The organism is Acidobacteriota bacterium (assembly GCA_040754075.1).
Taxonomy (GTDB): domain Bacteria; phylum Acidobacteriota; class Blastocatellia; order UBA7656; family UBA7656; genus JBFMDH01.
Genome location: JBFMDH010000029.1, coordinates 1 through 100087, shown reverse-complemented (window position 1 = coordinate 100087; position 100087 = coordinate 1). Strand labels below are relative to the sequence as shown.

Annotated in this window: 68 protein-coding genes, 1 tRNA gene and 1 pseudogene; 35 read left to right on the top strand and 35 right to left on the bottom strand. The window is 50.5% G+C overall.

Annotated features, from left to right (window positions below):
- The first annotated feature begins 324 nt into the window (after positions 1-324).
- The gene (locus AB1757_24575; GenBank protein MEW6130233.1) at positions 325-1233 is read left to right on the top strand and encodes a hypothetical protein; all 909 of its coding nucleotides are present in this window, start codon (positions 325-327) and stop codon (positions 1231-1233) included.
- A gap of 244 nt (positions 1234-1477) precedes the next feature.
- Entirely contained in the window at positions 1478-1903 is a 426-nt protein-coding gene (locus AB1757_24570) for a hypothetical protein (GenBank protein ID MEW6130232.1), read from the top strand.
- Positions 1904-2122: 219 nt separating this feature from the next.
- On the opposite strand, the gene AB1757_24565 is transcribed toward AB1757_24570, so the two are convergent.
- The 11 genes from AB1757_24565 to AB1757_24515 all read right to left on the bottom strand — a co-directional run bounded on the left by AB1757_24565 (position 2123) and on the right by AB1757_24515 (position 12912).
- Entirely contained in the window at positions 2123-2284 is a 162-nt protein-coding gene (locus tag AB1757_24565) for a hypothetical protein (GenBank protein ID MEW6130231.1), read from the bottom strand.
- Between the two features lie 174 nt (positions 2285-2458).
- Positions 2459-3760, bottom strand: a complete 1302-nt coding sequence (locus AB1757_24560; protein MEW6130230.1) for an adenylosuccinate synthase — start codon at positions 3758-3760, stop codon at positions 2459-2461.
- 365 nt (positions 3761-4125) lie between these two features.
- Positions 4126-4458, bottom strand: coding sequence for a thioredoxin (gene trxA / locus AB1757_24555; protein ID MEW6130229.1), 333 nt, complete (start codon positions 4456-4458; stop codon positions 4126-4128).
- 113 nt (positions 4459-4571) lie between these two features.
- A complete protein-coding gene (gene glgA / locus AB1757_24550) occupies positions 4572-6002 on the bottom strand; it encodes a glycogen synthase GlgA (protein MEW6130228.1) in 1431 nt (476 codons plus the stop codon).
- Between the two features lie 245 nt (positions 6003-6247).
- On the bottom strand, positions 6248-7411 hold the full coding sequence (locus tag AB1757_24545; protein MEW6130227.1) for an ABC transporter permease: 1164 nt from the start codon (positions 7409-7411) through the stop codon (positions 6248-6250).
- Positions 7408-8514 carry an ABC transporter permease gene (locus tag AB1757_24540; GenBank protein MEW6130226.1) on the bottom strand — a complete coding sequence of 369 codons (1107 nt, stop codon included), beginning with the start codon at positions 8512-8514 and terminating at the stop codon, positions 7408-7410. Before AB1757_24540 ends, AB1757_24545 begins: the two co-directional genes overlap by 4 nt.
- 21 nt (positions 8515-8535) lie before the next feature.
- Positions 8536-10479 (bottom strand): ATP-binding cassette domain-containing protein, encoded by a 1944-nt coding sequence (locus AB1757_24535; GenBank protein ID MEW6130225.1) that lies wholly within the window; start codon positions 10477-10479, stop codon positions 8536-8538.
- A 183-nt stretch (positions 10480-10662) separates the two neighbouring features.
- A complete protein-coding gene (locus tag AB1757_24530) occupies positions 10663-11856 on the bottom strand; it encodes an HlyD family efflux transporter periplasmic adaptor subunit (GenBank protein ID MEW6130224.1) in 1194 nt (397 codons plus the stop codon).
- Positions 11857-11922: 66 nt separating this feature from the next.
- Complete coding sequence (locus tag AB1757_24525; GenBank protein ID MEW6130223.1) at positions 11923-12342, bottom strand: zinc ribbon domain-containing protein; 420 nt, start codon at positions 12340-12342, stop codon at positions 11923-11925.
- A 23-nt stretch (positions 12343-12365) separates the two neighbouring features.
- Entirely contained in the window at positions 12366-12584 is a 219-nt protein-coding gene (locus tag AB1757_24520; GenBank protein MEW6130222.1) for a hypothetical protein, read from the bottom strand.
- A 40-nt stretch (positions 12585-12624) separates the two neighbouring features.
- The gene (locus tag AB1757_24515; protein MEW6130221.1) at positions 12625-12912 is read right to left on the bottom strand and encodes an STAS domain-containing protein; all 288 of its coding nucleotides are present in this window, start codon (positions 12910-12912) and stop codon (positions 12625-12627) included.
- Positions 12913-13270: 358 nt separating this feature from the next.
- Between AB1757_24515 and AB1757_24510 the strand changes: the two genes are divergently transcribed.
- The 5 genes from AB1757_24510 to AB1757_24490 all read left to right on the top strand — a co-directional run bounded on the left by AB1757_24510 (position 13271) and on the right by AB1757_24490 (position 16153).
- Positions 13271-13513: a hypothetical protein gene (locus AB1757_24510; GenBank protein MEW6130220.1), complete on the top strand. Its 243-nt coding sequence runs from the start codon at positions 13271-13273 to the stop codon at positions 13511-13513.
- Between the two features lie 67 nt (positions 13514-13580).
- On the top strand, positions 13581-14120 hold the full coding sequence (locus tag AB1757_24505; GenBank protein MEW6130219.1) for a DUF4136 domain-containing protein: 540 nt from the start codon (positions 13581-13583) through the stop codon (positions 14118-14120).
- 67 nt (positions 14121-14187) lie between these two features.
- On the top strand, positions 14188-14892 hold the full coding sequence (locus AB1757_24500; GenBank protein MEW6130218.1) for a hypothetical protein: 705 nt from the start codon (positions 14188-14190) through the stop codon (positions 14890-14892).
- A gap of 3 nt (positions 14893-14895) precedes the next feature.
- Positions 14896-15543 (top strand): DUF4136 domain-containing protein, encoded by a 648-nt coding sequence (locus AB1757_24495; protein ID MEW6130217.1) that lies wholly within the window; start codon positions 14896-14898, stop codon positions 15541-15543.
- Positions 15544-15586: 43 nt separating this feature from the next.
- Complete coding sequence (locus AB1757_24490) at positions 15587-16153, top strand: DUF4136 domain-containing protein (GenBank protein MEW6130216.1); 567 nt, start codon at positions 15587-15589, stop codon at positions 16151-16153.
- Positions 16154-16405: 252 nt separating this feature from the next.
- Here AB1757_24490 and AB1757_24485 read toward each other — a convergent pair whose 3' ends face one another.
- From AB1757_24485 to AB1757_24475, 3 genes are all read right to left on the bottom strand, one after another.
- On the bottom strand, positions 16406-19012 hold the full coding sequence (locus tag AB1757_24485; GenBank protein ID MEW6130215.1) for a sigma 54-interacting transcriptional regulator: 2607 nt from the start codon (positions 19010-19012) through the stop codon (positions 16406-16408).
- A 64-nt stretch (positions 19013-19076) separates the two neighbouring features.
- A complete protein-coding gene (locus AB1757_24480; GenBank protein ID MEW6130214.1) occupies positions 19077-19850 on the bottom strand; it encodes an isoprenyl transferase in 774 nt (257 codons plus the stop codon).
- 11 nt (positions 19851-19861) lie between these two features.
- Positions 19862-20056, bottom strand: coding sequence for a hypothetical protein (locus AB1757_24475; protein MEW6130213.1), 195 nt, complete (start codon positions 20054-20056; stop codon positions 19862-19864).
- A 189-nt stretch (positions 20057-20245) separates the two neighbouring features.
- Between AB1757_24475 and AB1757_24470 the strand changes: the two genes are divergently transcribed.
- Positions 20246-23074: a winged helix-turn-helix domain-containing protein gene (locus tag AB1757_24470; GenBank protein ID MEW6130212.1), complete on the top strand. Its 2829-nt coding sequence runs from the start codon at positions 20246-20248 to the stop codon at positions 23072-23074.
- 113 nt (positions 23075-23187) lie between these two features.
- Positions 23188-26193 carry a diguanylate cyclase gene (locus AB1757_24465; protein ID MEW6130211.1) on the top strand — a complete coding sequence of 1002 codons (3006 nt, stop codon included), beginning with the start codon at positions 23188-23190 and terminating at the stop codon, positions 26191-26193.
- Between the two features lie 179 nt (positions 26194-26372).
- Here AB1757_24465 and selD read toward each other — a convergent pair.
- The 5 genes and pseudogenes from selD to AB1757_24440 all read right to left on the bottom strand — a co-directional run bounded on the left by selD (position 26373) and on the right by AB1757_24440 (position 35494).
- Positions 26373-27353 (bottom strand): annotated as a pseudogene (selD, locus tag AB1757_24460) (selenide, water dikinase SelD).
- Positions 27354-27750: 397 nt separating this feature from the next.
- A complete protein-coding gene (locus tag AB1757_24455) occupies positions 27751-28326 on the bottom strand; it encodes an inosine/xanthosine triphosphatase (protein ID MEW6130210.1) in 576 nt (191 codons plus the stop codon).
- On the bottom strand, positions 28326-29648 hold the full coding sequence (locus tag AB1757_24450; protein MEW6130209.1) for an ABC transporter substrate-binding protein: 1323 nt from the start codon (positions 29646-29648) through the stop codon (positions 28326-28328). The genes AB1757_24455 and AB1757_24450 overlap by 1 nt, the downstream gene beginning before the upstream one ends.
- A 303-nt stretch (positions 29649-29951) precedes the next feature.
- Positions 29952-32861 carry a protein kinase gene (locus tag AB1757_24445; GenBank protein MEW6130208.1) on the bottom strand — a complete coding sequence of 970 codons (2910 nt, stop codon included), beginning with the start codon at positions 32859-32861 and terminating at the stop codon, positions 29952-29954.
- A 257-nt stretch (positions 32862-33118) separates the two neighbouring features.
- Positions 33119-35494: a tetratricopeptide repeat protein gene (locus tag AB1757_24440; protein MEW6130207.1), complete on the bottom strand. Its 2376-nt coding sequence runs from the start codon at positions 35492-35494 to the stop codon at positions 33119-33121.
- Positions 35495-35643: 149 nt separating this feature from the next.
- Between AB1757_24440 and AB1757_24435 the strand changes: the two genes are divergently transcribed.
- Genes AB1757_24435 through AB1757_24425 form a run of 3 tightly spaced genes read left to right on the top strand, consistent with a single transcriptional unit; the run spans position 35644 to position 40603 of the window.
- Positions 35644-35898: a hypothetical protein gene (locus AB1757_24435; GenBank protein ID MEW6130206.1), complete on the top strand. Its 255-nt coding sequence runs from the start codon at positions 35644-35646 to the stop codon at positions 35896-35898.
- 9 nt (positions 35899-35907) lie between these two features.
- A complete protein-coding gene (locus AB1757_24430) occupies positions 35908-39522 on the top strand; it encodes a hypothetical protein (protein ID MEW6130205.1) in 3615 nt (1204 codons plus the stop codon).
- A gap of 40 nt (positions 39523-39562) precedes the next feature.
- The gene (locus tag AB1757_24425; protein MEW6130204.1) at positions 39563-40603 is read left to right on the top strand and encodes a hypothetical protein; all 1041 of its coding nucleotides are present in this window, start codon (positions 39563-39565) and stop codon (positions 40601-40603) included.
- A 107-nt stretch (positions 40604-40710) separates the two neighbouring features.
- On the opposite strand, the gene AB1757_24420 is transcribed toward AB1757_24425, so the two are convergent.
- Positions 40711-41100, bottom strand: a complete 390-nt coding sequence (locus tag AB1757_24420; GenBank protein ID MEW6130203.1) for a nuclear transport factor 2 family protein — start codon at positions 41098-41100, stop codon at positions 40711-40713.
- 171 nt (positions 41101-41271) lie between these two features.
- Positions 41272-44535 (bottom strand): LpqB family beta-propeller domain-containing protein, encoded by a 3264-nt coding sequence (locus tag AB1757_24415; GenBank protein ID MEW6130202.1) that lies wholly within the window; start codon positions 44533-44535, stop codon positions 41272-41274.
- Positions 44536-44705: 170 nt separating this feature from the next.
- On the opposite strand from AB1757_24415, the gene AB1757_24410 reads away from it, so the two are divergent.
- From AB1757_24410 to AB1757_24385, 6 genes are all read left to right on the top strand, one after another.
- A tRNA-Gln gene (locus tag AB1757_24410) sits at positions 44706-44776 on the top strand.
- A 407-nt stretch (positions 44777-45183) separates the two neighbouring features.
- A complete protein-coding gene (locus AB1757_24405) occupies positions 45184-48198 on the top strand; it encodes a two-component regulator propeller domain-containing protein (protein ID MEW6130201.1) in 3015 nt (1004 codons plus the stop codon).
- A gap of 9 nt (positions 48199-48207) precedes the next feature.
- Positions 48208-48864 (top strand): response regulator transcription factor, encoded by a 657-nt coding sequence (locus AB1757_24400; GenBank protein ID MEW6130200.1) that lies wholly within the window; start codon positions 48208-48210, stop codon positions 48862-48864.
- Positions 48865-49008: 144 nt separating this feature from the next.
- Complete coding sequence (locus AB1757_24395; GenBank protein MEW6130199.1) at positions 49009-49371, top strand: response regulator transcription factor; 363 nt, start codon at positions 49009-49011, stop codon at positions 49369-49371.
- A gap of 23 nt (positions 49372-49394) precedes the next feature.
- A complete protein-coding gene (locus AB1757_24390) occupies positions 49395-51455 on the top strand; it encodes a hypothetical protein (protein MEW6130198.1) in 2061 nt (686 codons plus the stop codon).
- Between the two features lie 65 nt (positions 51456-51520).
- Positions 51521-52348, top strand: a complete 828-nt coding sequence (locus tag AB1757_24385; protein MEW6130197.1) for a DsbA family protein — start codon at positions 51521-51523, stop codon at positions 52346-52348.
- A gap of 319 nt (positions 52349-52667) precedes the next feature.
- Here AB1757_24385 and AB1757_24380 read toward each other — a convergent pair whose 3' ends face one another.
- The 5 genes from AB1757_24380 to AB1757_24360 all read right to left on the bottom strand — a co-directional run bounded on the left by AB1757_24380 (position 52668) and on the right by AB1757_24360 (position 54008).
- Entirely contained in the window at positions 52668-52946 is a 279-nt protein-coding gene (locus AB1757_24380; GenBank protein MEW6130196.1) for a tyrosine-type recombinase/integrase, read from the bottom strand.
- Between the two features lie 197 nt (positions 52947-53143).
- On the bottom strand, positions 53144-53287 hold the full coding sequence (locus AB1757_24375) for an autotransporter-associated beta strand repeat-containing protein (GenBank protein MEW6130195.1): 144 nt from the start codon (positions 53285-53287) through the stop codon (positions 53144-53146).
- A 20-nt stretch (positions 53288-53307) separates the two neighbouring features.
- Positions 53308-53463, bottom strand: coding sequence for a hypothetical protein (locus AB1757_24370; protein MEW6130194.1), 156 nt, complete (start codon positions 53461-53463; stop codon positions 53308-53310).
- 92 nt (positions 53464-53555) lie between these two features.
- The gene (locus AB1757_24365; GenBank protein ID MEW6130193.1) at positions 53556-53759 is read right to left on the bottom strand and encodes a hypothetical protein; all 204 of its coding nucleotides are present in this window, start codon (positions 53757-53759) and stop codon (positions 53556-53558) included.
- Between the two features lie 69 nt (positions 53760-53828).
- Positions 53829-54008 (bottom strand): H-X9-DG-CTERM domain-containing protein, encoded by a 180-nt coding sequence (locus AB1757_24360; GenBank protein ID MEW6130192.1) that lies wholly within the window; start codon positions 54006-54008, stop codon positions 53829-53831.
- Between the two features lie 323 nt (positions 54009-54331).
- Between AB1757_24360 and AB1757_24355 the strand changes: the two genes are divergently transcribed.
- A complete protein-coding gene (locus AB1757_24355) occupies positions 54332-54508 on the top strand; it encodes a hypothetical protein (protein ID MEW6130191.1) in 177 nt (58 codons plus the stop codon).
- A 183-nt stretch (positions 54509-54691) separates the two neighbouring features.
- On the opposite strand, the gene AB1757_24350 is transcribed toward AB1757_24355, so the two are convergent.
- From AB1757_24350 to AB1757_24335, 4 genes are all read right to left on the bottom strand, one after another.
- Positions 54692-55783: a C1 family peptidase gene (locus AB1757_24350; GenBank protein ID MEW6130190.1), complete on the bottom strand. Its 1092-nt coding sequence runs from the start codon at positions 55781-55783 to the stop codon at positions 54692-54694.
- A 190-nt stretch (positions 55784-55973) separates the two neighbouring features.
- On the bottom strand, positions 55974-56399 hold the full coding sequence (locus AB1757_24345; protein ID MEW6130189.1) for a protease inhibitor I42 family protein: 426 nt from the start codon (positions 56397-56399) through the stop codon (positions 55974-55976).
- A 179-nt stretch (positions 56400-56578) separates the two neighbouring features.
- A complete protein-coding gene (locus tag AB1757_24340) occupies positions 56579-57760 on the bottom strand; it encodes a CARDB domain-containing protein (GenBank protein ID MEW6130188.1) in 1182 nt (393 codons plus the stop codon).
- Between the two features lie 85 nt (positions 57761-57845).
- On the bottom strand, positions 57846-58082 hold the full coding sequence (locus tag AB1757_24335; GenBank protein MEW6130187.1) for a hypothetical protein: 237 nt from the start codon (positions 58080-58082) through the stop codon (positions 57846-57848).
- Positions 58083-59036: 954 nt separating this feature from the next.
- On the opposite strand from AB1757_24335, the gene AB1757_24330 reads away from it, so the two are divergent.
- The 7 genes from AB1757_24330 to AB1757_24300 all read left to right on the top strand — a co-directional run bounded on the left by AB1757_24330 (position 59037) and on the right by AB1757_24300 (position 81096).
- Positions 59037-60272 (top strand): hypothetical protein, encoded by a 1236-nt coding sequence (locus tag AB1757_24330; protein MEW6130186.1) that lies wholly within the window; start codon positions 59037-59039, stop codon positions 60270-60272.
- Positions 60273-60373: 101 nt separating this feature from the next.
- Complete coding sequence (locus AB1757_24325; GenBank protein MEW6130185.1) at positions 60374-61708, top strand: hypothetical protein; 1335 nt, start codon at positions 60374-60376, stop codon at positions 61706-61708.
- A 13-nt stretch (positions 61709-61721) separates the two neighbouring features.
- Complete coding sequence (locus AB1757_24320; GenBank protein MEW6130184.1) at positions 61722-65504, top strand: hypothetical protein; 3783 nt, start codon at positions 61722-61724, stop codon at positions 65502-65504.
- A gap of 15 nt (positions 65505-65519) precedes the next feature.
- The gene (locus AB1757_24315) at positions 65520-66953 is read left to right on the top strand and encodes a hypothetical protein (protein MEW6130183.1); all 1434 of its coding nucleotides are present in this window, start codon (positions 65520-65522) and stop codon (positions 66951-66953) included.
- Between the two features lie 33 nt (positions 66954-66986).
- Positions 66987-79370 (top strand): LysM peptidoglycan-binding domain-containing protein, encoded by a 12384-nt coding sequence (locus AB1757_24310; GenBank protein MEW6130182.1) that lies wholly within the window; start codon positions 66987-66989, stop codon positions 79368-79370.
- Between the two features lie 407 nt (positions 79371-79777).
- Positions 79778-80266 (top strand): hypothetical protein, encoded by a 489-nt coding sequence (locus tag AB1757_24305; protein ID MEW6130181.1) that lies wholly within the window; start codon positions 79778-79780, stop codon positions 80264-80266.
- Between the two features lie 353 nt (positions 80267-80619).
- Positions 80620-81096, top strand: a complete 477-nt coding sequence (locus AB1757_24300; GenBank protein MEW6130180.1) for a response regulator — start codon at positions 80620-80622, stop codon at positions 81094-81096.
- Between the two features lie 194 nt (positions 81097-81290).
- Here AB1757_24300 and AB1757_24295 read toward each other — a convergent pair whose 3' ends face one another.
- Positions 81291-84596, bottom strand: a complete 3306-nt coding sequence (locus tag AB1757_24295; protein ID MEW6130179.1) for a TonB-dependent receptor — start codon at positions 84594-84596, stop codon at positions 81291-81293.
- Positions 84597-84989: 393 nt separating this feature from the next.
- Between AB1757_24295 and AB1757_24290 the strand changes: the two genes are divergently transcribed.
- The 6 genes from AB1757_24290 (at position 84990) to AB1757_24265 (ending at position 91676) form a co-directional block, all read left to right on the top strand.
- Complete coding sequence (locus tag AB1757_24290) at positions 84990-85367, top strand: hypothetical protein (protein MEW6130178.1); 378 nt, start codon at positions 84990-84992, stop codon at positions 85365-85367.
- Positions 85368-85731: 364 nt separating this feature from the next.
- On the top strand, positions 85732-88530 hold the full coding sequence (locus AB1757_24285; protein ID MEW6130177.1) for an outer membrane beta-barrel protein: 2799 nt from the start codon (positions 85732-85734) through the stop codon (positions 88528-88530).
- A 104-nt stretch (positions 88531-88634) separates the two neighbouring features.
- Complete coding sequence (locus AB1757_24280; protein ID MEW6130176.1) at positions 88635-89912, top strand: hypothetical protein; 1278 nt, start codon at positions 88635-88637, stop codon at positions 89910-89912.
- Positions 89894-90595, top strand: a complete 702-nt coding sequence (locus AB1757_24275) for a hypothetical protein (GenBank protein ID MEW6130175.1) — start codon at positions 89894-89896, stop codon at positions 90593-90595. The genes AB1757_24280 and AB1757_24275 overlap by 19 nt, the downstream gene beginning before the upstream one ends.
- A gap of 162 nt (positions 90596-90757) precedes the next feature.
- Complete coding sequence (locus tag AB1757_24270) at positions 90758-91192, top strand: helix-turn-helix domain-containing protein (GenBank protein ID MEW6130174.1); 435 nt, start codon at positions 90758-90760, stop codon at positions 91190-91192.
- A 172-nt stretch (positions 91193-91364) separates the two neighbouring features.
- Positions 91365-91676, top strand: a complete 312-nt coding sequence (locus AB1757_24265) for a hypothetical protein (protein MEW6130173.1) — start codon at positions 91365-91367, stop codon at positions 91674-91676.
- 58 nt (positions 91677-91734) lie between these two features.
- Here the strand turns inward: AB1757_24265 and AB1757_24260 are convergent, their stop codons facing one another.
- The 4 genes from AB1757_24260 to AB1757_24245 all read right to left on the bottom strand — a co-directional run bounded on the left by AB1757_24260 (position 91735) and on the right by AB1757_24245 (position 95868).
- Positions 91735-92826 carry an ABC transporter permease gene (locus AB1757_24260; GenBank protein ID MEW6130172.1) on the bottom strand — a complete coding sequence of 364 codons (1092 nt, stop codon included), beginning with the start codon at positions 92824-92826 and terminating at the stop codon, positions 91735-91737.
- Entirely contained in the window at positions 92826-93437 is a 612-nt protein-coding gene (locus AB1757_24255) for a hypothetical protein (protein MEW6130171.1), read from the bottom strand. The genes AB1757_24260 and AB1757_24255 overlap by 1 nt, the downstream gene beginning before the upstream one ends.
- Before the next feature lie 77 nt (positions 93438-93514).
- The gene (locus tag AB1757_24250) at positions 93515-94822 is read right to left on the bottom strand and encodes a glycosyltransferase (protein MEW6130170.1); all 1308 of its coding nucleotides are present in this window, start codon (positions 94820-94822) and stop codon (positions 93515-93517) included.
- Positions 94738-95868, bottom strand: a complete 1131-nt coding sequence (locus AB1757_24245; GenBank protein MEW6130169.1) for a hypothetical protein — start codon at positions 95866-95868, stop codon at positions 94738-94740. The genes AB1757_24250 and AB1757_24245 overlap by 85 nt, the downstream gene beginning before the upstream one ends.
- A gap of 394 nt (positions 95869-96262) precedes the next feature.
- Here AB1757_24245 and AB1757_24240 point away from each other — a divergent pair, with 394 nt between their 5' ends.
- The 3 genes from AB1757_24240 to AB1757_24230 all read left to right on the top strand — a co-directional run bounded on the left by AB1757_24240 (position 96263) and on the right by AB1757_24230 (position 99992).
- Positions 96263-97876, top strand: a complete 1614-nt coding sequence (locus AB1757_24240; GenBank protein MEW6130168.1) for a choice-of-anchor I family protein — start codon at positions 96263-96265, stop codon at positions 97874-97876.
- A 43-nt stretch (positions 97877-97919) separates the two neighbouring features.
- A complete protein-coding gene (locus tag AB1757_24235; GenBank protein MEW6130167.1) occupies positions 97920-98189 on the top strand; it encodes a hypothetical protein in 270 nt (89 codons plus the stop codon).
- A gap of 582 nt (positions 98190-98771) precedes the next feature.
- Complete coding sequence (locus AB1757_24230; protein ID MEW6130166.1) at positions 98772-99992, top strand: SIR2 family protein; 1221 nt, start codon at positions 98772-98774, stop codon at positions 99990-99992.
- Positions 99993-100087: the final 95 nt, after the last annotated feature.

Sequence of the window (100087 nt, the reverse complement as noted above, 5' to 3'; positions counted from 1 at the left end):
GGTGACAGCGCACAATCAATTGGTGTTGTTGATCCCGTTTCAGAGATTACTTTATCTTTAGTACCTGTGCGCCCGCTGATGTCGCCCTCCAAAGAGGGTGAAGAAGAAAAGAAAATCCCCTCAAGGAATGTTGACAAGCAGCCAGCAGGACGGATGGGTTTGTGCCACACTCAATGATTGGAACGTACTTTCAACATTTATAGCGTGACTTTTACTCGTGGTTTCTTCAGAGCGCGAACCGTAATGTTCACATGACCTCGCTATGCCGCCCGCGCCCGCTGATGGTGAGTGTTAGGTTGCTACAAGCTAGGCGTTTACAAGCGAATGGGAAAAAGAAAAAAACTAACTAATCCAGAGATGACTCATCTGCTGTTGCTGAATGCAGGCGTATGTTGCGTCTGCAAAGCACGCGGAGTCGGGGTCAACTTTCACCATATTGATCACGACCCCTCCAATAACGATCCAGCCAATATTGCGGTACTTTGCGTTGAAGACCATGACGCACATCACAGACCTAAGAAGTACACGCAGTTAAAACATACTGAGCTTGGTGCAGACAAAATTCGCGCCCATAAAGAAGAATGGGAGGCATTCGTTGCGGACGCCAAGAAAGAGCATCCTCAATCAATCGCAGTAATAAATGCTTATGGAACTCTCGATGCGATACATGCTGTCAGGATGATCTTTCAAAAGGTAGATGGCAAAATAGTACTTGAAAGGCATTATCATCTGCTCGATGGCCCTATCGAGATGTGGATTGACTCAATCTTGGAAGAAATGAACGAGTTAGCTCCTAACCTGAAATTGACTGTGATTAATGAGCCTCTGTCCATTGATTACTGTCCCTGTTGTGGAAATTCTGTATCGAACACTCTTGACTGGAATATCGCCACCAAACTAACCGCATCTGACTGGAATACACAATCCTCTGGTGCTGTGTATATAAACCCAAAGCAATCGTCTCTTGCCATAACCATTGGCTACAAGGAATCTGATATCATTACTGCGCATTTGCATCGATGCGGCAAGTATCTGCATTTCCAAACGCCAAAATTCGAGGAAAGAGTCCTGATTCGATGCGCTCCAAGCGTACGAACTCAAGCAACCAGAATAGTACGAAAATTTATTAAGGAGTGGTCTCCAGCTAGAGTTTTTGTTGGAACTGGCGATCCTGATTCGCCATATTTGATTGACGAGTTTTTGCTACCGAAGGTTTGGGAGCGCGCAACCTAACAACCGCATCCAGCGGAGGCCGCGAAGCGCAGTTCTTATGGCTTCCCGCAATGCCGTTCGCTGCCCCGCTGATGCGGAGCGTTAGCTATCATGACGCGAGGCGTCACTCTCGCGGATGAAAATTAGCCTGCTAATGGAATCAGTGGTTTAGCTACTAATTTTCATACCAGTGGCTTCTTGTAGCTTCAACAGCTTTGTTTCTTATTTCAAAGCAGGCGGCTTGCAGCGAACGTGAGGTAAATCAATGATGATATTCTTCCGAGCAGTCTCGACTTTTCTCATTATGTTCTTCGCTACGACCATCGTATATCCTTGTACATGCGAAATTCTGAAACCGAAGAAGAAGCTGAAGAAAGCTACCGCCGTATTTATCGGAGAAGTCATTGAGATTGGTCATAATGACAAAGACAGCTCAGTGAGTGTCGCAGTCAAATTCAAAGTTGAAGAATATTGGAAAGGAATAAGAGAGCCGTACATTTCAATCGTAACTGAGCCTGCTGTATGCTGTACCTGCGGACTAAAAGTAGAAGCAGGCAAAAGGTATTTGATCTATGCTTTCGCTCTTGAAAACGGACAGCTTGAGACGAGTCTTTGCGCATCAGCGGCAGTTGACAGTGAGCGATCCGTAGATGAATTGAAAGTGCTTGGCAAAGGTAAACATTTGAAGTGAAGGTTGCCTACACATAAGAACGACGCTTAGTTATTGACTGATTTCCTCTCATGAAGCAGTTACGCCTCTTGCTGTTGAGTTCTTCTATAGCCAAACGGTTCAACCGCAAGCTTGAGAAAATAAGCGCGAATTGGCGGGCAAAGTGTTGACCGCCTGAAAAATTATCCTTGCCGCTTCCTGGGTTGATTGATACTTGCAGCAGTCCTGACACACGAGTCTTCATGAATAAAAACGGAAGATGATGGCAAAAGAGGGAATGAGAGAAAAACTTTTTCCGGGCAGATAACGATTCGCCGGTGTGCCGGTAATTGAAACCGACAGCGCGTCTGCCAAAGCTTCGCGCCTGCGCCGCAGGTTGAGGGCGCTGCCGCGAAAGTTCAAACAATGATTAACCGGTGAATCCGAGACTCACCGCACAGCAAAGCGGCACCGCCGCCAAAAATTTGATAATCAATCACTGCGCGCCGCTAAAAAAGCGGTGAACCGAGACAATGAATAAATCGAATTGCCCCGGTTCACCGCTTTATCAATTATGCAAAATCAAAAAATCTCAGCCTACTTTATCCACCGGCTGATTGCCGAACCGTCGCGGATGATGGTTTCGCTGCGTTCGGGTCCCGTCGAAATCAAAGCCATCTCGGTTTCACATAAGGCTTCGAGTCGGGCGATGTAATCTTTCGCAAGTTGCGGCAACTCGTCGTAGCTGGTCGTGCCGCTGGTGTTGGTGTTCCAGCCTTTAACGGTTTCATAGACCGGCTCGCATTGCTCCAGAACGTGGGCGCTGTAAGGCATTTCCTTAATCAATTCGCCGCGATAACGATAAGCCGTACAGATTTTGATTTCAGCGAAATCATCGAGCACATCCATTTTCGTCAGCGCAATCGCGTCCAATCCATTGACCGTCGCTGAATAACGACCGACCACCGCATCAAACCAGCCTGTGCGCCGCGGACGCCCGGTTGACGCGCCATATTCGTTGCCTTTCTTGCGCAGGTATTCGCCGTCGCTATCGAATAACTCTGTCGGGAAAGGTCCGCCGCCGACCCGCGTGGTGTAGGCTTTGGAAATCCCTAACACGCCGGTAATCAGTTTCGGCGCAAGCCCTGTGCCGATGGTTGCGCCGCCCGCTGTGGCGCTCGACGACGTGACGAACGGATAAGTGCCGAAATCGACGTCGAGCATCGTCCCTTGCGCGCCTTCGAGCAATACCGATTTGCCTTCGCGCACCGCCGCGTTCAACATCACACAGGTATCTTTGACGAAGGGCACCAGGCGCAACGCTTCATTCAAATATTCATCAATCATCTGTTCGGCGTTAATCAATTCGCCGCCGCAATACTGGATTTCGCGGTTGGCTTTTTCAACATTCTCTTTGAGTTTCTCGTGCAGTAAATCGGGGTAGAGCAAATCGCCTGCGCGAATGCCGGTGCGCGAAGCTTTGCTTTCGTAAGTTGGCCCGATGCCGCGCAAGGTCGTGCCGACGCCGCTTTTGCCGAGTTTGAGTTCGCGCGCGTGGTCAAGCGCCGCGTGATACGGCAATATCAAATGGGCGCGGTCAGAGATAAACAAACGCCCTTCGCATTTGATGTTCATCTCTTCGAGTTCACTGACTTCCAGATTGAACGCCTGCGGATTGACGACTACGCCATTGCCGATCACACAGAGCGAATTTTCCTGAAGAATGCCCGAAGGGATTAAATGCAAAACGAATTTGCGTTCGCCGATATAGACCGTGTGCCCGGCGTTGTGACCGCCTTGATAACGCGCCACCACCTCGAAATGCGGAGCCAGTAAATCAACCACTTTGCCTTTGCCTTCGTCGCCCCATTGCGCGCCGATTACTACGATATTTTTCATGATGAATGCCTTTTTGATAATCGGGAATTCAATGTTTGAAATTAAAAACCATAGCATCCTCTGCGCCTGCCTCTAGGTCCTCTGCGGTTATTCAAAAGATAAACGGAAACCGCAGAGGGCGCAGAGGATTTCGCGATGAGGTCGCAGAACCTGTAATCAAATTCCCATATTGTAAAACTTCTAATCCTGATTAGCCCGCGCGAACCCACGAACCGGAATTTCAGAAGCAGTTTTTTAGTGAAAGAGTGCGGTTAAAGACCGCTTCCAAACTTGTGAATGTTTCTGTCGGTGCGGGATGCAAACAGAAGTGCAGGCGCACCACGCTGTCTACGTGTGCGCCTGCGATTGAAGACTTGCGAAAATCTTTACGCCCCGATGGCTTGATCAATCATTCGCGCGATGTTGTCTTTGCTGGTCATGCCGATGACGCGGTCGGCTTCATCGCCACCTTTGAACAAAATCAATGTCGGAATGCCGCGAATGCCGTAACGCGCGGGAACATTCGGACTGAAATCGACATTGAGTTTTACGACTTTGGCTTTGCCGCTGTAATCTTCGGCGACCGCATCAACTGCCGGAGCCAGGGCGCGGCACGGGCCACACCATTCTGCCCAAAAATCAACCAACACCGGTTGAGCAGATTTTAAAACTTCCTGTTCAAAAGTCTCATCGGTTACTTCACTGACGAATTTGTTCATTTAAACCTCCAAAAATATTTATTTAATGAATCCAGAATATGAATCAAAAAACCAGTCCGGTTTATTTCCCGGTTTTAAATATCAGCACATAAAATTACCAGACTTGAGCCAATTTAACTATGCGTCAGGCGCTCGTACAACGCGACGTATTGCCGCGCCGAAACATTCCACGAATAGTCTGCATACATGCCGTTGAGCATCAACTGCCGCCACAACTCTTTATCCATATAGACCATCAACGCTTCATAAATTTTTTCCACCAGTTTGTCGGCATCGTAGTCATAAAATTTAAAGCCATTGCCCTGCCTGGTAGCGCGATTGAAATTTTCAATCGTATCATCGAGTCCGCCAACCGCGCGGACAATCGGCGCAGTCCCGTATTTGAGCGAATACATTTGATTGAGTCCGCAAGGCTCAAACCGCGACGGCATCAAAAACATGTCTGCACCGGCTTCGATTTTGTGCGCCAGTTCATTCGACAGTCCGAAATAGACGCCGACCTGATGCGGGCGGGTATCGCGCAAACGTTGAAAAGCATCTTCAAAATATTTTGCGCCCGAACCGAGCAATACAAAATTCGCGCCTCTGTCCAACACTCGCCAGATGGCATCAATGATTAAATCGAAACCTTTCTGGTCGGAAAGCCGCGACACGCAACCAATCAACGGGCGCTCTAAATCTTCCGGCAACCCGAAAGTGCGCAGCAAATCGCGTTTGCATTCGCGTTTGCCGGTCAAATCGTGCGGCGAAAAGTGAGCAGCGATGTAAGGGTCGTTTTCGGGACTCCATTCTTCGTAATCCACGCCGTTTAAAATGCCGAAAAGCCGGTGCCGACGGGCGCGCAACACGCCATCAAATTGATAAGCGTATTCGGGGGTTTGAATCTCTTGCGCGTATTTGGGACTGACGGCGTTGATGGCATCGGAAAATACCAGACCGGCTTTGAGCATACTTGATACGCCATGAAATTCGATGCCGCCTTCCGAGCGATTGACCCATTCCGGCAAGCCGTATTTGCCGGTCGAATACGGGCTGAACAACCCATGAAACGCCATGTTGTGAATCGTAAACACAGTTTTGACATGAGCAATCACCGGGTCTTTGGCGTACACCGCTTTTACATAAATCGGAATCAGCCCGGTCATCCAATCATTCAGATGAAAGATGTCGAATTGTTCATTGAAGGCTTTGGCGAGTTCAACGGTGGCGCGGCTGAAATAGGCGAAGCGGTCAGGGTCGTCATGCTCGCCGTAGAGTTTGCCGCGAAAATAGAAATGTGGCGCGTCGATGAAATAGACCGGCACTTCGCTGGAACGATCAAGATAGATATCCGATGTGTAAAGCTGACCGTCAAACGGAACCTGAATGTTGCCGGGAAGGCGTTCGCCGCTGTGCAGGATTTTTTCGAGATTGTAACGCGGCATCACGATGCGAACCCGGTGTCCGAGTCGCGCCAGGGCTTTCGGTAATGCGCCCGCAACGTCCGCGAGTCCGCCGGTTTTCGCGTAGGGGACAACCTCTGATGCCACAAACAGGATGTTCAATCGTTGTCCCCCATAACTCAGAAAGTAGCTGACTCTCAAGACCGAAAATAGTAGAGAGCGCGTAGAGCATTGTCAAGAAAATGGACTGATGCTGAAAAGTAGTGAATAAAACCACAGAGACACCGAGACACAGAGAAGAAAAAGAAAGGGAAATAGGAAGTCGGGGAGGATTTGAAAAACTTATCGGTTCACCTTTTTACCTTTTTCTCGGTGTCTCGGTGTCTCTGTGGTGAATTTCTTTCAACTCAGCCGAGTTGTTTGCGAAACCGCCAGGCGCTTATGCCAACTAACAGAACGGCAAAAGCGAGCAGCGCCAGCAGGTGCGGGTATAAAACTTCCATACCTGCGGCTTTGAGCATGATGCCGCGCGCGATGGTGGCAAAATGGCGAATCGGATTTAAATAAGTCAAAGGTTGTAACCAATCGGGCATTCCTTCAATCGGCGTAGTCGCGCCTGAAAGCAAAGCCAGCGGCGGATTGATAAAAAAAATGAGCAACTGCGCCTGTTGTTGCGACCGTGTGAAGGTCGCAATGAATGTGCCGATGCCGATGCCTGCAAAGATGCAAAGCCCACCGGCAGAACAGAGCAATAAAAGATTGCCGCGCACCGGCACATCGAACACCGCGTACCCGACGCCCAGCGCCAGACCAATATCAATCAACAGCAATAAAAAAAGCGGCGCGATTTTGGCAATAATAATTTCCGAAGCCTCGGCAGGCGTCATCAATAATTGTTCAACCGTGCCAATCTCTTTTTCTTTAACCAGCGATGCCGAAGCAATCAGCGAACCGTTCAACACCAGCAGGATGCCAAGCGTTCCGGTGATGATAAACCAGGCGCTTTCGAGTCCCGGATTGTAAAGCAATGCCACCCACGATGAAATTTTTCCTTCTGGTTTTGGCATCGGCGGTGAGTTGATTGCTATTGCGCGCCCGTTGATGGCGTCTCGCTGATTGAGCGCAGCAATAATTCGCGAAGCGTAACCTGCGGCAATCCCTGCGGTGTTTGAATCCGACGCATCAAACAACAACTGCACATCGGCGGTCTCGCGGCGTTGGCGTTTTCGCGCAAAATCATTTGGAATAATCAATCCGGCATCGAGCTTACCTTCGCGAAGCGCTGCGCCGAGCGCCTCGCCCGATTCATAAAAGCTGCGCACTTGAAAGGATTGACTTTCAACGAAGGCGGAAATCAATTCGCGGCTCGTCGCGCTGCGGCTTTCATCAACCACACCGAGTCGTAGATTGGTGACTTCGGGGTTCAAGGCAAAACCGAAAATCAAAATCTGAATCGTCGGCGGAACGATTAACGAGGCAATCAAACGGCGGTCGCGTTTGATTTGCCGCAGTTCTTTTAAGAACAATGCCCAGAGTCTGGTGGCGAAAATTTTGTGCAATAAGTTTTTCATAAATCCACCTGCATGTGGCGCATCTTTCGCCACGCCAGAACGAAGTAAAATAATCCCAACAGTGCAAGCATCAGCGGCGCATGCCACACCGCCGCCCAACCGCCGCCGCGCAAAAAAGCGTCGCGGGCAATCTCAATGAAATAACGCGCCGGAACCACCCCGGCTATCCAGCGAATCCCTGCGGGGATGTTTGAAATCGGAAACATAAAGCCCGATAACAGGAACGACAGCAGAAAACTGACCATCGCCACGGCTTGAATTGCGGTTGCCTGATTGGGAACCACTGCGCCAACCATCACCCCGAACCCGACATTGCAAAACAGGTAAAGCAAAGTTCCAACCACAAACGGCGTCGGGTCACCGGCAAAGCGCAAACCGAAAACCATCATGCTGGCGAGTACCGCGAGCGCCCATTCGGTCAAAGCGATGACGAAAAAAGCCAGCGTTTTTCCGAGTAAAAATTCAGGCGCGGAGATGCTTGAAACATAAACCTGCAGGATGGTTTTCTGTTCGCCTTCGCGCGAGGTCGCAAGCGCCGCAAGCAATGGCGGAAAGAGCGCCAGCACGACTGCAAGCGCGCCGGAGCCGATATATTTATCCGATTCGCGTCCGGGGTTATGCCACATGCGCATCTCGGCTTTGATTGGCGATGTCGATTCACGGAAATCTTTTTGCGAGGCAAAAGCCTGTGTGACTGCCGCAGCATTGCCGCGCACGATGTTTGCCGTGTTGGCATCGGTCGCATCAATGAGCCATTGCACCTGAGCATCCCCGCCGCGCAGATAATCACGCTCGAAATTTTGCGGGATGATGATTGCTGCTCTGGCTTTTTCGCCATCGAGCATGGTTTCCGGTCGCGCATCAATAGGCAAAGGGTGAACACGAAAGGTAAGCGAGGTGTTACACGCATCAATATAACGACGCGAAAGCGGAGTCTGATCCAGGTCTTGAATAACCACCGGGAGATTAGTGACCGAAAACGAAATCGCTTTGCCAAACAGCACCAGCAAAATGAGCGGCAGAATGATCGCGAGCGTCAACGTCAATTTATCCCTGAAGGTTTGTGTCAATTCTTTGCGCGCCTGGGCGATGATGCGTTTCATACTCTCGACCTCCGCTTTCTTTTAATCCTCAACCGCAAATTTGCCCTGTTTACGGGCTTTTTCGACGACAGTGATAAAAACGTCTTCGAGCGAATAACGCTCCTCGGTAGCCTTAAAAACGCCAATGCCATTGGCATTTAGTTTTTGCGAAAGGCTGCTGATTTCTGTGACCGCGCCTTCATCAACAATGACGTGCAACCGATCCCCGAAGAGCGAAACCCGCCAACGCTCCATTGCACGCTTCAATAAATCGGCGGCGCGTTGCGGTTGCTCGGTTTTTAATTCGAGCAAATGCCCTGTCTGTTCGGCTTTGATTCCCGTCGGTGTGCCTTCAGCGACGAGTTCGCCCGCGACCATAAACCCTAGCCGATTGCACTGCTCGGCTTCTTCGAGATAATGCGTGGTGACGAGCACCGCGACACCACGGTCAGCAAGCGTGTTGATCATCTTCCAGAATGCGCGGCGGGCGAGCGGGTCAACCCCTGATGTCGGCTCATCCAAAAACAACACGCTCGGTTCGTGCATCACTGCCGCGCCGAAAGCAACACGCTGTTTCCAACCGCCGGGCAAATCGCCGGTCATCATATTGCCTTGCCCTTCGAGTCCCGAAAATTCCAATACCCAGCGTTTTTTCTCTTCACGCTCCGCAAGCGGTATTTGATAAACGCCCGCGAAAAAATCGAGATTATCGTTAATTGTCAAATCGTCGTAGAGCGAAAATTTCTGTGACATATAGCCGATGCGCCGCCGTAAAAAACTCGAACGTAGACTGCCGCGTTCGCCGGCGAGTTCAATGTCGCCGCTCGATGCGCCAATCAGTCCGCAGAGCATTTTGATAGTGGTGGTTTTGCCTGCGCCGTTTGCCCCTAAGAGTCCGTAAATCTCGCCGTATTTGATTGCAATGTTGATATCTTTCACGGCATGAAACGCGCCGAAACGCTTTTGTAGATCAATGGCTTTAATGGCGATGGCATCCGGGTCGCGCTCGCGAAATATTCGCCGAACCGGAAATGCCGGAGTTCTGACAATGCCGCCGAGTTCGCGCAACACCGCGACAAAGGTATTTTCAAGGGTCGGCGAAACCGCGCGAATCTCGCGCACTTCAAGACCCGCCTGCTTCAACGCTGCACGCGCACAGGTTTCGCCGATTTTCAAATCGCTCACCATCACATCAAGCCGGTCGCCGAAGCGTTGTACATCGGCAATCTCGGAAACCTTACTGAGTAATTCTTCGGCGCGACTCAAATCCTCAGCGCGAACTTCCAGACGTTCGAGTCCGAGATTTTCGCGAAGTTCGGCGGGTGTTCCGGTTTGATGAATGGTGCCGTCCTGCATCAGCGCCACTCGCGTACAGCGTTCGGCTTCGTCGAGATAAGGTGTGGCGACCACGATGGTCATGCCTTCGGTTGCAAGCGCCGCCAGCGCATCCCAGAATTCGCGGCGCGAAACCGGGTCGACGCCGGTGGTCGGTTCATCAAGTAATAAAATTTTCGGTTCGCTGATGAGCGCGCAGGTAAGCGCGAGTTTCTGTTTCATACCGCCACTGAGTCTTCCTGCCAAACGGGCGGTGAACCTGTCCATATCGAACAATTTCAAATAGCGATTGCCGCGCGTTTCAATTTGCTGGCGCGATAATTTTCGGAGTTCACCCATATAACGCAGGTTTTCAGCGACGCTTAAATCCTGATAGAGACTGAAAGCCTGCGTGAGATAACCGATGATATTGCGGGCGTCGCGTGTCGTTTGACCGAATACCAACGCTTCACCTGCGGTTGCCGCCATTACCCCACCGAGAACTTGAAACACTGAGGTTTTGCCCGCGCCATCGGGCCCGATGAGTCCGAAGATTTCGCCTTCACGAATATCCAAATCAATGCCGCGCACGGCTGCGATTGCGCCGTAATTTTTTCGCAAACCGCGAATGCGAATCGCGTGGTTTCGTGGCGGTGCTTCTTGCTCATTCATTTCAACTGACAGCAGCGAAGCCGGAAATGCGCTCAGGGTATTTAATGTCGCGTTCGTTGGTGTGTTCATAGGTGTATTACCTTGAAAAATGAAATAAAGGGAGTTGGTCAACATCCTCTGTCCGGCACGGTCAAAGACCGCTTGTTCAACACCGGACAGCCTGTTTAATTGGCATTTCAATATTCACCTTCGGGTTTCAGCTACCCAGGTGTTGCCTTCGACCAGCACACTGCCATCGGCAGGCATACCGGGTTTGGCATAGCCTTGCGGATTCACCAACTGAAGTTTTACGCCGACCACCTGTTTGACGCGGTCGTGACGAAAGTAGGTATTTTCGGGCGTAAACGAAGCCTGTGGGTCGATGCGTGAGACCACCGCTTCAAGCGGTTCGTCGGGATTGGAATCAAGATAAACGCGAGCCGTTTGCCCGATGCGCACACGTCCGATTTCGCCTTCGGGAATAAAGCCGCGCAAATAAACCTTGTCGAGATTGACAAGCGTGATAATGGCTGTGCCTGGGGCAACAACTTCGCCGGGTTCTGCGGCGCGGGTTGCTACCGTTCCATCAAAGGGCGCGATGACTTTCAAATCGGCGCGATTGGCTTCGGCTTCGCGAAACTCTGCGCGGGCGCGTTCAGCATCGGCTTTTGCAGAAAGAATATCGGATTCGGCTTGTTGAATCTGCTGTTCGATTGCCGCCGCCTGCGAAGCGTGAATCGCCGGATTTTCGAGATTGGCTTTTGCAGCGGTGAGCGCCCCGCGCGCCGCTTCCACCTGTTTTTTCGCAGCTAAAACGACAGCCTCCTGCGCTTGTGCCGCGGTCGTTGATTGCATGCCCTCGCGTTCCGAAACATTGCCTTGACGCGCCAGTGCGGTGAATTTCTCTTTGTCATAACGCGCCTGCGCGTATGCCGCCTGGGCTTCGGCAAGCGCGGCTTCGGCGGCGGCGAGTTGCGCCTCGGCTTGCGCCACGCGACCCTCTGCATCGGTGCGCGATTGATTTTTGCTCAGGCGGCTTTGTTCGAGTTGCGCTTGCAAAACGGCAATCTGTTGCCGCGAATGTTGAAGCCGCGCTTCGGCTTGCGCGACCATTGATTGCGCTTGCGACAACCGCGCGTTCATCTGTTCATCATCGAGCACAGCAATCACCTGCCCGGCTTTTACGGTGTCGCCTTCGCGCACGCTGATTTCGCGTATGCGACCGGAAGTTTTGGCGGCAATCGCTGCATCATCGCTTTCAATGCGCCCGCTGAGCGAAATAATCTGATGCGGCGGTTGCGGCGCGCGCAAAAAGAACCACCAGATGAGAAACCCTGTGGTCAACAATAAGCCAAGCGTGACAGGCGCGGCTTTTTTGAATTTATTGTTTGTCGTCATAACTTTGTTCTCCTTCTCCGAAATCAATCAAAGGGTTAAATCGAATTTTGGTTTTCAAGAAAATGCTCACTCGCGTTGCAGGCTGGCTTTTGCCGCAAGATAGGCATCAAGCGGCGAAAGCAACATAATCATCAGCCAGATGGGAAGCAGAATGAGCGCCAGCACCAGCGTTTTGCTCCATTGGCTTTGCAGTTGTCCGGTCTGTCGCGAGGTCAGACCTTCAGTTGCCGATTTAATCAATGGCGTCGAAACCGCGTGATAAAAGTTTTCATCCATAGTCGTCGTTGCGTAAGAAACGGAGCGGTCTTGATCATTCGCCATAGCGAGCGCCACGGTTGGCTGCGACGAAAATTCGTCCGTCCAGTCTGGGTTATCTTGTTGCGCCCCGCACTGACGACAGAATTGATTATCGGCAAGTACGCCTGCGCCACAGACAGTACAAAGTTTGACGAAAACTTGTTTACATTGAACGGCTTTGCCAGACATCTGGGTTTCCTCAATGATGCTGCTCAATGGTTGTTGAAAAATTCAACGACCGGCAGTTTTTGTGTAGAAGTTGCTTCTTGAAACCGAGGGTTAGCGGTTCCCTGCGCCACGACTGTTTGGATAACCAGAAAAATCAACGCCAGGATGGTGAACAGAAATTGCAACACTATATCGACGTTGTCTGATTGCGCGGTTCGTCCAGTCGCCATCATCTTATGATTGGTTTTATGGTTCGGTTGCATCTTTGTGGTTCCTCCAAAAATTTTTGCTGCACAGTAACAATTAAACCGGCTGCTTTTCGTGAGCGGCGATCTCTTCGGCGATAAACTGAGTTAATACATTGGTCGCCAGAATTTCGACGCCGGCGTTATGAATCAAAGCCAGTGCCCCCCGACCATCGCTATCAACAAAGGTGACTTCCGATAAATCCAGACAGATTTGTTGAACCGTCTGTGCCTGGCAAACGGCTTGATAACAAGCCCGCAACTCTTCAACATATTTGCCCATCAAGCGGCCTTCGAGTTTCAACATCACGGTCTCTTCATTGTGGTAACAACTAATCTTCAACATTTTTTTCTTTCCTTTACGGGTCAGAGTTAAGGCAAGCCGCTTACCACAACGCCTTGATTTTTGCGTTTTCAGTTAAGCGATTGAATCAGTGAGGGTTGTGATTGAACGGTGGAAAAGTAACAAGCGTCATTGCGCTGAAGTGACGAAAAACTAAAGCCGACATTTCGGCGTTTGCCGACATTTCGGCAATAAAAAATGCGAAATCCGGCATGGTCATTTTTCTTCGACTCCCCGATTTTTCAGGCTAACTCCGTTTGCTTCATTGGCTTAAATCCAGAGCCGGAAAAATCCATTGCTTTGGCAACAAGTTTGCCCTTATGCCAACCGTCGCCAACAAGCGCTCAGGTAGCAAAGCCGGATGAGCGATTTGCTTGCGATGCGATTGCAGCGCCGCCTGCAAACAACTTTGTCGTTAAAAAAAGGAGAAGGCACACAACGTATGTTTGAACTGATTTTGCTTGTCATGCTGCTGTTTACAGGCTTCTGCGCAATGATTCTGGTGTGGAGTTTTTTCAACATCTTCGGCAGAAGAAACGCCAAAAGAAAAAGAAAACTGATGCAGACACAGATGCGCCACAGTAGCCAGAACAGCCGCGCATAAGTTTCGAGAAACGATTTCGATAACTCGGAGGAACAGGAAAATGAATCAACTTAAAGGAGAAACCATAATGAAAGTTAAAGGAGAAACCAACATGAAAATTTCGCAAGGATTCGTGAGCTTATGCTTTCTGCTGCTGCTTGCAGGAAGTTCGTTTGCTCAAAAAGTGAATGTGGATTATGACAGAGGCGCAGACTTCTCGAAGTATAAGACCTACAGTTGGGCAATGGGAACGCCAGCCGCCAACCCGATGGTTCACCAACGTATCGTCGCCGGTGTCGAAGCGCAACTTGCCGCTAAAGGATTGCGCAAGGTCGATAGCAACCCTGACCTGATCGTCGCTTATCACGCGGCAACCGATACGCAGGTTTCCGTGAGTAGCTGGGGCGGCGGACCCTTCGGCGGTTGGCGCATGGGATCAGGCACCGCCACTGTAAACAAAGTTCCGGTGGGACAACTGATGATCGATATCGGTGATGTAAGCGCCAAACGATTCGTCTGGCGCGGAACCGCCAGCGCCACAGTCAGCAGTAAACAGGAAAAGAACGAGAAATATCTGAATACGGCGCTCGCCAAGATGTTCCAGAATTTCCCGCAACCGCCTAAATAAATCTACCCGGGTTGAGCGGAAGCGACCCGCTTCTGCTCAACTCACTCAATGCAGAAGGAGAATGTTTATGAAACTCAGTGATTACAAAACAAAATTTAAAATTAACTTGGTGTCGATAATTACCTTGATTTTATTGGGAAATCTCGTCGCTCAGGCGCAAGACCCGGCGCAACTCAAAGAGATTTTCGCCCGCTCGCAGCAACAGAACGCACAGGCGCTAAGGCAATACGCCTGGAAGTCGCGCAACGAAGTCAAAAAGAATGGCGAGAGTAAAAGCACAAAGGTTTTCGAGATGCGTTACGACGCCAACGGTAATCTCCAGAAACGACAAATCAGCGCCACAGAACCGTCACTGCCGAAAGGACCACTCATCGGACGCATCGCGCAAAAGAAGAAAGATGATTTTATTGAGATGGTCAATAAACTGGGCGAGCAGGTCAAAGCTTACAGTCAATTACCGCCTGAAAAAATGCAGGCGTTTCTGGCGAGCGCAACCATCACGCCCAAATTAAATGAAGGCATGGTGCAGATTCAGGGCGAACATTTACTGCAACGCGGCGACGTGATGCGCATTTTCATTGATGTCAAAAGCCGCAAACAACGGCGCGTCGAGATTGCCACGTTCTTTGAAAACCAGCCGGTGAAAGCGGTGATTGAATTCAGCGAATTGCCAGCCGGGCTGACCTATACGGCGCGCACGGTGGTTGATTACCCGAAGGAATCGCTGCAACTCATCACGGAAAACTTTGGTTATCAGCGCGAGGGGAGGTGAAGGATGAAACTGAGTTCATCACGATTCATCGCTTTCAATTTTGCAAATGCGCGAATGCACACATCGCGCGAAGCCTGGCTCAAAAACTTAACTGATAGATTGCCGGAGAGCCGCTTTCACCTGAAAAAAATCGTCTTTCTAGCGGCAACGGTTCTGTTTGTCTTTCCCTTTGTGGTGCAGGCGCAAAGCGTGAAGGTCGTCTATGATGAGACGCGCGACTTCACGAAATTCAAAACCTACGCCTGGGGCAAAGGGAGTCCGGCAAACAATCCGCAAATTCATAAACTGGTTGTGAATGAGATAGACCGGCAATTGCAAAGCCGGGGATTGAAAAAGGTGGAAGCCAATGCCGACCTCAAGGTTATCTATTACGCCTCGCTTGACGGTTACATCAATGAAGGCGCGGTCGAATACATGAAAAATTCCGACTGGCAGAAATGGGGCGAACACGAACCGGTTTATGGACCAAAGATGGTCGCCCTGCTGATTGCCCGCATGGTGCTTGACCTGGTTGATGTTTCGACCAACACGCTTGTCTGGAGGGGACGCGCCAAAGACGCTTATACGCCGAATCAAGCCAGAGGTAAGAAACGCGTGAATAAAGCATTGGCGAAACTGTTCGCTAAACTACCACCGCTTTCCGCCACCTGAAAGTTGAAAGCGGTGGATGAACACCACTGATTTGAGAGGTTCTATGAATATGCTTTACAGAGGGTTTAAAAATACGCTGCGCATGGTGTTATCGGTGATGGGATTGTTGTTCGCGGCGCAGGTTGCTTTCAGCCAATCCATCAACAGCGCGTATGACAAAGAGGTCAATTTATCGAGGCTCAAAACCTATGACTATAAAGTTGAAGAGCGGGATAAAACCGACGCGCTGGCGAGTGATACGCTGATGGCGCAACAAATCAAAGACGCTTTGGAAGAGGCGCTCGAAGCCAACTATTATCATCAATCGTTTGGCGGTACGCCCGATTTCCTGGTTGCCTATCACGTCAGCGCCAAAGATGTAACCGCAAGCCGCCGTGTGCCGCTCAGAGGTTTGCCGGGACCGCGCGGCAATCTGCAAATCGAAAGCCTGGTTCAGGGAACGTTGACGGTTGATTTTATCGACCCTGAGACTCGCAAACTCATCTGGCGCGGGGTGGCAACGGGAATCGTCGGCAGCGCGTCGGTTGATTTCAAAGTTGCCGAAGAGAAAATCAAAGCGGCAACGAAGTTACTCTTAGAGCAGTTTCGTAAAGATGTGAGCGGTCTTTAGAGCGCCTTGCAATTGAATTGACTGAGGGGATGTTGAAGGAGCGGTCTTTGACCGCGACGCTTACGCGGCGGTTATGAGTAAAAACAATCGCGAACCGCTCTGATGGCTATAGGTGCGATGAGCGAGGGCATGAACTGGTTATAGCCACTTTGCGGTTCTGCCGTTTTGATGTGCGGAGTCGCGGATTTACCGGGAAATTTCGCAATAGGTTTTCGAGTTTTTCAACCTCAGTCAATTTGTTTGCAAGCTCTGTTAAGACTGACGAAAGATGCCGAGTTTTTGCATACGGGATTGCAAGGTGGTGCGCTTCATGCCGAGACGCGCGGCTGCGCCTTGCGGGCCGCCGATGACCCAACGGGTTTCTTCAAGGGCGCGTAAGATGTGTTCGCGTTCTGCGGTTTCAAGCGTCGCAATCGTTGCGGGGCTTGGTTGCGGCGCGGGTTTCAATTCCGCAAGCGAAACCGTAAGCGCCGCGCCTGGTGTGAGGATGACGGCGCGTTCGATGAAGTGTTCGAGTTCGCGAACATTGCCGGGCCAGTGATAAGCCGTGAGCGCGGCAATCGCCTCGCCTGGAATGGTTTCGATATTTTTTTTCATGCGCCGCGCGAATTTCTGTGTGAAAAAGCGCGCCAGCAATTTAATGTCTTCCGGGCGTTCGCGAAGCGGCGGAATGTGAATCGGAAAAACATTCAGGCGATAAAACAGATCGCCGCGATATTTTTTCTCTTCGACCATCTGCGCCAGGTCGCAATTGGTCGCGGCAATCAGTCGCGTATCAACGCGGATGGTGCGGGCGCTACCGAGTCGTTCAAACTCCTGCTCCTGCAACACGCGCAAAAGTTTCGGTTGTAATTCAAGCGGAATGTCGCCGACTTCATCCAAAAAAAGCGTGCCGCGATGCGCCAGTTCAAAACGCCCGATGCGTTGCGCAATCGCGCCGGTAAACGCGCCTTTTTCATGTCCGAAAAGTTCGCTTTCGAGTAGTCCCGTAGGGATTGCCGCGCAGTTGAGTTTCACCATGGTGCGTTCGCTGCGGTTGCTCAAGTTATGAATGGCGCGGGCGATGAGTTCTTTGCCGGTTCCGGTTTCGCCTTGAATGAGAATAGTTGAATCGGTAGGCGCGACCGTTTCAATCTGTTTCAAAATGCGTTTGAGCGCGGCGCTCTGTCCGATGATTTCTTCAAAGTTAAAGACCGTTTGAATCTCTTCTTCGAGATAGAGTTTTTCGCTGGCGAGTTTGTTTTTAAGCGAGTCGATTTCGTGATAAGCCAGGGCATTTTCGACAGCGATGGCAATCTGTCGGGCAAGCTGCATCAGCAAGTCTCCATCGTCTGCGGAAAACGCCGCTTCGATTTTACTGGCAATCGACATGGCTCCGATGACGCGGTCGTGGCGCATGAGCGGCACCGAACAACCTGACTTGAAGCCCTGTTCGATGAAGCGTCGAACGATTTCCGAATCGTAAGTTTCCCCATCTCCTTGCCCCAGGATGACGGCTTGTTTGGTGAGAACCGCGCGTCCGGCGGGTGTCCCGTCAAGCGGCACCAGCATGCCTTCTTCGAGAAATTTGACGTTGGCGGTATCGTCCAGCGCATAAGCGCGCAATTCGCCAAGGGCTTCGTTGTAAAGCCCCATCACTGCAACATCGTGTTGAAACACCTGACGCAAACAAGCGGAAACCGCGCGAAAGAGCGCAGGCAAATCGAGCGCCGAGGCAATCGCGTTATTCAAATCAAGCAGCAATTGTAAACGCTCAGACTGGCGTTTAGCCTGTTGTTCGGCAACCCGCGCTCGTTCAAAATTGAGGGCGTTATCGACAGCGATGGATACCTGATTGGCAACCTGAAGCAGAAATTCTTTGTCTTCGTCGGAAAATGCCTGTTCATGTTTACTGGTGACACCCAGCACGCCGAGTTGTTGCCCTTTGGCGGTAAGCGGAATGCAGATGCCCGATTGCGTGCCTTCGTCAAAGACCCGCTTCGATAAATCGGAATAGAATTTTTCGGCGTCCGGTTTATCGACATAGACCGGTTGACCGGAGGTGAACGCCAGACCGCTTGGACTGCCTTCAAAGGGAATGGGAAAGCCTTGTTCTGCCAGCGGATGCTGCGGCGGAAAATTGCTCATAAAAGCGCGCAGTTGATTGATTTCCTGGTCATACAACAAGACGCCGACGGTGTCGTTGCCGATGACTTCACGAATGCTTGGCGAGATGACGCGCAAGAGTTCCTTGAGGTCAAGTTGCGAAACCATAGCGTTGGTAATCTTGAGCATCAGCCGCAAACGCTCGGACTGACGTTTTGTCTGTTGTCCGGCAATCTGGGCGTTTTCAAAATTGAGCGTGTTATCCACAGCAACCGCTACCTGTCTGGCGACCTGTTGCAGAAATGACAAATGAGTTTGGCTGTATGCCGAAAGCTCTTTGCTGCCAAATCCCATTGCGCCCAAACGACGATTGACCGAAGTCAACGGGGTCACGTAGAGGGCTTTCATTCCCTGCAAACGCAACAAGGCGATGATCTCAGGAAAGCGGGTTTCGGATTCCACATCGATGAATAAAGGTTGCTGCGTCCGCCATACATAACCCGATGGGCTGGTTTCGACGGATGAATCGGGTGGCGGCGGGGAAAGAATCGGTGTTGGAGTTTCCAGGGAATGCAGGCGCATCACATTGCGCTCGGCATCGTGCAGCAGCACCCCGATGAAATCATAAGGCGTGATGTGATGAAGTTTTTGCGAGAGGGCGTGGAAAAGCGACGGCAAATCTTTGTGCGAAACAATCGCCTCGGCAACCTCCAGGAGCGCCTGGTACTGCTGAATAAAAAAAGGGTCTCTTGCTGGTTCCTGCTCTCCATGCATAGGATGAGCAATATCACTTCGGGTGGCGCACTGTAAAGCAGAGTTGTCAGTTTGAAGTTTTCACTCAGGCAATCGCCACGCCGCCAAAACGCCGGTCGCGTTTTTGATATTCAACCAGGGCTTGATAAAAATCGACTTCGCGAAAATCGGGCCACAGTTTGTCTGTGACATAAATTTCCGAATAAGCGATTTGCCAGAGCAGAAAATTGCTGAGACGCATTTCGCCGCTCGTGCGAATCAATAAATCGGGGTCGGGAATTTGGCGTGTATAAAGTTTGTTGGCGATGAGTTCGTCATTGATGTCTGCGAGGCTCAGATGTCCGGCGGCGACCTCTTTGGCAATGGCGCGGCAGGCATCGAGAATTTCGCTGCGCCCGCTGTAATTCAAGGCGACATTGAGTTGCAAGCCGGTGTTTTGAAAGGTCGCAAGTTCGGCTTTGCGGATTTGTTCAAGCACAGAAATGTGCAAACCTTCGACGCGACCGAGCATTTGAAAGCGAATATTATTTTTGCGCAGTTCCGGCAGTTCTTTGCGCAGGAATTCGACGAGCAAATCCATGAGAGCGCGGACTTCGAGTTTCGGGCGTTTCCAGTTTTCGGTTGAAAAGGCGTAAAGCGTCAGGTGTTTGAGTCCGAGCCGGGCGGCGGTTTCAACGGCGCATCTGACCGAATCTGCCCCGGCGCGATGCCCGGCAACGCGCGGCAGATTTCTTCCCGTCGCCCAACGCCCGTTGCCGTCCATAATGATGGCAACATGCGCGGGTAATTTGTTCAGGTCAATCTGCTGGAAAAAATAGTCTTCATCGTTGGTGGTTTTATTAAAAATCCTCAGCGCCATAGTGCTTTTCTTTACTCCTCAATTGTAATGATTTTTTTATCATAGAAAATGGTCTCTGCCACGTCGAAATCACTTTCCTTAGCGCGTTCATCTACGAGTGTAGCGAGCGATGGCTCGGATGAATAATTCCCCCGTCGCGCATCATTAGCGGCATTTCTTGTGACCGTAAAAAATTCACTGTTGTCGGTGGCAGTGGATAATAGCATTGGCGTATTTGGCTTACGGTCTGACACGAAAGCGGGTGTGGCTGTGATAAAGTAACATTTCCCGTTCATAAAAAATTTTCGGGGCGGGGGCATCGTTTCGGCATCCAAGCGTTTCCACTGTTCAATTTAGCGAAATCGTTTTAAATAAAAATGAGCCGAATCTGAGAAACTTGTGAGAAAATCAACCCGATGAGTCAAGCCAAAGCGCAAACCGGCGGATTTTATTTCGATGATTTCTTTGTTGATGCGGCAAACCGTCAACTGCGTCATCGAGGTGAAGCTCTGCCGCTCAATTCAAAATATTTCGATGTCCTGCTGTTGCTGATTAGCGAAGGCGGAAGACTCGTCGAAAAGCAGCGCATTTTTGAAACCGTCTGGGGCAGTGTATTTGTCACCGATGCGGCGCTCACCCAGTGCATTAAAGATATTCGTAAACAACTCGGCGATGATGCCTCGAATCCGCGTTACATCAAAACGGTTCCTAAACACGGCTACATTTTTATCGGTAATGCGGTGGCAACCAGTGGCACAGCGCAAATCGGTAACGGACATCTCACCGCTTCGCAGATTCAACCGGTGACGGCGACAGAAAATTTGCACCTCGCTGCCCGTCCTTACAAATTTTTAGATTATTACACCGAACAGGACAGCAAACTTTTTTTCGGACGCGAAGCCGAAATCGCCGCTATCGGTTCACAGATTCTCGCGCGGCGCTCATTCATTCTGCACGGGCGTTCGGGGGTGGGCAAAAGCTCAATCATTCGCGCAGGGCTTGCGCCGCAACTGCGGGCGCTTGGAAATCCGGTCTTCGTCATTCGCAGTTTTACAGACCCGCTCGGCAGCATGCTCGAAGAATTAGCCGATGCCTTAAATGTAAACGACGAATCGCCGGATTATCAGGCAACCACTATTGCAGAAGCGATTGAACAGGCGGCGCAACTGAAAGCTTTTATCCTCGAGGCGACCGCAGATGCGCCGCAAGGCTCGGTGATATTTTTCTTAGACCAGTTTGAAGAATTTTTCTCGTTGCTTGATGAAGCGGCGCGCGAACGGTTCATCGCGGCGGTCGGCGAATTGTTTGCCAATAATCATCTGCCGGTTAAACTGGTTTTCGCGTTGCGCGAAGATTACCTGGCGGAAATGAGCCAATTCAAAATTGCCATTCCTGAAATTTTTCATCACGAATATCGTTTGAAACGTCTGAGCCGCGACCAGGCGGCGCGCGCCATCACCGAACCGGCGCTTGCCGTCGGGTGTCAGTATGAACCGCAACTGGTTGGCAAACTGTTACAGGATTTAAGCGACCACGAAAGTTTCGACCCGCCGCAACTGCAAATCGTTTGTGACCGCTTGTTCGATGCCAGAAATGAACAGGGATTGTTGACCCTGGCGGCTTATGAAGGATTGGGAACCGCTTCACAAATTCTCGCGAGCTATTTAGAGCGGGTGTTGCGGCGTTTTAATACCACGGAACTTAAAACCGCCAAGGCTATATTGACGGCATTGATTGCCGATGACGGGCGGCGATTGGTACTGCCTGCCGCAAAAATCAATTCGCAACTTCGCCATCACCTTCAACAAAGCAACGATGAAAACCGTGCTGCGCGATTGATTGATGAGTTGATTGCGGCGCGTATCGCGCGTCGTCGTTATCACGAAGGCGAGGCGTGGCTGGAGTTGGCGCACGATTTTCTGACGCCGGAAATTTCGCGCTGGCTGACCGCCGAGGAACGCGAACTCAAACAGGCGCGCAGCGTGCTTGAACGCGCCATTGAAAATTACACCGCCCATCAACTGATGATTGATAATGACGCGCTCGATGTGGTGTTGCCTTTTGCCGAACAGTTGGGCTTAACCAAAGAGGAAGCCGTATTGCTCACCCGCAGTTTAATGGCTCGCGGACGCCAAGCGCCCGAATGGCTGCTCAGGCGTGTGGTTTCTGCGCTTCCTGAATTGATTGATGCGGCGCTTCAGGAAACCGACGCGCAAATCCGTTTGAGCGCCATTGATGCCGCCAAAATTTTGCGCGATGACCAAACCAGAATGACGCTCAGGCATCTGGCGCTCTGGGATAAAGACCTGGCGATGAGGAAAGCCGCAAGCATTGCGCTCGCCGATTGGTTGCAAACCGAGGTTGCCGAGGTTTTTGTCAAAGACCAACCGGGCGAAACCGTCGGCACCATTCGCCGCGCCATTTCACTCGCTATGGCGCGCGATTATGACAAGCAGTTGATTCGTTTGAACAGGCTCTCGCCGCTTGTCAGTTTGCTGATGGTTGGCGGGTTGATGTGGGTGCGTTTGCTGCGAGGCGGGCGGGCGATTTTATTGCAGGGAACTGCCGGCATGCTCGGCGCTGCCGCATCGGGTTTGGTGGGTGGCTTGATGCTGGCATTGGCGCTCGCGATTGCCCGGCAAGCGCCTGCGGTTGAAGCCGCGTCATTGATGCTGGTACTGGTGGCGCTCGGCACGTTTATCGGCGGACTTGGCGGATTCGGTGTGAGTTTTGGCATGGTCGCGGCAACCCATATCACATATCGTCACAGTCGTTGGTGGTCAGTGGTTGGCGGCGCGGCGGGCGGCGCAGCGGTTGGCGGCGTTACGAATCTCTTGGGCGTCGATATTATTCGCGCCGTGTTCGGGCAAAATCCGAGCGGCATCACCGGCGCTCTGGAAGGCGCGGTCATTGGCGCGGGCGTCTCGCTTGGCGCGGTGTTGATAACCGAGTGGTTGAAAACCCCGCGCGGCTGGCAGCGGGTTTTAGGCGCGGCGCTTGGCGGTTGCGGCGCGGGCATTTTGCTCACCATCATCGGCGGCAATTTGTTTAGCGGCAGCCTCGAAATCGTGGCGCGTTCATTTGCCGACTCGCAAATCCGCCTGGAACCGCTGGCGCCTTATTTCAGCCGCGTCCATTATTCACACATCCGCGAAATCATCTTCGGCGGCATCGAAGGCTTGATGTTCGCTACGGGACTGATGACCGCCATCGAATTTACAATGCGAAAAATCAATGACCGGTAAATTTCAATTGAAATCAGCCTCTGAATCGGTTAGAAAATTAAGTATCCTGACAAGTCGCCCTCGCATGTTTAGCCTCTGAGTCTCCCGTTAATCTCAAAAAAGGATTGCTCACCATGCCAAGGGTTAGTTGTGATGATGGTTTGCATAACCCCTCCGTTTTAAAACGCCGGTTGCGCTGGTTGGTTTTAGGGTTGATGTTTATTGGCAATTTTGCGGCGGCGGACACCTTCGCGCAATATCGCTTCGAGCAATTCACCACCAACAACGGCTTGCCGCAAAATACCGTCAATGCGATTGCGCAAACCCGCGACGGCTATCTGTGGTTTGCGACCTTCGATGGTCTGGTGCGCTATGACGGGATACGCTTCACCGTCTTTGATAAAGGCAATTCCAATGGCATTACCAGCAATCGCTTTGTGACGCTTTGCGAAGATTTGGAAGGCACACTCTGGGCAGGCACGGTTGACGGCGGGTTGATTCGCTATCGCGACGGCGCGTTTACCGCTTTCACTACCGAACAGGGACTGCCAAGAAATCACATCGCCAAACTCCAGCTTGATGAAAACGGCGCGCTGATGATTTCGGTTAATAACGAAACCAAAAAATTGACCATCTCAACTGACGGCAGGTTTAGCGAAATCCCTGCGCCAGCGATTAATGAATTCACCGACCATTCAAAGGCGCGATGGATTTGGCATAAAGATAATTTAGTTCGCATCCGTAACCGACAGCCGACAGTTTTCTCAATCAAGCTAGCCAGCGAAGAGTTTTTTCGTTACCGGTACGAAGACCGCGCCGGAAATCTCTGGTTGGGCACCGATAACAATGGCGTTTATCAAATCTCCGATGACACCGTGACCCATCATTTGCAACCGCCAACCCCTGCGCTGAATTTTCGCGCGCGGGTCGGCGGCGAAGATCACGATGGCAATTTGTGGGTGTTTGATGAACAGCAGCTATATCGCTACCGTGATGGCAAACTGACTCCTCTCTTGACTGCGGAAGGGGTGACATTTAAACCCATCCGGGCAGTATTTTGTGACCGCGAAGGCATCATCTGGGTCGGTACGGATGGGCATGGCATGTATCGTGTGACCCGCCAATTTCTTAATACCTATTCAATGAAAGACGGGTTGCTCGAAAACAATGTCTATCCGATTTACGAAGACCGCGCCGGGCATATCTGGATAGGCACACTGCAAAAAGGTTTTGCGCGACTCGCGAATGGCAAGTTTACCAATTTTTCATTAGCCAAAGCCGAATCAGCAGGCAAAGTTTCCCTATCCATTACCCGAACGCCCGACCCCAATGTGAAAATCAATGTTGATGCCTTTTATCAGGATAATCAGGGGCGATTATGGATAGGCGTTGGCGGCGGGTTGTTGAGGTATGCCGATAATAAATTTGAAGATTTTTCTTATTTGCTCAACAGCCCGTTAGAATCGACCGAAGTCATTCTCCAGGATCGCGAAGGCAATCTCTGGTTTGGCACCACCAAAGGGTTATTCAAAATGCAGAATGGGCAAATCAAACTTTATATGCCCGAACACGGATTACCCAATCACGCCATCACCGCAATTCATGAAGATAAACAAGGAAACTTGTGGGTGGGCACACGCGAAGGCTTGGCGAAACGCCAAGGCGACCGCTTCATTCCCTTTACCGCCAAAGACGGTCTGGCGGGCAATCGCATTCGCTCGATTTACGAAGACCGCGATGGCGCATTATGGATTGGCACCTTCGATAGCGGGCTGAGCCGCCTGAAAGACGGACGCTTTACCAACTATACGGTGAAAAACGGTTTGTTTAATAACGGGGTGTTTCAAATTCTCGAAGACCGTCAGGACAATTTCTGGATCAGTTGCAATCGCGGCATCTATCGCGTTGGTCGCCGGCAACTCAACGATTTTGCCGACGGTAAAATTGCGCTGATTAGTTGCGTCGCTTACAACGGTCAGGACGGTATGCGGTCACCGGAATGCAATGGCGGTAAGCAACCGGCGGGCACCAAAACCCGCGATGGCAGATTATGGTTTCCAACTCAGGGCGGGGTTGTGGTGATTGACCCGGAAGTTGTGATTCACAATTCGCAACCGCCGGTGATGACCATTGAATCGGTCAATATCGAAGGACGGAATGTCAATTTCAAAAGCGGCGTCGCTATTGAACCCTATCAAACCGATTTGGAAATCAACTATGCCGCGCCGAGTTCGATCAAAGCCGAAGCTATTCATTTCAAATATAAACTCGAAGGGCTGAGCGACGAATGGATTGATGCGGGAACGCGGCGTTCGGTGCATTATTCGCAACTGCCGCCGGGACATTATCTCTTTAAAGTGATTGCGGCAAACAGCGATGGGGTATGGAATGAAACCGGTGTGGCTCTGGAAATTCATATGAAGCCTTTTTTCTACCAGACCCGTTTATTCATCGCCATGTGGTTGATGATTGCCTTTGGCATTGGCATCGCTATCTATGTTTGGCGCGTGCGACAACTGAAAGCTACGGAACGCAAATTGACGCAAGTGGTCGCTCAGCGTACAGCGCAATTGGTTGAGCGCACCCAACAACTTGAAACTGCCAACGAAAAACTCGCAGAACTCGCCACCCTCGATGGACTCACCAACATCGCCAACCGTCGCCGCTTTAAAGAATTTCTTGCGCAGGAATGGCAACGCGCCGGGCGTGAACAGACGAAACTTTCGCTGCTCTTGATGGATGTCGATTATTTCAAACCCTACAACGACACTTACGGACATCAAAGCGGCGATGAATGTTTGAAACAGGTGGCGCGAGTGCTGAGCGATACGGTAAAGCGCACGACCGATCTGGCGGCGCGTTACGGCGGCGAAGAGTTCGTGGTGGTTTTGAGCGGCACAGACGAGCAAGGCGCGTCTGTTGTCGCCGAACGCATTCGCGCCCAAATCGAACTCCTGCAAATTCCGCATCGCGGTTCAAAGGTGAGTGACCACGTAACCATCAGCATTGGGGTTGCCACCTTCATTCCAGATGGCAGCAACGAAGCGGAAGAGTTGATTGCCGCCGCCGATGAAGCGCTTTATCAAGCGAAAGAGAACGGACGCAATCGCATTTTCACGAAAACCGAAGTCTGGGTGTAAAACCATGAGCAGGTTGATTGTGAAATGATTTGCGACTAAGACGCGAAGCCCATCAGGAATCCCTCGGCAGTTGCAGAACTTTCGAGCCGTTTGCAAAACCATTTGACTGAGGTTGAGCAAGCGGTCTGTGACCGCGTCGTTCGGGAATCGCAGGTTTAGACCGCTTGCTCAACGACTATTTATTTCACCACCAGCGAATGGTCGCCGGGTTCGATGACGCGCCCGATGATGGCGGCATTCGGATAATGTTCGCGCAGGCGTTCGAGCAACGCTTGGGCGCAGTCTGCGGAAATAGCAATGAGCAATCCCCCGGCAGTCTGTGGGTCGAACATCACGCGCCGCAACGCTTCACTGACGCTTTCGGCAATCGCCACATCCGCGCCGACATATTCACGATTGGTTTTATTGCCGCTGGTGAGCAACCCCTGGGCGGCGAGTTCCAACGCGCCGGGCAAAATCGGCAACCGCGATGAATCGATTTCAAGCGTCACCCGGCTTGCCCTTGCGAGTTCCCACGCATGTCCCATCAAGGCAAAGCCTGTGACATCGGTTGCGCCGCGCACCGAAAATTCCTGCATCAACTCGGCGGCGCGTTTACCCGAAGTGAGCATGGTGTTGACGGACGATTGCATAATCGCAGCGCTGGCTTTGGCGAATTTAATGCCGGTGGAAATGATGCCGGTGCCGAGCGGTTTGGTTAAAATAATCGCGTCACCTACGCGAGCGCCGCTATTTGCCGCAACTTTATTTGGGTCAATCACGCCGGTCACCGCATAACCGAACATGATTTGTTCATTATCGACGCTATGTCCGCCGATAAGCGTGACCCGGTTTTCCGTAAGGATAGATAATCCGCCGCGCATGATTTCGCCGAGGATTTGAAAATCGCCTTTTTTGGGAAAGCAGGTGATTGCCATTGCGGTAACCGGTGTGCCGCCCATCGCCCAGACATCGTTGATGGAATTGAGCGCAGCGATGCGACCGTAATCGAACGGGTCATCAACGATTGGCGTGAAAAAATCAAGGGTTTGCACGATGGCGAGGTCGTCGCGGAGACGGTATACCCCTGCATCGTCGGCGGTGTCAAAACCGACAATTAAATTTTCATCGAAAGGTTGTTTGGGAAGCCCGCTCAACACTTGAGCGAGCGCGCCGGGCGCAAGCTTAGCCGCTCAACCGGCGCACGATACCATCTCGGTTAATCGCATTGTAAGTTTTCCTTTCAGTGATAATCGCTCAATTCGAGCAGGCATTTCCTACTTGTTTTTACCAATCAGAAGTTTGACAACCAACCGACCGATTAAGAATAGAAATGCAAAAACAAAAAATAGAAAAATGATGCCCCACAATAGCCTTTTGTAAACATCGGCAACCAGAAAGAGAAAAAGGAGAAAGAGCATACTTAAAGGTATTCCCCATCGCTGAGGATATTTGACAATCCAATTTGCTTGTTCTCTCTGGGTTTTCATTTTTCCTGATTTACTACCAAATGCCTCAATTCATGAAAGCGTCAGAGAAAGCGGCTGTCAATGACAGGCGATGAATTGCGTTGGCAATTTAATAAAGTCGGGCGTTGTAAAACGGCGCAAAAGCGGCAATCAGCGCAGTTTCAAAACTCATCGAACGGGTGAATAAATCTCTCGATAAAACGCCCCAGGTGCCCTGTCGGCTGCGGACATCGCATTCACCGGCGACCGTGTCAATCACTTCGCCGAGTTCGCGCCGTTCTTCGACGACCATTCTCACCATTGCATCAGGCACGAGAATCGAAGGCGACACGCCCAAACCTTCGCGGTTGCCATCGGTCACATAAGCCCAGCCGCGCAAAAAAGTTTGTCGCTTGCCGTCAAATTCAATCGAATGAAAACCGCCTTCAAGACCGATGAAAAAATCCGCGAGTTGATGTTGATTGGCGAGAGATTGTTGTACCGCTTGAGCGCGAAACCGCGCGCCAAGCAGCAACTCCCGGTCACTAAGCGGCATCGCCGGAGCCTCGGTTTCAACCGCCAGCGCGATGATTTCCGCGTCGCGCCACATTGCATCAATTTCCGCTAATCGATTAATCGTCCCGCGAACCGCATCAACTTTGGCGGCGCGGGTTGAACCGAGCGCAATTTTTAGATTAGTCATCATCACCGTCCGCGTTCGATAATTTTAGTGATTTCGGCGTTGGCTTGATTCATGGCTTCTTCGGCGGTGAGCGCGCCGCTGTTGGCTTTCGATAAGAAGATGCCGAAAGCGTTTTCGATTTCATTCCAGAGCGGCGTGCGCGGGCGCGGTTTCGAGCTTTCCAATGATTTCAATTGCACCGGATATGCCGGAAATTTCGCCGTCAGTTCCGCATCCGCGAATAAGGATTTGCGGGTCGGCGGATTTCCCGCAAGCGCCGATTTTTTCATCTGCTCGGCAGCGGTCGCCCACAACAGAAAATCGAACGCCGCATCCATCCTGGTTGAGCCTCGCGGAATCGCTATCAACCAGTTGCCAATCTCTGCGCGCCCTTGGGTTTTCGCGGCGGGCATCGGCGCGAATTCGATTTTGCCAATCACCCTGGATTTTGCCGGGTCGTTGAATGCGCTAATCCACGCGGGCCAGTTAATCGACATCGCCGCGGTGCCTTGCAACAGATGCGTAGACACTTCATCAGCGCCGAAATTGACATAACCGGCGGGCGCATATTTGCCAAGTTCCAGCATGAATTTCAACGCTTCGATGCCTTGCAAACTGTTGACCGCAGGTTTCCCGTCAGCGTCAAACATTTCTGCGCCAAAAGCCCAGAAAATCGGCATAAAATCGGCAACCACGGAATTGCCTTGCGCGGCGCGCATCACATAACCGCGCACCGCGCCGCCCGCAGGTGAACCGGTCTTCTCTTGGTCATCAATCACTCTTGCCGCATTCAATACATCCTGCCAGGTTTCAGGCTTTTTCAAATTGTGTTTTTCAAACAGGTCTTTGCGATAAAAAAAGAGTTGTGAATTGCCGACATAAGGCAGCGCATAAAGCTGACCGCTTTCGTATGGGTGACGACCAAGCGCCAGCGACGCGCGAACGAAATCATCATCCGGTCCCGCGAGCATTTTCTTTTGATAAAAGGGTGCGAGGTCAGTGAGAAAATTTTGTGAAGCGAAGCGCGGAAACCAGGGGTCGTCCAGCATGATTAAATCATACGCGCCGCTGCCGGTGTTTAAATCGACCAGTTCTTTTTCAAAGAGATTGGCGTAAGGGAATTCGGCGATTTGCACTTTGATGCCGGTCTGCGCTGCGTAATCGCGCGCCGCCTGTTTGAGGGCGTCGCCTTCAACACCGGAATTGACCGCGATGGTGATTTGCCGGGCGTCCGGGCTGCGATGGCAAGCTGAAATCGCGAGTAACGCGAAGGCGCAAAATAAGGCGATGATTATTGAAGTTTTTAAATGGTTGAATGAATGAAAGCCGGTCATAGCGCGGCGCATTTTAACATAACCGTGATGATGAGAGGCAATGAATCTGCGAGCGCATTCAAGGCGTTTCGGGAAAATAAAATGTTCGACAACCAGTGGTGAAAATTTATTCGCGATTCATGCGGATAAAATGGATTCGGGTATCAGCCGCTATCCGCCTCATCTGCTCAATCCGCGGATAAATTTTTCTCCTGGAAAGAAAACGCATTGATTGATGGAAATTGAAACGGGCAAAAGACAGCGCCTTGCTTGATGCAAAATGAAATGAGCAAAAGGCCAGACGCTAATCGAAAACCCAATCATCGAGCGGTGACTTTATTGTGCCTTGAGCTTTGCCACAGCCGTTTTGCATTTGGCTAACTTTTGCGCCGCTTCGGCGGGTTTCCCTTGGGCATCTTTCAACAAATTGCGTTGCTGTAAATCAAGCCAACCATCGAGACTCTTCTGATACCAGTCGCATGCCGCGCGCAGGTTTTCCGCGCGCGCTGTTTTATTCGCCGCCAGGCTGTACGCATCGCCGAGATTTTCGTAAACCGTCGGCAAACTGTGTTGCAAACTTTCATCTGCGGATTGATGAGTCGCTAAATCTTCATAGGTTTGTCGCGCCTGATTAAGTTCCCGAATCGCTTCCTGAACGCTTCCGAGTTTGAGCAACAGATCACTGACCATCAAATGGCTTTCGGCGGCAGTGAGTCGCGCATCTGCATTTGCAGGGTCAGCGGCGGCTATCGCTTCATCAATGGCGAGCGAGTTTTGATAATAGGCTAACGCGCCGCGCAAATCATTTTTTGCCATCATCACATCGCCAAGTTTGTAGTAGCAGTTCGAGAGGTCGGCTTGCGCTTCGGCGTTGCCGGGGTCGGCGGCGGCAAGCTTTTCGGCAAAGCCGAGCGCCTTGCGTTGTTGCTCTAATGCGCCGCTGGCATCGCCGAGCGCCAGCAGCATCTTGCCGATTTTTTGATAGTCCGCCATCAGGTCGCGTTGCGCCTGCGCGTTGGTCGGGTCGGCCAGGTAAAGCTTTTCATCAATCGCCAAAGCTTTACGATTGTATTCGAGCGCGCTTTTTACCTCGCCCGATTCGGCGAGCGTGTCTGCGAGACGTTGCAACACGACGCCGACATCGCGCTTGGCTTGGGCATTGTCGGGATAATCGGTTGATAGTTTTTCCATCATGGCTAATGAACGGCGTTGATAATCGAGAGCTTCCGGGGCTTTCCCCATACCGCCGAGCGCATCGCCTAAAAACATATGACTGAGCGCGAGGTCGCGACGGATTTCGATGTCTTGCGGGTGTTCGGCAGCTAACCCTTGGGCAATGGTGAGCGCCTGCGTGAGATTTTCAAATGCCGCATTCATATCGCTGCTGGAAATCTGATACCGGCCAAGTCGTGTATAGGTATTTTCCAAATCGCGACGAATTTCAATATGGTCGGGGGCATCGGTGAGCGCCGCTTTTAAAAGTTCCTGCGCCTTCAAATAATCGGTGAGCATTTCGCTTACCTGTCCGGTCACTCTCAGGAGGTCGCCAATCAAGAGGTAACTTTTTGCCAGTTCGCGGCGGATGTCTGCGTTTGTCGCATCGGCGGCATATAACCGTTCGCGAATCGTCAGGGCTTTTCGCTGACTGGCTAAGGCGCCCGAATAATCGCCGAAACTGGCTTTGAAAGGATTGCCCTGCACGAGTCCGACTTTTTCATATGCCGATGCGAGTTCGCGTTGCAGCGTTAAATCATTGCTGCTTTCCTGCGAAAGATTGTCGAGGTATTCCAGGGCGTCGCGCACCATGCGTTCGCGCATCGGCGTCGAGCCGGGCAGTTTTTCTATGCCATCGTGATAATCGAACAACACGGCATTTGCAAGTTTGCGAACCTGATTGAAACGATGTTCGGATTTGTCGCGTTCGCTACGCGCAATGCGCGCCTGCCAGATGGCGGTGGCGGTTGCCGCAAGCAATAAAATGGTGACCACAGTTGCGGCAATCACACTGGCGCGATGACGCCCGATAAATTTACCGGCGCGATAGGAAAAGGTATCGGGACGGGCGCTGATTGGCAGTCCTTCAAGGTGACGGCGAATGTCATCGGAGAATTTTTCAACTGAAGAATAGCGCCGTTCAGGCTCTTTTCTGAGGGCTTTGAGGATGATGTTATCAAGGTCGCCTGCCAGTTGGCGACGCAGTTTTTCCGGCTGCGCGGCGCGCGGTTTACTCAGGTTTTCGGAGGTGCGATGCGAATCGGTCTGCTCATTGCCATTAACCGCAGTGACCGAACGATTGATGACCGTGCTCGGTTTAGAAGGTTCCTGTTCACAAATAACGCGCACCATCTCCACAGGCGAAGAACTGGTGACCTCATATGGGCGATGACCGGTGAGTAATTGATAAAGGAGTACGCCGAGGCTGTAGATGTCGCTTGAGGTGGTAATCGGTTCGCCCTTTGCCTGTTCGGGACTCGCATATGCAGGCGTCATCAGGCGCGCAATGTTTGCCGTGGCATCGGCTTGAAAGGCGAATTCCGGGTCGAGCAATTTGGCAATGCCAAAATCCAGAAGCTTGGGCACGCCATCCACGGTCACCAGAATGTTGCCGGGTTTGATGTCGCGGTGAACCACTAAATTTTGATGGGCGTACTGAATCGCCGAACAGACCTGACGGAAGAGTTGCAAGCGTTCAATGGTGGTCAAGCGATTGTCATCGCAATAGGCGGTGATGGGTTTGCCTTCGACGTATTCCAGCACAAAATAAGGTAAACCGTCTTCGGTGGTGCCGCCATCGATCAAGCGCGCGATATTCGGGTGGTCGAGGTGCGCAAGGATTTGTCGCTCCTGCCGGAAACGATTGATGACAAATTTGTTCTCCATACCGCGCTGTACAATTTTGATGGCGACCTGTTTTTCGTATTGTTTGTCGGCGCGCGTCGCCAGATAAACCGCGCCCATGCCGCCGCGTCCGAGTTCGCCAGTCACTTCATAAGCGCCGATGCGTTTGCCGGTCATCTCGTCTGCAAACTGCATATCGGTGCCCAGCAACCGGGTTTCATCGCTCAAGGTGTCTGCTTCGATAACTGCCGTCGCTTTGTCGTGCAGGTTTAACAGCGATTCGATTTCCTGGCGCAAGGTTTCGTCGTTGTTACAGTGCGTATTGATAAAGGCGGTGCGCGCTTCGGGCGATATTTTGGTTGCTGCTTCCAATAGTTCCTGTCGGTCTTTTAAAGATTTAAAGCCCATAAATTTTAATCGTCATTAAAACAGATTCAGAATAACCGTTTGAATAAATAGGCTGCCGATACATTCAAGGCTGTTTTGAAAAGGAAGCAGTCCGTGTTGCCCGGAAATTATACGTTGGAAATTGCGGACATTTCAATCACTAAGCCGGTGGTCGTTGGATGCTTCTTTCTGTGCCTATCGTGAAAGCAATGAGCAAGCAATGAAAGCATTAAATTGGTCTTGGGATTGAGCGGGTGCGGCGGATATTTTTTTGCGGTTTAACCCGCCAACACTTTTTTGCTGCGGATGATTTCAGGCAATTCAGGGTCAGCGTGCTTCCAGGCTTGCAGGAAATGCGCATACAGGGCGCGGGCTTTGTCGGTGTCGCCTTTTTGCTCGAAAGCCTGCGCGAGATGATAATGCGCCAATGGATAATTCGGGTTTGTATTGATGATGCGTTGGTATTCGGCGATGGCTTCATCCCATCTGCCGGATTCCAGGTAAGCGCTGGCAAGGCAATCTTCCAGAGAATCGATTTCCCAAATTAGCGGCGCGTATTGAATGGCTGCTTTGAAATGGTTGATGGCTTCGGCTTGCTGCCCGCTCTTGAGCGCCAGATAGCCGCGAATGTAAGAATAGGTTCTCATAGGCGGTCTTTGCCCGCGATGTCCGAAAGGGGATTGCGCAAAGATGGAGGCTTTAAATTTTTCAACCGATTTCAGGTCGCCTCGCTGCAATGCCAGCAGGAGCGGCGTCCAGACATAACTTTTTTCGTATTGCAGGGTGCGCTTTGTCAGGGCGCTTGCCCGATGCAGATCGCCCTTGCGCAAATAGATTTTGGCAAGCCGGTCATAAGCGACGGCGCGTTCGCGGTCATTGGGCGCAACCTCCAAGCTTTTGTGATATTGCGCAATCGCTGCCTGATAACGCCCGGTTTGAAAATAGCTGTTGCCCAGATGAAAGTGGGCGATGTGAAAATTGGGTTTGAGGTCAATGGCGCGCTGGTATTCGGCAATGGCTTCATCATAACGCCCCGCGCATTGATAGCTCATCGCCAGACTATCGTGGGCATTGGCTTCAGCGGGCGCGAGTTCAACATAATGCCGGTGCGCGGCAATCGCTTCATCATAACGATAGCGATCAAGATAAATGAGACCGAGCGCGTTGTAAATTTCCTTGGCATCCGGGTCAACGACTAAACCCTGTTTCAAGACATTGATGGCTTCTGCGTACCGGCTTTCGCCCCTCAGCAAATAACCGAGCCGCAAATAAGCTTCAACTTCCAAGGGATATTGCGCGATGATTTTTTTGAAGGGTTCAATAGCGCCGGGATAATCGAAATTGGCGATGGCATACCAGGCAATGATATATAGCCGGTCTTTTTCGGTTAAGCGGTTTGCTAGCTGAAAAGCTTTTTCGAGGTAGGGGCGAGCCTTTAAGGCATGACTGTCGGTCACTGCATAAGCATAACCGATGCGTCCGTAAGCCATCGCAAATTGCGGGTCAAGGGCGATGGCTTTTTCAAGCAGGGCAATCGCCTCTTCGTTATGTAACGCCTGAGCTTTTTCTACAGCGAGTGAGTATGCGCGGTAGGCTTCCAGATTATTGGTCATCACTTCAGCCAGGCTACCGGTCTTCTCCTGACCATCAGGGTCAGGGCGCAGATGCGCCGCCAGTTTCAGCGAAAGCAGGTCGATGTTGGTGAGCAGGTCTTTGGGCGTATCGACAACCAGATGCTCTGAGGTAAGCAGTTGATGATGGCGGGTGTCGTACAATTGCACATCGATGCGAATGCTGTCATTGACATTTGCAAAGCTGCCGAGAGCGATAATCTCGGCGCGGCTTAACTCCGCAATATGAAGCGCGTCATCGAGGCGAATATTATTGCCGCTGTTGTAACCGATTCTTTCCAACAGCAGATGAAGCTGTCGCCGGTTCAATAAAGTCAATTTGTCGGAACGCGAAAGGTTGGTGATGAGCATATCCGCAAGCCCTTCACGCAACCAGTCGAGATGGGGATTTCCTGATTGATTATCGAAATACATCACCGCAACCGACCGCTTGCCTGCAAGTTCCGATAAAGCGATTTCCGGCAGTTGACGATTGCCTTGCCGGAAGAGATAAACCGTTAACATAGCAACAATGAGAAGGCTTGCGGCAATGGCGAATAGATAAATCCGCCGGCGTCGGGATTTTTCTATGATTGGCGTTGATGCGATTGGCAATGCGATTACAGGCAACGGCGATTCACTATCAGTAATCTCTTCGTACTCGAACTCAACCGACGTATGTTCCTCGCAATGAATGGTGGCAAGATCATTCAGCCCGAGTGTTTCAACCTCGGCAATGAAGCGGTAGCCGACTTTCGGAATAGTTTTGATGAAACGCGGCTGGCGCGGGTCATCATTGAGCGCGCGGCGCAATTCTTTGATGGATTGCACCAGCGCGTCATCGGTGATAACCGCGCCTTCCCAGATGTTCTCAATCAAATCGCGTTTGCTGACAACGCGGTGGCGCTCTTCGATGAGGTAGACCAGCAATTGCATCAGTTTATAGCGGAGGTAGAGGTCTTGGTTGCCGATTTTCAGGCAATTTTGTGACGGGTCAATTTCGACGCCCGCAAACCGATAAAGCTGTCGATTCAATACTTCCATAGTCCTCAAAAGCCTTATGCAAAACGATTTCAGAAAAATATCAGCTTTTTCTCGTTACTCTATCTCTCAGGTGTGAGATGTAAAAACGGAACTGTCGGCAGTCGAAAACGGCGGCTCGATTATACCAGCTTTCACCAAGATTGAAATCAATGACCAGGCGAATCGCAAGATTAAAAGTCACCACAACCCGATTACAGACAATGGAATTTCGCGCTTTTCGTTTAATGCTGCATTGCCCACATTGTGAACATGAGGTTGAAATGCTCACCCGCGCTCAAGCCGCAGGCGTTTTGGAAGTGGATGTTCAAACCTTTAACCAACTGATTGCCGAAGGACAGATTCATGCGGTGCAGACCGTAACCGGCGGCTTGCGGGTTTGTAAAGATTCATTGTTTTTGATGTAGGAGGAAGCCATGAAAGTGTCACGAATTCCGATTATCCCTGCGATAGTGCTTGCCCTGTTGGTGCTCCCTTATTGGTCATCATCGGCTATGCAGAGTAAGAAAACGATCAAGCTAACGTTGCAGGTGAAGGGACCGGACGGCAACCCGGTTGGCGGCGCCAGGGTCTATGTTTGGCATGATACCTGGGTGCCGGATATCAGACCTGCCGATTATCGGGAAGAGACCCACGCCAATGGTCAGGTCACCCTGGAGGTACGGGCCGGCGAGACTTCAGAAGTGACGATTGAAGTGAGCAAGGACGATTTACAATGGACGGGCAACATCAAGCTATCAGGCACAACGATATATCGTTCTATAGAGATAAAGAAAGTTTCATCTGATGACGATTCAAAATTGATTAAAGTTAAGGTTCACGTTGAAGGCGAAAAACAAGAACCGATACCAGGGGCAAGAATTGTATTTAGCGATATCGGCGGGTCGCGGCGCAGCGAAGCCGACGGCTACACCGACCAAAACGGCGATGCGACTTTAGGGGTGCGCGCCTATACCTATGCCATACATGCCGGTAAGGACGGCTATCAGAGCGGTGAGGTGCGTATCTCTTTAAATAAATTTCAGAGCGGAAAAACCATCACCGCACCGACCATCAAGCTCACCAAAAAAACGGTCGTTGAAACCAATGTTGAAGTGGTCGTTCAGGTTCAAAATGCCAAAGACCTTAGCAACGTCGTGGGTGCAGAGGTTGTCTTAACCGGACAGGCAGGCGTTACCTCGGGCATTTATAAAGGCACGACCGATGGTTCAGGCACCGCGCGGATAACCCTCAAGGCGTATGGAAAATTCAGCCTGGAAATTTCTCAGGAATATTTCGAGACCCTGAGTAGTGACGTGCAAATCGCTCAGGGCGAAGGGGAAAAAAATCTGCCCCCGTATCGGCTGAAAGAGAAATCGAAGAAATCCGAAGGCAACAATCTGGTTAGTGTGAAAGTCCTGGCAAGCGATAAAAATCAAGCGCCCATTGTCGGGGGGACAGTAAGCGTCGAAAAAATCTCTACAGCCACTGATGCCACAGGGCTGGCAATGATAAGGGATGTCATCGGCATTGATGCCACAAGCGTTATAATTACAGCAACAGCACAGGGCTATAAACGCCAGACCAAAATCGCTCAGGTGCGCCGGGATTATCAATACACCGATGCCACGGCTTCGGCAACCTTTGTGATGGAGCCGGGCGAAGACCCGCCGTCGGAAGATACGCCGATCCGCCTGGTCGTCGAGATTATTGACAGTTTCACGCAGCAACCTTTGAGCAACACCGACGTGCGGATTCGGTTTAAGGGAAAGCTGGTGGGGATAGAAAATACCAACGAGTTTGGTGAAGCCCGCTTTGAACTGAAGGACAGCGCCCCCTACTCGGTTGCAGAATTTCGTTCGGGTCTAAAGGTTGATGCCTATCACGACAACTACATACCCAGAGACAGCGATATTACGCCGGATTTGCTGATGCCTTCAAGCACGCCACGCATTGTCACGCTTCATCTGGAACGCGATTGGACGGCGCTTGGTAAAGACCTCACCGTGCTTGAAGGCAAGGTCGCCGCCTGGGATAAAGATGCCAAAGAAGCCGCCACTTTACCCGGTCAAGTGCAAAGCCGCGTCGGACAACTGAAACTCATTAATCAGCGAGTTGGCGCAACCGTCACCGAGTTGAACAATTTTAGAAGGCAAGTTACGGGCTTTAACGGACCGGGCGACCAACTTCGTTGTGCAAACGCCGCGCAACTCAAGAGCAATCTCGAACGCTATGAAGTTGAAGCGAACCGGAAGGCTCAGGAGGTTGCAGAGAAACTCAAGCTTGCGACCGCCCTTGCCGAAAGGTGTTCGGCTGTCACCGACGGCGCTACGATTAAACGTCACTATCAGGATGCCATTCGTCTGGCTGCCGAGATTGGCAGGTTAGATAAATTGGCTGGCGAGGATTCGCGCAAATTGGCGATTCTGGCGAAAGAGGTTGAAGCGGTGAGACAGACCCTCAAGGAAGCCCAAGACCTCATCCCCAGAATTGATGTTGAAGCGCGAACCGCTGAAGTCATAGCAAAACAGATTCGTGCCGATTACGACAGAGGCACCGCTTTAAGCAAAGACCTGGATAAACGCCGTGACGCACTGGCGCAGGCGATTAATGACTTGAAGAAACTTCACGGGCTAGACCCGCGATTTATCAACCGCTTGCCGCTTAACTTGAAGAAGCGATTCGACGACCTGGCTGAGTTAGTCGCGAGTCGCAACAGCGACCTCTTCAGCTCTCCGAACATCACCTCAGTTGAAGATGCGCTCCGCCTGCTTGAATCAATTCGGAAGGCGAAAGCGGAAGCCGAAAAAAACTTAGCCGAGTATAACAACGCCCTGTGCAACATTGACCCGATGAATGAGCGAGTACGAGCCATCAATCAGGCGCTGCTTGACGCGAGCGCCGAACTCGGACTTGCCGCAGACTTGCCAAGGAAAGCCGATGAGTGCACGAGGCAGGGCGCTTGTATGCCTGCACTGGCAAATATTCGCTCATTGCTTGAAGAGGACAACCTTGAATCCGCTGAAGCAGAGATTAACAAAGCGCGCATCAATGGTTGTGATGTGAGTAAAGCGACGGAAGAGCTTGAATACTTTCGCACCGTGCGCCGCACAGCAAATCTTCTGGCGGAATCTCTGGAGAATTGCCGTTTTCAGCAGGCGCTCAATCTGGCGCAGCAAATCCCTGCATCAATCAAAAGCCGACCGCTCGTTGCCCAAGCCCTAAGCGCGGTTCAACGCGGATTACAGGCGCAGCGGCGCATCGCCCAACTGCGCGCCAGCGCCAAACTCGCGGTTGAGCGAACCCGGCAGATGACATCAGCCAACTCTTATATCGAGGAAGCGGAGATGGCTGCTGAGGGCTTTCCTTGTCTGATGGAGGAGGTCGCGCGGTTTCGGGATGAATATGAGCCTCGCGATTCTGCGACCAAACCGCAGGTTGAAGAATTGCCGGAAGACGCTGACCACCCAACGACCAGGCCAACCGGCAAAGCAAAGAGCAAACCGAAAGTTGAAGAGATACCCGATGATGACAAACCCAATCAAACGGACAACCGTCCGCCAGCCCAAAAACCGGCTGTGACAACTCCGCCCGGAGGCAGCTTGCAACTGGCGAATCCCCAGGTCAAAGACGCCTATGCCCATGTCTGTTGTGGCGGCAGAACCGATTACACCTACGGCTTGAACTCCGCCACCCTGAAATACGCCTATCCGCCGTCAGAGGGAGGCAACGTAACGGTTGAGTGGCAATTCGATGGCGTCCCTCCTGGTGCCATTAGTCCCGGTGAGGAGATTACCATTACCGTCACCGGGAACTTCTCAGCCTCGCTCCCCGATAGAGACTTCCAGCCTCCGGCGGCCGGTGGCGTGAGAGTAGAGGGCGATGTCGAGATGATCGAACAAAAAACCGGCTATGTCGGCCGAAATTTTAAACAGATTGGGAAATATATCTTTCGAGTGCGCCCAAATGCGAAGTGGGTCAGTATCGGGCTAGGCGCAGATTACGGCCTTGGCACCTTTGTCGTTTATCGCTATGGAACGCAACCCAAGTAATCGCTGACCGGTTGTCCAAAAAAGCTAGGAGGTAAGCGTGATGGTAAACAGAGTTTCGATGATGATGATTTTGGTGTTGTTCGGCTGTGTCGCGGGTTTCGGGCAGAGTTCCTACAAAGGACTCACACCGGGCAAAAGCACCAAAACCGATGTGGAACGGGTGCTCGGTCAAGCCGCGCGCCAGATAAGCGATACGCTTTCCGAATACCAATCTACAAACGCGAGCGAAAAGATTTTTGTACAGTATAATGGTGAGACTTCAGTTGTTGAACGCATTGAAGCGATTTATCCGGCGACGCGCGACCGTGCCGATGTTTTGCAGGCTTTAAGGTTGCCGGCGCGACCCACGGCTTCGCAAACCAACAGCAAAGGAAAGCTCGAAGAGTATTTTGCCACCGCGCACATCGTTTTGACTTACGCATCGGGCGAGACGAGTGACGGAGTCAGCCGCGTTGGTTATTACAGCCGCGACCTGTTCGCCAGCGCCATCGCCAATGTGCCGCGCCGCTCACCGGATAGCCGCGTCGATTCGCCTGTGGCTGGAACCGGTGAACCGCGTGAATCCGCGCCTCGCGGCAATCGTCCCAAGTCTTCTGCAACCAATACCTCGACTCAAACCATAGACGTGGCGGCGGAAAGCGAGGCGACCGATTCCGCCTCGAAGGTTTCTGTGAAACGTATTCCCGATTCATCGAAAGAGCAGGCGGCTGATGTCACGACTGATTCGGCAACTTCGGACAGGCGCTCAGCATTGAGCGGCGGGATGGTTGAGCAGTTGGCTGGACGATATGAATTTGAAGCTCAAGATGAACCTTTACTTATGAATGTGGTGGTGGATGGAGTTGACGGGAAATTGCGATGGAATGCAGGCTCGCTAAAATATTTTCTTCGACAGACAGGTAGCGGACAAATATCTGATGCTGCCGGAAACGTCGAGAAAAATATTGTGCACTTCAAATTTGAAGGAAAGCCTGATGTGAGTGTGCAATTCATCTTGCGCGGCACCCGCGTAGAGGAAGTAACTTATTTTGAAGAGAAAGCCGGCAAGTCGATCTTTGCCCAGGGTAAACCAAAACGTTGAGCATGCTTTTTGCCAACTGAGATGAACGATTATCCAATGAATTTTGCAGGTCGTCGGATATGACTTCACCAGGTCGCTGTAAAAAAGCGGCATCGCAAAACTATTGATTAGCCCAGCAATTCCGCCATCATTGCCGCAGGGTTCCAATAGCCGCGTATGCTGTGTATTTTGCCTTGGTCATTAATTTCAAAAACATCTATGCCTGCAAAGCTCACTTCGCGCCCGTTTTTGCCTGTGCCTTGCCCCGTCCATTTCACAGCGGCGCTGTTGTCTGCAAGATAAATTTCCTGTTCGCTTAGACCCACGGTTTCAAATGCGCCGACAATACCGTCAAAAAATGCTGCGCGTTTTTCATTCGTATCCATTGGCGGCGCGCCAACCGGGTCAATGCTCACACCGTCTTCGGCAAAAGTCGCAAGCCAAGCCGCTTTATCCATCGCGCGGGTTGCAGCAAAATAAGCCGCAACGATTTCGTTTATCTGTTCAGGGGTTGCCAAAGTTTTTCTCCTTTCAAATCAGTCCTGAGAACTGATGGTCGTATTTTTTAAACCTGAAGCAGGAATGATAAACGATGAAGTATAAAATCTTTTGTTCATCGTTCATCGTTCCTGCTTCATACTTTCTTATGCAGTTCTTGTTTTACGCAAACGGTCGCGAATTCGGATTGCTCATTTTTTCGCGCCGAGTTGTTTCGTTAATTCGCGAACCGCGGTATCGAGTTGCGAATCCCTATCGGTGTAGGTTTCGCCAATCGGACGCGATACCGGAATATCGACCGGACGCGGCACCAGTTCCATGTTTTTGCCATTGCTGTCTTCGCATTTCATGCGCGGCACGCGAAACGTCGAGCCGTCAATCAAGCCGAGATTCCAGGTATAAATGATCCACCCCGAGGTCGGTTCGCCGACGACTTTACCGAGTTTCAAACTGCGGTAGCCTTCGGTGAAATCTTCGGCATCGGAAAGCGAATGTTGATTGGTGATTAAAATAGTCGGAAGTTCCAGTGCGCGTTGCCCATTCATGGTGCGCATCGGCGATGACGGATAGCCGCGCGGCGTCATGGTGATATAGCCGCGCCGCGCAAACACATCAATGGCGTAAACATTCACAAAGCCGCCGTTGTTGTTGCGAATATCAACCACGACCCCTTCGCGTCGGTGATTTTCGGCGTCGAGGTCAACATAGAGTTGCGCAAGCGAAGCGTCGGACATATCTGGAATATGCACATAGCCGAGCCGCCCCTGGCTTGCGCGGTCAACATACGCGCGATTTTTGGCGACCCAATCGCGATAAAGCAGTCCCGCTTCTGTGCCGTTGCTCACCGGTTTGATGGCGACTTCGCGGGAGGTTGCGCCGTCGGCGGAAGCCGCGATGGTGAGCGCCACGCGGCGATTGACTTTATTGGTGAGCAGTTCATCGAGGTTGGTTCGCGCATTGATGGTTGTGCCGTCAACCGCGATGAGGTATTCGCCCGTTTTGATATTGGCAATCGCCGCGGGCGAAAGCGCGATGACTTCGGTGATTCTTAGTTTCCCTGATGCCTCATAGGTTGCGCGGTCAAAGCGTAGACCGGGTCTGCCGACTGCTGAAGTTTGCGCGGCTTGGTTGAATGGCGGATTGATGCCGAGATGCGAAGCGTTCAATTCGCCGACCATCAAATTAATCAGGCGGCGCAGTTCATCGCCGGTGCGCGCGCCGGCAATATGCGGCGCAAAGGTTTCGCGCACCGCTTCCCAGTTCGCGCCGTGAAAATTGGCGTCATAAAAATTATCGCGTAAAAGCGTCCACGCCTGCCTGAAGACTTCGTGTTTTTCTTTGGCGAAATCGACATCCATTTCGGCAGTGACCGCAAGCGGGCGCGATTGCCGATTGTCCAGGGTGATGATGTTGATGCGTCCGCCTTCGAGGTAAAAAACTTCACGACCATCAGGGGTAAATTGGGCGTCGGTTTTAAAGCCGGGTGTGGTGGTGAGTTGCCTTGCGACCGCGTTTTCCCGCGTCAGTTCATCAAGCGGATAGGTATAGAGATTGAACTGACCTGAGCCGCTTGCCTGCATCAACAAAGTTTTGCCATCGGGACTGATGGTGAACGAGTTGACATCAACGCCAATCGGCAGAATGTTCAAGCGGCGGTTGATGCCCTCAAAAACGATTTCCACATTTTTCGAGTTATCTTTTTTCGGTTCTTCTTTGTTGGGTTGCGCGGTTGGCGTATTGTCCTGCGGCGCAGGGGTGCGTGGCGGCTGGGTGCGCGGCGTGGTGTCTTTGAATAAAGCGGTGAACTGGTCTTCGCGGAATTTCGGAGTGCGCGGCAACAAATCGATGCGCGCCAGGCTCGGCGATTCGGTGCGCTGACTGCTATTGAATAAAATGTAAGTGCCGTCGGGACTCCAAGCCATCGCATTTGAAAAGGCGTTGCTCAGGAAGCTGATGGGTTTACTGGTTCCGCCTGCGGCTTGAACCACCTGAATATTTTTAAATGCGCGTTCGCCGACATTCATAAAGGCAATCCAACGACTGTCGGGCGACCAGATGATTGGGCGATCCGGGTCAAACGGCGGGCGGTCGAGAAAGCCGGTTGCCAACTCACGCTCTTGTTTCGATTCGAGGTCGATAACCCGCAAGGCTTTCGCATCACGAACGAAGGCAACCATCTTGCCATCGGGCGACACCGCAGGCAAAGTGTCTGCGCTCGCGCCGTTTGTGAGTTGGGTCTCTTTATTTTGCGCGAAGTCATATAGGAAAAGATGCGGCGCGCCATCGCGTGTCGAAGCATAGACGAGGCGCTTGCTGTCTGCGAGCCACACGATATGGGATTCGGGCGCGGGCGTATTCGTGACGCGCGCCCCGTCGCCGCCATCTTTGGCAGAGGCGGCAAAAATTTCGCCGCGCGCGATGAACGCCACTTTTTTGCCATCGGGCGACAGCGCCAGTTCATTGAATTGTGAAGTGAGGGTCAGGTGTTCAACCGCGGCGGCGGAGGCAGCGCCGCGTCGCGTGATGTTGACTTCGCTGGCTTGATGGTTTGCCGTATCAAATTTCCAGATGCCGAAATCGCGTTCAAAAACGATGGTTTTGCCATCGTAAGAAATCGTCGGATAGAGCACTCGCCCGTCTTTGAATTGCGTCAGTTGCCGCGCTTGACCTTTGAGCGGGCGCGTCCAGAGGTTTTGCGCGCCGCTGCGGTCTGAGACGTAATAAATATTTTTTCCGTCGACGCCCCACATTGCCCACAACTCTTTCGCGCCGCCTTCGGTGAGGCGTTCATAGGTGCTGGCTTCGCCTTCGCGCATGAGCCAGATTTCCGATTCATCGAGGTGCGAATGACCCTTGCGCCACCATTGCGCCGAAGCGTTGCCGCGCGCATTGAAGGCAAGGGTTGAGCCATCGGGTGCGGGGGCTGCAAAAAATTCATTGGTGTAACGGTCGGCAGTCACTTGCATAGGCGTGCCGCCGTCGATGCTGACGCGATAGATGTCGCCGCGCCCGGAAATCTCTTTGCTGCCGGAATGAAAGTAGAGCCATTTGCCATCCCGCGACCAGTTGTTGAGTTGTTCTGCTGCGTCGTCGAATGTGAGTCGTTGCAAATCGCCTGTCGAGAGATTGAGGATATAGATGTCGCCATTGCCGGTGCGCGCCGATACGAAGGCGAGACGTTTGCCGTCGGGCGAATAGAGCGGGCGCGATTCGGTTGCCGGATGGGAAACCAGCAGCCGCGCTTCGCCGCCTGCGGTTGGCACTGTCCAGATGTCGCCGCCCGAAACGAAAGCGATTTCATTGCGGTCTGGAGAGATTGCCGGTTCATAAAACGAAGGCAGGGCAGTGACCGCGCGGTTAGCCGAAGTTTGCGCCTCGGTGGGTTGTCGTAGAGCGATTGAACTAATCATTGCCAGAGTCAGCATGAGACAGAAAAAATATTTGCGGTGATTCATAAGGCTCCTCCGAAAAACTCAATGTGGGTGACAGTGAAAATCAACTCGACCGGGAGAGATAACTTACCACCAGGTGCAGCGAAGCGTCATCTTGGTTTATTAAAAAGCGTAAAACTTGACAATAAAAAAGCCGGTTCGCTATAGTCTGAGGGTCGTTTTTGACAAATCAATGGGAGGTCGTTCAATGGTAGGACTGCGGTCTCTGGATCCGCCTATCGGGGTTCGAATCCCTGCCTCCCAGTATTTCGTTTCAATCGTTTAGAAGCCGCCTTCTTGAGCGGCTTTTGCTTTTTTGGCGCGCTTGGTGCACGGGCTTAGGCGAACCCCCACGAAGTTAGGGATCATCCATGACATTCGAGACACCATGAAAACCCTAAAAGCTGTCTTTTGTACCGATGTTTCAACCCAGGATCAATAACCGCTTCTGACCAGCCCCGAACGAGGTGCAATCAGAATGAAAGTCCGGGTTGAATTTTTGTCTCTTCATCCACTACACAACAGTGGCCAATTCCCACCCACAGACAATGGCATGCCGAAACCGCTACTTTTGAACTGTCAACTCGACGGGGAAGCTTACGGTAGTTTCTCGATTTACAACTTAAAATCAAATTACCCGCCAAAATATGTTATAAATATTTTCCATTCAAAATGTATATCAAGTCACGACATTGGAGTTTAAGATTCCTGACGCTATCCGTTTATATCGTCGTTGGTTTATCCACTTTGGCGAAGGCTCAGGAATACGGCTTTGACACCTGGACGACCGCAAACGGCTTGCCGCAAAACACTGTCACGGGGGTCGCGCAAACGCCCGATGGTTATTTGTGGCTTTCGACGTTTGACGGGCTGGCGCGATTTGACGGCGTGCGTTTTACGATTTTTGATAAAGGCAACACGAAAGGCATTCTCAACAATCGGTTCTCAGGGATTTTTGTTGACAAAGACGGCGCGGTCTGGGCGGCGGCTGAAAATGGCGTGGTCACGGTTTATCGAAACGGCGCGTTCGCTTCGTATCAGCCTCCCGAAACCTTTGGCAGTTCAATCGCTATTGTTTCGGATGGGAATGGAAATGCCGTTATCGAGGGCGCTGACAGATTTTATTATTTGCGGGATGGCAAGTTTATTCCGGTTTCCGACCAAAAAGAAAAAGGCGTCAAACGTTTTTATTATGGAAAATCGGGGGCGAAATGGACGTTTGAACGAAACAAAGTGACGTGGCAGAAAGCCGGACAGACGACAAATTATGCTCTCAGTCAGCCGTCTGAATATCTAACTTTAGTCAATAGTTTGCTGGCTTACGAAGATAACCAAGGTGCTTTATGGATTAGGTTCAAAGAGAAACTTTGCCGCCTCGCGGACGGGAAAGTAACGACGTTGACGAAAAATGAAATTCCCGCTTTGAAAGAATTGAATCTCCAAACGATTTTCGATGATGCAGAAGGAAGCATTTGGTTCGTTTTCGGGACGGCAAATCTGGACGCGCCGGTTAACGGGCAATTGGTAAGATTTAAGGACGGGCAATTCACTTCGTATAACTCAGGCAAATCTGTTCCGGCAGGCCCCGGTATTACTGACCGCGAAGGCAATTTTTGGTTGGCGACAACCACCGGACTGCGTCGTTTGCGGCGACAGCTTATTACTTCTTTATCCGTGAAAGACGGTCTCAACAGAAATGAAGTTTATCCTCTGCTGCAAACCAGCAAAGGAGATATTTTCATCGGCACGGTACAAGGCGTTAATCGTTACTCGGACGGAAAAATTACGAATTTAAGACTTAAATATACAGCGGGGTTTCCGCTTTATATGCGCGGTTTGTGGGAAGACACCTCGGCGCGGGTTTGGCTCGGTTATCAAGGCGAAGGCGGATTCGGGCGATTTGAAGAGCCTTCGTCCGTCAGGCGAATTGGTAAAAACGATATTCCAAACGGAGCGACCGATTTTGCTTCCGACCAGGCAGGCAATATCTGGATAGCAACTGAAGAAGGCTTATACAAATATAAAGACGACAACGAAATTGCTCATTACACGGTCAAAGACGGTTTGCTAAATGACAAAATAATAACAGTTCACTTTGACCGCAACGGCAGCCTTTGGTTAGGGACATTTGACGGATTATCGCAATTCAAAGACGGCAAGTTTTTCAATTTCGGCGATGTCGAAAACAGTCCGCGAGGATTCGTCCGTGCCATTTACGAAGATGCAGAAGGCGTTTTGTGGTTCGGGACTTATGGCGATGGCTTAGTTCGATATAAGGACGGCAAGTTTTTCAATTACCGCGTCGAACACGGGCTTTTCAACAACGGCGTTTTTGCGATTCTTGAAGATGGTCGCGGCAATTTTTGGATGTCCTCGAATCGCGGTATTCATCGTGTAAGCCGTCAGGAGTTGAATGAGTTTGCTGACGGTAAAATTCCCAAACTCAACAGCGTTTCTTACGACGAAAAAGACGGAATGCTCAATGCCGAATGCAACGGCGGCAGGATTCCTTCGGCAATAAAAACCAGAGACGGCAAACTCTGGTTTGCGACCATGGGCGGAGTCGCCATCATTGACCCCGAAGCCGAAAAAATCAATCCGCATCCGCCGCCTGTCGTCATCGAAAACATTTCAATAGATAGAAAATCTGTTGACCCAAATCATTTTCAATCCGCAATCCGCCATCCGCAATCCGCAATCGAACTGAGTCCGGGACAATCGAATCTTGAAATCCATTACACAGGTTTGAGTTTGATTAAATCCGAACAGATAAAATTCAAATACAAACTTGAAGGGTTTGAAGAAAATTGGGTTGAAGCCGGACGAGAGCGCATAGCGAATTATTCATATTTGCCGCACGGCGAATATCGGTTTCGCGTCATCGCCGCCAACGCCAACGGCGTTTGGAACACGGACGGCGCGATGGTGAAAATCATCGTGCATCCGTATTTTTATCAAACCTGGTGGTTTCGTGTTTTGGCGGCATTAGCGGTTGCGCTCATCACAGGTTTGATCTATTACAACCGCGTCTCGCATCTACGAACCATTGCCGAAACCAAAACCGCTTTTTCGCGGCAGTTGATCGAATCGCAGGAAGCCGAACGTAAACGCATCGCCGCCGAATTGCACGACGGTTTGGGGCAAAGTTTGGTGATTATCAAAAATCGGGCGATGCTCGGCATCAAAAAGGGTGATGATAAAGCGCGGGTTGCCAAAGAACTCGACAGGATTTCCGAATCGGCAACTCTGGCGCTTGATGAAGTGCGCGAGATAACCAACAATCTGCGCCCGCAACTGCTTGACCGGTTGGGTCTGACGAAGGCTTTGATCTCAATGTGCAAGAAAATCTCGGGTGTCGTCGAGGTCGAATGCGAGGTCGCCTCGATTGATAATCTTTTCAATGAAAGCGAAGAAATCAGCTTTTATCGAATCGTTCAGGAATCCTTGAATAACATTATCAAACATGCCAACGCCTCAAGCGCGAGCGTGAAAATCAAACGAACCGAAAGCCGGATTATGATTACCATTGAAGATAACGGGAAGGGTTTTGAAGTCGAAAATATCAAATCCGGCGGACTCGGGTTGGTCGGGTTGCGGGAAAGGGCACAGTTGTTAAACGGCGAGTTTTCGATTCAATCGAAGATCGGCAAAGGAACATCCATTCAAGTCGAAATCCGTCTTGTTTGATAAAAAACGATGAACAACGAGATTACCATCCTCATTGCCGACGACCATCCGATTGTGCGGAAAGGTCTGCGGGAAACCATTGAAGAAGAGAGTAAATTTATGGTTTTGGCTGAGGTCAAAAACGGGCAGGAAGCCCTCGAAGCCATCGAAAAATTTGCTCCGCAGATTACCATTCTCGATGTTGATATGCCCGTGATGAACGGTTTTGAAGCGGCGCGTGAGATCAAAGCGAAAAAACTCACAACGGAAATTATTTTTCTGACCATGCATCGCGACGAAGATTTATTTAACGAAGCGATTGACCTCGGGGCGAAAGGCTTTGTCCTGAAAGATAGTGCCTTGAGCGAGATTGTCGAATGTATCAAAGCGGTCGCGTCAAAAAATCATTTCACGAGCCACGCATTGACTTCGTTTCTCATCAACCGGAGTCGGCGCAACCTTCAACTCACCGAAAAACAGCCGTCAATTGGTGACCTGACGCAAACCGAACGCCGTATTCTTAAACTAATCGCCGAAAACTTAACGACCAGAGAAATCGGCGAACAGCTTTTCATCAGTCCGCGAACCGTCGAAAAGCACCGCTCGAATATCTGCGAAAAACTCGATCTTCACGGCAGTCATGCGCTTTTCAAATTCGCCCTACAGCATAAATCCGAATTGTTCTAAGCGACCAAGCCAAACCCCAAATCCAACACCTCCCGTCGAAATACGTAGTTCCACGTAGGCTTTTTACGTGGAACTACCTATTCCAACTCCCTTCGTTCCAACCTATCTTTACTAACCGAAATTACGGCAACGCTCGTTTTTGGTATGGCACAAATGAAAGTGTTAATCGTGGATGACAGCCAGCAAATCCGCCTGCTTTTGCGGAGTTTTTTACCGCTCTCGGTTGATGAGGTTTTTGAATGTGGTGATGGCGGTAAAGCGGTTGCGCTCTACCGAAAGCATCTCCCCGATTGGGTCTTGATGGATTGGCAAATGCCTCATAAAGACGGGATCGCCGCGATCCGCGAGATTCTCGCGGAATTTCCCAGAGCCAATATCTGCATGGTCACGGCCTTCAACGAGGAAGAACTTCGCGACGCCGCCTTCGCCGCGGGCGCCAGCGGTTTCGTGACCAAGAGCAACTTATTCGAGATGGAAACCATTCTTGTTGATGAATTGAAACCTTAAGATATTTAGAAAGGACAAACCTCATGAACCCGATAAACCCGAATAGCGTATCAGTCGGCATTTTCAGATTAGCGCTGCTCTTGCTTGCTTTACCGATTTTCGCGGTCGGTGCAAGCGCTCAAACGCCCGATCTCAGCGGAACCTGGGTAATGTATAACGACAAGGCTGTTCAATTCGACAAATCAGCCGTGATCAAGCAAAACGGCGCGAATCTCTCTCTTGATAACGGCTATGGCACGAAATCAACCGCCGTTCTGACTGGCAGGACGTTTACGACGTCCGACGGAATGAGTGGAACGGTCACGCCCGACGGCACGCGAATAGACTGGACGAAGCCGGCCCGCTACTTTTGGGTTAGACAAACCGTCTTCGGAGCAACTCCAGATTTGAATTACAAATGGATGATGTTCGACGATAAGAGCCTGCCAATCGCTGGCCTCGCCTCGATCGCGCAGGACGGATTCAATCTTTCGATCGACAATGGCCACGGTGTCAAATCGACCGCCGTCTATGTAGGCGACCGTTTCAAGACTTCTGATGGGCTAACCGGAACGCCGACTGCTGATGGCAGTCGGATCAATTGGTCCAACGGATACTTCTGGATACGGGTGGCCACAAATAAACCTGAAGTGATTCTCGATCTCAGTGGCACCTGGATCCCCGTCGATCAGGCGGGCCGCCCAGGCGATAGCAGGTATACGATCACCCAAAACGGAAACAACTTGACCATTACTATAAGGGACCAGATTCCAAGTCATCGATACAGCGGGACGATAAAGGGAACTCGATTTGTCGGCCTCTCGCTCGCAGGAGAGGTCATAGAAAACGCGACGAAGATTCAATTTGACAACGGGAGCTGGGTGCGGGAAAGTGCGGTGAAGGCAGCACGGACATTTCCTGACACTTACGGTAGTGGACCTCTAACCCTCAAACCCAAGACTTTCTTCGCCAATTTCAACGCCAACGAAATGCGTTGCGTCAACCTGACGCAGAACCATGTGGTTATCGGCTATGATGCCAATTCCAACCCGCAAACTCAGTGGGCCGATGCAGACCTCTCGACACTCTGCCAGGGAACGAAAGTTCCTTTGCGGACAGTCGAGTGTTACATCGATGCGACAAACAGCGTAGGCACTGGCGATAAGCCGGTGGTCTCGCATTCTGAAGCGCTGTCGAGATGTAATGCCGCTTCCTTTACGCCGCCGGCAGTCCGGTTGGGCGAAGATGCCGATGTCGTGAGTATCACCCCTAAGGGGCAAACCTTCAGTGAGGGTGAAACGCTTCTGCGTGACAGCCCTCCACTCGACGAAAATGGTTACCACGACGTCCTGAAGTGGATTGCCGATAAAGTCGCCGCCGATCGCTTGCCGTTTTGCTGGGTGCAAGCAAAGGCGCGCGGCGGCCCGGTGCCCTTTGAGAGTACGAACACTTGCCCAATCGGCTACGTGCGGGAAGAGGCGCAATGTAGACCGAAATGCCCGCCAGACTTTAATGGCCGAGCCGATCGGTTCACCTGCTACCAGACCTGTCCCAGCAGTCGCCCGGTTCAGTGTTCTCTATTCGCTTGTGCGAAAGACAACGACACTTGTCTGTCGACTGTGAAAGATCAATTGACCGCGCCGGTTTCATTTGTGACTTCAGTTTTTGGGACCTTATCAAAGTTGGGTTCCGTGGCTGCGAAAGCCGAGAAGGTTTCTAAACTGGAGAAAGTTATCGACACAGTTAAGACCTATGTTGAGAACTATCAAAAGGCGCAAACCGCGATCACGACGATCAGGGCGCAAATGGAGTTGTATGAAAAACTGGCAGCGTCAAATTTTGACCTGATCACCAGCCCTGAGATCGAGGCTGAGGTCGATAAGCGGTTTGGCCGTATCGCCGGCTACTACATCAAAAGGAGATACGCTCAAGTTCATCTGGCGCTCTTATCGACTACGAATTTTCAGGCTACCTTCAAGAACATCGCCACTTTGGTTGGTCTGATCGATCCAATCGGTATCGTTGACCTTGAAAATGCCTACTACCATCCTGTTTGTCCTAGCGACGTTCCTTTTCCTAAAGTAACTCTTCATTACAACTACTAGAATCTTTCATAGGACGCTTCGGCAATAAACGACCGAAGCGTCCTATTTCACTTTGAGGGATTATCATGAACAAAAGATTTCTTAGTCTTATTATCACCGCAACAATCATCGCTATTGTAAGTGCCACGAACACGACGGCACAGGTAAAGCGGAAGACGAAGGTTCCTGCGAAGACCGGTGAAATCTCAAAACCGGAGCGCGAGGCGATTGAGAATGTTGTCCGTGAATACCTTATCAAGAATCCCTTAGTCGTCCGCGAGGCGATGATGGCATTGCAGGCACAGGAAGAAAAGCAGAAGAGAGAGACGACGGCAGCGAATATGAAGCTGCTTCGATCAGAAATCTACTCGGACGCAGATTCGCCGGTCACCGGCAATGCGAAGGGCGACGTAACGGTTGTTGTATTCTTCGACTATTTTTGCGGCTACTGTAAAAAGACAATGCCAGGTTTGCAGACTTTGTTGGCAAACGATAGCTCGCTGCGGATCGTCTATAAGGAATTTCCGATCCTTGGCGCTCAGTCTCTGAGCGCCGCCCGCGCCGCGCTCGCAGCCAGCCGGCAAGGTAAATATGCCGAATTTCACCAGGCGCTGCTTGCTGCTGCCGGCGCTGGCGAAGACCTGATCAAAGCTGTCTCTGAAGGTCTCAACCTCGACTATGCCAAACTGCAAAAGGATATGTCCGATCCAAAGATCAGCGCGGCGCTCGAGCGCAATATCCGCTTAGCCGAGTTGCTCAATATAAATGGGACGCCGACTTATCTCGTCGGCGACCAGTTAATACCTGGCGCCCTGGATTCTGATTCACTTGCCCGGCTGATAAAAGCTGAACGCGCAAAATCGACAAGCAGCGAGATTGAGAACAGTCGAGCACCTACTAAAGGAGCTAATTAAGCTTTGTCTAAAGTTGCGCAAGTCCTGTTTGCAATGACCTTGTCCGCTTGTTCTGCAAGCGTCCAGACCCTTCCGGCAAAGGTTACGGGAATGCTTGACCATTTCTACGCGGGTTGGAAACCGGCTCCATTTGTGCACCAAGGCAGCGATACACAGTGAAACTGGAATGCGCTCAAGCAAAGGAGAGCGATTTAAGTGCTTAACAACATCAAACAGGTAAGCATTGAATAGAACTCATTGATAATAGGAAAAGAAGGCTGGAACAGCCTCTGAATCCGCCTGTCGGGGTTCGAGTCCGTGCCTCCCGGTCATTTTCTTTTCAACCATCTACAATCTTCAATCGTTTCTCTATTTCTTCCCGTGTGACCGTAATGTGACCGGGCTTTCGTAAAACCGCCTCAACCGCGCGGTTTTTACCAGCTTCCGTGGCGTGAACATAACCTTCAGTTGAGGTGATGGATTTATGCCCCATCACTTCTTTTATCTCCGGTAAGGTCGCGCCATTTTCAATCGCTAGGGTGCCGAAGGTATGGCGCAGGTTGTGAACGTGCAGGTCGCTTAGCTTGGCGAGCCGGCAGACTACAGCCCACGCGCGCAAAATGCTTACATACTTCTTGCCGGTTTCAGGATTGGTAAACGGATTTCACCTTCGCAGAAGTTAAAGACCTGTTCAAAGCCATCCGGTAAGTCGCCAGTAAAATAGAGCACCGGCTGGTCATCTGATAACCAGCCGGTGGTGGTAGATATTCGGCTCGCCTGGACTGCTCATCCGGGGCGCGTCCAAATGGTCGCTGCCTATCTGATGGTCAAGGTTCCGGCGTTTATGGTCGTCACTCCTGTATACGTGTTAGTGGGACCGCCTTTGACATGATCCTGCCGCGCCTCATCAACCGGCAGGTCTTCGATGACCGTCGAGTTATCGTTTTCTGGTTGATTCATTGATTCACTCTCCTTTTTATTTACCGATTGCGAGTTGCATCAATCACGTGAAAGTAGACCTCAATGGTATGGTCGACCGGGCCGCCTTTGAGTTCTGCTGCCTGGTCTTCGCTGAGGGTCAAATCCTCAATCACCGATTGGTGGTTGTCTGGCTCTTGTTTGTCTTGCTTGTTCATCACGGTTGTCTCCTTTTCATTGATAAGCTGTTCATCGCTTGAGCGCCTCACTGGCGCTCACCTGTTCAGGCGTAAGTTGGCGGCGAAAACGCTCACTCGTTTATTCCACCTGACTCTCCACTATAGGTTAAAGTTGATTCTCTACTGGTATAGGTGACACCAACGGCGGTGTTTGCGTTAAGGGTGACGCTTCCCGTCCAGGTTGTGTTCCCGCCTTTTACATTGGCTATCGGCTCCAGGTCACTAAGCCCATTTTCATGGTTAATGTCTTGTTTGTTCTGTTCAGTCATTTTCATTATTAGTTTCTCCTCTAAATTAAATAAACCCGCCCCTCATCACGAAAAGCGGGGGTTATACGCTTTGCCTTAACGTACAGAACCATCACTCAAACAGACGTTTATTCCAGATGGATGGCGGCTGCTACTTGAGGTGCTGCTGTTAAAGGGGTCTATGGTTAAATCGGTAACGGACGCGATGGTTGTGCCACCCTTGACCTCACCAACCGGTTCCAGGTCGTCCATTTCAATCGTTTCATTCGTAGCCATTTTCTGCTCCTTTTCTTGTTTCCAATCGAATACTCACGTCGCACGGCATTCGTGCGTCTCATCTGCTAAGGCGAAAATGGACAACAAAAACTATCATCGGGCAGGAAAAATTAGACCGCTTCGATAGCTCTTTATTATGACATTCATTTTCTCACGCTATGATGCCTCGCCGTGAGCCATATATAAGCCGCAATAAGCGATTGACCTGATCAACTAATCCGTAAGACCTCCAATCGCTCACCTGGCAAATAAAACGCGATTTTTTGAAGCCGTTTTTTATGTTGTCAATATAGGACAAAGCTCTCACTAATGGAGGCGAAGGTATGGATGAAGAAAATTTGTTTGATGTAAAAGAACAGCAGAATGTAACTACAGGTAGCCTGGACGCGAAATCGGAGCATTGGACAAGGTCGCCCAATCTTCACCCAAAGGAGCCTGTGCGCCTGATTCTCAGGTTTTATCTCCTATTGCTGGTGGGTATTTTACTTTGGAAAATTTAACTCGCTTGCATAGGTCAGGTAAAACCGAATCAGCAGGCAGAAATTCGGGGAAGAGATTTATCGCCTCAGCCACAATGCAGAAAAGGCGGCTTGCCGGCGGTTTCTCGTTGCGGCTGAGGCGGCTTGTTGCTTCAGGCTCAAATCGCTATTTCGCCTGCGCAAGCAAACATCCAGTTGGAATGATTACGGGGTCGGGATAATCTTTGGCACCAATCTGTAATAGGTGTCCGGCAATTTGTAATACCGGCTCTTCGCCCGCACCCAAGCTGCTGCATAACCGATGCTGTTGCTGCCATAGGTAATCCACATATAGCCGCGTTGTGAGCCATACCCACAGGTATCGCCCCAGCCAGTGCCCCAGGAATTCTTGATTAACCACGCGCCTTTGGTATCGTCCCAACCAATCAACGTGACACCGTGATTGACCGAACCGGAAGCATTTTCATTGAACACGCCCGCCGTGTAATGCCTGAACGCGGTGGTGACGCGAACCGCAACTGCTAACGGGCCGTATTGGCACAGCGCCTGTTTCATCTCACCCACCGATGGGGTTGCGCCGCCGGGTTTCACATACCCCCAGGTCGTCGCCCAATACGGGTCTGGAATCGACGCATTGCAGGGGCTATCAGTTGCCGTGTAAGGGTAGCTGGCTTCTGACGCATCGCCTTTGCCGAGCAGAAAATCAAACGCCCACCACCCGCCGGCACAAGTGCCCAAGCCGCTGCAACTGAGGACATCCTGTTCGCTGGCATCCGGGCTTCCGCCATTGCGTATCAGATAGCTGCCTTCATAGGCTCCGATGGTGGCAAACGCCCAGCAACTTCCACAGCCTCCCTGATCGCGCACGGGCGTCACCTTGCCAAGCTTTCGCCAATCAAAAGCTGCCGCAGAAGGATTGCATTGCAGCGACAGTTCGGGCAGTTTGACATTGGGATTCAATCTGGCATATTCCTCGCGCGAGGCGTTATCGATGCGCAGGAGTTGAACCGCCAGAGCGTTTTGTTTGTTGGCAATCGCTGCCAGATTGGTCGGCGGTTTTAAGCCTGCCAGTTGCTCCAGATTGCGATCCGCGGCTAAGGTGTAGCCTACCTGAAAGGTAAACCGCTTGGTTTGAATTTCATTGCGAAGGGTTGCAAGCGTTGCTCGTATGGCGGGAGGCGCTTGCCGTTCGCGTTGTGCATAATCAATCTGTTGTGAATAGCTGATGGGCAGCGGCAAACTCGCCAACATCAGCAAAGCTACAGTCAATATAGATAATGCTCGAAAGTTTTTCATAAATCCTCTCTTTCTCAAGCCACTTCAAATGGCTCGGTTGAAGAAAACTCTTTGTGACTTTGATGGACTTCATCGCCCAAGGTCGCTTTCTTCGGTTCACGCCAAACCATAGACCAGGCGCTTTGCCGTGACCGTAGCCACGCATAACCATACTCATCCTTACGCGAGGATGAGGGCAAAGCGTGGCGCGCTAACCTATCTGCACCGCAAGTTTGAATTTCTTTAAAGGTTCGACATCTTTTTCCCAGGGGCGCAGGTAGTGCAACTCGACGACACAAGCGCCGGTCGCTTTGGCTTTGAATTGAAAAATTTGATATTCCACTGCGCCCGGCACTTCTTCCGGGCTTTCAACTGTCGGTTCACCAATGGGCATCAATCTGGCGGAATCATTTTTGGCGATTTCCCAGTTGTAGCCGGTGCCGGCTCGCATCTCCAGTTTGATGATGAGCCGGTCGCCCGGCTTCAGCGTGATTTTGCCGTCATTGTCTTTATCGGTGACCGTTATCGTCTGACATTTTGCAGAAGTGTCAGAGCACTTGTTCTGTGCGGATATGCCGGAGCAACCGGCGATTAAAAGAATAATCAGACCGCATACCTGATTTCGTCGTTTCTGCATGATAGCCATCCTCTCACAAACCTTCCTGAAGCAGAGGCTCGGATTCCTCCTTCCGCAAGTGTCACCAGATTGTTTCCAGCAACTCCGGGCGTTGTATCAAAGGAGGGTCGTTGTCAATTCTTCAGGCACATTCAGGTTTTCCCAACCGCTTGAGCAGCCGGGATGTTTTTATTTATGGCTTACTCGCTCGAACAGTTGACGATTATCTTGATTTTGATGACATTGTTGAGTTCGTTGGCCTCAGCAATGGTGTGTTCGTCATCAAGCGAAAGCGTCAAGACATGCACACCGGGCGGCAGGTAAGCCTGCGTATTGATTTGTCGAGTAGCTCCGGCGGGAACCGATACGTCGCTTTGAATGCTGACCACTTCATTATCGCAACGAATACGATTGATGAACTGAGTTGAGGCAACCGTGCCGTAATTCACCACCGTGTAGGTGATATTGAAAGCGCACTTGCCTCCCGATTGCAGAAATGAATCGGCACCCGTGAGCGTAATCGTTCCGCCGCTAATCGCACTCTTCGCGCCAGCGCCGCCCACTTGTCCACCGATTTTGATGAGTTCTTTGGCGACCGCAAGATCGAGTTTCGCGACCGGCTGCGGCTGTTCGCATATCAGTTCAAAGGTTGCGCGGTTGGATTCCATCACGTTCGGCGACAGAATTTTAATTGCCTCCCAGCCGCTGTAGGTCTTTAATGTCGCCCCGCCCAGCGTCCAGGTGGTCTGCACCGGTTTCGTGCCCGGCTCGTCAAAGACCAGCGTAAAGACCGGCGCGGTTGCATTATCGCTGCGCAGGAAGGTGTATTTAACCGTTCCTTTGCCGTTTGCAGTAATCGTTCCGGGGAATTTGATGATGCCGGGGCAATGACCTTCATATCGCTGTGGCGAAGCTGAAAGCCTGGCAGCAGTCACCCGGAAAGGCTCGGCTCGCTGACAGGTTAAGGTAAACCCGGCTTTGTTCGACATCATCGGTTTGGGTGACAGAATGCGGATGGCTTCCCATCCTGTGAAGGTTGGCAACGCAGCGCCGCCTAACGTCCAGGTCGTCTCTACGGGTTTGGTTCCCGCCCTATCGAAATTGAGGGTGAAGACTGGTCCTGTGGCTCCATCGCTTCGGGCAAAGGTGTACTTGACGGTGCCTCTGCCATTGACGGTGATCGAGCCGGAAAATTTTATGACCCCAGGGCAAGGACCTTCGTATCGGGTCGGGGATGACGCAAGGGTTACGGCAGTGACTTCAAATGCCTGTGCTGCCGGGCGTTTTGCGAAGCTAACCTGCAAGGGAAGCAAGGCAAGAATGATCAGCAGCGTTAAACGAATCGGCAATAAATCGGTTTTTCGGTTAACTGTTTTCGACATGGCTTTTTCTCCTTTCCGCTAATTCGGCAGATTGTGCCTTGTGATTAGCGCATCTATAGACAAGTTTGTATGGTTCAAATAGCCATCAGGCGATTGCCCGTTTACCGGTTTGTCGGTTTCGCCCCTCCTGCAATGGGTTCAAGGTTGCCCGCTCCATTGATGAAAGACAGCCAGCGCAGGAAATTGACGAATTCAACAGATTATCGGCTTGGGATAAATCGGGTCTTTGACGGCGGGGTGGGGGAAAAGGCTTGCGGCATTGCGATAAGCGAATCACCGGGATGAAAAGGGGAGTTACAGGAATGGTGATTCCGGTCTTCATTTGTTGATTCTCCCTGGGTGCGGAAATGAGCTACCCTTGTGATTCGTCTCTCAGTTCCCGCCGCCGGGTATTGCCTCAACAAAAGACCGCGAAACCAACCTGTGCGGTTGTGGCATTGTCAACAGTCTATCGTTTTGACGATCATATCTGACGATTCCTTCACACCGTTGTCGAGGCGATACCCTCGAAGTGCCTTATCACAATCAAAATCGCAATAGCTGTGCCGTAGCTAAATCGGCAACCGACTTCGAGGATTGGCTCAATTTACGATTTTGAGCGAGGGCGGGCACCATAGGCAGCGAAATTTTGCACACCTGAATGTGGAGGATTGCTCAAAGCGCGCTGACCGGGTCTTGCCTTCTGAGAGCCGGTTTATTTTCCGGTCGGGTATCAATGATTCACCGGCAACCTGACGGACAAAAATTTGCCGAGCCTGAAAATCGCACCGAACCATCAGCGACTGCTTCCGCAACCCCTCATTCGTCACCGAACGCTTTATCGAAATATTTTTATTTTTGGTTAAATTTTTAATAAATCTCTGTCTATCTCAGGAATCTTCTTGACAGAATCAATTGCTTGAATAAACTTCAATGCGTCACTCTACGAAAATCGGGTTATAAAAAAATACCAGCTACGGGTCGGTAAAACTTAAAATCGACCTTTTAAGTTTGCAACAACTCCAAAAGCTGAGACTGAGTATTCCGCCTTAACCGGTTTTTGGTAAAGCGGTTTCCGGTCAAAGCTACACAGCAGTTCAAAGCGTCTGTTTTTGGGCAAAATTAGCTATTCTGCAACATGGTTTCGATTGACTGGGGGGATCCTGCCTTTGCCCTGGGAGGGAGTCAAATAGCACAGGCGGTTCCTGTTTCAATGAACAGGAAATCGGGTTGCTCTTCCTGTTAAGGGAGAGTATGCCCTGCCTATCCTCACGCAAAATTAAATAAGGAGAAAGCTATGAGTTCCACTCCCCTTAATGGCAACTTTAGCGTTCAACAGCAGTTCACCGGAAACGACGGTAAACCGGTCGCTTCCCCATTTGTCCTTCCACCGAATGTCAGCGCCAATGCCAACACTTTCCCAACCATCACCGTCAACATTGATAATGTTGCAGGTCAAACCAGCGCCTCCTGCAATATCAATACCGGCGGCGCGAATAATGATTTTCAATTAAGCTGGAACGCTGCGCAGGCAGTGGTCACCGTATCGCCGACCAATGTCTGGGCAGGCGATGCCGGGAAACGCGCGGCGCTGAGAGCCTCATTTGATGCCTTTCGCCAACAGCTTGAAACGCTCGAATTGACCAACAAGTGTTTGAAACCCGGCGGCGCATTTTATGTCGCGCAACGGGTCGCCGAATCTTTGCCGCTGACGCTCGATGAAAGCCTCTATTTTCGCTACAGCTTTGACAAAGTGAATAACTACATCGACCTGCAACCCGGCATGCGCCTCAGAGTTGAATATGCCTCGTATCAATTTATCGCCAGCGCCGGACAAACCAAAGCGCTCAATGGCTACGCGGGAAATGGCGTCGGTTATTACAACCTCACGCGCCGCACCGACCAGCGGTTGAGTTTTGATGGATTCTTAGGACAGATTACTCCGCCATCCATCGATGCGCCCAACTGCGGCTTGCCCGGCGCAGGCGGCATCATCGATTTTCAAGGCGCAAATTCGGCGCGACGTTATTACAGACTATTTTACCCGCCAGCTTTCTCAAGTCCCGATTGTCCTGGCACCGCCGGTCGTGACCGCAACGTGACCTTAATCGGCGCGGACACGCTTGCCGACCTGACCACCGCAACCAACGCTTATCCATCGGGCAATTGCGCGAGCGCCGCATCCGGCAATGCGCCGATTCTTTGCACCATCTTTCGCGGACGCGATATTGCTATCCCTGAAATCCTCACACGACTTAACTATCAACAGGTTTATGTTCCGGTCGGCACGACGGTTCGCAATCTGGTTGACCAGTTGATCAATTCATCGTTCACTACCGCCGCGCCTAACATTGGCTTCTTTCAATTTTTCAGTCTCTATCGCCAATGGGGTCCGTTGCTGGATTCGTCTTATCAACCCAGCGGCGTCAATTTCGGCGCGGTCGATACCACCCAGTTGACCGCAGGCGCAATGGATGTATTCGATTTGCCGGTGGTTAAAGGCGATGCGCTGACGCTTCCCAATCTTGCCTGATTCCAAGCAATGAACTTTTGTTGAATGATTGAAAACCTTTTCGCTTGCAATCATTCGAGCGGTTCACCGCTTTTTAGGCGCTGTGAACCAGGAGACAACCGATGGCGAATATCGTATCCGGTGCTTTCAATGTCATTCCTCAATACGTCGGCAATGACACGCCACCCAATCAATATGCCGAGACGCCTTATCTCGTTCCGCCCAATCTCACGTATTCAAAGAGCGTCTTCACCCAACCCATTCAACTCAACCTCTATTCGATGTATACCAAAAGCATTCAGCAAAACACCTGCGGCATCTCCCAGAATGCTAACAATGTCGATTTCTCGTTGAGTTGGAATGTCGCGCTGTCACAGCAAATGCCAACCCCTGTGGCGGTGGTGACGATTCAACCGAAAAATGTGTGGGGAACGAGCGCTCAGGCGCGCGCTCAACTGAGAAAATCATTCGACGCTTTTCGTGTGCAACTCGAAGCCCTGGAACTCGCGCAAGGTTGTCTGCGTTCAGGCGGGGCATATGCCATCGCCCAGGCGGTAGCCGAATCCATGCCGCTATCACTGGCTGAAACGCTTTACTATCGCTATGGTTTTGACGCGCAAAATGGCTACGTCGATTTGCTTCCGGGAATGCGGCTCAGAGTTGAATCGGCTATCAATCAAACCATGTCAACCCTTGCGCCCGTGAGTTCCCTGAACGGTTTTGTGCCAGGCAATGTCGCTTATTACCAGGTCGCGCGCCTCACCGATACGAGCGGCAATCAACGTATCGCTTTTGATGCATTTTTAGGAAGCAATCGCCCGCCTACTATTCCCGTCTCAACCGGCGGCATCGGCGGCATCATTGATTTGCAACAGAGCAACGCGGCGCGGCGTTATTACAGGCTGTTTTATCCGCCACAACTTGCGCCGGGTAATCGCCCCGATAATGCCGCCCTTTATGACAATGTCACGCTCATTGGCGCAGATACGCTGAGCGATTTGTACGCGGCGACGGCGGCTTATTTGCAAGGGCAAACTTGCGCGACTGTAGCCAAAGGCAATTTGCCGATTATCTGTTCGTATTTTCGCGGACGCGCCATCGCCGTGCCGGAAATCGGCGTATGCGTCAATACGCCATTTGGCGCGCAAAGTCTTTCTGTTCCGGTTGGCACCACGGCACGCAATCTGTTTGATTTGTCCGGTTGTTCAAACTTTCCGCTGGTTGTTGAAGATTTACCGACCAGCTATCCGACCTATCAATACTTTCGGACGTTCGGTTTGGCTGCGCCATTTAAATCGCCACAAGACGCCCCGTTTCGAGGCGCGCCGCCAGTGAACTTTGCCCTGCTCACCTACGGGTCAGGCGGCAATAACCCGACATTTCAATACAGCGGTCAGGATGTTTACGACCTGCCGGTCGCGAAAGGCGATCTGCTCAACCTGTATTTTCAGTCTTAAATTGAGGTGAATCATGGCAGCCATGAATTTTCAACGCTCGGCGGTCTCTTCTTTGTACTTTGCAGTGTGTAATGGGAGTGCGCCCAATAAAACCGTCGCTTTTCTATTGCCAACCGACGATAAACAAGACCCGTCGAGTTTGACACTCGATGCCGCCTGGCAACAACTCGCAGGACAACCCTACGCGGGCGTTTTCATTTTTCTCGATACCACTGATTATGATGAAAATGATTTTGTCAAAGCGGCGCGCACTTACATCTGGGGCGATAGTTATAAAAAAGCGCGCTTCGCCTGGTTCGTCAATCCGCAGGCGGCTTCCAATAATCAACCGCTGATTGCCTCGGTGATGCTTGCCGATGCCATCAATCCGACAACCTATCAACTGCGCGAAACCTCACTCACCCTGAGCAGCAATTTCACGCTGTTGTTTGCCGGTGGTTGTCCGGTGACGGTGGATTTGCCTAACAATCAATTTAAAATTGCCCAGTCACCGGATAGCAACGATGCCATCTGCATCACTTCCTATTTCGGTACGCAAAAAGTCAGTTCGATTGGCGCGGCATATCTGCCTGTGTGTGGCGCGCAAGCCGGTTGTTTGCAATTTCCCTTCAATGTCACCGACGCCACGCTTGATGAAAACCATCTCGATGTCGCGTTGCGCTATTATCTCAATGATCCGAATTCACCGGGCAATATCACATCCAATCGCTACCCGGTGTTCAATCCGCCCGATAGCGATTCGGCAATCAACGCCTGGGCGAGCCTGTTCTTGCTTGATGTGATGGATGCCTCGCGAACCTATTTTTCATTTAACGGGCAAAACGGCACAGGGCAGGGAAGCGGCGCGCTTGAAACCCACTTTCGCACCAACGACGGCAATAAAATTCAACTCACCCCCCTGCCCGATGCGCTTGCGGGATTCGTATTTGCGCCAAACCCCGATGAAGTCGAACCCGAACAGGGCGCGCCGCTCTACGCCGTGCCGACGGGCGCGTTTGCCATCAACGTTGAAAAAAACGCCCAGACCACGGGCGACGCGCAAACCCCGACCGCTCGACTGATGTGCGGACTATCGGGCGTCGAATATGTCGGGTTGATGAATGCGGCAAATAACACCCTGCATTTCATTCCCAACCAGAACGCTTTTGCGCCGCAATATACGCCGCCTGCCGCAAATACTGCGGATGGAAAATTGGTTAGTAAGAATAATGGTGATTTGGCGTCACCCATGTTGACCGCAGGCGCGACCACTTCATGGGTCTATGTCACCAACGACAGTTCAACCGCGCCCGCTGCCGATGCTCCTGCAAGCGTGCAGTATTTCGCGCAACCCGACGATTCGGTTTTATACGAACCATCAAGCGGGCAAACGACATCGCTGGGTTTTATGGAAGTGACGGCGGGCGGCTTTCCGGCTTTAACCTCGAATAATGCCGCGCCCGGTTCAACGCCGAACAGTTTTCCGATGGTGCCTTATGCGGGCGTCGTCGCGGACACTTATGACAACTTTCAACAATTCGAGTTGCAAATCCTCAGTCCTGTGCGCCGCAACACGATTTATTCATTTCTTCAGCCGCCGAGCGCCTCAACCAGTGGTGATACTGTGAGTCGCACCGGCACCACGCCGCAAGGCTTGCTGGCGACTTTCGATAGCAGTTTCAGTCAGTGGCAATCGCTGGCGCTGGCGCAATCGTCTTACTACGAACTCACCGCACAATCATTTGCTGTTTTGCAACAACAGGGGGTTCCGCAATCGGTGATTTCGGCATTGCAATCCATGTTGAATGTCGCCTATGCCGATGTTGATGCCTATGACGGCGCTTTGCAATCGCGACTCAGCGCGAGCGATTACAACACCTATCAAAGCAACCTCCAACAGGCGGCTTTGCAAGTGCGCCAGTTGCAACTGACCAATGTGACCGGCGCGCTCAAAGCCGCTTTGCAAACCAATCAACTTTTTCTGGTAATTTCCAATCCCGAAGATTTGCTCAATTTTTGCTCGTTCAATTATTACCAGTTGACCACCCAGGCACTGACGATTCTCGCCAGCAAAATCAGCGATTCGACGGTGATGACGCAACTCGATAAGTTGCAGGATATTTTCTACGCCAGCGCCGGCGATTATCAAACCGGCTTGCTCACAGTGTTAACTCAGGCGCAGTTCGAGCAATATCAATCCTTGCTGTTTCGCTATGCGGCATTTGGTGAAATCGTCATTCAAGGTTGGACATTCAACCTGTCGCCGAACACCTGGAACAGTTGGGTGGATGGCAGCACGCTGCTGATTTTTAAATTTTATGGCAAGGCTTTGACAGACCTTGCAGCCGACACCAACCTGTGGATTTCAGGCAGTGATTTCAATACCGATGTCTCGAAAACCCAGACGCAATTGCTCGATGTCTTGCAGGATGCAATTACCCGCAGCGCCAATGAACCGGAGTTTGTCAATTTCGTCAGTAACATTACCAATCCCAACTGGAATGGCATTCTTGCTTTGCAAGCGTTTGTGCCGCTTGCGCAGTTGCCGCCACAAATGCAGGGCATCGCGGCAGGCGTTGACCCATCGTTATTTTATGCGCATCACATCGGCATCAATATCACCCCGATCAATCACACCGACACCTCGCTTTCGACGCAGGATTCATCGCTTTTCGGCTTGATTTATTATGATGATTCAACCGACCTCACTTACAACCAGACCGATTATCAATTCAAAGTTCTGACCCTCAAAGTGCTCTTTGAGAATTCAGCGATTGTCAGTTTCGCAAGCCAAATCGAACTCTACATCAACAGTTTGTTTGGCGAACTCGCGATTCAGCAAAACAGCGCCCACGGCAATAACATTTTGCTGAACGGGGTCTATCAAAAACAGGGCGACACCGAGTCTTACGTGTTCACCGAACAGGGCGACAACATCTACAAAATGACCAGTCAGGTATTGGATAGCGTCGAAATTCTCAAGGCGCAATTCAACACCGTGATAACCCCGGGCGGCACAGGCGTCGGGCAAACCGCGCAAGCCGATTTTATTTTCTGGGGCACCCTGCATTTTCAGAAACTCCCGCAATTCGATGTCTTTTCATTCGGGGATGATGCAGCAACCAACACGGCGGGTGGATTGAGTTTTTCCAATCTGGCGATTCACATGAATTTCGTACCAGACCCGCCCGCAGGGACGAGCGCGCCGCCGCCGACTTTCACCTTCGATGCCGGGCAGTTGAGCTTTGACATTGCAAAAAGCGCGGCGCGCGCCACCAGTTTATACAATCATTTTCCGTTAAAGTTGAAAGCCTTCATTCAGGGCAAAGAAAAAGTCGCGCCAACCGATTTGGGTTTCATGCCGATTGATTCGCCGCTTAATCTGAGTTCACTGACTTATCCGTGGTACGGACTGCAATTCGATTTGAATTTAGGAAGTCCGGGCGGGCTTGCCGCGAAGATGGATTTCACCGCCTCGCTAATTGCCGCGTGGTCGCCGAATGCCAAAAATCTCGAAGTCTTTTTAGGGATTAAATTGCCCGGTTCAAGCGGCGCAAGCAAAGAGATACCGATTGAAAGCGTGTTGAAATTGAGCATCGGCGATATTGAATTCGTGGTGTCGGGTACGACTTACATGATGAAGTTCGACAACATCGCCTTGAAATTTTTTATGGTGCAATTCCCGCCTTACGGGCAGACCAATATTTATCTATTTGGCGACCCGAACAATCAGGACAATACGACGCTCGGTTGGTACGCGGCTTATGCCAAGACCAAAAAGCAGAATCAGAAGCAACCGCAAAAATTACTCAAATAAATCGCAAGGAGTCCTATGGCAAACCTTACCGTGATGTACTGGAATGTAGAGGTGTTCGGCGATACGCGAAACGCTGCGCGCGGTCCTTATTATGTTCCGGTATGCAATTTTGTCGCGAATGTGATTCACGAAGCCGATGCCGACATCTTCTTTTTGATGGAACTCAGAAGCGGCGGCGTCGCTTATCTGGATTACATTCGCAAAGCCTTGAACAGTTTGGATGGTCTTGCAAAAGGCGTAAACGGCTGGCAATACGATTACATTCCGGGAGCGGTGATTGCCAATCAGGCACGCCCGATTAATAACTTCAATCAACTGGGCTATACGCAGCAAGGACATTCGGAAGGCTACGCGGTTTTCTGGCGACCGAATGCCAATAAATTCACCATGCTGATAACCCCGGATAATTTGTCAGCAGGCAAAGGTCCGGGCGGAACCCACAACATCAGTCTGGTGTTAAACGGACGACCGCCCAACCCTTTTAATGGAAATTATGGATGGTATACATCTCCGGTTTTTAACCCCGCCAACGCCTATGCCTTTGGCAATTTGGATTTCCCGGTTCCTAAACCGATTCACGGAGGCGATTACCGATTGGATTTGTGCCGACGACCGGCTTATGCGGTTGTGAGACTGGTCAACACGCAAGGCACGAATGTCGATAAGCTTTTGCCGATGATTGTATTTCACGCGCCGAACAGCCCTGCGAGCACTCGTTACGGCGTTCAGTTATGCGGTTACACCAGAGAACTCTATCGCGTGTTGGATACCACAAACGTCAACACGCCCACCAATATTAATCAGGCGATTGTCGGCGGCGATTTCAATATCAATTCCAATGACCAGCAAAATCTGGCGTTTGATGCTTACACCGTTTTCACGGTCAATTTCGCCGGTTCGGGTGCCAACTGTAATAACATTTGGGTTCCTTATAATGCGCCTCCCGGAAACCGCACCGCTGTCAGGTTGGAGGATCGCAATGGCGTTATCAATACCAACACGCCAACCGATTATTATTGGCTGGGGATTGATAACCTGTTCTATCGTAATGCGAACGGCAATATCAATCCGGTGAACCCGCCGGCAAATTATAACGGGCCCGTATTCAATCTGGTTGCCGCCGTCATGCAAAACGGCGTGTTAGCCGATAATGCCAGAAAGCAAACCACCCTGCGCCTCTTTAAAAACTCCATCAATTACGAAAAGCAATCGGGCAATTATCAATACACCAATCCGGCTAATGGGACGCCTTGCACAACCCGCAACCTGGTCAATGGCAATTATGTCTATTCCGGCGCGCTGATACCTTATCTCCTGAATTATGGAAATTTTATGACCGACCTGACGAACGGCTATTTCACTCATGCAAGGCGAGCCGCCGAATTCATCGTCAATTGTATCAGCGACCATTTACCGGTTGTGACCCGCTTTCAAATTAACAATTTATAAGCTTACGGCGAAGCCCTGTAGTCGAGAGGAACTATGAACCTGACAACCCTCAAAAATAATCTCAGCGCCTATATTTCACCAAACACCAATCAATTGAGTTTACCGGCGGTTAATACGCTGAACTCAACCGACATCACCAATCTGATTGAGAACGCCATTCCCGGTAATACCGCTTCGCCGCCCGATAAAATGAGTTTAGTCATTGATGATTTTCAATTGACTTCGCAAACCGATAAAACGCTGGTTTATCAGGGAACTTTCAACCTGAATCAACAGACGCTGCGTGCCGTCGCAACGTTTTATCTGGTGAATTCGGCTACGGATGGCACGCCCGAATTGACGCTGGCAATTTTTCAAAACGCCAGCCAATGGAATTTCTCGCAAGCCTTTCCGAAACTCGCCGGAGAGTTAATCGATGCCCTGTTTTTTGATAACGCGGTATTCGTTATCGAATCCTATACCAGTGACGGTTCCAATCAATATCCCAATGTCGTTCAAGGGTTCAATTTCATCGGCACTCTGCGCAATGATTCCGCGCCGATTGCGCCGATTGATTGGCTCATCAGCGCCTCATCTGCGCCTGTTTTGAATGGCACGTTCACGAATGTTGCAGACCTCACGCAAGCGCCCGATATGAATCTGCAAACTGCCGCGTTGCCTTCGACGATCTCGCTTGGCGCGGTAAATGTTTCGGTAGTTATTTCAGTGACCGCGACCACCACGACCACCGACGGCACCTCTACTCTGGAAACCGCCGCGGCGCTCATCACGACGATTCAATTGGGAAGCGCCATCGCCATTCCCATCATCATGCAACTATGGGAATCGCCGCCCGCCATCATCACTTTCGATTTAGACCTTGAGCATCTCGACCCAACGAAATTGCTCTTAACCGGTTTGTCCGATTTATCCTCGTTGGTTTCCGGCGGCGATTTGAATAGTTTGATTCCGTCCGAATATCCGCTTGGCAATCATTTTAAAATTACCAATTTTTCCATCGCCATCTCTCCTGAGAGCAAAGAGATTGTCAGTCTGTACATCGGGGTGGCGCTGGCAGATTTATCCTGGGCGATTATTCCTCCGAATATCATCGTCCTTGATGACATCAGCGTCAGTTTTCTTATCCCTGACCCATTGCAACCCTCGCTATCGAATATCGCAGCGAAGTTTGCGGCAACGTTTACCATCGTCGGCGATTTCGATATCGTCATGATGATTTCGCTGCCCAATTTGACGATTCAAGGATTTCTGCCGCCGGGTAATACCATTCCGGTCATTCAGGTCATTAAACATTTCGTCGGTGATCTGCCGCTTCCCAATGATGCATTGACAATTACCGAACTCAACATGCTGGCGCAACCGACAAGCAAGTCCTACGCATTCTCGGCAACCATTGATACGGTTTCGGACGAATATCCCAAAGGCTGGACGATACCGCTCGGAGTAACGGAACTGTCCTTAGAGCAGGTGTCACTAAATATTGTTTACGACCAGACGGCGCTATCGGGTGAATTCGATGCCTTAATCAATTTTCTCGATACCGACTTTATTCTCACAGCGCAAAAGCCGGATGGTGGCGGCGGATGGATTTTTTCCGGGGCGATGGCTCCCGGCGAAAAACTGCCGCTCGTCAATATAGTGAAAATGTTTCTGCCATCGAGTTGGAACCTGACTATTCCTTCGGAATTGCAGAATCTCGACATCACGGAACTCGCGGCTTCTTTCAACACTCAGGACAATACCTATTCATTCAGCGCCGCTATTCAATGGCAACTCAACTTAATTGAAAATCACCCATTTGAAATTGATGCATCATTCAGCCTGCAATCGGCGCGCGCCAACCCGCAGGCAACACCCACTTATTCCGGTTATGTACAGGGTGAATTCAAAGTCAATGACCTCGATGTCAAAGTCAGTTATCAATTTCAATCCAACAACACCACCTTGAGTTTTTCGATAAATTTTCGCGGCACAACCTTGAGCTGTACGCTGACCAGCAAAACCGTTGATCAAACGACGCAGAAAATTCTCACGGTCAGCATCGGTAATTTAAATGTCGGCGAAATGATTGAATATCTGGTTGGTCTGGTTGAACACAAATCCGATTTTAAACTGAGCGCCCCCTGGGATGTCTTGAATGACATTGCGCTTAAAAACCTCTCGCTGGAAATCAACCTCACCACCAAAGATGTCAGCATCGCATATACGCCGAGCAGCCCGATTGATTTGCTTATTATTAAATTATCGTTTATCAAGTTGACCTATTCCAAAAAACTCGGTCAAGGAACGGTTGACATCGAACTCGGCGGCGATTTCCTCGGCACCACTTATGACCAGAACAATCCTTTGAAATGGGATTTACTCAACGACCAGCCACCGGCAACACCCGGCGCGGGCGCGGCGCTGCTTGATATGGAATACCTCGGCATCGGGCAACATATCGCCATCGATACCACCGGGCTTGATAATGTCACCGCTGTCATCAACGCCCTTGAACAGATGTTGCAACCCGTCGATGACGCCTCGAAAAATCCACTCGCGCAACTCAAAGGATTATCGTTCAGCCAGAACAGCAATTGGTTAATCGGCACGAAATTCACGGTGATGGGAACCGTGACGCTGGCAGTGGTTTTCAATGACCCGCAGGTCTATGGCTTGCTCATTGCGCTGGGCGGCGCAAAGGCGGGCAGTTTCGGCGGATTGCAATTTGAAATCCTTTATAAAAAAGTTACCGATACCATCGGGGTTTATCACATCGAACTCAAATTGCCGGATGCCATGCGCCATCTCGAATTTGGTGAAGTCTCGGTAACGCTTCCCATCATCGTCATCGATATTTATACCAATGGCAATTTCCGCATTGATTTCGGCTTCCCGTGGAATAACGACTTTTCGCGCTCCTTCAGCGTGCAGGTGTTTCCGTTTGTCGGTTACGGCGGATTTTATTTCGCCTTACTCAATGGCGATACCTCGACGCGGGTGCCGAAAATCACCAATGGCAATTTCAATCCGGTTATCGAATTCGGCATCGGGCTATCGCTTGGCGTCGGCAAAACCATTGATGAAGGCGTCTTGTCAGCGGGCGCGTCGCTTACCGTGCAAGGCATTCTGCAAGGCGTCATTGGCTGGTTCAATCCGAATGACAAGGCAGTGCCAAGCGACCGCTATTACTGGATTCAAGGGACGATTTCCATCGTCGGAAAAGTTTACGGCACGGTTAATTTTGTCATTATTCAAGTGAGCATCAGCATTGTGGCTTACGCAAGCGCGACGCTAACCATCGAATCTTATAAGCCAATTCTCATCAGTTTGTCGGCAGGCGTTTCGGTCGAAGCCAGCGTGAAAATTCTATTCATTCGCATTCATTTCAAATTCAGCATGACCTTGAACCTGTCGTTTACCATCGGGCACACACAACCGACGCCTTGGGCTATCGCCGGCTCGGATGGCAACCAACAGGCATTGCAACCGCAGATGCTTGCGCGCGCCGTCATGCGCAAAGGGCTTGCCGCGCAAATTGCCACAACGCCAGTGACCTTGAACTGGCAGCCGGTGAATGTCTTTGGTAATCAGACCTTCAATCTGGCGATGGCTTTGGTTCCGGCGTTCACCGTCGCCATTCCCGAATGTTCATCATCAACCAATACGACGCCACAGGTTCAAGCCGTCATGCTGCCGTTTGTCGAGAACAGCTTGCCCCTGAATCTCACCTCATCAAAAGACACCAGAAAAGTTTTGCGCGACGACGCATCGGAACTGCCATTCAATCGTTTGGTTCACGGCGTGCTCGCCTGGACGATCAATGCGCTTACACAAAATTTGAACACGACGATTGCCGCAACGGATTTGCAAAATATTTACAATGCGCTCACTGCGCCCGATGCCGAGCAAACCGTGTTTGCGCAACCGGGGGTGACGATTTATCAAAACCTCTCGGCGTTTATCGGCAAAAATTTCACTTTTCAAGTGACCGGTTCCGCCGATAGTTCGCAAGCCGAAATCAGCGCCACCATCTTTCCGATGATTCCAGACCTGTCGATGATTGCGGGAACTAACGCGACGGTGAATTTCAATTCGCAGACCATGGTTGATGAGCAGTATCAAACAAATCTCAGTAATTATTTTCAGGAACGACTCGCCAACGCCGAATCGAATGTCGCCCAAGACCCGTTTCAAAATAACGGTGGACAGCAAACCGCTGAACAACCAACCGGCAGCGCGCCGCAATCACTCGCGACAGTAATTTTCCGGGATTACTTTTTTATGATTGCCAAATCGGCGGTGCAGGCGGCAATCGATGCGCTCAATGCCTATCAATATCAGGTTCAACCGGGTGATTCTTTAGACGGGATGGTGAAAAATCTGTCGTATGCGACCACGGCTACGAGTATCGCTTTCGCCAATCAAGACGTCGCGCTCAATACCAAAACCACGCTGACCAATTTAGGTATTCAATACACCGACGGTGGGCAACGCATCGTCAAATATCAAATCAAGAGTGGTGATACGCTCGCGAAAATTGCCGCGAATTTTAACGGCAACACCGGCATCGTCGCGCAAAACGGAGCAAACGATTCCATCTTTCAGTTGAACGCCATTGTCAATTACCCGGCGACGACCTACACCACGCAAACCGGCGACACGCTTGATTTCATTGCGGCATATTATTTAGTTCGCAATCTCGAAAGCCCTGACGCGAGAGACCTGCGATGGTTCACCCAACTCATCATTGATTCCAACAACACGATTGATTTCCGCAATCCGCTGACCGCTGGCGCGCAACTACAGATTCCGCAACTGACCATCAACGCGCAAGGCATCGTGGTTGTCGGAAACAACACCGCCTACACCGTACAAAGCGGCGATACGCTCGCAAACATTGCCGCGACCCATTTCGCGATTCCGGTTGCCAATCAAATCGACCCGTTATTTGGCTGGCTGCGTCAGGTCATTCTTGAACTCAGTCAAAGTAGTAATCCCAACGTCGATTTCACTCAACCGTTGCCGGTGGGTACAGTGCTGACGATTCCGACGGTTGTGCTTACCGATGAAGGCGTGGTGCAACAACCGGCTTCGCAGAACTTCACTTATACTTCAAGAGCCGGTGATACGCTTGATTTAGTGGCAGGATATTTCCTCTTAACCGAACTCGAACCATCACAACTCACAGCGATTGAAAATAATATTAAAGCCGCGAATTCAACCCTGAGTCCGTTGCCCGCGACCATCAACATTCCGCAATTGCAACATCAGATTGCGCCGAGCGATTCATTCAATATTCTTGGGAATTTGTTTGGCGCAGCGGTTGACGTAGCGACCGCAAATAATCAATCCACGAGCTTGCTTGCGCCGCTTGCGATTCTCGATATTGCCAACGTCTCGCATCCGATTGCCGAAGGCGAAACCTTTGCCAAAATTGCCGCGCTTTATAATTTCAACCTCGAAGAACTCGCAGAGATGGTCGAAACCACGCCTGATGTTTTTGTGCCGACCACGACAACCTTAACGATTGCCGGATTGCAAGCCATCGATATTCAAACGCTGCTTTCGTATCTCATCGCGAATGGCGATTTCAATAATATGGCGGCGATGGTGTCGCGCTTTATGCTTCACGGCATGCGCATTCCAAACCCGCAAACCGCAAATGATTTCAAACTGACCATTCAACATTTCAAAGACCAGATTGCCGAATCGACCAGTCTCTGCCCGCTTTATCAAATGACCGGTCAACAATTCGCCGTGCCGTCTACAATCACTAACGAATTCGATATTACTTTCCAGAATACAGGGCAAGCCGAATGGGTCGAATTCATGCCGACCGGCACCTACACTTTGGCAAATCAGATGACGCTTGCCGAGATTGCCGCAGCCGTCGGCGTTCCCGCGCCGCAAATTGTCGCCTTAAATCCCAACGTCAATTTTGCAAACCCCGTGGCGCAAGGAACGACGCTCACGGTTCCGGCAAATGAAATCGTCATCAAACTCACCAGCGCAACGACCGGCGATTATCCGAGCACGACGTTTTCGCCGGATATCAGCACGGGTCCCGAACGCATGCCGCTTTTACAGGATGTTCCTGTGCGTTACACGCTAGACAAAAATTTCATCTGGCAGGTTTCTGAAACTTCGCTCTTCCCGAATCAAAGCGGTAATGCCGGACAACCGACGGTCTGGTTACTGCCGGACACCCTGATTGCCAAAGTCGAAGGCTTAACTAATCCCGCGCCGTTTGATTTAATCAGCGGCAGTTATGTGAACTCGCCGGTGATGCAGACCAACCCGGTGCAGAATTATTACTGGGCGACCGCCATTCAACTCAATGTGTCGCGCATTCAATCGCAAACCACCAACGCCTATTTGCCGAACACCTATCTATGGGTTGGCGCAGACCAGACCGGCAATGATTTGCTAAGAGAGATTTACAATTACCTCACCAATCCTTCAACTAAAGACAGCGCGACGCTCGCCCTGTTGTATCAACCGAACGCTTCAAGCGCCAATAACAACGGCTATGCATCGGATGTGCTTGACCTCACGAATACCTATATTTTGAAAACCAATCTCTCGACTGAAACCCATAGCCCTGTGGGTGAAAGCCTTGAAAATATCGCGATGTTGAAAACCGGCATTCCCGACTCCGGCGATTATTATGCCAACTTCAACGATGCCACTGATGTTTTGAAATTTCTCTGGGAAGGCAGCATCGTTGGCACCGGCGGATTCTATATCAACTATGCCAGCCAAAGCGGCGCGGGACTTCCCGACAGCGTTTTCGCAAACGGCAACACCGCGACTCTTTGGTTGGTGGTGTTACTCGCTTCACAAAGCAATGCCGCGAGTCCGAGTCGCACGCTCTATGCTTTCAATAACTCGGCGGTGATTGGCGATAATATTGATGCATCGAAAGTCAATGTCTTTGCGGAAATCAGCGATGGCAGCGATACTGCGCCTTATACAACCGTTACTGCCGGTAATATCGGTTTCCAACTGACGCGCCCGAACCCCGAACAAAATCCCGAATCCCCTGAGCAACTGACGCAATCGCTTTATAACCTGCTCGGATTTGAAATCGTCGGCGACATCTTGTTTTCAGATAGCGGCGAGATGCCGCCGGTTGGACCCGTGCAACCCGACCCGACGCAAACCGGCGGGCTGCCGCTTCCGGCAAATCAATCGACAGATGATACGGTTTGGGACTTCCAACAGGTGGTGCCGATTTACAAATTCGCGCAACTCAACAATGTTCCGGTTGCCAGCGGATTGCCGGACGCAGCCAGTAATCCTTATGCGGGCATCACCAAAGTGGCAAGCGGCGACGCCAATCAACTCGGCGCGGCGACCTTCAGTTTTGCGTTTCAGGACATCTACGGCAATCGCACGCCGCCCGATAAACCGATAGCGAATCTGCAAATTCCGGTTGGTTATTTCGACACCATCATAGGGCTTTCGCAGTGGGCGGGAATTGCGAGTTCCTATCAGTTCACTTCGCAAAACAACGCGCCGCTGTTGAATGTTGAAATCGGTCTCGACGTTTCAAAATACCTTCCTATCCCCGGCAATCCCTTCGCAACAGCGGTCTATAGCGCCAGCGCCCATCAGGAAAAATACCGCCAGCTCTATTATCAAGTGCAACAAAAACAGGTGGTCGGGCAAACGCAGAACTATGATTTGACGTTTTATCTGAGCACGACGATGAGCCAGACCTCGCCAACGGTTTTGCCAACCCGCTACGCCATTGCCCAAAGAAACGCGCTGACCAACTTTATCAATTCGGCATATCTTTTCCTGTCAACCGCGATGTGGTTGCAGCAGTACAATCATTCGATTGGTGGCAGTGACACGTTTGCTGCGATTGCCGAAATTTATTTTGGCAGCAAAGCGGGCGATGACGCGGCGACGCTTGAAGCCCTTGCTGCCGCCAATCAAAATACCGATGCCAATAGCTTCTTCGCTTCCACTATTCAAATCCCGGTGTTTTACATCGTCAGACAAGGCGACACTTTGACCACCATTCAAACGGCAACCGGCATTCAGGCATTGCCAATGGTGACGCAAAATCAGGGAGCGGTTTTAAATACCGCAACCGTCATCGCGCTGCCGAACCGGACAAGCGCTTTGCAATTTGCCGAAGCCTCGGACAACACCTTCGCAAGCGTTGCAAAAAATAATTTCGCTTCGGTTGCAGGGCTTGCCTGCGCTAATGCCACAGCCACGAATCTGTTGGCGACCAATATCACATATACCTATCAAGGCTTGAGCATTCAGACCGGCGCGACTGACCCCAACACCGGCAAAGTGATTGCCACTTTGCAAGACCTCGCCAATTATTTCAACGCCCAGTTGCAAGGGCAAAACCTTGACGTGGAAGTTGCCGACGTCGCCGTTGCCAACCAGAATTTGCAAGGCGTTTTTGTGGAATCTGCAACTATTAATATCAACGACTATGTGATTCAACAGGGCGACAGCGTGCAAAGCATCCTTGCGGAATTTGCGGCATTCCCACAAATCACCCTGGCGCAGATAGTCAGCTTGAACGCGACGGTCGCGAATTTCTTTACCGCAGGCGATGCGCTTTATGAAAAATCGAATGCCGCGCCGTTAAGCGATGGCGAAACCCTTGCGACGATTGCCAGCGACAACTATATCACCTTGCAACAACTCGCGGTCGCCAATGCGGTGACCGCTTTGAAGACCGGCGCAACCCTAGCGATTCCCAGTCTGGTTACAATCGATTCGGCAAAGGGACCGTTCTATTCATTCTATGAAGCGAGCGGCAACGAAAAACTCTCAGACATTATTGCGCTTTATGATGAATCGGTTGCCGATTTAGCCAATGCCAATCAAAACCTCACGGGGATTTTTGCATCGGGCAAATCAATTACCCTGAGCAACATCACCGTTCCGATTGGCGATTACGATACCTTCAACACTTTGCTTGCGGCGTTTGCGGCAAAAGGTTTGCAGATGTCGCTTGCCGATTTCGCCACGCAAATCGAAAGCCTGCCGGGACTCATTGCCGCCAATGCCTTTTTGGTTTGCAACCTGCCACAAGTGAAAGCTGCGACCACGACAACGCCTGTCGTCACCCAATCGCTTGCCGAAATCATCAGCGCCTATCAATTGACTTCATTGAATGATTTGGGAATGGTCAACAGCACGTTGCAGGGATTTTTGCAGGCAGGCGTCACCGTCTATCCGAATCAAACCGAGTTCACTAAACAGGGCATTCATTTAGTGACCAACGCCAATGATACGTTGGTGTCGCTCATCACGCGCTTTAATCTGGAATCCGGTGTGACGACGACCATTGATGATTTAGTGATTGCCAATCAAACCATCAACACTTTGGTTGCGCCCAATGCGCCGTTTTTATTGCCGCCCAATGCTGCCGTCATCAATCAACCGATTACCGCCGCTTACCCCGACATCATTTTCCCTGTGGATGTGAAACTGGAAATGCAGCGCGACGCCGATTTGATTGACCCGGAATTCAAAACTACGCCGCCAAACGATTATGTCGATGTGACAGGCGTTGCCTTGGATCGTTCGACGATTGCGCCGCGCAGCAGCGCGTCTGACGGACAGGCATTGAATCTCGGTGATTTCGCGCTGGCATTTGAAACCCAAGCCTTTGTCGGGTTGAAGATTGCCACCGGGCAACAAGACGTTGAAGGGCAAAATGCCAACAGCGCGCCGCCATTGTTTGCAGTCAATTTCAGCGCCAATGGCTTCAGTGAGTTCGAGATTCAAAATCAGTCGCCGGGTTTTTATGCTATCAAACCGCTGGCAACCGAACTGATTTCGCGGTCAAACATTCCGATTCAGGATTACAGTCAGGGACAACTGCAACCGGCGACGCCGAAAAATTTTCAGGCTGTCGATTTGGATATTTGGGTGAGCGATTTTCTCGCAGCCGTAGATAATTTCCTCGCGCCGGAATTTGCCGTACCGGCTTATGGACTTGACCCGCAACACGCGGCTTATACGGGAGTGGTTGCGGCGAAAGCCAACCTTGCTGAAGCTCTGCAAAATAGCGTCGATTATATTTTGAATGTGAATGCGCCTGTGCCGAACGACCCGGCGCTCAAAGCCGCTCAAGAAGCCTTGTATCAACAACTGCTCATCAATCTATCGAACGGTTACGCGATTGATTCGATTATTCAATACCCGGTGAGTGTGCAATCGCCGTTTGCCGACCCGGACACCGCGCCGCGTCTTTCCGGTAATCCCAATGTGATGATGTACACCACCGGGGCAAGCGATGTGATTGCCACCATCGCTCAGGCATTCAATGTGAGTGAGCAATATCTCGCGGGTGTGATTGATGATTTAACCCGCATCCTCAACAAAGCGGCGACCGTGAGTTTGAACGGACAGAGCGCGACCATTCAACAGATTGCCGATGCCATGCAAACACCAATTGATTTAGTCACTTTGCAAACCATCGCTGCCTATTACAAAACCGATGTTGAGAATTTAGCGGCGAATTTACAGGTGACTGCCGGTGGCGGATTATTTGCGCCAGGCATCGTCATCAATATCGCGCAAATCAGTAAAGCGATTGCCGCAAGCGATACCTTTGATTCGCTTGCGGAATATTTCAATGCCAGTGTGAAAGAGGTTGCCCTTGCCAACGAAAACCTGCCGGATATTTTTTCGGTAAGCAGCATCAGCGTGAATAACCAGACGGTTCCGGTGGTTGCAGGCGATACGCTTTATAAAGTCGGGCAAAAATTCAATCCGCCGATGGATGCCGAGACCCTGGCATCCGACCTTGCAACACAAAGCGGATTGCTCAATACCCACACAACCGTTTATGCGGTTCAAGTGATTCCCGATTTCACGCTTTCAACCTCGAAAGCGCCGCTATCGAACAGCGGTTCGTTGTTGAATTTTATGTTCAACAGCAAATCCATCGCGCAATACAAAAAGCTGTTTCTGGATTTGAACTATGTGATGAATGAAATGGAATACGACATTCAAAGCGGCGCTGCAAACATTGGCGACTATCAGGCATCGTCCTGGCTTTCGTTCATCATTCCGATTGATTCGACGGTGAGCGAATTAAAGAACATCAATTCCTACATCGGGCAGGTTGAAGTTCCGTTGCCGTTGCGTTCCTATCCGACGCCGCCTTCATTGATTTCGCAAACCGGCGAGAGCGAGTATCCGCAAGCCCAAAGCGTTGATGAAGCGAAGATGTGGAACTATGCGATGACCTATGTGCGACAGGACGCCGCGCAGGATACGGATTATCTGAGTGTCACGTTCAACAGCGCGCCGCAGTCGGCAATGGCAAGAGGCGTTTTGTTGACCGATGTGAATGATGCCGCGCAATGCTTTGAAACGTTATTTAATGCGCTGGCTCAGTTCAGCAGCGTCTACCCGGTGTTGAAAACCGATCTGGCGCAACTCGCCGGTTGGAAACCGGGAACCCAGAACGGGACGGCGCTGGCGGCGATGAATATCTTCAATCAACTGATTACTGCGGTTGCCAATGCCTGGCTGGCTTACACCAATGCTTCGCAATCGGGTGGGCTGCTTGATGCGGCACAAGGACTGACGCAACAAACCTATAATTTCAGTTTGGAATCGCTTCTCGCATCGGATGGTTCAGGGTATCTCGCGTCACTGGTGGTGACGCCATTCGCAAATCAACCGGCAATGTTCCCGTCGAAAATTTTTGTCTATACCACCGATAAAGTGACCGGCAATGTGGTCATCTATCAATTGCCGGATGATGGCGGCACAACCGTTCGGGTTTATTCATACCCTGACGGCGAAAGTTCTGTGAATCAGGTGGCGGCTTTCGGACAGGTGAAACAGGTGGTTGAATTTGACGGACTCGATATTGTGATGACCGAAAATGCCTGGGGCGGGGTTTACGTTTCGCGCAATCAGAATCTGGTGAGTTTTGCGGCGACCAATCCGGCGTTTATTTATCAAACGCCGTTGGTGCGTTTTTCAAATATGATGACCCCGCTCATTCGCAACACCAGTTGTATTTTAATTAACCAGGGCGATGATTTGGCTGCCAGTTTGAATCAGGTATTTAAAGACCTGTTCAGCGCCGACACCAGCGGCAACTCTCACAATATCAAACTCACCTGTCAGTATGGCTATCAACTGGTTGCTTCAACAACGAGCAGCAATCCTTGTGATAATTCGGGAGCCGGATTGACGAGTTTAATCAGCAAACTGCCTGTGCTGTTTGTGCCGCTGTATGCGTACAACTTGAATGATCCCGATTTTGTGGCGACACTTGTCACAACGATTACCGCGTTAACCTCCGGCGCATCCTCAACCGGCGGTTTGTTGATTTTTGAGATAGGACTTTTCTCTTCACTCGATGCGGCGCTTACGCAACCTTTGCTGGATATGCTCAATCTGGTCTTTCAGGTGAACGCAAACCGTTGAAGGCAAAATGATGATTGATTGAAATTTTGCCAATCTGAAGCAAAGTGATTTTAAAGTGCATGCGGGCTGGCTGAATTTGAATGCCAGGCAATGGCTAACCATAAACCGACGATGGGTTCAGGGTTCAAGCTATAAGCTTCTACGTTCAAACCCGCTACTTTCAATTTTAGATATTGATTCGGTACATCGGGATACTGCTCTTTGCATCAAAAAAAGACGCAGGCTCAATTGCCGCTGATGCATGGCGTTTTTGAGGGGGCAGTTGAGATGAAGAAAGTTGAATCCTTTCAACGCGCTAGCAAGACTCGCCGCAATATTACTCAGAATAAATAAAACCTGAAAATTATTGGCACTCTCGTTGCTCTATGAACCTCTGCAAATGACAACTTAATCGTGGAGGAATATTTATGGCTACTCTGGTTACTGGATTGTTCAAATCCCGCGCAGATGCGGAGCGTGCCGTTGAAGACCTGATTCATTATGGTTGGTCACGTGACGACATCAGTATATTGATGAGCGATGCAACGCGCGGTCGGGAATTTGGTTTATCGATGGCGACCAAAGCTCCTGAAGGCGCGGCTACCGGTGCAACGATAGGCGGGGTTTTAGGTGCGGTTGCCGCGGGACTCGTCGCTCTTGGTATTGTGGCGATTCCGGGGATAGGTTTGGTTGCCGCGGGACCAATCGTCGCAACGCTTGCAGGACTCGGAGCCGGAGCCGCCGCCGGAGGATTGACCGGCGCTTTGATTGGGCTTGGCATGCCTGAGCACGAAGCCAAATTTTACAATGAAGAGATACAGCAAGGCGGCATTCTGGTTGGGGTTTATACACACCGTGACCGCGCCGGTCAGGCGCGCAAAGCGTTGGACGCGGCAGGCGCGGTGAAGGTGAAATAAACCGTCATCAGGTAACGCGAGTTCGACAGAAGTTGAGGTGTGCTTGAAGAGTCTACAAAACCTATCGAGCCGGTGCTAAATGTTGGGTGAACGGTTCAAACAGGTTTTATATCTGAAATCAATCTTTGTCTCGAATTTTGCCAACGCTCTCACCGATGCGGGCAATCCGGGTAAGGGCACTCCGGTTGCCCCGCATGAATTCGTCAACCATTACTCCCCACGGTTTTGTATAACCGCTTTACACAGCGTCCTGCATCAATGCTAAAATAATTTTGCCCTAATCCTCATCACCAACATTCGATATACACTCACCGAATCTCTTTTCCCCAAATATAAAAAGCGGGGGTGTGCAATTGAACCGAGCAAATAAACGCATTCTTTGCATTGATGACCATTATGATTCGTGCGAACTGCTCAGCTATGTGCTTGAAACTTCGGGCTACGAGTTTGATTATGCGCAAACCATAGCAGCCGGATTGAGTAAAATGAGCGCCACGAGATTTGACCTCTACATCTTTGATACGCTGTTGCCGGATGGTTGCGGGGTCAATCTGTGTGAGAAAGTTCGCGAGCAAAATCCCCAAACGCCGATTATTTTTTGTTCGGCTCAAGCCTATTCAAAAACGATTGATGAAGCTTATGCGGCGGGAGCCGATGCTTATCTGGTCAAACCCGTTGATGCAGATGAACTGATTAAGGTTATCTCTCGTCTGTTGCGCGGGACGGATGAGCGAATGGCAATCATGCGGAAGCCTGAAGGGATGGCTTCTCTGCTGCAAGAAAATTATTACGACGCGCTTTTGGGAGATAAGAGCTTAACCAAAGGATGAAGACCTATTGGAGATTCTGCGCATGCGGATTTAGCGCAGATTGTCAAACCGCGATTAAGCGGCAGTCGAAGACCGCGACTTTTAAAATTTAGCGCGATTAGCAATTGAATGTAGGGGCAGACACCAGGGCTGCCCCTACATTGTTCCTGACGTTCATTCGCTCAGCGAAATCAATTGCAAACTGCTTTAAGCGGTTAGAAAGCCAGTTTTAAAGCAAATTGAATCTGCCGCGCCGGGAAGGTTGAGCGAATCGTGCCAAACGCTGAACTGCTGCGATCAGGGTTAGCCGCGCCGAAATTGGTTTTGTTCAAAAGATTGAAGGTTTCCATGCGAAATTCCAGCCGCGAAACTTCAGAAATCGGCAGACGGAAATTCTTCTGCAAGCCGAAATCGAACTGGAAAAATGCCTGGCTGCGAACAATGTTCCGCCCCGCCGTTCCAAAAGGCTGGTCAACGGTTGGCAGGGTGATGTTCGCTTTGTTGAAATAATTATCAATAGTGCGCTGTCCGCTTGGCGCTAACACTTCGCCGCTCACGTTCGGGCGCAAAGCGATGCCGCCAAGAAATGACGGCAGGTTCGCCGTAACCGGTGAAGGCTGATAACGCAGATTGATGGTTTGACCGCTCAACATCGTGTTGATGCCGGTAACTGCCCAGCCGCCAATCACTCCATCAAGCCACGGCGACAGTTCGCGACCGAAAGCCCGCCCTTTGCCGAAAGGCAATTCCCAGACAAAGCTGGTGGTGTTGTTAAACGGCTGGTCGTATGCCGACAGTCCGCGGTCGGCTGCCAGATTGTACAAATTTTGCGGACGTCCATCGTTGCCGTTGGGTTCTTCCAACACCTGGCTGACGTTGTCTATGGCTTTTGACCAGGTGAAGGAATTCAGCAGATAAAGCCCTTGCGAAAATCGGCGTTCAAATTTGATTTGTAATGCCTGGTAATTTGAAAATGCCGCCGGCAAGACTGCTGATATGGAACGGAAGCCTTGAATCGGTCGGCGCTGATCTAAAGTTGGTCGTTGCGCCGCAGGCAACGCCAGTTCTGCTGTGGTCAAGGGACGCGCCTGATTTAAATCCGCAAGCAACACCTGTTTGATCGCGTGATTGCCTACGTAGGCAATATCAATCAGCATATTTTTTGTGAGTTCGCGTTGAAGAGAAAGCTGCCAGTTCTGAATATAAGGCGTGGCTTTGTCGCGAGGAATAAAGAGCGTCACATTGTTCGGTAGACCCGTTGGGTAGCCTGCCTGCGTGGTGCGAAAACAACCGCTGAAATTATTTCCGGTGCAGAGTCCACCGGCAACATTGCGTCCATCCTGGGTGATATTAGCGCGGGTGATTTGCGGAAAATTGGTTGCCAGAAGGTCGGCGCTTCCCAAACGGTTAAAGAAGACAAAGCCGACACCATAACCGCCTCTCAGCACCGTTTTATCGAACAGATTATAGGCAAAGCCCAGACGTGGCCCGAAATTATTGTAATCCGGTTTGACCAGTCCACGGTCGGCAAGCGAACCGTCTTTTGCCTGCACGATGGCATTGCCGGTCGGGTCATAGTTGGACTGGCGGTTTTCGGCTTCATAAATCGGCGTTGAAAATTCATACCGCAAACCGATATTGAGCGTCAGTTTCGGATTGACTTTAAAATCATCCTGTAGATAAGCGTAATGCAATCGCTGGCGCAAATTCACCACCAATAAATCTGCCAGTTCATATTGCGACCGTGCGCCAAACATAAAATCGGCGAGATTATAAAGGTTATTCGCTAAAGCTCCGCTTGGACGGCTGAACTGTCCACTGTAGGTATCAAGTCCCATGAGCGGATTGGTGTCTTGCACATCGGTGTTGACGCGCAGATATTCATAACCGGTTTTTAAACTGTGACGCCCCCAAGTCCACGAGTAATTCAGGCGCGGATTGACATGCGAGGGGTTCTGAAATTGCGGATTGGTAGACTGGCGACCGAGCTGGGAAAATCCTGTAATCGTTTGAGTCGTTAGTCCGCCGGTGATGGTCGGGTCATCGGGCAACCCGGTGATGCCGTAGAGTTGCAGCATACTGGGTCCGCCCGTAAGCGGCGGCTTTTTACCGGCTTCGGTACGCATAATTCCCAGTCGTATATCGAGCACCGACGCATTGGCAAGGATGTAGGTCGCGCCTGCCGCGAGTTGTTGATTGAGCACGCCAACCAATCCATTTTGATTGCTGCCCGATGGTCCGGGAATGTTTGGTCCCTCAAAGTTATTGACTTTGCGGTGACTGATGCGGATGAAGGCATTCAGGTGCTGACTGAAGGTGTGGTCTAACCGGATATTGAATTTGTCGTTGTATGCCCGATTGGGAACCAGATTTTGAAAGTTCGGCGTCCCTGCAACGTTTGGCGCAGGCAGTTCACTGAGAACTTTACGGGCGAAAGCGGTCATGGGAATCGCATTGCCCGCTTGATGGATGGTGCCGGTAAATGGATTGCGCACATCGACCGATAAAATCCCATTGCGTTGCGCAAGCGAGGGAAGCGTCGAAAACACCAGGTTTTTGGAAATCTGCCGAAAGCCTTCATAGTCCAGGAAAAAGAATGTCCGGTCTTTTAAAATCGGCCCTCCTAAGGTGAATCCGAATTGATTACGAATAAGCGGCGGTTTGTTGCCGCCAGCGGGTTTGAAAAACCCTACGGCATTCAACGCCGTGTTGCGGTGATATTCCCAGACATTGCCATGAAATTGATTGGTGCCGCTGCGATACGAAGCATTGATTACCGCGCCCCCGCTACGACCAAACTCGGCGCTATAGGTATTGGTCTGCACCTTGAATTCCTGCACGGCATCGGGCGATACCTGTACGACCTGTGCCGAAAATCCCTGATTACTGGTGCCGTAGGCGTTGTTGTCGACGCCATCAAGTAGAAAGTTATTGACCGTATTGCGAAGCCCGTTGACATTGAATGCGGCTTCGCGTCCGGCAGTGGTGATACCGTTTTGCGAAGACTCGCGCACCCCCGGCGTTAGCAGCGCGAGATTCGCATAGGAACGACCGTTGAGCGGCAGGTTGACAATCTGTTCACGCTGCACCACCTGACCGCGCACACTGGAATCGGTTTCCAACAGGGCAACCCCGGCAGTGACAATCACGCTTTCCGATAAGGTGCCCGGTTGCATTGCGAGGTCAACGCGCTGGCGGGCATTTACGGTCACATTGACGCGCTCGGCAACGGCGGTTGAAAAACCCTCCTTTTCAGCGGTCACCCGATAATTGCCAATCCTCACATTGGTAAATTGAAAATCGCCGTTTTCATCGGTCTGTGCGGTGGTGATAATGCCGGTATCGAGATTTTTTAATGAAACGGTCACCGCCGGGATAACCGCGCCGCTTGAATCTTTTACGGTGCCAAGCACGGTGGCGCTGTCAAATTGCGCGTGAGCAGGAATCAGCATGGCGAATACCAAACTGATTGCCATTAGGCTTCGCGCCAAAATAAATAGAACATGAGTTTTATGATTCACGACTTCTCCTCCAAGAAATTTTGTGCGTATTCAATCTTGCGATGGACAGAGATTGAATTGACGAGTTGAACAAAAAAATTGACTGCACCGGCAGTATAGAGAGGGCATATTAAATGCGGCTGAATTTCGTGTAAGAAGTTGATTAAATCTGGTGTGAGAAATGGTCAGGTAAAACCCTACAAAACAGCGGAGGACTGATGACCGATAAAGCAGTGTTGAATGCAGGTTTAATTTAAAGATTGGTTAGCTCAGCCCACAATATCTTCGCAATAAAACCGAAGAAGTATCGGTTTACCTTGATTTCAGAGTTTGCTCACGTTAAATTCAACCCCGATTTGGTAAACTGACGCCTTGCTTTCAGTGAGGCAAAACTCATTACAGGAGAATAGCCATTTGAAAACCTTAAAAGAATATGCCCTTGCTGCCTGGACGAAAGCGCAAACCAAAGAACAGCGTGCCGAGTTCAAGAAACGAAAGCGCCAGGCGCAGAAAATCGAAAACGCGCTGAAAAAATTATTGCCGAAAGATTCGGTGTCCTATCAACTCGAACATAATCTCGAAGACCAGGATTTTACGGTTGTGGTCACTGCAACTGATGCAAGCGGCTCATTGAAATTCACCCATAACGCCGAAGGCGAATTGGCGCTTGTCGGCAAATGTCCGAATACCGATAAAGAAGTTCTCAGCCAGGCGATTGAAAGCGCCGCTGATTTAGGTCGATTGCTCGAACATTTTGAACCTCACAACCACAGCGATTGCGAATCCGTTTAATGGACTTGCGCCATCAATGAATTTTTAACCTGAAGGTGTTTCATCACCTTCCGATAGGTTTGCCGCCTGAAATGCAGGCGGTTTACAAGGCGCAAGCCAACATCCTCACGGCAGCCGCATATAATTTACGCGAGCCGTTTCATTTTTAATGTTTCCTCCCGGTAATCCTTAGCCACCTGTTTTACAAATAATTTACTTTCCGTTTACCTAAAGTTTATCTTGGTTTCACAGCACCGTAACATCCTTCTGATAGAGTCACTGCTTCACAAACCACGCTTGATTTACATCGCAATATAGCCGGTTTTTTAACGCTTTCGCATTCGGCGTCAGTTCAGCAAATCAGCGTGAATATTAAGGAGAACAAATGCTGCTGAAATCCAAAATGCCCCAGGTGGCTATCGGTATTTTATTAACCATTTCGTGCGTATTTCCCCATTATGGTTTTACCCAACAAACAAAAAGAGGAAAAATCAGCGGGTTTATTTTAAATCAGGCGAATAGCAGTCCGCTTATCAAAGCCACTATCGAAATTATTGGCAAAGGCATCACCGCGCAAACCGGTATCGAAGGCGATTACACACTGGAAGTTGAGCCGGGAACTTACGACTTGAAAATTTCGCGAGAAGGCTTTGTCGGCAGCACGCTGGAAGGGGTTGTGGTTACGGCTGGCGAGACCACTCCGATTGATGGGGTGTTGCAGGCGGTTGGCGCAGGCGAACAAATTACCGTCACGGCGGGAAACAGCAATGATGTTGCAGATATTATTCAGGAACGTAAATCCAATTCGATGGTTTCGGAAGTCATCTCGGCGCGCGAAATCAGCAAAGATACGTCATCGAATGCCGCAGGCGTTTTGCAACGGGTGACCGGGGTTTCGCTGGTCGAACGCTTTGTTTTTGTGCGCGGACTCGGCGAACGTTACAGCAATACTTCATTAAACGATGCCTTACTGCCAACTACTGAACCTGACCGTAAAGTCGTGCCAATGGATTTGATTCCTGCCAATCTTTTGCAGAATGTCAAAATCCTGAAGACCTTCACGCCAGACCAACCCGGCGAATTTTCCGGCGGGTTGGTGCGCCTTGAAACCATCGATTTTCCCAAAGCCGCGTCGCTTTCCATTAAGTTCACATCGGGTTTTAATACCCGAACCCATGACCGTGATTTTCTCTCTTATCCCGGCACCGGCGGCGCAAGAAATTTCTTTGGTTTTGGCAGAGGCGCGCGGTCGCTGCCTTCGACTATCCCTGCAAACGAGCGCGTATTCAGAGGCAATGATTTCATTCCGGGTGGGTTTACGCCCGAACAACTGGAAACCATCGGCGAATCGTTTAATAACATTTTTACACCGACCACGAGCGATGCCCGACCGACCTTTGGATGGAGCGCGTCGGGCGGCGCAACCTTTGGCAGGTTCGGTTTCGTCAGCGCCTTCAGTTTTAAAAACGAGCCGCAAACTTTGAGTGAAATTCGCAATTATTATGTGCTGGGCGAAGGCGGACGCATCGTTCCGAACGCCAACTATGATTACGATTCCAGCGAATTCGTGGCGCGATTGGGAATGACCGTGAACGCCAGCTATGAACTCACCAAGAACAACAAACTATTCTTTAAAAATTTTCTGACCAATCAGGCGACCGACGAAGCGCGCATCTTCGAGGGTTTCTATCTTGATCGCGGCTCGGTCATTCGCAATCAACGATTGCGTTATATCGAAGAGCGCATTTACACCGGGCAGGTTTCGGGCAATCATCTGGTCAACTGGCTCGGCGACAGCGTCTTTACCTGGCGCTATACCTATTCGCGCGCCACCCTCGATGAACCGGATTTACGCGAATCGCTTTATGAATTCAGCGAAACCCAAAACGATTTCATCTATTTCGCGCAAACTCAAAGTCTCTTCCACCTGTTCAACAAAATGCGCGAAAACGTCCGCGAACCGGCATTCGATCTGGCGAAATATTTCTTTTTCGGCAGCGCTTCGCTGAATACCAAACTGGGCGCGAGTTACATCAATCGTGATCGTTCATTCGATTCCCGGCGGTTTCGTTTTCTGCCGCGCGGCAATATTTTAACCACCCTCAATACCAGTCTTCCGCCTGAACAATTGCTTACGCCGGAAAATATCAAGGGAACGAATGGCTTTGAAATCCGCGAAGAAACCCGCACCACAGACCATTACGACGCCCTGCATAATATTTATGCGGGCTATCTGATGGCGGATTATACGTTGAAAAACTGGCGTTTTATCGGCGGCGCAAGAGTTGAAAAATCCGAACAGCGCGTCAACACCTTTGAACCTTATCGCCCGGAAGTGGTGCCGATTGCCGCTGACCTGGATAACACCGATGTCTTACCGAGCGCCGGGCTGGTTTATACCTTCCGTAACGGCACCATGAATCTGCGCGGCGGGTTCAGTCGCACGGTGGCGCGTCCGCAATTTCGCGAGTTGAGTCCATTTGAATTTACCGATGTGACCGGCGGACGTTCGGCAGTTGGCAACCCGGATGTTAAACGAACGCTGATTTCCAATTTCGACGGTCGTTATGAATGGTATTTCGGCGCGACCGAGTTGCTGGCAATCGGGGTTTTTCACAAACAGCTTGATGACCCGATAGAAGTGGTGGTCGAAGCGACGACCAGTTTGCGCACCTCGTTTCGCAATGCGGAAAAAGCCCGCAACACCGGCGTCGAAATCGAGTTGCGAAAAAATCTCGGCAACTGGTGGGAACGGTTGAAACATTTCTCGGTCAATACCAATTACACCTACGTCAAATCGCGCGTCGATATTGGCGCAGAAAATGTCGGCATTCTCACCAGCGCCAACCGTCCGCTCATCGGGCAGGCAAAAAATATTGTCAACTTCGTGCTTGACCATGAAATACCTAAGTGGGGAATTGAGAGCCGCGCGCTTTTCAACTACACCGGCGAACGCATCACTGAGGTTGGCGCATTCGGGTTGCCGGATACGATTCAAAAAGGCTACCCGAATTTTGATTTGAGTTTCACCAAAGGGTTCGGCGTCGAGCGCCGCTGGCGTGTGGAATTTCAGATTGAAAATCTTTTAGACCGACAACACAACTACCGCGTCGGTAGCGAACTCTTCCGCACCTACCGCAATGGTCGGTCATTCGAGTTTGGCATCGCTTACAAAATCTTTTGACTGAGTTTTCAAGAGACTTGAACAAGGGAATGCGGATTTGCGATTCCGGCGACCTGCCTGCAAGGACAGGAGAACTTTTAAATATAAATTTAAGGAGAATAGACATGATTAGACCATCACTAGGCAAAGCCATGCTTCTGGCAGCAGCTTTCGTCACCGTGCTCGGTTTGAGTTCGACTTCCAGAGCCGCTACGGTGGTTCTCGAAGGTGAAATCAGCGGCAAATTAAAGTTAAAAGCCAAGAACACCTACATTCTGGTTGGCGGTGTGTTCATCAACAACAAACTGGTTGTTAAACCCGGAACGACCATTCTCGGTACAGAAGGTTCTTTCCTGGTCATCCGGCAAGGCGCACAAATTATCGCCGAAGGAACTGCTGATGCTCCCATCGTGTTTAGCAGCGTCAACAAAGAAGGGCAGCGGGCACGTGGTGATTGGGGCGGATTGATTATCAGCGGACGCGCGCCGATTAATGTGCCCGGAGGCACCGCACAAGGCGAAGGCGGCACCGGCGCTTACGGCGGCAACGACCCGGCAGATAACTCCGGCATCATGAAATATGTGCGCATCGAATATGGCGGCTTTGCTATCAGCCCTGACAACGAATTGAATTGTCTTGCCTTTCAAGGTGTGGGCAACGCCGGAGAGTTCGATTTCATTCAATCGGCTTGGGGCGGCGATGATGCTTTCGAGTGGTTTGGCGGCACCGCCAACGCTAAACATCTGGTTGCCACCGGCGCGGATGATGACAATTTTGACTGGACATTCGGTTGGACTGGCAAAGTGCAATTCGGTGTCGTGCAGCAACGTTCCGATACCGGCGATACCGGCATCGAAGCGGACAACAACGAAAATGGTTTTGATTTTCTGCCGCGCGCCGCGCCCAAGTTTGCCAATATCACCCTGGTGGGTTCGCCCGCAACCGGACCCGGCAGCCGTCACGGGATGGTGATTCGCAGAGGAACGGCTGGCGATTTGCGGAACTTCATCGTCACCGGATTTAAAAACGTCGGTCTCGAAGTTCGTGATGCCGCAACTTTCACCCAGTTAAATAATGGCGCATTGTCGTTCAATGGTTTCATTTTCAATTTCAACGGCAACGCGCTGGCTACACCGGCAAACTTCGCGGGACAAACCGCCGATATGTTGAACGCTATGGCGCAGGATCACAAGATTGTTCAACTTGACCCGCAATTGCGTGACCCGTTCAACCTCACGGCACCGGATTTCAGACCCCTGCCAACCTCGCCTGCGCTCAATGCGGCAAACGTGGCTGCCGGTTTTGCCAACGACCCGTTCTTTACGACGGCGAATTATGTAGGCGCTTTTGATGCCACCACAGATTGGACAGCAGGATGGACAAAATGGGTTTACACCCGCTAATCGCAACTCCCATTAACCGTAAGGCTGTCGCTCAACCGACAGCCTGCGGGTTTATCTTTTTATTTTGCCTGGCAATTCTGGTGACGGCTTGCAAGGCGAACCGGGAACCGATGAGCGCGCAGGACAATCTGGCAGTGACCACGAATGTCGAACGCGATAAACAAATTGAAAAAGCCCGCGAAGAGGCGCGCGCCGTTTTAGCGGCGAGAAAGCCTGAACCGGAAACCGTTCCTGCAACGAGTCAATCCGCTAGGCGAATCCTGGCAAACGCCGAGACCAGCCCGGAAGCGCTTTGCCGCAACTTGTTAAACGCGCTTGCCCGCCAAGACCTTGAAGCCCTCAAGGCGATGCGCATCACCAAAGATGAATTCTGTAATTATCTCTTCCCGGAATTGCCGTCGAGCAGGTTGCCCAATGTCACCTGTGATTTTGTCTGGCAACAGGCAACCCTGAAAAGCGATGGCGGTTTTTATAAAATGTATCCCCAACATCAGGGAAAAAAATATGCATTCGTTGCTTTGCGCTTTGCCAAAGGACAAGACACCTATTCAACCTATCGAATTCACAAAGCGTCACTGATAACAGTTCGCGATGAAACCGGAAAACAACAGGAACTGCGACTTTTTGGCTCACTTCTGGAGATGGATGGCAAGTACAAGCTTATCAGTTTCGTAATGGATTGACTGTGATGATCAAGCCCGACCCCATGATGCGGCGACAAATTTTACAGGTCTTGTTGAGCGGCTTACTGGTCGGCGGGTTAATGGTCAGCTTTTGTTGGGTGATTTTGTATTTGCCGGTTTAGCAGACATTCAGGCTTGATGAAAAGGTAGAGGAAAAGATTTATGGCATTGGACACGGCTCTTTCAGGCGAGTTGCTGACTTATAACCGGGTCATCAACAACGCTGAGCTTTACGATGACGGCTGTTTACGGATTGAACACGCGAGTTATTACATTGCCTATAAGGGCAAAGTAATTTCTTTGCCGCGTAAAGAATTTTTGATTGTCTCGCGTCTGGCGAAAAGCGCCGAGCGAACGGTCAAATCAGAAGAGCTATGGCATTACGCCTGGGGAAGCGGTGCCGTCTTTAATGCCCGAAGCCTGCGCGTTCACATTCATCGCTTGCGCAGAGAGCTTGCGCCTTACTGCGTAAAGATTGAAAGCATGATCAATGTCGGGTATCGCTTATCGCTCGAATCCAGAAATGGACACAACGTTTTGACGAGCCTGTTGACCTCGGCAGTTTGCTTATCCGCGATTGCCGGATTTTTCTGCTGACTTCAGATAGCCATTTAAAAAAAGGGCGCGCCGGAAATCATTTTGCAAGTCGCTCTAACGTTGATTCGGAATTGCTTTTTTAAAGTGAAGATTGTGGATTTGCCAATAGTAATTGGCGGTTTCGGAAGTGCAGGGGTAAGGTTCGCGCTCGCGGTATCATTGAGGAAATTTCATGTTCAAGTATAGCTATGGGTTGGAAAAACTCACCCAGGTCATGCGGATTTTAATTATGGATTTGCCGCTCAGTGAACGGCTGATCGATTCGCTCCCTTATTTTACCTTAATCAGTAATCCGCTCGGTGGCCCGCATATTCCCTTTGAGCTAGAGGAAGAATATGACCGTTTGCACGACCTGCTGCTGCACATTAAAAACCACCAACCAACCGATGACGAAATCCAGCACTGCGCCCAACGAATATTCGATTTATATTTGCAGGTCGAAACCGCTTGTACGCTCGACAAAAAAATAAAAGCAGAGTTGTAATGAAGAGGTTGGTGACGAGTTTTGCGGTCATCGCCGAAGCGCTTCATCCGTTGAAGCATCATTCATAACTGAGAGCTTTTACCGGGTCTTGATGCGCAGCCTGTAAGGCAGGATAAAGCGAGCCAAGAATGCCCGAAAGTGTGCCGCAAAGGAAGGCATAGAGATACCAAACGGTTTCAAACTCGATTCTCAGCGGAGTGAATTTTTGAATAAATACCTTGCCTGCGAATGACAAACCGAATCCGACGCCTATACCCAAAAGGCTGATTAACATTGCCTCTTTTTCAACTTCACTGACAATCCAGAATTTCGATGCGCCGAGGCTCTTTAATATGCCAATCAACTTCGTCCGCTCTTTAATGGTCGTGTACATGCCAAGCAGCATCACCAGCGAACTGATAAGCACTGCCAGACTCACCACGACATTTTTGAAAACCCGCAAAGCCGGTGTGCCCCGGGCAAATAAAGCCGGCAAATCTTTGGTTAGCACAAAACTGTAGTCAGGAAATCGCGCTCTGAGGCGCGCTGCCATCCGGTCTTGTTGATTCGGGTCTTGCACTTTAATCAAAATCATTGAACAAAGAAACGGGCGATTTAAATTAGCCTGCATGGTCGAAAGCGGAATCTTGAATCTTCCTAAAGATTCCGGTTCATAAATGCCGACGACTCGAAACGGTTTTCCGAACACCTGCATTTCATCGCTCACCTTCAGGTTGCGGAGTTTTTCTACGGTGCGATCAATCATTATTTCATTGCCGCGTTCGACCGGTTCGCCTTCGACCACCCGCATATCGGAAACTTTGGTGAAGGCTGCATAATTGATTCCTTCGATTAAATCGGTGTCTTGCAGATATTGTCCGACGGGAATCGCCTCGGCGATGCCCTCAAGCGTGCGGATTTCTTCAACCAATGCCAGCGGCAGCGAAAGCGTCGAAGTGGGTTCAAACCCCAATCCTAATTTGCTGTTTGCCGGGCGCATCATCAATTCAGCCGTCACTGCCGAATTGCGCTTGCCTTGCGAATTGACGAATCCGTTGATTAATCCGGCAGTCAACACCATCAAGGTAATGCCGAGCGCGACTCCGGCAGCGGTTAGCGCGGTGCGCATTTTTCGATGACATAAATTAGCCAGAACCAGAGAGTTGTTCATTAGGTAAACGGTTGAGTCGAAGATACCGCAGGCTTTTTAATTCTCTCCAGCCACCAGCGCGCTGTTTTTACCGGCACATAGAAGAGAAAACTGAGAAGCATTCGCGGCAGTTGTCGTAAATCGTTGCTCAAAGGCTGTTGATGTTTCCCGACAAGCAACACGCCGCGCCGCATCACAAAAATATTGAATGCCGCAGAAATCGCTGAAAAGGTGATGGAAGTCAAAATGCTGAGCTTCAGTCTGGGAGTGGCGGCAGCCGTGTGAATCAGCAACTCAAGCAAATGGTTGATGGTTGGCAATAACCCCATGACGGTCAAGGTGGCTGCCCATTCCGGTTTGGCTTTGCGAAACGCCTGAACGATTGCGCCATAGAATCCGGCGGTAATCGGAATGAACGAGGCTTCCACCAGCATCGCGGTACTTGCCAGAGCAAACCCGGCTGATAAATTCGTAATGAAAAAAATTGAGCCACGCAAGATGCAACTCAACAGCGCCGATTTCCAATTCCAACGACGAATTAAAAAATATAAAGGGTGGCGAATCACCCGCGAAAGCACTGTGCCGACACCTGACGAAGCAAACGGAGGTGGCAATTCCTGCTCTGGGGTCATGGTTTAGATTTACCTGTTCAATATCGCAAGGATTCAGCACGCAAAAGAAATTTCGTCAAAGACTGAGTCGCACCATCTCAATTGCGTGCTGAATTGAAATGCGCAGCAACCATTTGCTTCTGCGCTTTTGTGTAACCTCGATGTTGTAAGCACAAGTCATAGGCGTCGTAAACGGTTTCAAAAACTTTATTCCACGATGCGCAACAGGCGAATTGTCTGGCGGCGGCGCTCATCTGTTCGCGCAAATGTGGCGCGGATAGCAGGTGAAGCAAAAAGTTTTTAAACGCCTGTTCTTCACGAGCGATGAAGCCGTTGGTATTTTGATTGACCAGAAATTTGGGTCCTCCTTCCGCAGTGACAATCACCGGCACGCCCGATGCCTGAGCTTCCAGAATCACGTTGCCAAAGGTATCGGTTTTTGAAGGAAAAACGAAGACATCCATATTGGCATAAGCTCTCGATAGCGATTTGCCGTGCAAAATGCCGGTAAACTCGGCAAAGCGTAAATGGTTTTCAAGCCAGGTGCGTTCGCTGCCATCCCCGACAATCACAAAACGAAAATCCCGCTTTCCCGCGTCCAGCAAAGTTTGTTCTAACTCGGCTAAAAAGCGCACATTCTTTTCCGCAGAAAGCCTGCCGACATACCCGATGCGCGTTAATCCATCAGTGATCGTGCGGTGGCGGGGATTGAAAATCTCTGTGTTGACGCCGCGCCGCATTAAATAAGTTGGTCTATCAACCTCTTGTCTGAGCAGGTCAACCAACTCTTCGTTTGGCGCAAACAACAAGCGCCCCAGTCGATAAAATTTGAGAATCGCCTTTAACGAGTTCGCTTCTCCCCAACCGGATAAAGCTTGGCGTCGCCTGATGGGTAAAAACCGGAATAACTTGTCCAACCGTTTACCGGCGTATTCATGGAGATTGGTATGCCAGGAAATCGCTAAGGGAATCCGCAGCAGAAAAGCGATTCGCGCGCCGAGTTGACAGATGTCGCTTGGTCCAGTGATATGAATCAAATCGGCTTGGAAATCGCCGGTGATTTGCCGCGCCAGTTGCAGATGTCGCCACATCAGAAAATCGAATCGCATATCATGTTCGAGACCAAATCCCAGGCGGCTTCTGTTTAAATTCAACGCCGTGATCGAACCCGACCGCTCAACGTCCGTTGAAGTCGCGGCGCGAACACAAAGAAAGGGTAGCTTTTCCTGCCGCGCAAAATCCTCGAATCGGCGACTGGTATGGGCTACGCCGTTGGTTTCGTGATAAGAGTCGGTAAAAAACGCCACACGCGGGTAAGTTCTCAAAATGCCACCTCCTCGCTGCGATTCATCACCAGACGCATTGCCGGTCGCAGGCGTCGGCTGCCCAGAATTCGCATCATCCATAAAGGCAGTTTCACCCAAGCCGGTTCGCCATCTTTCCAGTAATAAGAAAGCGGGCGGTCGCCGCTGTCGCCTTTAATGAAAACCCGCTCCGTCCAATGGCGACGCCCAAGCGGGTGATCGGCGTAATAACGCACAACATCGCTTGCGGCTTCGAGCATTCTCAAATACACATTCTCCTGGTGATGAGCGGTCAGCAAAATTTCACTGTGTTTATCGCGGCGGATTTCATCAACAAATTCATCGAAGTTCAAAGCGTTCGTCAGATTGAGCGTGGTATTGGCGGCACAGCCGTGACGGTCGCCACCGGAAATCACCGGATACCCCCACTGCTCTGCCAGTTTGATGGTTTGCGAGTTTTCCAGTGACGGGCGAAATCCATTAATCTCTAAAGCGTGAATCTGTCGTCCATGTTCGATCAGAAAAGCTTTCATCAAAATGTTGTGGCGCTCTTGCCCGATACATTCGATGTCCCAAAACGGATGATTGAAAACCATGAGCACGGTTGGCAAATCATTGAGCATGGCAAGCAGTTCGCCGAGTCGTTCAGCAAGCGGATTTGCCGTATAATCGGCAAGCGCATTCATGATTTGAGTGGCAAACTCAGGCGGCAAGTTATGAACCCCAAGATGCACATAAGCCTCACCGAAAGGAACCGTCCATTCGAGTGAAACCGGGATGGTTTTGTATTCCTCAAGGGCGTGCAGGCGGGTTGCCGATTCGATGGTATCGTGATCGGTAATTGAAATGAGCGCCCGCGCATCCAGCAGATTTTCGATTTGCTCTTTTTCCAGTTCATAAACCTTTCGCGCTGCCAGAGGCGGCGTCCAATAGGCATCCGCAAAATTCATCGCTTTTCCATTCAGTTGCCGGTAACGCGCGCAAGCAACGCGATAATGGCTTGCGATTAGCGGAATGCGTTCAGCGTAATAGGGAATAAAATCTAAAACTTCTTTTGAATGCTGGGTGTGACAATGAAGCGAAACGCCTGTGCGAAAGCCATTGACCACACCTTTTTCAAGCACACGAATTCTGGAAGGTTTGCTCACCGTTTATCCTCCGCAAAAGTTGATTTAGATTCCTGCGTGATTGCCTGTCGTAAGCCTGAGCATAAACGATGGGTGTTAAATTCAGATGACGGCTTCCTAAATATAAAGAAAAGGTTTGGTGAGCAAAGTGTAACAAAGAGGCATTTCCTGACGGTAGATTGGATTTCTGGTCACCGGTCTTAATTTCTCAGCAGCTAACGCCTGTCATCAACTCATCAATGCGAAATACGCTGCCTTGAATTTTACATGAAGTTAAGACTTTGTTTCTTTCAACGTCACATCGAGTTGATAAAGTCCCGAAACTAATTTTGCACTCGTGTCCGGTAAATCTGCCGGGGTGTCTGACGGCTGATCAACGGCATCAATAAATTTCAATCTTGTAAGGAGATCATTCGTGAAAATTCTACTTGCTCCCAAAGCCCATTTGATTGCACTGCTGATTTTTGCTCTGATTTTATCGTGTTCATTTACCTCCGCTTCGCGACCACGGGATATTTCGATTCAACCCATCGGGTCATATGCCGCAGGCGTATTCAATGCGGGAGGCGCTGAAATCGTCGAACACGACCCACAGACGCAACGCCTGTTTATTGTGAATGGCGCAACTTCGACGATTGATGTCGTTGACATCCACGATCCGTCCTCGCCTTTTTTTGTCTCCTCAATCAACCTTTCGCCATACGGTCGTCAGGCAAACAGCGTCGCCATCCACAAAGGCAAGGTTGCAGTGGCGGTTGAAGCAATCGTCAAGACCGATCCGGGCAAAGTGGTTTTCTTTGATACCAACGGCAATTTTCAGAATGCCGTAAGCGTTGGCGCGCTCCCGGATATGTTGACCTTCACACCGGACGGCAAGAAAGTTTTAGTTGCCAACGAAGGCGAGCCAAATAGTTATAATGTTGCAGGAAGCCTAGACCCGGAAGGCTCCGTGAGTATTATTGACATCAAGCGAGGAATTGGCAGCGTCACGCAAAGCGATGTCGTTACGGCAGGCTTTGGGCAATTTGCGCTTGCCAATCTCGATTCCAGTATCCGCATCTTTGGACCGAATGCCAGCGTCGCTCAGGATTTGGAACCGGAATACATCGCCGTTTCGCATGATTCAAAAACCGCCTGGGTGACGCTTCAAGAGGGCAACGCCATCGGCGTACTCGATATTGAACAGGGCGAATTTTCATCGCTTATCGGGCTTGGATTCAAAGACCACGCAGTTATCGGCAACGCTTTGGATGCCAGTGACCGCGATGGCGCGAGCAATAGCGGGCGCATCAACATTGCCAATTGGCCGGTCTTGGGAATGTATCAACCAGATGCCATCGCGACTTTCAGGTATCGCGGGCAGACCTATTTGATTACCGCCGATGAAGGCGATAGCCGCGATTATCCGGGCTTCAATGAAGAAAGAAGAGTTTCTACCTTGACGCTTGACCCGACGGCTTTTCCAGATGCGGCAACCCTCAAAGGCAATGCGCAACTTGGACGCTTGACCGTCACCGCCGCAAACGGCGATACGGACGGCGATGGCGATTACGATAAATTGTATGTCTTCGGTGGTCGCTCATTTTCAATCAGAAAAACCTCCGGCGAGTTGGTGTTCAATAGCGGCGACCAGTTTGAACAGATTACCGCTCAATCTAACCCCGGCGGGTTTAATTCCAGCAATGACAGCAACAGTTCATTCGATACGCGCAGCGATAACAAAGGACCGGAACCGGAAGGCGTAACTTTAGGCGAACTGTACGGACGCGCCTATGCATTCATCGGGCTGGAGCGCATCGGCGGCATCATGGTTTATGACATAACCGACCCTTACGCGCCGCGCTTCGTACAATACGTCAATAACCGCGATTTCACGGGCAATCCTGCCGCCGGCACCGCGAAAGATTTAGCGCCGGAAGGTTTGATTTTCGTTCCGGCAAGCGATAGCCCGACAAATAAACCGTTGCTGGTCACTGCCAATGAAGTGAGCGGCACGACCACCATCTATGAAATCTCGCGAACCAAATAACCATTGATAAATTACTCGCATCCGGGCAAGCACTCCGGACATTGTGATTGTCCTGATGTGTTTGCCCGTGTTGAAAACCGGCATACGAAAAGCCCTGATGACGAGCGGCGCGAAGGTCAGCATCAGCGCAAAGATGCGGGCAAGAAGCGATGCGGACATTAAAGTAGGCGACACGCTTTGTATCAAACAGGCAGTTTATCTATCAGATGTTGAGCGGCGATTTCGATGTGTTTGTATGAATCAGCGTGAACAATTCGCTATCGGCATACAAACCATTTCAGTTATCTGGGGGCGCGCATCGCGGGTTCTGTGAACGGCAGTTACATCGTCAACAAAGCGGCGCGGTCTTTCACACTTATGACTCGAACAACGGCGCATCTCAGGTTCCGAATGCTGAGAGCGATTGGAGAGAGGCTGGCACCCAAGTCACGAGCGCGGCTGATGTTGAAGTGGGCTTAGGTTGTTATAAAACCGTCGGTGCATCTGCCATTATTACAACGGCTTTTATGTGCGGGATTGGGTTACTTCATAACTGCAATATCATTGCGAGTTTTAGCAGTGATATATATCCATATCCCAAGAAAATTATTATAAAATAACGAACTTCTTCTTTTTATATGATAAGTAAAGACCAGATTATATTTTCTTGCTAAATTAATACTACTTTAATAATCTTCTCCAGCCACTCTAAATCGAAGCTTATGAGATAGGTGCAGATGACTCCTGACGGATTGTTCAAAAAAAGTCCAAAAAACCGGGGTTACATCGGTATCTAACGTCATCTGGTCAGTGTACCAATCTCTTGCGGTCTGATTTAGTTTCATTATCAATAATCAATAGAAGACTTTTGCTTTGGTTTTTTACTTTCCACCTACAAACTTAAAAGGAGTAGTTCATGGATGAATTTTTAATAGATTATATTAAATCAGGTAAGGCTTGGCTATTCATAGGGTCTGGCCCTTCTATTGAAATGGGGTATCCTTCTTGGTCAGAACTTGCCTCCATTGCTATCGACACGGTTAAAATTGAATCAGTAGGAACAAATCATAAGAAAATTGAAGTCCACTTCAAAAAAAATGAATACCCAAAAGTTTTTGAAGAAGCTAAGAAAATCCTTGGAGGTCATCGACTTCTTCAAATTCTTTCAGATAATTTAAAATCAACTTCCTCAAGTGAGATTTATAAATTAATTTCTGAATGGCCTATTGCAGTCTATTTAACTACAAATTACGACGATGAAATTCAACGTCATTTAACCCATATTAATGAAGTCTATATATCCCATTCTAATTCTGAAGACCATATGAAATACCTTTTACCAGATACAAGAGGGATTATTGTTAAACTTCATGGAGATTTAAGATCGGAAAAAGGCTTAATTCTTACAGAATCTCAATATCAAGAGATTTTGCTTAGTCGTGATTGGGAATATTGGCGACAGAAAATGACTCATGTTTTTCATGATAATCGAATAATAATAATCGGACATTCATTAACTGATAATAATATTAAGCATGTTCTTGAAGTTGCTAAAGTGGGCGCAGGAGTAATTCAGCCTATTTGTTGGATTGCTCCCGACCCGACAAATGACCAAATACGTGAATTTCTCGAAAAATATAGAATTAGAGTTATTCCATACGATAATAGAGAAGGCGATCATAAAAATCTCATAAAAGTCATTCGACAAACAAGCTATTTTATTCCACAAAGAGAGTCCATTAGTATTAGTGAACAGATTGCAAAAGTTTCCCAATCTCCTTTGGGCAAGGATGCTGCGGCACCAGGTTTTTTTGTTTTTAATAATTTGGCTAAACAAGATGATTTTGAGGACAAACGCGTAAACATAGTCATTGCTGCCATGCAGGCGGCAGTTAATCAATTGACTGCCCAAGGAACATTCACATTGAAGGATGCCTTCGAGATATCTGGATGGCCATCAGATATGATTATTCCAATTGATTTTTTTAATGAGGTAATGGCTCGTGTTATTGATGAAGAGCTTTTTGAGCCTGTTGGTGATAGATTCAAAGTAGGTAGTAACGCAGAGAAAAATGCGTTAGATAATAAACTCCGTTTCGAGTTATTCAATGGTTCGGACAAAACTAAGCGGCAATAACCGCATAATTTCGTAACGAATCGTATTCAGGATGATTTTTTATCAAACTTGGCTCCAGAGCTAACTTTGAAATAATCATCTCCAGAAACTGTTCA

Bases quoted from the DNA above. Each gene is read 5' to 3' on its own strand.
- AB1757_24445 (MEW6130208.1), bottom strand. From the start codon at position 32,861: ATGGGCTTTAAATCTTTAAAAGACCGACAGGAACTATTGGAAGCAGCA.
- AB1757_24575 (MEW6130233.1), top strand. From the start codon at position 325: ATGGGAAAAAGAAAAAAACTAACTAATCCAGAGATGACTCATCTGCTG.
- AB1757_24470 (MEW6130212.1), top strand. From the start codon at position 20,246: ATGAGTCAAGCCAAAGCGCAAACCGGCGGATTTTATTTCGATGATTTC.
- AB1757_24305 (MEW6130181.1), top strand. From the start codon at position 79,778: ATGGCTACTCTGGTTACTGGATTGTTCAAATCCCGCGCAGATGCGGAG.
- AB1757_24360 (MEW6130192.1), bottom strand. From the start codon at position 54,008: ATGGCTACGAATGAAACGATTGAAATGGACGACCTGGAACCGGTTGGT.
- AB1757_24425 (MEW6130204.1), top strand. From the start codon at position 39,563: ATGGTAAACAGAGTTTCGATGATGATGATTTTGGTGTTGTTCGGCTGT.
- AB1757_24505 (MEW6130219.1), top strand. From the start codon at position 13,581: ATGAAAGTTAAAGGAGAAACCAACATGAAAATTTCGCAAGGATTCGTG.
- AB1757_24500 (MEW6130218.1), top strand. From the start codon at position 14,188: ATGAAACTCAGTGATTACAAAACAAAATTTAAAATTAACTTGGTGTCG.
- AB1757_24430 (MEW6130205.1), top strand. From the start codon at position 35,908: ATGAAAGTGTCACGAATTCCGATTATCCCTGCGATAGTGCTTGCCCTG.
- AB1757_24395 (MEW6130199.1), top strand. From the start codon at position 49,009: ATGGCACAAATGAAAGTGTTAATCGTGGATGACAGCCAGCAAATCCGC.
- AB1757_24385 (MEW6130197.1), top strand. From the start codon at position 51,521: ATGAACAAAAGATTTCTTAGTCTTATTATCACCGCAACAATCATCGCT.
- AB1757_24350 (MEW6130190.1), bottom strand. From the start codon at position 55,783: ATGAAAAACTTTCGAGCATTATCTATATTGACTGTAGCTTTGCTGATG.
- AB1757_24345 (MEW6130189.1), bottom strand. From the start codon at position 56,399: ATGCAGAAACGACGAAATCAGGTATGCGGTCTGATTATTCTTTTAATC.
- AB1757_24405 (MEW6130201.1), top strand. From the start codon at position 45,184: ATGTATATCAAGTCACGACATTGGAGTTTAAGATTCCTGACGCTATCC.
- AB1757_24285 (MEW6130177.1), top strand. From the start codon at position 85,732: ATGCTGCTGAAATCCAAAATGCCCCAGGTGGCTATCGGTATTTTATTA.
- AB1757_24515 (MEW6130221.1), bottom strand. From the start codon at position 12,912: ATGTTGAAGATTAGTTGTTACCACAATGAAGAGACCGTGATGTTGAAA.
- AB1757_24270 (MEW6130174.1), top strand. From the start codon at position 90,758: ATGGCATTGGACACGGCTCTTTCAGGCGAGTTGCTGACTTATAACCGG.
- AB1757_24440 (MEW6130207.1), bottom strand. From the start codon at position 35,494: ATGGAAGTATTGAATCGACAGCTTTATCGGTTTGCGGGCGTCGAAATT.
- AB1757_24560 (MEW6130230.1), bottom strand. From the start codon at position 3,760: ATGAAAAATATCGTAGTAATCGGCGCGCAATGGGGCGACGAAGGCAAA.
- AB1757_24330 (MEW6130186.1), top strand. From the start codon at position 59,037: ATGAGTTCCACTCCCCTTAATGGCAACTTTAGCGTTCAACAGCAGTTC.
- AB1757_24260 (MEW6130172.1), bottom strand. From the start codon at position 92,826: ATGAACAACTCTCTGGTTCTGGCTAATTTATGTCATCGAAAAATGCGC.
- AB1757_24250 (MEW6130170.1), bottom strand. From the start codon at position 94,822: ATGGATGATGCGAATTCTGGGCAGCCGACGCCTGCGACCGGCAATGCG.
- AB1757_24495 (MEW6130217.1), top strand. From the start codon at position 14,896: ATGAAACTGAGTTCATCACGATTCATCGCTTTCAATTTTGCAAATGCG.
- AB1757_24335 (MEW6130187.1), bottom strand. From the start codon at position 58,082: ATGAAGACCGGAATCACCATTCCTGTAACTCCCCTTTTCATCCCGGTG.
- AB1757_24275 (MEW6130175.1), top strand. From the start codon at position 89,894: ATGGGTTTACACCCGCTAATCGCAACTCCCATTAACCGTAAGGCTGTC.
- AB1757_24320 (MEW6130184.1), top strand. From the start codon at position 61,722: ATGGCAGCCATGAATTTTCAACGCTCGGCGGTCTCTTCTTTGTACTTT.
- AB1757_24475 (MEW6130213.1), bottom strand. From the start codon at position 20,056: ATGCTATTATCCACTGCCACCGACAACAGTGAATTTTTTACGGTCACA.
- AB1757_24485 (MEW6130215.1), bottom strand. From the start codon at position 19,012: ATGCATGGAGAGCAGGAACCAGCAAGAGACCCTTTTTTTATTCAGCAG.
- AB1757_24375 (MEW6130195.1), bottom strand. From the start codon at position 53,287: ATGAATCAACCAGAAAACGATAACTCGACGGTCATCGAAGACCTGCCG.
- AB1757_24340 (MEW6130188.1), bottom strand. From the start codon at position 57,760: ATGTCGAAAACAGTTAACCGAAAAACCGATTTATTGCCGATTCGTTTA.
- AB1757_24465 (MEW6130211.1), top strand. From the start codon at position 23,188: ATGCCAAGGGTTAGTTGTGATGATGGTTTGCATAACCCCTCCGTTTTA.
- AB1757_24570 (MEW6130232.1), top strand. From the start codon at position 1,478: ATGATGATATTCTTCCGAGCAGTCTCGACTTTTCTCATTATGTTCTTC.
- AB1757_24325 (MEW6130185.1), top strand. From the start codon at position 60,374: ATGGCGAATATCGTATCCGGTGCTTTCAATGTCATTCCTCAATACGTC.
- trxA (MEW6130229.1), bottom strand. From the start codon at position 4,458: ATGAACAAATTCGTCAGTGAAGTAACCGATGAGACTTTTGAACAGGAA.
- AB1757_24310 (MEW6130182.1), top strand. From the start codon at position 66,987: ATGAACCTGACAACCCTCAAAAATAATCTCAGCGCCTATATTTCACCA.
- AB1757_24435 (MEW6130206.1), top strand. From the start codon at position 35,644: ATGACCAGGCGAATCGCAAGATTAAAAGTCACCACAACCCGATTACAG.
- AB1757_24390 (MEW6130198.1), top strand. From the start codon at position 49,395: ATGAACCCGATAAACCCGAATAGCGTATCAGTCGGCATTTTCAGATTA.
- AB1757_24530 (MEW6130224.1), bottom strand. From the start codon at position 11,856: ATGACGACAAACAATAAATTCAAAAAAGCCGCGCCTGTCACGCTTGGC.
- AB1757_24535 (MEW6130225.1), bottom strand. From the start codon at position 10,479: ATGAATGAGCAAGAAGCACCGCCACGAAACCACGCGATTCGCATTCGC.
- AB1757_24490 (MEW6130216.1), top strand. From the start codon at position 15,587: ATGAATATGCTTTACAGAGGGTTTAAAAATACGCTGCGCATGGTGTTA.
- AB1757_24545 (MEW6130227.1), bottom strand. From the start codon at position 7,411: ATGAAAAACTTATTGCACAAAATTTTCGCCACCAGACTCTGGGCATTG.
- AB1757_24265 (MEW6130173.1), top strand. From the start codon at position 91,365: ATGTTCAAGTATAGCTATGGGTTGGAAAAACTCACCCAGGTCATGCGG.
- AB1757_24525 (MEW6130223.1), bottom strand. From the start codon at position 12,342: ATGTCTGGCAAAGCCGTTCAATGTAAACAAGTTTTCGTCAAACTTTGT.
- AB1757_24450 (MEW6130209.1), bottom strand. From the start codon at position 29,648: ATGCGCCGCGCTATGACCGGCTTTCATTCATTCAACCATTTAAAAACT.
- AB1757_24370 (MEW6130194.1), bottom strand. From the start codon at position 53,463: ATGAACAAGCAAGACAAACAAGAGCCAGACAACCACCAATCGGTGATT.
- AB1757_24520 (MEW6130222.1), bottom strand. From the start codon at position 12,584: ATGCAACCGAACCATAAAACCAATCATAAGATGATGGCGACTGGACGA.
- AB1757_24415 (MEW6130202.1), bottom strand. From the start codon at position 44,535: ATGAATCACCGCAAATATTTTTTCTGTCTCATGCTGACTCTGGCAATG.
- AB1757_24255 (MEW6130171.1), bottom strand. From the start codon at position 93,437: ATGACCCCAGAGCAGGAATTGCCACCTCCGTTTGCTTCGTCAGGTGTC.
- AB1757_24365 (MEW6130193.1), bottom strand. From the start codon at position 53,759: ATGAAAATGACTGAACAGAACAAACAAGACATTAACCATGAAAATGGG.
- AB1757_24455 (MEW6130210.1), bottom strand. From the start codon at position 28,326: ATGATGACTAATCTAAAAATTGCGCTCGGTTCAACCCGCGCCGCCAAA.
- AB1757_24480 (MEW6130214.1), bottom strand. From the start codon at position 19,850: ATGGCGCTGAGGATTTTTAATAAAACCACCAACGATGAAGACTATTTT.
- AB1757_24400 (MEW6130200.1), top strand. From the start codon at position 48,208: ATGAACAACGAGATTACCATCCTCATTGCCGACGACCATCCGATTGTG.
- AB1757_24280 (MEW6130176.1), top strand. From the start codon at position 88,635: ATGATTAGACCATCACTAGGCAAAGCCATGCTTCTGGCAGCAGCTTTC.
- AB1757_24510 (MEW6130220.1), top strand. From the start codon at position 13,271: ATGAGCGATTTGCTTGCGATGCGATTGCAGCGCCGCCTGCAAACAACT.
- AB1757_24355 (MEW6130191.1), top strand. From the start codon at position 54,332: ATGGATGAAGAAAATTTGTTTGATGTAAAAGAACAGCAGAATGTAACT.
- AB1757_24230 (MEW6130166.1), top strand. From the start codon at position 98,772: ATGGATGAATTTTTAATAGATTATATTAAATCAGGTAAGGCTTGGCTA.
- AB1757_24315 (MEW6130183.1), top strand. From the start codon at position 65,520: ATGGCAAACCTTACCGTGATGTACTGGAATGTAGAGGTGTTCGGCGAT.
- AB1757_24540 (MEW6130226.1), bottom strand. From the start codon at position 8,514: ATGAAACGCATCATCGCCCAGGCGCGCAAAGAATTGACACAAACCTTC.